This window comes from Paracidovorax cattleyae, from assembly GCF_900104515.1.
In the GTDB taxonomy this organism is placed as follows: Bacteria; Pseudomonadota; Gammaproteobacteria; order Burkholderiales; family Burkholderiaceae_C; genus Paracidovorax; species Paracidovorax cattleyae.
Window position 1 is genome coordinate 1 of the sequence record NZ_FNJL01000022.1, and the last position, 97,684, is coordinate 97,684.

The window sequence follows — 97,684 nt, forward strand, 5'->3', positions numbered from 1 at the left end:
CCCCAGGGCAGTTGCTATCGCGCTCCCGAAGCAGGTGAATGTGTGCGGATAGCCTTGATGCTGGGCTCGGATCAGGGGTTGTGAGAGGTTCCCTAAAGGGTATTGCGATTGGTGGATTTATTCTTGGCGTTACTGTTTCCACAGGTATTGAAATTATAGATTTTGTTTTCAATAGTGAAAAGACTATGTATGATCTCGTGGGCGGGATCGGCGTTGAGGCTGTCAAAGGTGGGTTGGGTGGGCTGGTGGCCTATGCATTCGGTTTATATGCAGGCTCTTTAACTGCAATAGCAGTGGCGCCACTTATAGTAATGGCGCTTGCCGCTTTCGGTGCAGGTGTTATATTGAATTATGCTGATGAAAAATATCAGATTAAAAACAAAGTTGTAGCGGCTCTAAAAAACCTTCCCACAAATATAAGTGAAGGTTTGTATAAAATTGATGAAAAATCAGAATCTTGGTTGGATGGTTTGAGGCGCGGCGTGAAAAACACCGAGCGAAAAACAAATCAGGAAATGATAAATTGGCTATGCCCTATATGCAGGAGATAAAAATTGGCTGGCAGTGATTTGAATCAAGAGACGCGTAATGTCCGTAAAACTATTTGGTTCGGACTGCCTCTTTCTATGGCATTTTTAATTCTCTGTTATCTCATAGGAATCCCTGAGATTTTTCAGTCGATTACTGACCTGAGAGAGGGTTCTCCCTCTGTGAGAATCTCTGTGGCCGCGTTAAGCTTGGTCATATTTATACCTTTGATTTTGATAATGATGCCATTATCGATCTTGAAGGCGATTCCGATTCGTAGAGGTGTGGATTTTTTGGTGAAGCTGTTGAATTTTGGTGTTTTTGCCGCTGCCGCATTTATGGTCATCGGAATGCCTTTGCTAACATTGGTGCAATATAATTATATGCCTAAGCTGGGATACTCAAAATGCAACGAGCTTCGTGGGCACCCCACAATATGGTTCAATGATTGGGTTAAAAATCCCAAATGGTGCGTGCCTGGGAAAGATAGGGCGTGGGTACTGGAACAGGCCCGGAGCGATAGCAGAAACCAATGAAAAGAGTTACGACATGCTTGACGTGGTAGCACGTTTGGTAGCAAAATTCTAGAGTTTTCAACCCTTCAAGCTACCTAAGTTCTTGATTTGATTGGGTTTTTAGGCCAAAGAAAATTTGTCCCGCCCTCTCCGCCAGATGCAAAGCCCAAGTAGTCCGCTACTTGGGCTTTTTTCTTTGGGAGCGTGTCCTCCCGCCCAAAAACCCACCCAAAGCTGGCCCGGTAGGGTTTGCACTTGATTGCAAGCCGTCAAGCCGCTGGCCATGCGGCGTTCATGGTGCATCATCGCGGTAACGAAGCGATACAGAAGCGCCATGCCGAGACTGAAGAAAAATGTTGCTCCGCTCCTGGAGCGGGCCACCGATTCCCTCACTCTGTCCATTGAACTTTTCAACCGACCAGCGGAAACCGGGCGAAGCCATGGGGTGCTCATCCTTTTGCAACATTCCTTCGAGATGCTGCTAAAGGCGATGATCCTTCAATCCACGGGCTCCATTCATGCCAAGGGGGAGAAGTACACTCCTGCCTGTTTCCACTCGCCCGCCACGAGTCCTATCTGTCCTGCTCAACAGTGAGCTTTCGGAAGTCGATAGATTGCTAGCCACGGGACGCAGGCAGGGAGCGCAGGCGGCTGCAAAGCTGCGCACCATCCTGGCGTTTGCTTCGGGAGCCATGCAGGAAGATGGCAATCGCGTCTCTGAAACCGAGATTGATGCAGCCATTGCCAAGTGAAGAAAGCGACAAGACTGGAAGGTCATCCTTCCCGAGATTGCGCAACTGACTCTCAGCACGGACGGTACAGGCATTCCAATCTCAATGAAGATTGCCAAGGACGCAAACCTTGCGTTCAAGATCGCAAAGCCCGGTGACATCGTAGAAGGGGCGCTGCTAAAGCAGGAAATTGATCCGTGGACGGTTTTCAACCTGGGACGGGACGAACTCGCCGCGAAGCTGGGCCTCAGCCCTCCCAGAACTCATGCTTTGATCTTTGAGCTGAATCTCCAGAATGAGGCGGATTGCTATCGGGAGCTTCGGCGTAAGAGCCAAACATTCAGAGGTTATTCTCAGAAAGCACTCAATCGACTTCGTGAAGCGCTGAAGACCGCTGATATGGACGATGTGTGGGCTCGTCACAAGTCGAAGCTCACGAGACGACGCTAGAGCGTGTTATGAACTTCCTGCCGCAGCCAGCACCCGTGCGGCTGCAGGCAACATGAGCACGGCAAAGACCAGGAAATGCAGCCCGCCGAGCACTTCGGGTAGGCGCTCGTAGTCCCGCGTGAGTCTGCGGAATCTCGCCAGCCAGCCGAAGCTGCGCTCTACCACCCAGCGCCGGGGCAGCAGCACGAAACCCTTTTTCGCTTCCGGCAGCTTCACGATCTGCAGCTCGATGCCGTTGTCCCGTGCGGCCTCTGCTGCCGCCTCGCCCGTGTAGCCTTGATCCGCCCAACCCCGCTTCACCGAGTGGCCCGTGGCCTGCTGTACGTCTTCGCACAACTTCTGCACCTGTGCGCGTTCCTGCTCGTCGGCCGGCGTGACATGCACCGCCAGCAGATGCCCCAGGGTGTCCACGGCCATGTGAACCTTGCTGCCTCGCTTGCGCTTGTAGCCGTCGTAACCCGCACGCGGTCCGCTCTCGCAGCTCGACTGCAATGTCCGTCCATCCATCACCATGGCACTGGGTTGTCCCTGGCGCCCTTGCGCCACGCGGATGATCGAACGCAGGTCCGACACCATCGCCTCGAAGCAGCCCGCTTCCAGCCAGCGTCGGGTTTGCTGGTAGACCGCCTCCCAAGGAGGTAGATCGTTGGGCAGCATCCGCCAAGGCGCGCCTGCGCGCACCAGCCAGCGCAACGCGTTGAAGACTTCGCGCAGATCGTGCTCGCGCTGGGGCGCGCGCTGGTCCATCAGGCTCAAGTAGGGCGCAGCGAAGCTCCATTCTTCATCGCTGACATCCGTCGGGTACGGCTTGCGGGGCATCCGCAGACTCTACCTTTGACTTCCACTCCGAGGAGCAAAGTTCATAACACGCTCTAGTTCCCACCTAGGAGGGGCGTCAAGCCACGGTGCTGGCCTGATGCAATTAATTGCATACAACTATTCTCTGTTGCTGCTTCACTTAAGTGCGGCCGTTCGCGTCCTGTTTGGGGTACTCATGCGGAGTTCTACATCTTCCATCATGACTGCCGGGCTGATCTTCAGCACTGTGCACAGCTTGAAGATGGTGCGCAGGCTCAAATTGTCATCAATGATGCATCATTAATATGCTGGCTCGGTTTGGGATCGACCTGAAAGCTGCGCCAGTATTGGATTTTTTGGTTTGACCTTGACAAATCGATTTTTGGATGATGGTTTTGGCATGCCTTGTGGCTCAATGCTGGTGCGGCCTTTCATAGTTTGGTTTTGGTTTGGCTTTTATTATATGGACAAAGCGTGCCTCTTGGTGTTCGTAAACACCTCAGCAAGTCACTTCGGAATAGACGACGTTACCACCATAGGCGCGATTATCGCAGGCTATCCAATGTTGCCCACGCGAGGGAAATTTGCGGGAGCAACAAAGGGAACTTCTATCGCCTCAGCTGTTTCTCGAAAAGTTCTTCCTTTTGAATTGAAGCACCGAATACTCCCCACAATCACCTGGAAGAGCATGCTGCAATTGAAGGTACTATTGGTAAAAAATATAGGAACATTTGTAGGCAGAACAATTCCTGTGGTCGGAGTGGTTATGCTAGCCTATGATGCGTACAAAATATCCGCCGAATCTGTGCGGGCTTATAATGAGCTAATAAAAGAAGAGGATAAGGTTTTCTGATGGCAATAAATTCCATGGCAGAAATCGAAGATTTTATCAGGAAAGAAACCGGAATATTTCCTAGCAATAAAATCAATCCATCCACGACAATCGAGGATGATCTAGGAATTACAGGCGATGACGCAGTAGATTTCATGGAGAAATTCTTTGATAGATTCAATGTGGACTACCAGGGATTCGATTTTCAAAGATACTTCAATGGAGAAGGTTTCAATCCGCTGAAACTGCTATTATTGCCACTCCCAAGCTTCCGAAGGAAATTTCAAAAGGAGGTTGCAAAAGTTCCTTTAACCCTGGGTATGCTTGCAAAAGCTGTCGAATTAAAAAGGTGGGATGCCGAAAAAATCGAATGATAATAATCGAATTGATTGCATACTTGACTGGAAATATGTTTGGTAGTAAAATTATCGATATTCCAATCCAGCCCGCCACCTCAGTTCTTGATTGATTGGGAAATTTATCCCGGGGTCAGCTCCACCATCCGGCACCTGTTACAGAGAGCAGCACTCCGGGGACAAACAAAAATCGAAATAGGCCATCCCGCGCCAGTTTGCCCGGCCGAGCCCCTCCCCAAGAAGGCCTGCGGGGCAAGATACCCAACCACGTACCCCACCCGGCAAGCCACGCTCCGGCTATAGAGCAACACTTTCCCCAATCCGACGGAAATGTTGGGTACACTTTTCCGGTATCGCAGAGCAGACAAAGCCCCAAAACGACCATAAACCCCACCCAACCAGCACTCGACCAAAAATCACGGAAGACCGCGCGAGATAGCTTCAGTTGGCTGTCCTCCTCTTGAGTGCGGACTGCCCTTGACCAGCATGCGTGCCAAAGCGCTTGCTTTATCATCCCTGCTGTCTGCATATCTTCAATCTCCTGCCAAACCACAGGACTGAAGGATAGCCCCGCTTGCGCATTAGAAGGTTCGTATTCAAAAGACTGTGCCTCCACGCCTTTAGTGTGTAGGCCAAGAAGTCGCTAAGGCGCGTGCGCCGTCTGTGTTCGACAAGCGGGACCGCATTAGTTTAAGTAACGCCACCATTGCCATGCCGCGACGCGAGCTACTCACCTGCCGCAATGCAACGCTTGCTGTCACACAACAGCGCTCGCACATCACCCTTTAGGATTTTCGTCTACAAAACTCCTAAAATTCTCATTTTAGGGAGTCCTTAGGCTGATCGCTTCCTATAGATCCCCGCAAGCTGCAGCTCATGCATTTTAGGAAATACGGCAGATTTTTTCCCGCTAAATCATCCATAACGCAGTCGAAGCCTATCCTCGCTGAGAACAGCATGAAGGCGGCCAACGCCCCCAGCCCGTCCTCGGCCGCGGGTATCGCGAGCGGCGTGGACAACACCAGCCGCTTCGGCCTGCGCGGCCGCGAGGGCCTGGACGGCGGCGTGCACGCCGTGTTCAACCTGGAAACCGGGCTGAACCTCGATACCGGCACCCAGGCCAATGCCACGAAATTTTTCGACCGCGCGACCATCGTCGGACTGGGAGGCCGCTGGGCGAGAACGCCGCGGGCGCCAACCTGCGATCCTCCCGCTGCGCGGGCCTGGCCTATGCGGCGGGCGGGAGGCCTGACCGTGTCCGGGGCATACCAGGACTTCAAGACAGCCAGCGGACTCGCGCTGGACGCGGCCACGCTGGGCGTGGCCTACCAGTTCGGCAGCGTCAAGCTCCTGGCGAACACCGGCCGCAGCAAGGCAGAGACCTCGGCCACCGCGCGCACCGTACAGCGCGTGCATTCGGTCGGAGGCACCTGGGCGGCAACCCCGGCCATCGACCTGACGGCATCGGTGTACCGCCTCGATCGCGACCGCAGCGGCCTGCAGGGCGACGGCTACACCCGCGCCATCCTGTTCGCCGAATGCAAGCTCTCGCGCCGCAGCCGGCTGTACGCCGAGCTGGACCGCACGAACTGGCGCGGCGGCTACCAGGGCGCCGCCAACAAGAGCGCTGCGACCGGCTTCACGGCCGGCGTGATGCATACGTTCTGACCCGGGTGCACCCCTGCACCCGTGGCATGGCTCAGTCGGGCTTGATCTGCGCCCGCGCGATGACCTTTTTCCAGCGCTCCTGCTCGGTCGCGATGAACTGCGCGAACTGGGCCGGCGTGCCGCCGATCGCCTCGGCCGCGTCGCCGGACAGCCTGCGCTGCGACTCGGGCGCCTTGACGGCCTTCATGGTTTCCGCGGCGAGCTTGTCGATATGGTCCTGGGACATGCTGGCGGGCGCGAGCATGCCGTACCACTGGGTCATCTCGAACCCCGGGAAGCCCTGCTCGGCCACGGTGGGCACGTCGGGCAGCTGCGGCAGGCGCTGCGCCGACCCGGTGGCGATGCAGCGGACCTTGCCGGACTTGATGAACGGGATGATGGCGGCGGCGCCGATGGCGGAGGCATCCACGCGGCCCGACAGCAGGTCGGTCAGCATCGGGCCGGTCCCCTTGTAGGGCACATGCAGCATGAAGACCTCGGAGGTCATCTTGAGGTACTCGAACGCCAGGTGCCCGGCGCTGCCGTTGCCTGCGGAGCCGTAGCTCAGCTTGCCGGGATTGCGCTTGGCATGGGCGATGAACTCGCGCAGGTTCTTCGCCGGCACGTCCGGATGCACCACGTAGAGGCTGGGCACCTTGGCCAGCAGGCTCACGGGCTTGAAGTCCTTCGGCGACCAGGGCAGCTTGTCGAAGATGTAGGGGTTGACGGCGAGCGTGCCGATGTGCCCCAGGATGACGGTGTGCTGGTCGTCCGCGCGCGCCACCTCGGACATGGCGATATTGCCGGCGGCCCCGGGCTTGTTGTCCACATACACGTTCTGGCCCAGCGTCTTGGACAGCTCGGCCGCGGTCGAACGCGCGACGATCTCGGAGCTGCCTCCCGGCGCGAACGGCACCACGAACCGCACGGACTTCGAGGGCCATGCCGCCTGCGCCCCTGCAAGACCGGGCCACAGGCCCAGCCCGCCGGCCGCGGCTCCCGCGGCCAGCAACTGCCGGCGCCCGGGCGAAAGGAGGCGGGAATCCGCCTTGGGATGGAAGGGGGTCATGGGAAAGCCCTGCGCATTGTCGAAAGCGCCGATCATGCCGCCGCACCGCGCGGGCGGCACCGCCCCACCGCCCCCTGTTTACCCTGATGGACGCCCCCGCAGTGCAGGTGCCCGGATGCCGACAGGACGGATCAGGCCCCCGGTTCCGCCACGGGTACGGGCACCGGCAGTGCCTCCGGCTGCTTGCGCTGCCGGAAGAAAGCCACCACCTGCCAGAGGATGAAAGCGAACACCAGCCCGATCAGCGTGCCGCTGATCGGCCGCGACACGAACACGCCGAAGCTCCCGCGCGACAGCAGCATGGCCCGGCGGAAGTTCTCCTCCAGCATGGGTCCCAGGATGAAGCCCAGCATCAGCGGCGACGGATCCAGCTCCAGCCGCATGAACAGGTAGCCCAGCACGCCGAACACGACGGTGATGTAGATGTCGTCCAGGTTGTTGTTGATGCTGAAGGTGCCGATGCAGCAGAAGAACAGGATCGCCGGGAACAGCACGTTGTACGGGATCTTGAACACCGACAGCCAGTAGCGCACCAGCGGCACGTTCAGGATCAGCAGGAAGCAGTTGCCGATCCACATGCTGGCCACCAGCCCCCAGAACAGCTCGGGGTGGCCGGCGATCATGTTGGGGCCGGGCTGGATACCCTTGATGATGAAGGCGGCCATCATCAGCGCCATCACGGCGTTCTCCGGAATGCCGATGCTCATCAGCGGGATGAAGCTGGTTCGCGCCGCGGCCTCGTCGGCGGCGGCCTGCCCGGCCACGCCCTCGATGCAGCCGGTGCCGATCTCGTGCTTGTACTTGCTGACCTTCTTGTCCAGCGCGTAGGCGGCGAACTGCGCGATCACCGGGCCGCCGCCGGGCAGGATGCCGAGGGCCGAGCCCACGACGCTGCCGCGCAGCGCGCTCGGGATGATGCGCTTGAACTCCGCCCAGGTCGGGATCAGCTTGATCTTCCCGTTGAAGGGCGAGCGCTCTTCGCGTGAATCGAGGTTCTTGGTGATCTCCGCGATGCCGAAGCAGCCCAGCGCAATGCTCACGATGCCCACGCCGTCGGCCAGGAACGGCAGGCCCAGCGTGAAGCGCTCCGCACCGCTGTTCACGTCGGTGCCCACCGATCCCAGCAACACGCCCACCAGGCACATGGCCAGGCCGTTGAGCAGGCTGCCCGTGGTCACGAAGCTCACGCACACGAAGCCCACGAGCATCAGCGCACAGTAGTCGGGCGGCCCGAAGAGGAACGCCACCTCGCCCAGGCTGGGCGCCAGGAAGGCCAGCACCACGATCGCCACCGTGCCGCCGATGAAGCTCGACACCCCCGCAGTGAACAGTGCCAGCCCGGTCTTGCCTTTGAGCGTCATCTGGTAGCCGTCGATGCAGGCCACGATGCTGCTGGCGTGCGGTATCTTCATCGTGATCGCGCTCACGCTGTCGCCGTATTGCGCGCCGTAGTAGATGCCGGCGAGCATGATGAGCGCGCCGGTCGTGTCCATCGAATAGGTCAGCGGCAGCAGCAGGCTGATGGTGGCCAGCGGGCCCAGGCCGGGCAGCAGCCCCACCAGGGTACCCACCGTGCAGCCCAGGGCGCAGAACATCAGGTTCTGGATCGTGAGCGCGTGGCCAAAGCCGAACGCGAGGTTGTGCAGGACGTCCATGTCGGTGCTTCCTTCGGCTCAGTACAGCGGCAGGCTCAGGCCCAGCAGCTTCTGGAACGCGAAGGCGATGGCGACCAACACCGCCGCGATCTTCACGTTGCGCGCCGCCGAGTACGACGTGCCTGCGAATCCGGAACAGAACACCAGGAAGACGATGCCCGCGATCATGTTCACGAAATGCGAGATGAGCGCGAAACCGCACAGGCTCGTCAGGATGATGGCGATGTTGCGCGGGTTGAAATTCAGCGGCACGGGCGCCACCAGCCGCGCGCGCAGCACCGTGATGCCGCCGATCACGAACAGCATGCAGCTGACGATGAACGGGAACAGGCCCGGCCCCGCGTGGCTGAGCGAGCCCAGCGAGTAATGCACCGACGGCAGGCCGAAGGCCAGCGCCAGCGCCATGAGGACGAAGCCCCGGACGAGATTGCGGTTGTTCATGATCGAAACGGTCTCCTGTGGTTCTGCCGCGCCCTTCCTTCCACGCGGCGGCACCGGTGGCTGGGGTATGCTGGCAGTGGCACTATTGCCACCCAACCTGATCGCGGGCTGACCCTGCCCGTGCGTATTTCCACGTAGCCCGTCCCTGTTTCCGCGATGCGCATCCTCCTGGTGGAAGACGATCCCGTCCTGAGCCGCACCATGGCACAGGGACTCGAACGCGCGGGCCACCGCGTCGAACTCGCCCAGAACGTGGAAGACGCCCAGCACTGGTGGGCGGTGCAACCCTTCGATGCCGTGCTGCTGGACCTCAACCTGCCCCACGGCCCGCAGGCGCGCAGCGGCCTGGGCAACGGCCTCACGGCGCTGCGCAGCGCGCGGGCGCGCGGAGACCGCACGCCGGTGCTCGTGCTCAGCGCCCGCGACAGCACCGAGGAACGCATCGCCGGCCTGGATGCCGGCGCCGACGACTACCTGGGAAAGCCGTACGAACTCAAGGAGGTGGAAGCCCGCCTGCGCGCGCTGGCCCGCCGCGCCACCGGCTCCGGCGACCTCGTCACCGTCGGCCGGCTTCAGCTGGACCGGCAGGCGCGGCGCTGCAGCGTGGACGCGCAGGCACTGGAGCTGCCGGCGCGCGAATTCGAACTGCTCTGGGAACTGATGACGCCGCCGGGCCGCGTGCTGAGCAAGAGCGACCTCTCGCAGCGCCTGTCCGACGCGGGCGAGGCACTGGGCGACAACGCGCTGGAGGCCTTCGTCTCGCGCCTGCGCCGCAAGCTGGCCGGCAGCGGCGCGGCCATCCGCACGCTGCGCGGCCTGGGTTACAGCCTCGAGGAAGATGCCTCCTGAAGCACGCCCCGCCGCCAGGCCGGCACTGCGCCAGCGCATCGGCCGCCACGTGCTGCTGTCGCTGCTGCTCATATGGGGCCTGGGCAGCGCCGTCGTGCTCGTGGTCGGCAGCCACTTCGTGGCCGAAGCCTTCGACCGCGCGCTGCTCGACGACGCGCACGCCCTGGCGGTACATGTGCGCGGCGGAGCCCAGGGCCCGCTGCACCTGGACCTGACGCCCCGCGAAGCCGAACTGCTGCGCTTCGACCAGCATGAAACCGTGCGCTTCGCGGTCTGGGATGGCGACGGCCGATTCGTGGGCGGCGACGAGAGCCTGCCGGCGGACCGCCTGCCGGGCGGCACCAGCGGAGGGATCCGCGGTGGCGACCACCGCTACGGCTTCTCCGACATCGTGCTGGACGGCCGCGAACTGCGGCGCGCCACGCTGCGCGTCGAGGGTCCACCGGTCTACACCGTGGTGATGGCCCAGACCACGTCGCAGCGTGCCCAATTGCTGGGCCGGCTGCTGCTGTTCTCGGTGCTCGCCCAGCTGTGGTTGCTCGTGGCCCTGGGTTCGTGGCTGCTGCGCGGCATCGAGCGCGACTTGCGGCCGCTGGCCGACCTGCAGGACGCCATGGCGCAGCGCGATGCGGCCGACCTGCAGCCCCTGCCGGGCACACTGACCGCGCAGGCACGCACCAGCGACGTGCAGCGCCTGGGCGAAGCCCTGGACGGACTGTTGGCCCGCGTGCGCCAGGGTCTGCAGGTGCAACGTGAATTCGCCGGCAACGTGGCCCACGAACTTCGCACGCCATTGGCCGGCATCCGGGCGCAGGCCGCCAACGCACTGGCCCAGGACGACCCCGCCGTGTGGCGCAGCGAACTGCAGGGCATCGCCGACGCAGAGCAGCGCGCGAGCCGCACCGTGAACCAGTTGCTCGCCCTCGCGCGCGCGGCCGAGGGCGAGATCGCCCTGCCCTTGCAGACCGTGGCGCTGGAAGCCCTGGTGCGCAAGGTGCTGCTGCGCTACCTGCCACGCGCCGACGAACTCGGCGTGGACCTGGGCGCCGAGGGCCTGGACCAGCCCGTGGCCGTGCGCGGCGAGGCCGGCCTGATCGAGGGCATCCTGAACAACCTCCTGGACAACGCCCTGCGCTACGGCCGCGGCCATCCGCCGCGCATCACCGTCACCCTGGAGCCATCGCCCCCCTGGGCCGTGCTGCGCGTGGCCGATAACGGCCCGGGAGTGGACGCCGGACCGGACCTGCAGCAGCCCCAGCGCTGGACGCAGGGTGAGCAAGGCCTGCAACTCGGCCAGGGCGCCGGACTGGGCCTGGCGATCGTGGCCCGCTACGTGGAATTGATGAAGGGTCGCGTGCAGATGGAGCAGACACCCGGAGGCGGCCTGACCGCCTGCGTGTACCTGCCCACCGCAGTGCAGCCGGAAGCGAAATGACTACCTTGCGCGCTCGATGGCCGCGACCAGCAACTCGGCAAAACGGTCACTGGCCTCCTGCGAGCGATGGACGAAATCGGGCTGAAGATCCTGCTCACCGCGGTAATCCGCATCCCAGCCCGCGTGCTCGATGCCCTCACGCTGCGCGATGTCGTGCATCACGGCGTTGAGCGCCTCCCAGTTGGCGATCCACTCCGCCGGGAAACGGTCGGCAGGCATGCGCGCCAGTCCCGTGAAAACCGGCCGGGCCCCGGCCGCGCGCACCACGCTCACGGCCTTTTCGAGATCGGCGCGATAGGTGGCGGCAGGCACCATGCCGAAAGCGTCGTTGGCACCCAGGGCGATCACGATGATCCTGGCCGTGTGGGGCTCGGAAGGAAACGTCTGTATCGCGGTTTCCATGCGCAAGCCATTGGCGGTTCGGTCATCCAGCCTCCACCGCGGCCGGGCGGCCTGGATGCGCTGCACCGGCGTGACCGGGACACCATAACCGTGCAGCAGGCTGTCGCCATCGAGCTCGACCGTCAGCGGACAGCGATAACCGAACAGGCGGCACAGGACGTCGTCTAGTTTGCCCATGAACTTCCTCATGCAGTCGACTGGGACGGCAATCAAGGTGAAGGGAGGTGTGGCTTCGAGCCATTTTGCCGATGGCCTCATCCGAAGCCTTTCGAACGGTCTCACCAATATACTTTGAAGCCGGCAGCAGGGCCACCGAAGCGCCATCAGGAGTCGGCCACCAAAATCCGCTGCGGAATGCCGGCCGCGGAGAATCTACAGTCTTCAATAAATGCATCCATGGCGATAGAGCACATGGAACTTGGTAAGTCCCCTTGGTCATGCAATCACGCAGAGCCGGTGGAGATCGACGGAATAGAGCACCACAGCGGCTGAGGCAGGGTGAGTCCCACAAGGCAAAAAAAACCGCCACATGCCGGGGTTTCCGGCATGTGGCGGTGTCCTGAGTGGTGGAGCTGGCGGGAATTGAACCCGCGTCCGCAAGCCTTCTTCGGGCAGATCTACATGTTTAGCGGTCTGTTTTGGATCTCACCCCCCAAGCCGCGCAGTCGCACGCTGCAAGAAAGGCCAGCACCCTTGGATCTCACCCCATGCCAAGGTACCCGGCAGGAGGCCAGCTGACGTGAATAACCTTGCAGCCGGGAGGCCTTGCGGCCCCCTTGCCCAGCCCGTCAGCATGCTGTTGCAAGGCTCACCGGTGTTTAAGCGGCGAGTGCGAAACGTTCGTCGTTTGCAGTTGGTTTGTTGAATGCAGATTTACGAGCGCCACTCAAGCTCGACATGCACCACACCGATTCCGAACCCACGTCGAAACCAGGGCAGCCCCAGACCCTCCATTTTAGGCTGCCGGGAGCCATTGCAAGAGGTCGAGGGGAAATTTAATCGAACAATGCGCACCCCAGAGCGCTGGCTCCTTGTGGTTGCCCAGGTAGCCGTACAGCGCGGCGACCGTGCCCATGCCGGCCGCGTTCCCGGCAACGATGTCGCGCTCGTCGTCGCCGACGTAGATGCATTCCCCGGGCGCGACGCCCAGCCGGGCCGCAGCTTCCAGCAGCGGCGCAGGATGGGGCTTCGCATGGGGCGTGGTGTCGCCGCTGACCAGCGTGCCGGACGTGCGGAACATGGGGATCGCCTCCGTGAGCGGTACGGAAAAGCGCGCGGCCTTGTTGGTGACCACGCCCCACGGCACGCTCGCCCGGGCCAGCCGCTCCACGAGCGCCTCCACGCCGTCGAACACGGTCGTGCGATCATGGATGCAGGCCTCGTAGTTGGCGAAGAACTCTTCCCGCAGAGCCGGGAAGCCGGGATGGTCGGGAGCCATGCCGAGCGCCACGGCGAGCATGCCGCGCGCGCCTGCACCCGCCATGGGCCGGTAGTCCGCCAGCGGCAGGGACGGCAGGCCGCGGTCCGTGCGGATCTTGTCGGCGGCCGCGGCGAGGTCCGGCGCACTGTCCACCAGCGTGCCGTCAAGGTCGAACAGCACCGCGCTCACGCGCGAGGGAAAAGGAGGCATTTCCGCCATCACGCCTCCTCCCGGCGACATGCCATGAGGTAATTCACGCTGGTATCCCCGCTCAGTGCATAACGTCGCGTAAGGGGGTTGTATTCCATGCCGCGTGTCTGCCGGACGTCCAGCCGGGCCGTGCGGCATGCGGTAGCCAATTCGCTGGGCTTGATCAGCTTCGCATACTCATGCGTTCCCCGTGGCAGCATGCCCAACACATATTCAGCGCCCACGATGGCCAGGAGAAACGCCTTCGCATTGCGGTTGATGGTCGAGAAAAACACCCACCCGCCGGGTTTGACCAGCCGGGCGCATGCCTGCACCACGGACGCCGGGTCGGGAACATGCTCGAGCATCTCCATGCAGGTCACGACATCGAAGGCTCCCGGTGACTCTTCTGCCAGCGCCTCGACGCTGACCTCGCGGTACTGGATATGGGGCGTGCCAGCTTCCAGGGCGTGGAGCTGCGCCACCTTGAGCGACTTGGTGGCGAGATCGATGCCCGTCACCTCCGCGCCTTTGCGGGCCATGGAATCGGCCAGGATGCCTCCGCCACAGCCGACGTCCAGCACCCTCTGCCCCAGCAATGGAGCCAGACCGTCGATCCATCCCAACCGCAGCGGATTGATCTCGTGCAGGGGGCGGAATTCGCTTTCGAGATCCCACCAGCGGTGGGCCAGCTCGGAAAATTTGGCCAGTTCGGCCGGATCGACATTGGCGGTGGAAGAACTCATTGGCAAATTGTGCCCGCAATTGCTGCGGACATAAAAAAAGCCCCGGAGACCGGGGCTTTCAGGGAAGCGGAACTGACCGAAATCAGTTGGCGCGGGTGCCAACCACTTCGATTTCCACGCGGCGGTTCTTGGCGCGGCCTTCCTTGGTCTTGTTGTCGGCGATCGGCTGCTTCTCGCCCTTGCCTTCGGTGTACACGCGGTTCTTCTCGATGCCCTTGGACACGAGGTATGCCTTCACGGCTTCAGCGCGGCGCACGGACAGCTTCTGGTTGTAGGCATCGGTACCGATGGAGTCGGTGTGACCCACGGCGATGATGACTTCCAGGTTCACGTTCTTGACCTTGGAGACCAGGTCGTCCAGCTTGGCCTTGCCTTCGGGCTTCAGCACGGACTTGTCGAAGTCGAAGAAAGCGTCGGCGGCGTAGGTCACCTTGTTGGCCACGGGGGCTGCAGGTGCGGGGGTGGGTGCAGCGGGAGCGGCAGGTGCCGGAGCAGCGGCAGGAGCCGGTGCCGGTGCCTGGGCCACCAGGGCGCCGTCGCAGCCTGCTGCGGCGGTGGCGGGCGTCCAGTTGGCATCGCGCCAGCACAGTTCGTTCGTGCCGTTCTTCCACACCAGCTCGCCGGTGCCGTTTTGCCAGTTGTCGATCACCTTGCCGCCGTCAGCGGCCTTGACTTGGGCACCAGCCGAGGTAGCCAGCACGGCAGAGGCCAACAACATCGCCACTTTGTTCAGTTTCTTCATGGTTCTCCTCTTGGGGAAAAAGCCGCAGCCGCGCTGCGAATATGGACGTCGTCAGTGACCATCACCAAAAACGCTGAATTGATTGTGCCATACGTAACAAGGCAAAGTGACCGCCCCCCAACCCTCAACCGTAGGACAAAAGCGCTTTACCCCCCGATGTGTTGCGCACTTGCGACAAGGCGTTGCGCCTTAGAATGTCAGACCTCCGCCGCCCTGATCCCGCATCCCCGATCCCATGACCCAGTTCGCCAAAGAAACCCTGCCCATCAGCCTCGAAGAGGAGATGCGGCGCAGTTATCTCGATTACGCGATGAGCGTGATCGTCGGCCGCGCGCTGCCGGATGCGCGGGACGGCCTCAAGCCGGTGCATCGCCGCGTGCTGTTCGCGATGCACGAACTGAATAACGACTGGAACCGCCCTTACAAGAAGTCGGCCCGTATCGTCGGGGACGTCATCGGCAAGTACCACCCCCACGGCGACAGCGCCGTGTACGACACGATCGTGCGGATGGCACAGGACTTCTCCCTGCGGCACATGCTGGTGGACGGCCAGGGCAATTTCGGCTCCGTGGATGGCGACGGCGCGGCCGCCATGCGGTACACGGAAATCCGGCTGTCGAAGATCGCCCACGAGATGCTGGCGGACATCGACAAGGAGACCGTCGATTTCGGGCCCAACTACGACGGCAGCGAGAAGGAGCCACTGGTACTGCCCAGCAAGCTGCCCAACCTGCTCGTGAACGGATCGGCCGGCATCGCGGTGGGCATGGCGACCAACATCCCGCCGCACAACCTCAACGAGGTGGTGGATGCCTGCCTGCATGTGCTGCGCCACCCGGACGCCACGGTGGACGAGATCATGGAGATCATTCCCGCGCCGGACTTCCCGACCGCGGGCATCATCTACGGCATCAACGGCGTGAAGGAAGGCTACCGCACCGGCCGCGGCAAGGTGGTCATGCGGGCGCGCTGCCACTTCGAGGATATCGACCGCGGCCAGCGCCAGGCCATCATCGTCGACGAGCTGCCCTACCAGGTCAACAAGAAGACGCTGCAGGAGCGCATGGCCGAGCTGGTGCACGAAAAGAAGATCGAGGGCATCAGCCACATCCAGGACGAGTCCGACAAGTCCGGCATGCGCCTGGTGATCGAGCTCAAGCGCGGCGAAGTGCCCGAGGTGGTGCTGAACAACCTCTACAAGCAGACGCAGCTGCAGGACACCTTCGGCATCAACATGGTGGCGCTGGTGGACGGCCAGCCGCGCCTGTGCAACCTGCGCGACCTGATCGTCGTCTTCCTGCAGCACCGCCGCGAGGTGGTCACGCGGCGCACGGTGTTCGAGTTGCGCAAGGCCCGCGAGCGCGGCCACGTGCTGGAAGGCCTGGCCGTGGCGCTGGCCAACATCGACGAGTTCATCCGCATCATCCGCGAATCGCCCACGCCGCCGATCGCCAAGACCGAGCTGATGAACCGTGCGTGGGACAGCCAGCTGGTGCGCGAGATGCTCACGCGCACCCGCGCGGACGGCGGCGTCGTGAACGCCGACGACTACCGCCCCGAGGGCCTGGAGCGCGAATACGGCATGGGCCAGGACGGCCTGTATCGCCTCTCGGAAACGCAGGCCCAGGAAATCCTGCAGATGCGCCTGCAGCGCCTGACGGGACTGGAACAGGACAAGATCGTCGCCGAGTACAAGGACATCATGTCGGTCATCGAAGACCTGCTCGACATCCTTTCCAAGCCCGAGCGCGTCTCGGTCATCATCGGCGACGAGCTCACCGCGATCAAGGCGGAGTTCGGCCAGCACAAGCTCGGCATGCGCCGCACACTGGTCGAGCACAGCGCGCAGGACCTCTCCACCGAGGACCTCATCACGCCCACCGACATGGTCGTGACCCTCTCGCATACGGGATACATCAAGAGCCAGCCGCTGTCCGAATACCGCGCGCAAAAGCGCGGCGGGCGCGGCAAGCAGGCCACGGCGACCAAGGAAGACGACTGGATCGACCAGCTCTTCATCGCCAACACGCACGACTACATCCTGTGTTTCTCCAACCGCGGCCGGCTGTACTGGCTCAAGGTCTGGGAAGTGCCAGCGGGCTCGCGCGGCTCGCGCGGCCGGCCGATCGTGAACATGTTCCCGCTGCAGGAGGGCGAGAAGATCAACGTGGTGCTGCCGCTGACCGGCGACATGCGCACCTTCCCCGCCGACCGCTTCGTCTTCATGGCGACCAGCATGGGCACGGTGAAGAAGACCGCGCTGGACGAGTTCAGCAACCCGCGCAAGGGCGGCATCATCGCGGTGAACCTGGACGACGGCGACTACCTCATCGGGGCAGCGCTCACCGATGGCCAGCACGATGTGATGCTCTTCTCCGACGGCGGCAAGGCCGTGCGCTTCGACGAGAACGATGTGCGGCCGCTGGGCCGCGCGGCGCGCGGCGTGCGCGGCATGATGCTGGAGGACGGCCAGAGCGTGATCGCCATGCTGGTGGCGGAGGACGAGACGCAGAGCGTGCTCACCGCCACCGAGAACGGCTACGGCAAGCGCACCAGCATCGTCGAATACACCCGCCACGGACGCGGTACCAAGGGGATGATCGCGATCCAGCAGAGCGAGCGCAACGGCAAGGTGGTCGCTGCCACCCTGGTCCATGCGGACGACGAGATCATGCTGATCACCGACAAGGGCGTGCTGGTGCGCACCCGCGTGGGAGAGATCCGCGAACTGGGCCGCGCGACGCAGGGCGTGACGCTGATCTCCCTGGACGAAGGCGCGAAGCTGAGCGGGCTGCAGCGCATCGTCGAGAACGACGCGAACCCGCCGGCCGCGGATGCCGCAGACGACGCCCCCCCCTCCACCGGTCCGGACGCGGAAGACCCCGCGGCCGAATGACGGCACGGCGTGCCGTGCGGAAAGCCGCCAGCGCGCCAGCATGTTTCCCCCCACCGGCCCTGCCCACTGGAAATGGCAGGGCCCCCGAATGCCTGAACCGATGAACCGCCCGTACAACTTCTCCGCCGGCCCCGCAGCCATCCCCGCCGAAGTCCTCCAGCAGGCCGCCTCAGAGATGCTGGACTGGCACGGCAGCGGCATGGGCGTGATGGAAATGAGCCACCGGGGCAAGGAGTTCATCTCGATCTACGAACAGGCCGAGGCGGACCTGCGCGAGCTGCTCGCCGTTCCCCAGAACTTCAGGATCCTGTTCATGCAGGGCGGTGGCCTGGCAGAGAACGCGATCGTGCCGCTGAACCTCTCGCGTGCAGCGACGGTGGACATGGTGGTGACCGGCAGCTGGAGCCAGAAGTCGTTCAAGGAAGCGCGCAAGTACGCGTCCGAGGTCCACGTGGCGGCATCGGCGGAGGACAGCGGCTTCACCACCCTGCCCGACCCGGCGAGCTGGCAGCTGAGCCGCGGCGCGAGCTACCTGCACCTGTGCAGCAACGAGACGATCCATGGCATCGAGTTCCACGAGCTGCCGGATCTGCGCGCGCTGGGCAGCGATGCGCCGCTGGTGATCGATTTCTCGTCGCACGTGGCCTCGCGCCCGGTGGACTGGTCGCGCGTGGGCCTGGCATTCGGCGGCGCGCAGAAGAACCTCGGCCCCGCCGGCCTCACACTGGTGGTGGTGCGCGAGGATCTGCTGGGCCATGCGCTTCCGGCCTGCCCGAGCGCCTTCGACTACAAGGTGGTGGCCGAGAACCAGTCGATGTTCAACACCCCGCCCACCTGGGGCATCTACATGGCGGGCCTGACCTTCCAATGGCTCAAGCGCCAGCGCGAGGGAGAGCTGTCCGGCATCGCGGCGATGGAGCAGCGCAACATCGCCAAGGCCCGCCTGCTCTACAACTTCATCGACCAGTCGCAGTTCTACGTGAACAAGGTGTCGCCGAACGCGCGGTCGCGCATGAACATCCCCTTCTTCCTGCGTGACGAAACGCGCAACGAAGCCTTCCTGGCTGGCGCCAGGGAGCGGGGTCTGCTGCAGCTCAAGGGCCACAAGTCGGTGGGCGGCATGCGTGCGAGCCTCTACAACGCCATGCCGCTGGCCGGCATGGAGGCGCTCGTGGCCTACATGCAAGAATTCGAACAGCGCAGCGCCTGAAACGGCGCGCCGCGCCCTACCGCCCGCTGCCCGCAGCCCGACCGATCCATGTCCCAATCCCCTCAAGCGTCCCCCGATCTCGCCAGCCTGCGGGTACAGATCGACAACATCGACCAGCAGCTCCTGACCCTCCTGAACCAGCGCGCGCTGGTGGCCGAGCGTGTCGGCGAAGTCAAGAAGCGCGAAGGTTCGCCCTTCTTCCGTCCCGATCGCGTCGCGCAGGTGATCGAGAAGATCCAGACGGCCAATCCGGGGCCGCTCAAGGGTGCCCATGTGGCGGCGATCTGGCGCGAGATCATGTCCGCCTGCCTGGCCCTGGAGTCGCCCCAGCGCGTGGCGGTGCTCGGCCCCGCCGGCACGTTCTGCGAGCAGGCGGCCGTGGAATTCTTCGGCGGCGCCGCCGACCTCATGTACTGCGCCAATTTCGACGAGGTATTCCATGCCACGGCGGCAGGCAGCGCCCAGTACGGCGTGGTGGGCGTGGAGAACTCGGTGGAAGGCGTGGTCACGCGCTCGCTCGACCTCTTCCTGCACACGCCCTGCCACGTGGTGGGCGAGGTGAGCCTGCTGGTGCGACACAACCTGCTGCGCCTGTCCAATTCACTCGAGGGCATCGAGGCCGTGCTGGCCCATCCCCAGGCGCTCGCGCAATGCCAGGCCTGGCTGTCCAAGCACCTGCCGCACGCGGAGCGCCGCCCGGTTTCCAGCAACGCCGAGGGCGCGCGGCTGGCGGCGGGCAATCCGGCCTGGGCCGGCATCGCCAGCGAGCGCGCCGGCACGCAGTTCGGCCTGCACCTGGTGTCGCATGCCATCCAGGACGACGCCTACAACCGCACGCGCTTCGCCATCATCTGCCTGCCGCACACGCTGCAGACGCCGCCGGCCTCCGGCAAGGACTGCACCAGCCTCGTCGTGTCCGTGCCCAACCGCCCGGGCGCGGTGCACGACCTGCTGGTACCGCTCAAGACGCACGGCGTTTCCATGACCCGCTTCGAGTCGCGCCCGGCGCGCACGGGCCAGTGGGAATACTATTTCTACATCGACCTCGACGGGCATCCCAGCCAGCCCCACGTGGGCAAGGCCCTGGAGGAGCTGCGTTCGCTCTGCGCGTTCTACAAGGTGCTCGGCACCTATCCGGTGGCGCCGTGACGGACGCGGGCACTCCGGTATTCGAGCAGCTCGGCCTGCTGGGCTGCGGGCTGATGGGCGGATCGTTCGCGCTGGCGATGAAGAAGGCCGGACTGGTCAAGCGCGTCGTCGGCTACAGCAAATCGCCCTCCACCACCGACCGTGCGCGCCAGCTCGGCGTGATCGACGTCGAGGCGCCGTCCGCACTGCTCGCGGTCGCGGGTGCGGACATCGTGCTGCTGGCCGTGCCGGTGGCGGCGACGGAATCCACGCTCAAGGCGATCAAGCACCTGGTCACGCCCAGGATGCTCGTCATGGACGTGGGCTCGACCAAGGCCGACGTGGTGCAGGCGGCGCGCGGCGCGCTGCGCGACCAGTTCGGATCCTTCGTTCCGGCCCACCCGATCACCGGCAGCGAATCCTCCGGCGTGGAGCACGCGCAGGCGGATCTCTACGCGGGACGGCAGGTGATCCTCACCCCCACCGAACGCACGCTCACCGACCAGCTCGGCAAGGCCGAGGCCGTCTGGAGCGCGCTGGGCTGCCGCGTGCGCAGCATGTCGCCCGAGTCGCACGACGCGGCCTTCGCCGCCGTGAGCCACCTGCCGCACCTGCTCGCGTTCGCGATGATCAACAGCATCAATGCGCAGCCCGAGGGGGACGTGTTCCTATCGCTCGCAGGCCCCGGCTTCCGAGATTTCACTCGGATCGCGGCCAGCGACCCGAAGATCTGGCGCGACATCCTGCTGGCCAACCGCAGCGAACTGATCGCCCAGTCGCGCCATTTCACCCAGGCGCTCCAGCAGATGGAGCAGGCCATGCAGCAGGGCGACGGACAGGCGCTCGAAGACCTCATCACCCTCGCCAGCGAAACCCGCGCGCACTGGCGCATGGGCGCCCGCCGCGCCTCCTAGACGCCCACAGCCGATGTACAGCACCGCGTTCCTCGACCTCCCTCCCCTGGACACCGCCGGCGGAGCCGTGCGGCTGCCGGGCTCCAAGAGCATCTCCAACAGGGTCCTGCTGCTGGCGGCCCTGAGCGAGGGGACGACGGAAGTCCACGACCTGCTGGCCTCCGACGATACGCGCGTGATGCTGGACGCGCTGCGCGAGATCGGCTGCGGCGTCGATGAAGGTGCGGCCGCGCAGGGCACGGTGCGCATCACCGGCCTGGGCACGGCCCCGGCGCACTCCCCTGCGAAGCTCTTCCTCGGCAATGCGGGCACGGCCATGCGGCCGCTGACGGCGGCGCTGGCCCTGCTGGGCGGCGAGTTCGAGCTGTCCGGCGTTCCACGCATGCACGAGCGCCCGATCGGCGACCTGGTGGAGGCGCTGCTGCAGCTCGGCTGCCACATCAGCTACCTGGGCAATCCCGGCTTCCCGCCGCTGCGCATCGCGCATGCGGGCGGCGTCCCGCCGCTGGCCCTGGACGCGCCCGTGCGGGTGCGCGGCGATGTATCCAGCCAGTTCCTGACCGCCCTGCTGATGGCCCTGCCCCTGGTGGCGCGCGAGAAGGACGTGGTGATCGAGGTGGTGGGCGAGCTGATCTCGCGCCCCTACATCCACATCACGCTGCAACTGCTGGAGCGCTTCGGCATCGCGGTGCGGCACGACGACTGGCAGCGCTTCACCATCCCGGCCGGAAGCCGCTACCGCTCCCCGGGCACGATCCACGTCGAGGCCGATGCCTCCTCTGCCAGCTATTTCATCGCCCTGGGCGCGCTGGCGGCCCCGGCGCCCGGCCAGGAACCGCTGCGCATCCTCGGCGTGGGACTGGATTCGATCCAGGGGGACATCCGCTTCGCCGAGGCGGCCCGCGCCATGGGCGCGGAAGTCACGGGCGGCCCGAACTGGCTCGAAGTACGCCGCGGCGCCTGGCCCCTGCGGGCGGTCGATCTCGACTGCAACCATATTCCCGACGCGGCCATGACGCTGGCCGTGATGGCGCTCTACGCCAAGGGCACGACCACGCTGCGCAACATCGCGAGCTGGCGCGTGAAGGAAACGGACCGCATCGCGGCCATGGCGCAGGGATGCCGGCGCCTGGGCGCCACCGCCCTGGAAGGCCCGGACTTCCTGCGCATCACTCCGCCCGCCTCGCCGGGCGACTGGCGCGCGGCGAGCATCCACACCTACGACGACCACCGCATCGCCATGTGCTTTTCGCTGGCGGCGTTCAACCCGGCGAAGCTCCCGGTGCGCATCGAGGATCCGAAATGCGTGGCCAAGACTTTTCCGGACTATTTCGAGGCGCTGTTCTCGGTCGCCGGAACACCCCTGGAACACGTTCCCGTGATCTGCATCGACGGCCCCACGGCGTCGGGCAAGGGGACGGTGGCGGCAGCGGTGGCGCAGCGGCTGGGCTACCGCTTCCTGGACTCGGGCGCGATGTACCGCATCACCGCACTGGCGGCGCTGCGTGCCGGGCTGTCCACCGACGCGGCCCACCAGGACCGGATCGCGGCCCTGGCGCGCACCCTGCCGGTGCGGTTCGAGTCCGGCCGCATCTGGCTGGGCGGAGACGACGTGACGGACGCCATCCGCACCGAAGAAGCCGGCATGAACGCCTCCCGCGCCTCGGCCCTGCCACCGGTCCGCGAGGCTCTGGTGGCGCTGCAGCACGGCTTCCGGCGCCTGCCGGGGCTGGTCGCGGACGGCCGCGACATGGGCACCGTGATCTTCCCGGGCGCGGCGTTGAAGGTCTATCTCACGGCCAGCGCGGCCTGCCGGGCGGAGCGGCGCCATAAACAGTTGATTTCAAAGGGAATTTCAGCTAATATCGAAGACCTTCGCGCAGATCTGGAGGCGCGCGACGTCCGGGACAGCACCCGGCCGGTCGCGCCCCTCAAGCCTGCGCAGGATGCGCTGGTGCTGGACAACTCCCTGCTGTCGGTCGAAGAGGCCGTCGAGCAGGTGCTTGCCTGGTGGCAGCAGCGACAGCCCTTCGCGCCCCCCGCGCAGGACTGAACCGGGCCCGCAAGGCTTCCTGCCGCGCCTGCAGCGCACGGCCTTGCGATGTGTTCAACCCCAACCGTGGCCACCCGCCACACAACCTTCCGCAGGCAACGATAGAAACGCCGGCAATGGTGCCGGCGGAAACGCGCCCGCGGACTTAGGAAATACATGTCTGAATCTTTTGCCGCCCTTTTTGAAGAGTCCTTGACGCGCACCGAAATGCGCCCGGGCGAAGTCATCACCGCAGAAGTCGTGCGCGTCGAGCACAACTTCGTCGTGGTGAACGCAGGCCTCAAGTCCGAAGCCTACGTGCCCCTGGAAGAGTTCAAGAACGACAAGGGCGAGGTCGAAGTCCAGGTGGGCGATTTCGTCTCCGTGGCCATCGGCTCGATCGAGAACGGTTACGGCGACACGATCCTGTCGCGTGACACCGCCAAGCGCCTGGCTTCCTGGCTGGCGCTGGAAAAGGCCCTGGAATCCGGCGAGTTCGTCACCGGCACGACCAGCGGCAAGGTCAAGGGCGGCCTCACCGTCCTGGTCAACGGCATCCGCGCCTTCCTGCCCGGTTCGCTGATCGATACGCGTCCGATCAAGGATCTGACGCCGTACGAGAACAAGACCATGGAATTCAAGGTCATCAAGCTCGACCGCAAGCGCAACAACGTGGTGCTGAGCCGCCGCGCCGTGGTGGAGGCCTCCATGGGCGAAGAGCGCGCCAAGCTGATGGAAACCCTGAAGGAAGGCTCCATCGTGCAGGGCGTGGTCAAGAACATCACCGAATACGGTGCGTTCGTGGACCTGGGCGGCATTGACGGCCTGCTGCACATCACCGACATGGCATGGCGCCGTGTCCGCCATCCCTCCGAGGTGGTGCAGGCCGGCCAGGAAATCACTGCCAAGATCCTGAAGTTCGACACCGAGAAGAACCGCGTCTCCCTGGGCCTGAAGCAGATGGGCGACGATCCATGGCTGGGTGTGTCGCGCCGCTACCCCTCGGGCACGCGCCTGTTCGGCAAGGTCACGAACATCGCCGACTACGGCGCGTTCGTGGAACTCGAGCCCGGCATCGAAGGCCTGGTGCACGTCTCCGAAATGGACTGGACGAACAAGAACATCGCCCCGTCCAAGCTCGTTTCGCTGGGTGACGAAGTCGAAGTCATGGTCCTCGAGATCGACGAAGACAAGCGCCGCATCAGCCTGGGCATGAAGCAGTGCAAGGCCAACCCGTGGCAGGAGTTCGCTCAGAACACCAAGCGCGGCGACCGCGTGAAGGGCCCGATCAAGTCGATCACCGACTTCGGCGTGTTCGTGGGCCTGGCGGCCGGCATCGACGGCCTGGTGCACCTGTCCGACCTGTCCTGGAACGAGCCCGGCGAAGCCGCCGTGCGCAACTACAAGAAGGGCCAGGAAGTCGAGGCGATCGTGCTGGCCGTGGACGTGGACCGCGAGCGCATCTCCCTGGGCATCAAGCAGCTCGACGGCGACCCGTTCACCACCTTCGTGACGGTGAACGACAAGGGCCAGACGGTGACCGGCAAGGTCAAGACCGTCGATGCCCGCGGCGCCGAGATCGACCTGGGCGAAGACATCGTGGGCTACCTGCGCGCTTCGGAAATCTCCCGCGACCGCGTGGAAGATGCCCGCAACGTGCTGAAGGAAGGCGACGAAGTCACGGCCGTGGTGGTGAACGTGGATCGCAAGACCCGCAACATCCAGCTGTCGATCAAGGCCAAGGACATGGCCGACGAGCAAGGCGCCATGGCGTCCCTGTCGCAGCAATCGGCCCGCGAAAGCGCCGGCACGACCAGCCTGGGCGCACTGCTGCGCGCCAAGCTGGACAACTCCGACAAGTAATCGGAACCTGAGCCCGCAAGGCAGAGAAAGGCCGTGCCTGCACGGCCGCAAGCGGCGGGCGCCTTGTGCGCCCGCCGCTTTTTTCCAAGTGCGCATCCCGACCCATGCCCCAGCGCCGCGCACAACGCCGGCGCTGGGGCATGGACCACATTTTTCGCCACCCCCTTGGCGCCACAGACCGGACCCCATGACCCGATCAGACCTCGTCGAAGAACTTGCCGCCCGTTTCGGCCAGCTCACGCAGCGCGATGCCGAAGCCGCCGTCAAGACCATCCTGGATGCCGTGGGCGATGCGCTGGTGCGTGGCCATCGCATCGAGGTGCGCGGGTTCGGCAGCTTTTCGGTCAACCACCGGCCGCCGCGCATGGGACGCAACCCCCGCAGCGGCGAGGCCGTGCACATCCCCGAGAAGCGTGTTCCGCATTTCAAGCCGGGCAAGGCCCTGCGCGAGGCGGTGGACCGGCGTACCGCCGAGATGGGTATCGGCACCGCAGCCGACACATCCGACGCCGCCTGACGGAGCACGCCGCACCATACCCGGCGCACGCGAGGGGGTCGGGCATGACCGTAGAATCCTCCCACCATCGAGGAGACGCATGGCATGAAGTATTTCCTGTGGCTGCTCAAGGCAGCCATTTTTTTCACCCTCTTCGCCTTCGCGCTGAACAACCAGCAGGACGCGACGGTGCATTTCTTCTTCGGCACCCGCTGGACCGCGCCGCTGGTGCTGGTGGTGCTGTCCGCCTTCGCCGTGGGCGTAGCCGTCGGCGTGCTGGGCATGGTGCCCCGCTGGTGGAAGCATCTTCGCGCCGCGCGCCGCGCGGAAGCGGCGCTGCCAGCCTCGCCCGCCTCCGCGCCTGCGTCCGCCGCTGCGCCGGGCAGCGCCGCTCCCGTCACCGATCTGCAGCAACAGCCGCCCATCCATGGAATTTGACCTGAGCTGGCTCCTGCTGGGGCTTCCGCTGGCGTTCGTGCTGGGCTGGCTCGCTTCGCGCTTCGACCTGCGCCAGCTGCGCCAGGAGAACCGCCGCGCGCCCAAGGCCTATTTCAAGGGGCTGAACTACCTGCTCAACGAACAGCAGGACCAGGCGATCGACGCCTTCATCGAGGCGGTGCAGAACGACCCGGACACGTCGGAGCTGCATTTCGCGCTCGGCAACCTGTTCCGCCGGCGCGGCGAATACAACCGCGCGGTGCGCGTGCACGAGCACCTGCTGTCCCGCGGCGACCTGAGCCGGGCCGACCGCGAGCGTGCCCAGCACGCGCTCGCGCTGGACTTCCTCAAGGCCGGCCTGCTGGACCGCGCCGAGGATGCGCTGCAGCGGCTCGAAGGCACGCCCTTCGAAAGCCAGGCCCGCATGGCCCTGCTGGCCATCTACGAACGTTCGCGGGACTGGCCACAGGCCACGGCGATCGCGCGCAAGATGCACGGATCCCACCAGGGCGATTTCAGCGCCCGCCAGGCCCACTACCTGTGCGAGCAGGCACTGGCGCGCGCAGCCCAGGGCGATCTGGACGCGGCACAGGAGCAGTTCGAGGAAGCACGGGCGGCAGCGCCCGATGCGCCGCGCCCGCGCATCGAGCTCGCGCGCCTTCAACAGCGCCGCGGCCATGCCGAAGCGGCCCTGGCCACGCTACAGGAGCTGGCGCGGCAGTCGCCCGCCGCGCTGCCGCTGGCCGCGCCGCTGCTGATCGAACTGGCGGCCGCGACCGGACGCCAGGGCGAGGTGCTGCATTTGCTGCAGGAGCACTATGCCCGCGCGCCCTCGCTGGACGTGCTCGATGCGATCGTGGCCATGGAGGCGGCCGCGGACGTTCCCGGCCGACAGCCTCGCGACTGGTATGTGCGCCATCTGGACAAGGAGCCTTCGCTGGTCGCCGCCGCCAAATGGCTGTCGCAGGAGAAGCTCGAACACGAGGACTTCCATCCGCAGGTCCAGCGGGCGCTCGACCAGGCAGCGAAGCCGCTCACGCGCTATCGATGCGCGGCCTGCGGATTCGAGGCGCGGCAGCATTTCTGGCAATGCCCGGGCTGCCAGAGCTGGGACAGCTACCCGGCGCGGCGCGTCGAGGAGCTGTGAAAGCGTGCTCGCCGTCCAGGCCGCCTCCTCCGCGAGGTGCGCCGATTCTCCGTAGCCTGCTCGGGTTTTCATAGCGGCTTGCGCGGGCCTTCCCCGTAGAATGGTCCGCACATGCCCCTGATCCTCCTCGTCCTCCTGCCATTCGCCGGCAGCCTGCTCGCGGCACTGCTGCCTGCGAACGCGCGCAACGCCGAATCGACGCTCGCTGGCGCGGTGGCGCTGTTCTGCGCGGTGCAGGCGGCACTGTATTTTCCGGAGGTGGCAGCGGGTGGCGTGGTGCGACAGGAGATCGCCTGGCTGCCCTCGCTGGGGCTGAACCTGGTGCTGCGCATGGACGGGTTCGCCTGGATGTTCTGCATGCTGGTGCTGGGCATCGGCTCGCTGGTGGTGCTGTACGCGCGCTACTACATGTCGGCCGCCGATCCGGTGCCGCGCTTCTTCTCGTTCTTCCTGGCCTTCATGGGCGCCATGAGCGGCGTGGTGCTCTCGGGCAACCTGATCCAGCTGGTGTTCTTCTGGGAGCTGACCAGCCTTTTCTCCTTCCTGCTGATCGGCTACTGGCACCACCGCAAGGACGCCCGCAGCGGCGCCCGCATGGCGCTCACCGTCACGGGCACGGGCGGGCTGTGCCTGCTGGCGGGCGTGCTGGTTCTGGGCCACGTCGTGGGCAGCTACGACCTGGACCGCGTGCTTGCGGCAGGCGACCTGGTCCGCGGCCACCCCCTCTACCTGACGGCCCTGGTGCTGGTGCTACTGGGTGCACTCACCAAGAGCGCGCAGTTCCCCTTCCATTTCTGGCTGCCCAATGCCATGGCGGCGCCCACGCCCGTGTCGGCCTACCTGCATTCCGCCACGATGGTGAAGGCCGGCGTCTTCCTGCTGGCGCGCATGTGGCCCGTGCTGGGCGGGACGGAGCCGTGGTTCTGGATCGTGGGCGGCGCGGGCGTATGCACGCTGCTCGTGGGTGGATACGCGGCCATGTTCCAGCATGACCTGAAAGGGCTGCTGGCCTATTCCACGATCTCCCACCTGGGCCTCATCACCCTGCTGCTGGGCCTCAACAGCCCCCTGGCGGCGGTGGCGGCGGTCTTCCACATCATGAACCACGCGACCTTCAAGGCGTCGCTCTTCATGGCGGCGGGGATCGTGGACCACGAGAGCGGCACGCGGGACATCCGGCGCCTTTCGGGGCTGCGGCGCATGATGCCGGTGACCTCCACGCTGGCGATGGTCGCCAGTGCGGCGATGGCAGGCGTGCCGCTGCTCAACGGCTTCCTCTCCAAGGAAATGTTCTTCGCGGAGACGGTGTTCCTGGAAGCGTCGCCCTTCATCGCGACGGCCCTGCCCGTGGCCGCCACGCTGGCCGGGGTCTTCAGCGTGGCGTACTCGCTGCGCTTCACGGTGGATGTGTTCTGGGGACCGAAGGCAGAAGACCTGCCGCGGGAGCCCCACGAGCCGCCGCACTGGATGCGCGTGCCGGTGGAGCTGCTGGTGCTGGCCTGCCTGGTGGTGGGCACGCTGCCGGCCTGGTCGGTCGGCCGCTACCTGGCCGCCGCGGCACTGCCCGTGGTCGGAGGCCAGCTGCCCGAATACAGCCTCGCGATCTGGCACGGGTTCAACACGCCGTTCGCCATGAGCCTGGTCGCACTGGCCGGAGGCACCGCGCTCTACCTGCTGCTGCGCCGCCAGCGCGAAGCTGGCAGGATCGACGCGCCACCGCTCATCTACCGCGTGAGCGGGCGCCGCATCTTCGAGGCCCTGCTCACGCTGCTGACACTGGCCGGCTACCGCGGTCGCCGCATGCTGGGCACGCCGAGGCTGCAGTGGCAGATGCTGTGGCTGGTCTGCGCGGCGCTCGTGGCGGGGACGCTGCCGCTGTGGTCCCGCGGCCTGCAACTGGGCGACCGGGGCACCCTGCCGCTGTCACCGGCCTTCGTGGCGATCTGGGCGGTGGGGTCGGTCTGCGCCGTCGCGGCGGCCTGGCAGGCCAAGTACCACCGGCTGGCCGCCCTCACCCTGCTGGGCGGTGCAGGGCTGTGCACCTGCATCACCTTCCTGTGGTTCTCGGCGCCGGACCTCGCGCTGACGCAGATCGTAGTGGAGATCGTGACCACCGTGCTCGTGCTGCTGGGGCTGCGCTGGCTGCCCCGGCGCGACGAACGCCTGCGCGAGCTGGCGCCGGCGGTGGGGCTGCCCCGGCTGCGCCGGGCCCGCGACCTGCTGATCTCGCTGGCTGCCGGCGGCGGGCTGGGCTGGCTGGCCTATGTGATGATGAGCCGGCCGTTCCCCGAGAGCACGTCCACGTTCTTCCTGGAACGCGCCCAGACCGAGGGCGGCGGCACCAACGTGGTCAACGTGATGCTGGTCGATTTCCGCGGTTTCGACACCTTCGGCGAGATCGTGGTGCTGGGCATCGTCGCGCTGACGGTGTATGCGCTGCTGCGGCGCTTCCGGCCCGCTCGCGAGACCATGGACCTGCCCGAGCAGCAGCGCAACATGCCGGCCGACCTCCAGACCGACCTGCTCAACCCGCGCAATGCCACCGACACCGCCGTCGGCTACCTGATGGTGCCCGCCGTGCTGGTGCGGCTGCTTTTGCCCTTCACGCTGCTGGTGTCCTTCTACATGTTCATGCGCGGCCACAACCAGCCCGGCGGCGGTTTCGTGGCCGGCCTGGTGCTGTCGGTGGGCCTGCTGCTGCAGTACATCATCTCGGGCACGCAGTGGGTGGAGGCGCACCTGGCGCTCTGCCCGCGGCGCTGGATCGCCACCGGGCTGCTGTTCGCGACAGGCACCGGCGTCGGTGCCCTGTTCTTCGGCTATCCGTTCCTCACCAGCCACACCGCCCACCTGGACCTGCCCGTGGTGGGCGAGATCCACGTGGCCAGCGCGCTGTTCTTCGACATCGGCGTGTTCTCGCTGGTCGTGGGCGCCACGCTGCTCATGCTCACGGCCATCGCCCACCAGTCGGTGCGGGGCCACCGCTACCATGCGCGCCTTGCCGAAGAGCGAGAGGCCGAGGAGTCGGCTCAGTCGGAGGAAGCGGCTCAGGCCACCGAGAACAAGGCCTCGGGGGCGCTGCGGGCAGAGCCGGGCGGGGCCGCCGCCACCGCACCGGGAGGGAACCGCTGATGGAAATCGTTCTGGCCGTCGCGATCGGCGTGCTCGCGGGCTCGGGCGTGTGGCTGGTGCTGCGCCCCCGGACCTTTCAGGTCATCATGGGACTGGCCCTGCTGTCCTATGCGGTGAACCTGTTCATCTTCAGCATGGGCCGCCTCGGCCTGGCCGTGGGCAAGGAACCGGTGCTGGCCAGCGGCGTGCCGCAGGATCTGCTGCACTACGCCGACCCCATGCCGCAGGCGCTGGTGCTGACGGCGATCGTGATCGGATTCGCCATGACGGCGCTCTTCCTGGTGGTGCTGCTCGCCTCGCGCGGCATGTCCGGCACCGACCACGTGGACGGAACGCAGTCGCGCGACGTGCAGGAGATGCCATGACAGGCACGCGCACGAACCGCCCGCGCACCGGAGGACGTCCATGAACGCGGCCGTCCAGCAACAGTTCGCGCAGTGGATGTCGGCGGTGATGCCGCACCTGATGCTCGCGCCCATCATGCTGCCGCTCCTGACCGCGGCGCTCATGCTGCTGCTGCGGGAGGAGCGCCAGCGGCTCAAGCTGGGCATGAACCTGCTGTCCACGCTGGCCGGCCTGGGCATTTCGCTCGCGCTGCTGTTCTGGACGCACCTGGGGGGCAAGCCGGCCACGCTGGGGGTGTACCTGCCCGGGAACTGGCCGGCGCCCTTCGGCATCGTGCTGGCGCTGGACCGGCTCTCCGCCCTGATGCTGGTGCTCACCAGCTTCGTCGCGCTGTGCTCCATCGTCTTCGCCGCGGCGCGCTGGCACCGGGCGGGCGTGCACTTCCACCCGCTGTTCCAGTTCCAGCTCATGGGGCTGGCCGGGGCCTTCCTCACGGCGGACCTGTTCAACCTGTTCGTGTTCTTCGAGATCATGCTGGCCGCCTCGTACGGGCTGCTGCTGCACGGATCGGGCCGCACGCGCGTGCAGGCGGGCCTGCACTACATCGCCATCAACCTGGCGGCGTCCTCGCTGTTCCTGATCGGCGTGTCGATGCTTTACGGCATCACCGGCACGCTGAACATGGCGGACCTCGCGCAGACCATTCCCCACGTGGCGGATGCCGACCGGGGCCTGCTGCACGCCGCCGCGGGCATTCTCGCGACCGCCTTCCTCATCAAGGCGGCGGTGTGGCCCCTGAACTTCTGGCTGGCACCCGCCTACAGCGCCGCCAGCGCGCCTGCAGGGGCCCTGTTCGCGCTCATGACGAAAGTGGGGGTCTATACCATCCTGCGCCTGTGGACGCTGATGTTCGGCACGGAGGCCGGCGCATCGGCGCTGTTCGGCAGCCTGTGGCTCATCGGCGGCGGCCTCGTCACCATGGCGTTCGGCGCGATCGGCATGCTGGGATCGCAGCGCATCGGCGTGCTGGCCGGCTATGCCGCAATCCTGTCCTCGGGCACGCTGCTGGCGGCAGCGGGCTTCGGGCAGAACCTGCTGACGGCGGGCCTGCTGTTCTACCTGCCGAGCTCCACGCTGGCCATCAGTGCCCTCTTCCTGCTGACCGACCTGATCGACCGGTGGCGCAACGACGGCGCCACGCTTGCTCCGCACGAGCTGGATGACGATGCCCCGTTCCTCACGCCCGAGCTGGTGCCTGCCGGGCGCATGAACCTCGACGAGCAGGAGATGGTGCTGGTCGGGCGGGTGATCCCCGCGGCCGCGGCGATGCTGGGGCTGGCCTTCCTGCTGTGCACGCTGGTGATTTCCGGTCTGCCGCCGCTCTCGGGCTTCGTCGGGAAGTTCGCGATGCTGACGGCGCTGCTCAACCCGCTGGGGCTGCATGCATCGGGCGGCGTGCGCACCGGCACCGTGGGCTGGCTGCTGTTCGCGATGCTGATCGGCACGGGGCTGATGGCACTGCTGTCGCTCACGCGCACCGGGATGCGCCACTTCTGGACCACGCACGACCGGCCCGCGCCCCAATTGCGCGTGCTGGAAGGCATTCCGATCGCGATGCTGCTCGCCGCCTGCGTCGGCCTGACACTGCAGGCCGGGCGCGTCATGGACTTCACAGTGGCCACGGCGAACGCGCTGCATGCGCCGGGCGGCTACATCGACGCCGTGATGTCGGCCCGCCCGAAGCCGGGACCGGCCACGCCCGAACGCGCCGGAGCAGGCGCTGCGGTGCGCAGGCCGCAGCCGCAGTCCTCCCCGGCGGCAGACCCTGCGGCGGTCGATGTCGCTGCGCGGCAGGCAGCCGCCACGAAGGCCGTGCCATGATGAAGCGCCTGTTTCCCGCCCCCCTGCTGTCTGTCGCGCTGGCCGGCATGTGGCTGCTGCTGAACCACTCGCTGAGCGCCGGGCAGCTGATCCTCGCGGCCATCGTGGGCGTTGCGATCCCGCTGCTCACGCGCGGGCTGCGCCCGCTGCCGGTGCGCGTGCGCCGCCCGGGCATGGTCGTGCGGCTGGCGGTATCGGTACTGGTGGATACCACCCTGTCCAACCTGAACGTGGTGCGCTTCCTGGCCTTTCCCTCGCAGCGCAGGCACCCGCCGGGGTTCGTGCAGATCCCGCTGGACCTGCGCGATGCCAACGGCCTCGCGGTGCTGGCGGTGATCGTCTGCATCACGCCGGGCACCTCGTGGGCGGAGCTGTCGCTGGACCGCTCCGTGCTGATGCTGCACGTGCTGGAGCTCGACAGCCCGCAAGCCGTGATCGACCACGTCAAGCAGCGCTACGAGCGCCCCCTGATGGAGATCTTCGAATCATGACCACCAGTCCCGTGCTGTCCTGGGCCCTGCCCATCGCGCTGGCCATGCTCGCGCTGGCCATCGTTTTAGCGCTGGTGCGTATCCTGAAAGGGCCTTCGGCCCAGGACCGCGTGCTGGCGCTGGACTGCATGTACCAGAGCGGCATGCTGGCCATGCTGGTGCTGGGCATCTACTACGGCAGCACCAACTACTTCGAGGCGGCGTTGCTCATCGCGCTGCTGGGGTTCGCGAGTTCCACCGCGATGGCGAAGTTCCTGCTGCGCGGCGAGGTGATCGAATGACGGCCACCCTGCCCCTGTGGGCCGAGATCGCCGTGGCCGTGCTGGTCGTGGCGGGCGCGGCCATCGCGATGCTGGGCTCGCTGGGCCTGCTGCGGCTCAAGACGTATTTCGAGCGCGTGCATGCGCCTTCCATCATCGCCACCATGGGCTGCTGGTGCATCATGCATGGCACGCTGCTGTATTTCTCGGTCGCGGGCCACGGGCTGGCACTGCACCCGCTGCTCATCGCCCTGTTCGTCGCGGTGACGGTGCCGGTCACCAACATCTTCCTCATGCGCGCCGCCCTGTTCCGTGCGCGGCGCGCGGGCCGGGACGTGCCGCCCAGCCTCAGCCGCCGGACGGACGCCACCGCCTTCCAGCGCGATTCCTGACGGCCACGGGCGGCGGGCGGCGGCCCCGTGCAGGGCCCGCACGCCCCGGCAGCGATCAGCCCGCGCCGCCGAATCCACCCCCGCCGGGTGTGTGGATCTCGAACACGTCGCCCGCCTGCATTTCTGCCTGGCCGATATGGTCCAGTACTTCCACGCTTCCGTCCGCCCGCACGACCCGGTGCACGCCAGGCTGGCCGGCCGCGCCGCCGGCCATGCCGAAGGCCCCGGACCGCCGGCCGTTGGAAAGGATGCTTGCCGTCATCGGCTCCAGGAAGCGGATGCGGCGCACCCCACCGTCACCGCCGCGCCAGCGTCCGGCGCCGCCCGAGCCGGGCCGCAGCGCAAAGCTCTCCAGCCGCACGGGAAAGCGGAATTCCAGCACTTCCGGATCAGTGAGGCGCGAATTGGTCATGTGGGTCTGCACCACGCTGGTTCCGTGGAAGCCGCCCGCCAGCGCCCCCGCGCCATCGAAGAGCCCGCCCGCGCCGCTGCCGCCGGCGACGGTCTCGTAGTACTGGAACCGCTCGTTGCCGAAGGTGAAGTTGTTCATGGTGCACTGGCTGCCCGCCGATACCCCCAGGGCACCGAGCAGCGCGTTGGTGATGCAGGTGGAGGTCTCCACGTTGCCGGCCACCACCGAGGCCGGGGGCAGCGGGTTCAGCATGGAGCCCTGGGGAATGACGACCTGCAGCGGCTCGAGGCAGCCCGCGTTCAGGGGAATGTCGTCGTCCACCAGGCAGCGGAAGACGTAGAGGACCGCGGCCATGCATACCGCGGTGGGCGCGTTGAAGTTGTTCGGCTGCTGCGGCGAGGTACCGGTGAAGTCGATCACCGCGCTGCGCTGCGCGGCATCGATGCGCACCGCGACCTGGATGCGCGCGCCGTTGTCCAGGGGCAGCATGTAAGTGCCCTCGGGAACGCGCGCGGCCAGCCGCGCGATGGCCCGGCGCACCGACTCCTCCGCGTTGTCCTGCACATGGCCCATGTAGGCCTGCACGACGGGCAGGCCGAACTGCGCGACCATCCTGCGCAGTTCCTGCGCGCCCTTCTCGTTGGCGGCGATCTGCGCCTTCAGGTCGGCGAGGTTCTGCTGCGGGTTGCGGGCCGGGTACTCGCCGCCGGACAGCAGGGCGAACATCTCCGCCTCGCGCAGCACGCCGTCCTCCACCAGCTTGACGTTGTCGATCTGCACGCCCTCTTCCTCGATGCGCGTGGAAAAGGGTGGCATCGAACCCGGCGTGGCACCGCCCACGTCCGCATGGTGGCCCCGGCTGCCCACGTAGAAGGAGGGCCGGCCGGGCTCCGCCTCCGCCCCCTCCTCCAGGTACACGGGCGTGATCACGGTGATGTCCGGCAGGTGCGTTCCGCCATGGTAGGGGTCGTTGAGCACGTACACGTCCCCGGGCCGCATGCGGCCGGCGTTGCGCGCGATCACCGTGCGGATGCTCTCGCCCATGCTGCCCAGGTGCACGGGCATGTGGGGCGCGTTGGCGATGAGATGGCCTTCCGCATCGAACAGCGCGCAGGAGAAGTCCAGCCGCTCCTTGATATTGACCGAATGGGCGGTATTCTGCAGCTGCAGCCCCATCTGCTCGGCGATGTTCATGAACAGGTTGTTGAAGACCTCCAGCAGCACCGGGTCCACCGTGGTACCTGCCGCGTGGCGCAACGCGCGGCGGACCTTGCGCTCCAGCACCAGATGGTCCTGCGCGGTGAGGCGGGCCTCCCAGCCGGGCTCCACGACGGTCGTGGAGGTGCGCTCCGCGATGATGGCGGGGCCCTGCAGCACGTCGCCCGGACGCATGTCGTCGCGAACGACCAGCGCCGCATCGTGCCAGCGCGCGCTGCCATCCGCCCCCTCGGTATAGACGCGCACCGTGCTCCGGCGCGGCACCTCGCGCGGCGGATGGAGCGGATGCAGGCTCTCGGCCGGCGCTTCGCCCGGCGCGATGGCCTCCACCGACACGGCCTCCACCACCATCGCCCGGCCCGCCATGAGGAAGGCGAAACGCTGCCGGTAGGCGGCCTCGAACGCGGCCCGGACTTCTGCCGGCGTGCCGAAGGGGACGGCCAGCGCGGTGTCCGATCCGGCATAGCGCACGTGCACCCTGCGCAGCACCGAGGCCTCGCCCGCCTGCACGCCCAGCCCCTGGGCGTGCAGTTCCTCCTGCGCACGGGCGGCCAGCAACGCCAGGGCATCTTCCACCGCCGGCCACTCCTGAGGGTCCAGCGGCACTTCCAGCGCCTGCTCGCGAATCACGCTCTGGTCCGCCAGGCCCATGCCGTAGGCCGACAGCACGCCGGCCAGCGGATGCACGAAGACGCGCTGCATGCCCAGCGCATCGGCCACCAGGCACGCATGCTGCCCGCCCGCCCCGCCGAAACACTGCAGCGTGTACGCGGTGATGTCGTAGCCGCGCGCGACCGAGATCTTCTTGATGGCGTTGGCCATCTGCTGCACGGCGATCCGGATGAACCCGTGCGCCACGTCCTCGGGCGGGCGGCCCGTGCGGGTGGCCCACCCGCCGAAACGCTCGCGCACCACGTCCGCATCGAGCGCGGCATCGCCGGACGGGCCGAACACCTGGGGAAAGTGCGCGGGCTGGATCTTGCCCACCATCACGTTGGCATCGGTCACGGCCAGGGGCCCGCCGCGCCGGTAGCATGCCGGGCCCGGATGCGCGCCAGCGCTCTCGGGGCCCACGCGGAAGCGCGCGCCGTCGTAGTCCAGCAGGGAGCCGCCGCCCGAGGCCACGGTATGGATGCCCATCATGGGTGCGCGCATGCGCACGCCGGCCACCTGCGTCTCGAACTCGCGCTCGAACTCTCCCGCGAAATGGCTCACGTCGGTGGAGGTGCCCCCCATGTCGAACCCGATCACCCGGTCGAAGCCTGCCGCCACGGCCGTTCGGGCCATGCCCACGATGCCGCCTGCGGGGCCCGAGAGGATCGCGTCCTTGCCCTGGAAGCGCCGCGCATCCGCCAGCCCGCCGGACGATTGCATGAAGTAAAGGGGCACGCCCGGCATCTCGGCCGCGACCTGCTCCACGTAGCGCCGCAGGATGGGCGAAAGGTAGGCGTCCACCACGGTGGTGTCGCCGCGGCTGACGAACTTCATCAACGGGCTGGTGCCATGCGAGGTGCTCACCTGCGTGAAGCCCGCCTCGCGCGCGAGCCGTGCCGCCACGGCTTCGTGCGCGGTGAAGCGCCATCCGTGCATGAACACGATGGCCACGCTGCGCAGCCCCGCGTCGTACGCCGCCCAAAGGCGCTCGCGCAGGTGCGCCTCGTCCAGCGGCTGTTCGACCTCGCCATGCGCACCCACGCGCTCCTGGGCCTCGATGACGCGGCTGTAGAGCAGCTCGGGCAACACGATGTGCCGGTCGAACAGGCGCGGCCGGTGCTGGTAGGCGATGCGCAACGCATCGCGGAAGCCCCGCGTGGTCACCAGCAGCGTGGGCTCGCCCTTGCGCTCCAGCAGGGCGTTGGTGGCCACCGTGGTGCCCATCTTCACGCATTCCACGCGGTCGGGCGTGACCGGCGCGCCGGGCGGCAGCCCCAGCAGGTGGCGGATGCCCGCCACGGCCGCATCGCGGTAATGCTCGGGGTTTTCCGACAGCAGCTTGTGGGTGGCCAGGACGCCGCCGGGCCCGCGCCCGACGATGTCCGTGAAAGTGCCTCCGCGGTCCACCCAGAATTGCCAGCTGTTTCCTGCCATAGTGCTCCTCGTCCAGATTCCGGCTTTGCGGCGCGTGCATTCACGGCCTCCGATTTCCATAATGTAGGTGCCCGCAGGGATCATGCCCGGTCCTGCTCCCGTTTCCATCCCCCCATGCCCCCCATGCATACTGCCGCCCCAGCCGCTTCCCGAACGCTTCTGCTCGACGCCACCGAGCCTCGCACGCTGGACGAATGGCTCGCGCGATTCAGCGCGCCGGACTGGCAGGGCCGTTTCGTGGAAGGCTGGCTTTTCGAAGGCCCCGAGGCACGGCGCGCGGCCGAGGAGCGGCTCGCGGCAGCCGGCGTGCACGCACGTCTGCGCAGCGCCTACAAGCCGCTCGCGCACTGGTTCATCGAAGAGCTCCCGGCCGGCCCCGGCGGGGAGCGCCCGGTGGCCGCCGTGGTGCGCTATCCGGTCCATCCCGGTGCAGGCACGCAGCGCTTTCTGCTGGAGGCCTACCCGCTGGCCGCGCTGGTTCCAGGCTGCGAAATGTCCTTCGAGGCCGGCAAAAGCGGGCTGCATTACGAGATAACCCTGGCCTTCGCCGGCGGGGCGACGCAAACGCACCGGGTTTTCGCACCGAACCACCTGCGGCCCGATGTGCTGGGCGTGCCCCAGCTCTGCCCCGCCGGCTGGCTGCGCGCAGGCCGCTCCGAAGGCGCGGGCGACCTGCTGGACGCGGCCCAGGCCACGGAATTCGAGAACCTGTTCTGGCGCGCGGTGCAGGCCGTGCAATCCCATCCGTGGCCGCAGCAGGAGCCCTACTTCGAGCGTCTGGACCTGCGCGTGGACCTGCCCGGCTACGAGTGCCCGCTGGACGTGCCCAACGAATGCATCAGCACCTTCGAGGCGCTGCACGAGGACCTGTACTTCGGGATGCTCGAGCTCTTCCAGCGCCACGCGGGCCGGTCGCCGGGTGATCGCCTGCTGCAGCCGGGGCAGCTCGTGCCCGACGTCCGGGCGTGCGCCCCCGGAGCACCGCCGCGGGTGCGGGTCGAGGCACGGCCGTTCGACACGGCCGCGCAGGATGCCGCCGCATGGAACGACACCGATGCCGGGCAACCGCTGGAATCCCTGGACAAGCCCCCCCCGCCCGACCGCATCGCGCAGGAGCTGGAGCAGTTGGGTGGCGAACCCTTCGGCGCACACTCGCGCCAGGGGCGGGGCGTCTGGGGGCGCTACCTGCGCGGCAGCCGCGCGCCCGTGCTCGTGAGCGGGGGCCAGCACGCCAACGAGACATCCGGAGTGGTCGGCGCGCTGCGGGCGGCCCGGGCGCTGGCGGCACAGCCGGGCGCCCACTTCGCGCTGCTGCCGCTGAAGAATCCCGACGGCTATGCGCTGCACCGGGAGCTGGGTGCCCACCACCCGAACCACATGCACCATGCCGCGCGCTACACCGCACTGGGCGACGACGTGGAGTACCGCGAGAGCGCGCCCTGGTACGAACGCGAGGCCCTGGAGCGGGGCCTGGCGCTCTCCGGCGCACGGCTGCACCTCAACCTGCACGGCTATCCGGCACACGAATGGACGCGCCCGCTCACCGGCTACGTTCCGCGCGGCTTCGACCTGTGGACCATTCCCAAGGGGTTCTTCCTCATCCTGCGCCACCACGCCGGCTGGGAAGCGCGCGGCCGGGCCTTGCTGAAACGCGTGGTCGCCGAGCTGCTGCAGGTGCCCGGGCTGGCGGAATTCAACGCCCGGCAGATCGCCCTGTACCAGCGCCATGCAGGAACGCTGCCGTTCGAGCTCATCGACGGCACTGCCTGCGTCCAGTCGGAAGTGCAGCGCGGTGCCCCCGTCACGCTCATCACGGAGTTTCCCGACGAGACCATCCATGGGGAGGATTTCCGCTTCGCCCACGCGGTGCAGTGCGCCGCGGTGCTGGCGGCGGAGCGGGCCTGGCAGGACATCATGGCCGACAGGCGGCCTGGCACGGGACATGCATAGCACCAGGGCGATAAGGGGGCATCCGGGTCGCACCCGGGATGCCCTTCCCTGGTGCCCCGCTTACATTCGATGCGCCCCTGGCGGCCTGCATCGGCGTTCGCGCGGTGCCGGGCCGTACCCTTCCTGGATGACCTTTCCTTCCGGAGCACCTATGCAGCGCAGAGCCGTTCACCTCCTTGCCCTCGCCCTGGCCGGCGTCCTTTGCGCGGTGCCCGCCGCCGCGCAGGTCCGCTGGGACCTCGCCGCCGCGTACCCGGCCACCAACTTCCACACCGAGAACCTGATGCAATTCGCCAAGGACGTGGAAGCCGGAACCGGGGGCAAGCTGCGCATCACGGTGCACGCGAACGCATCGCTCTTCAAGGCCAACGAGATCAAGCGCGCGGTCCAGGGTGGCCAGGCGCCGGCCGGAGAGATCCTGCTGCCCAACTTCGAGAACGAGAACGCCGTGTTCGGCGCGGACGGCATCCCGTTCCTCGCCACCTCGTATGCCGAATCCCGGCGCCTGTACGAAGCGCAGAAACCCGTGCTCGAGCGCCTGCTCGGCGCGCAGGGCATGCGCCTGCTCTACACGGTGGCCTGGCCGCCGCAGGGCATCTACACCAAGAAGGAAATCGCCTCCGTGGCGGACCTGCGCGGCATCAAGTGGCGCGCATACAGCCCTGCCACGGCAAAAATAGCCGAGCTCATCGGCGCGCAGCCGGTGACGATCCAGGCCGCGGAACTCTCGCAGGCGATGGCCACCGGCGCGGTGGAATCGATGATGACCTCCGGCTCCACCGGCTACGACAGCAAGCTCTACGAGAGCATCAAGTATTTCTACGACACGCAGGCCTGGCTGCCGAAGAACGCCGTCATCGTGTCGCGCAAGGCCTTCGACGCGCTCGACAAGCCCGCGCAGGACGCGCTGCTCAAGGCCGCCGCGGAGGCCGAGGCGCGCGGCTGGAAGCTGAGTGCGGACAAGAACGAGTGGTACAAGAAAGCGCTGGCCGACAAGGGCATGAAGATCCTGCCGCCGCCGGCCAAGCTCACTGCCGACCTGCGCCAGGTGGGCGACGTGATGCTGGCCGACTGGCTGCGCAAGGCAGGCCCGGACGGCGAAGCGATCATCGCGGCCTACCGCAAGTCCGCACCGGCCGCCGCGGCGAAGTGAGGCGGCCGTGCGTCGCTTCCTCGACCGGCTGTACCTCGCGGCAGGCGCCCTGGGCGCCGCCTGTGTCGCTCTGATCTGTGCGCTCATGATCGCCCAGAGCATCCTGCGCGAGTCGGGCGTGCGCACCGGCGCGCTGAACGACGTGGTCGCCTGGCTCTGCGCGGCCGCCGCCTTCTTCGCCATGGCCCATGCCTTCAAGCACGGGGATTTCGTGCGCGTCACCCTGCTGCTGGAAAAGCTGCCGCCACGCCCGCGCCGCGCTTTCGAGCTGGCAGCGCTCGCCATCGGCACGGTGGCGACGGCTTACCTCGCCTGGTCCGCCTGCCTGTTCACCTACGAGAGCTGGGAATTCAACGACGTGGCCCAGGGCCTGCTGCCGCTCCCGATGTGGATTCCACAGCTGAGCTTCGCCATCGGCTCGGTGCTGCTGCTGGTGGCCGTCCTGGACGAATTCCTCATCGTGCTGCGCGGCGGTACCCCGAGTTTCGTGCGCGCGATCGAGGAGCGCCATGCGCGCGGGGATTTCTCCGCCGACATCTGAGGCACACCGCCGTCGCTCCTCCCCCCTCCCCGCCACCGTTTCCGAGAATCGAAGCTGCGCCGTGCGCGGCAGAAAGACCAGTGCCATGGACATCCTGATGGTGGGCGGCATCCTGTTGCTGCTGATGATCGTGCTGCTCGCGGGCGGCGTCTGGATCGCGATGACGCTGGCCATCTGCGGATGGGTCGGGCAGGCCTTCTTCACCAGCACCCAGCCCGGCAAGAACCTGTTCTCTGCCTTCTGGGAGAGCAACGCGAGCTGGGAACTGGCCGCGCTGCCCCTTTTCATCTGGATGGGGGAGATCCTGTTCCGCACGCGGCTGAGCGAGGAGATGTTCGAAGGGCTGCAGCCCTGGCTCAACCGGGTGCCGGGCCGGCTGATGCACACCACCATCCTGGGCTGCGGCATCTTCGGTTCGGTGTCGGGATCCTCCGCCGCCACCTGCGCCACCATCAGCAAGGTCGCCCTGCCGGAACTGCTGCGGCGCGGCTACGACGAGCGCCTGGCACTCGGCTCGCTGGCCACCGCCGGCACGCTGGGCATCCTCATCCCGCCCTCCATCACCATGGTGGTGTACGCGGTGGCCGCCGATGCCTCCATCATCCGCATCTTCCTGGCGGGCTTCCTGCCGGGGCTGCTGCTCATGCTGCTCTTCTCGGGCTACATCGGCTGGTGGAGCCTGCGGCATCCCGAACGGGTACCGGCCGCCGACCCGCCCACCACGCTGCGCCAGAAGATCCGGCAGTCGGGCCACCTCATCCCCGTCACGGTGCTGATCGTGTTCATCGTGTGGGTGCTGGTCGCGGGCTACGCCACGGCCACCGAGTGCGCGGCCTTCGGCGTGGCGGGATCGCTGGGCCTGGCCCTCTGGAGCCGGTCGCTGACCTGGCAGAATTTCTGCGAAGGCCTGATGGGCGCGACACGCACCAGCTGCATGATCATGTTCATCCTCGCGGGCGCGGCCTTCCTCACCAAGACCATGGCCTTCACCGGCATACCGCGTGAACTGGCCGAATGGGTCGAATCCATGCACCTGCCGCCCTATGCCCTGATCGCGGTGCTCACGATCGTGTATCTGGTGCTGGGCACCGCGCTCGACGGCATCAGCATGATCGTGCTCACCAGCGCGGTGGTGCTGCCGATGATCCAGAAAGCCGGCTTCGACCTGGTGTGGTTCGGCATCTTCATCGTGCTGCTGGTGGAGATCGCCGAGGTCACGCCGCCGGTGGGATTCAACCTCTTCGTGCTGCAGAACATGACGGGCAAGGACAGCAACACCATAGCCCGCGCGGCCATCCCGTTCTTCGCATGCCTGGTGGTGTGCATCGCGCTCATCACCCTCTTCCCGCAGATCGTCACCGTGCTGCCGGACCTGGTGATGGGCAAGGACGGAGGGTGAACCCGGGGCGCGTCCGCGCGTCCTGACATACTCGGGGGCATGCTGCTCAACATCGCCGTCATCTGCCTGGCCGCCTGCGTCGGCGCCCTGATGCGCTGGGGATTCGCGCTCTGGCTCAACCCGGGCGGGCTCATTCCCTGGGGCACGCTGGCCGTGAACCTCATCGGGGGCTACTGCATCGGCATCGCGCTGGCGGTGTTCACCAGCCGTCCCGACATCGATCCCGCGTGGCGCCTGCTGGTGGTCACCGGCTTCCTGGGAACGCTCACCACCTTCTCGAGCTTTTCCGGCGAAGTGGTCTCCATGCTCATGCAGCAGCGCTTCGGGCTGGCGTTCGGCACCATCGCGCTGCACCTGGGCGGTTCGCTGGCCCTCACCTGGGCCGGCATGCGCTCGGCGCTGTGGTGGCTGGCCCGCTGATTTGTCGCACACTTGCCACTGTCCCCGGCATGGCCACGGCCATGCCATCCTCCCTTTCGCACCATCGCTTCCATGGAATCCAATACCGAACTCAACGAAAGCCGGCTGGCCAACGCCTGGGCCGAGCTGCACAACCATGCCGTGAACGGCAACCCGCTGCATGCGGACGCCTACCGGCTCGCCTTCGCAGACCCGGAATTCATGCTGCGCCGCGAGACCCGCGGCATCCGCTTCCAGCTCGAGATGCTCAAACCCGACCTGGGCCAGACCGCCCAGGGCATCGAGAACACCGTGGTGGTGTACGGCAGCGCGCGCTTCCTGGCGCCCGAAGGCGCCGCACAGCAATTGGCCGATGCCGAGGCCAGCGGGGACGCTTCCCGCATCGCGCGCGCGCAGCTGGCCGTGCGCAACGCCCGCTACTACGACCTCGCGCGCCGCTTCGCCGGCGTCGTGGCGAATTACAGCCAGCAGCTTCCGCCCTCCGACCGGATCTACATCTGCACCGGCGGCGGCCCGGGCATCATGGAGGCCGCCAACCGCGGCGCGCACGAAGCCGGTGCGCTCAACGTCGGCCTGAACATCGCCCTGCCGCACGAGCAGAGCGGCAACCGCTACATCTCGCCGTCGCTGTCCTTCAAGTTCCATTACTTCGCGCTGCGCAAGATGCATTTCATGATGCGCGCGAAGGCGCTGGTGGCCTTCCCCGGCGGCTTCGGCACGCTCGACGAGCTGTTCGAGGTGCTCACGCTGGTGCAGACCGGCAAGGCCAAGCCCGTGCCCATCGTGCTCTTCGGCACCGAGTTCTGGAAGAGCGTGGTGAACTTCGACGCCCTGGTGGAGCAAGGCACGATCTCGGCGGCCGATCTGAACCTCTTCCACTACACGGACGATCCGGAAGAGGCCTGGGGGTTCATCAAAGAGTTCTACCAGCTATGATGGCAGGCCGAGAGGGTCACTGAAAGGCGTCTGCGCGGCAACTCGCGCGCAGCCGGTGTTCGCAAGGCGCGCGATCGCTTCGCACGGCGCGTTCCGGAGCCGCGTGACGCCGCGAAGAATGGAGGCCGTCCATCCCCATTCAGGAAGCCGTTCATGCGCCGCATTTCCAGCCACGCTGCCAGTACATCCCGCGCCGACTCGCCGCGGGATGACGACTCCGGCAACTCTCCTCCCCGTGCACGGCCGAGCGCTCGGCACAACGCTCCCGAGGGTCTTGCGCAGCGCGGAGCCGCCGGGTTCCGCATGCCCTCGGCCCGCACGCTGCTCCATCACACCTACACCACCACTGCCGTAGGATTAATGGCGACGGGGGCCCACCAAGCCGTGACCAATGTGCAGCGCGGGGACGGAACCGCGGCGGCGCAGGGCGTCCATATGGCGCAGACGGGCTTCACCCTGCTGGCCGGGCGCGCAATCGCCCACCTGGCGTCCCCCCTGTTGCAGGAAGCCGTCGCGGCAGTCAGACGGATGTTCGCCCCGCAGATCGACAGGAATCTGCTTCTGGGGGCGCTGAACCATGTCGCCGCCACCTCGGAAGACGACCCCGACGACATGACCCATGTCACCGGGCGGCATACCCAGCAGGTGGTCGACCACCTTGCCGATCTGGCGGACGGAGTCGCTGGCCGGACCGTGGTGAACGTGGCCTTGAGAGCCAACAACTCCAGGGAATTGGTTTATCTGCTGCTCGGCCTGGCCAGGGGCGACGACGGCCAGCCGGTGCTTTCCGCCCGCGCTACCTCGTCCAGCCACCGCTGACGGGCTCGCGCGGGCACCCCCGTCCATCGCGCTGCGTTGCGTGTACGACCCTGCCCTACTGCCCCAGCCTGGCGGCAGCCCGTGCCCCTATTCCCACGACCCCGCCCACCACCCAGAACAGCCCCGCCACCCCGATCAGCGCGCCGGCCGAACCGAACAGCACGGGCATCGCCACGCTGGACGCATTGATCGCCATCAGGCGCAGGCCCAGGGCCTCCCCATGGCGATGGTGCGGCGTGATCTGGTGCAGCATGCTCATGATCATCGGCTGCACCGAGCCGAGCGCGAAGCCCAGCAGCACCGAGCACAGGCCGAGCGCCCAGGCGGTCGGCAGCAGCGGGTAGATGGCGAAGAGGCAGGCTGTCGTCACCATGGCCCACATCACCACGATGGCCTCCTTCAGGCGCGCGGCCACGAGCGGCATGAGCACGCGGATGGCCGCGGCGGCGATGGCGAACGCGCCCAGGATGGAGCCGATGACCGACGCGGACAGCCCCCGCTCGTGCCCCAGCAGCGGCACCACGAAGGTATGCACGTCCCAGCAGGACGACAGCAGCCAGTTCACGAGCAGCAGGCGGCGGAAGGCCGCGTCGCCCAGCAGGTCCCACGCACGGCGGCGCGGGCCGCCTTCCGCGCCGGCGATGGGCGGCAGCTCCACCGTCGCACGCACCCAGAACCATGTCGCCACCGGCAGCAGCGCCGTGAGCGCGAAGGCCGCGCGATAGCCCTCCGTGCTGCCGGGCACGGGCCCGGTATGGTCGATCAGCAGGCCGGTGAAGAACGGCCCCACGAAGTTCGAAACGGCAGGGCCGATGGCCAGCCAGCTGAACACCCGCCGCAATTGCTCGGAGCCGTGCGCGGCGCGGCCGACGTGGCGCTGCAGCGCGATCATGGCCGCTCCCGAGGCACCGCCGGTCAGCAGCGCAGCCAGGCAGAGCATGGGAAAGGACGGCCAGACGAGCGCGCCGGCCGCGCCCGCGCTGGCCACGCCCACCGCCCAGCCGACCGGCCGCTTCAGGCCGTGGCGGTCGGCATACCGGCCCGCAGGCAGCGACAGGAACACCTGGGTCAGCGCGAACAGCGCCAGCAGGGCACCCACGGCCGCGGCGCTGTAGCCCTCGCGCAGTGCCAGCAGCGGGGCCGCAAGGCGCATGCCGGTCATGCTGGCATGGATGCATATCTGGCCGGCGATCAGCCGTGCGAGCGCGGTATCCATCTCAGATCGGCGCCTCCGGGCCATGGCCGGCGGGCGCTTCCACGGCCGGCGCCGCGCCGGCTTCGCCAGCGGGCAGTTCCTGCACGTCCCGCAGCCGCCGCTGGATGGCGCGCGTGCGCACGCCCACCTCGTCGAAGCGCTTGGCGGCAGCGTCGATCGACTTGCGCGTGGCCTCCACCACGTCGCCGAACTTGGCGAACTCCGTCTTCACCGCGCCCAGCAGTCCCCACACCTCGGAAGAGCGCTTCTCGATCGCCAGCGTCTTGAAACCCATCTGCAGGCTGCTGAGCATCGCCGCGAGGTTCGCGGGCCCGGCCACCATCACGCGGCATTCGCCCTGCAGCGCCTCCACGAGGCCCGGACGGCGGACCACCTCGGCGAACAGCCCTTCGGTGGGCAGGTACAGCACCGCGAAATCCGTGGTGTGCGGCGGCGACACATACTTGGCCGCGATCTTGCGCGCCTCGAAGCGGACCGCGGCCTCCAGCGCGTTGCCCGCCGCGAGGACGGCCGCCTTGTCCGCCGCGTCGTGCGCGTCCAGCAGGCGCTGGTAGGACTCCACCGGGAACTTCGCATCGATGGGCAGCCAGACCGGCTCCTCCTGGCCCCGACCTGGCAGGCGGATGGCGAACTCCACCATTTCATCGCTGCCCGGCACCGCCTTCACGTTGCGCGCGTACTGCTCCGGCGCCAGCACGTTCTCGATGATGGCACCCAGTTGCAGCTCGCCCCAGGTGCCGCGCGTCTTCACGTTGGTCATCACCCGCTTGAGATCGCCCACGCTGGCGGCCAGCATCTGCATCTCGCCCAGGCCGCGGTGCACCTGCTCGAGCCGGTCGCTCACCATCCTGAACGACTCGCCCAGCCGCTGCTCCAGCGTGGCGTGCAGCTTCTCGTCCACGGTACGGCGCATCTCCTCCAGGCGGGCCGCGTTGTCCGACTGGATGGCCGCAAGGCGCTCGTGCAGCGCGGTGCGCAGCGACTCCGAGGTTTGCGTCAGCTCGGCGCGGAAGGCGCCCAGGGCTTCCGCCAGTTCGCGGCGGGCCACGGCAGCATCGGCCTGCGCCTGGGCCATCCGCTGCCCCAGCCGGGCCTCGAAGGCGTCGAAGCCTTCGCGCAGTTCCGCGCGGCCCGAGCGGGCATCGTGCACCGCCTGCGCGAGCCGCTCGTCCAGCACTTCCCGCTGGCCCTCCAGGTGCGAGTGCGTGGCCTGCGTGAAGCCGCGCAGCTGCTGGGCCATGCCTTCCAGCGCGCCGTCGTTCTTCGCCACGGCCAGTTGGGTGGCCTGGGCCACCTGCTCCAGGCGCTGCAGGCGCATGGCCCATTCGGGGGGAAGCTCGGGTCGGGGGCTGCGCAGCAGCAGCACTCCCAGGAGCACGGTGATGAGCGCGAGCAACGCGAACACCACCAGCCATTCAATCGACATGCCAATCCAGACGTTTCGTTGTCAACTGCCAGCCCCTCGGACCGGCGGGCAATGGGGCGCCCCTCAGCGGGGCCGGGGCGTGTTCACGGGCGTGAGTGCACCGCGCCCATCGAAGAACGCGATCAGGTTGTCCGCCGCGAGGTTGGCCATCGCGCGCCGCGTGGGCACCGTGGCGCTGGCGATGTGCGGCGTGAGCACCACGTTGGGCACCGTCAGCAGGTCCGGATGCACCTTCGGCTCACCCTCGAACACGTCCAGTCCCGCCGCGGCGATGCGCCGCTCGCGCAGCGCCTGCGCCAGCGCAGCATCGTCCACGATGCCGCCGCGCGCGATGTTGACGAGGTTGGCCGTGGGCTTCATCTGCGCGAGCTCGGCCGCGCCGATGGCGTGGTGGGATTCCGGCGTATAGGGCAGCACGAGCACGAGGTGGTCCGCGTCGCGCAGCAGCTCCTCCTTGGAGACGTACCGGGCCTTGCAGCCGGCCTCGAGTTCCGGCGAGAGGCGCGAGCGATTGTGGTAGATCACGTTCATGCCGAAACCGTGCGCGCCGCGGCGCGCGATGCCCTGCCCGATGCGCCCCATGCCCAGGATGCCCAGCGTGGAACCGTGCACGTCCGAGCCCGCGAACATGTCGTAGCTCCACTTGCTCCAACGGCCTTCGCGCAGGTAGATCTCGCTCTCGGTCACGCGCCGGGCCGTGGCCATCAGCAGCGCGAAGCCGAAATCGGCCGTGGTCTCCGTCAGCACATCGGGCGTGTTGGTGGCCTGCACGCCCGCGGCGGTGAGCGCCTCCACGTCGAAATTGTTGTAGCCCACCGCCATGTTCGCCACGATGCGCAGGCGCGGGCAGGCCGCCACGAGCGCCGCGTCGATCCGCTGGCTGCCGGTCGTCAGCGCGCCGTCCTTGTCGGCCAGGCGCCGGGCCAGTTCCTCGGGGCTCCAGATCGCATCCTCGGGATTCGCCTCGACGTCGAAATGCCGGGAGAGTCGGTCCACCACGTCCGGGAAGATGGCACGGGCGACGAGGATGCGGGGTCGGGTCATGGAGCGGGAATTCCTGTGAAAGAAAGGACAAGGCTGGAACGCATGGAGCGGGCAGGCGGGCGGCGCGCGCCGCGCCGTCTCAGCCCGGGGCCGGGATCTCGAACACCTGGCGCAGGTAGGCGAGGTATTTCTCGTCGTCGCACATGCCCTTGCCGGGCGTGTCGGACAGCTTGGCGACGGGCTGCCCGTTGCAGCGCGTCATCTTGATGACGATCTGCAGCGGCTCGCAGCCCAGGTCGTTGGTCAGGTTCGTGCCGATCCCGAAGGCCAGCTGGCAGCGGCCGTGGAACTGCCGGAACAGCTCGATCGTGCGCGGCACCGTGAGCGCGTCGCTGAAGATCAGCGTCTTGGTGAGCGGATCGACGCGGTTGCGGCGATAGTGATCCAGCAGCCGCTCGCCCCACGCGAACGGGTCACCGCTGTCATGCCGGGCCCCGTCGAACAGCTTGCAGAAATACAGGTCGAAATCGCGCAGGAAGGCGCTCATGCCATAGACGTCGGACAGCGCGATGCCCAGGTCGCCGCGGTACTCGCGCGCCCACATCTCGAAGCCGTAGATCTGGCTGTCGCGCAGGCGCGGGCCCAGCGCCTGGCAGGCCTGCAGGTACTCGTGCGCCATGGTGCCGAGCGGCGTGACCCCGAGCTTCATCGCATAGAGCACATTGCTCGTGCCCGCGAACTGCCCGGGCCCCGCCCGGCCGTCGGTGCGGCGGTCGCCGGTGCCCAGACGCGCCAGCAGCACCCGCAGCACTTCCTCGTGCCACGCTCGGCTGAAGCGCCGCCGGGTGCCGTAGTCGGCGATCTTCAGTTCCCCCAGCCCGTCCGCCTGCAACTGCGTGATCTTCGTGTCCAGCCGGCGGCGGCCCTCGGGGAAATCCGGCACCTTCTGCGTATTGCGGAAGTACACCTCGTTCACGATCGCCAGCACCGGGATCTCCAACAGGATGGTATGCAGCCACGGCCCGGCGATGCGGATGTCGATCTCCCCCGAGGCCAGCGGCGTGACGGTGATGTATTTCTCGTTGAGGCGGAACAGCCCCAGAAAGTCCACGAAATCGCTCTTCACGAAACGCAGCGAGCGCAGGTACATCAACTCCGCATCCTGGAACTGCAGGCTGCAGAGCGAGCGGATCTCGTCGCGGATCTCGGCCGCGTGGGGCGCGAGCTGCACGCCGGGGTTGCGGCACCGGAAGCGGTATTCCACCTGTGCTCCGGGAAACTGGTGCAGCACCACCTGCATCATGGTGAACTTGTACAGGTCGGTATCGAGCAGGCTGGTGATGATCATGGAAGAGGCATCGGCGCGCGGACCGGCAGCGGGGCCGGGGCGCGGAAGGAAAAGCTGCAGGCGCGTCGTGCATTGTGTCACCAAGCGCGCCATCGCGTGCACGCATCCCGGCGGCACCGCAGCGAGGCCGCGCCCTGCCCGCCGGTGCGGGCTGCGCAGTTCCGCGATGCGGGCCGGAGCCCATCGAGCCCCCAGGCGCCCCGCGAACCGCCTATGCTTGCGAGGCGCTCCGGGAGGGGGAGACTCCCGGCCACCGCGCACTTATTCACATCCTCCACCAACAAGAAAGCGATTCCGGATGCACAGCCTCGGCAAGCCTCGCCCCTCTTCATCCCCGCCCCCTGCCTGGGGCCTTCCCGCGGCGCTGGCCGCCACCCTGCTGGCCCTCTCGGGCTGCGGCGGCAGCAGCAGCGGCAACGGTGGAACGGTCCTCGTGCCCAGCCAGGACAACGCCTGCGCCGTGACGAGCGACAACGGCCTGGTCACGGTCGGCTCGGGCCTGCCGGGCGATCCGGCCGCACCCGAGCCGGCATCCGGCTACCGTGTCGGCAAGACTGCGGTCTATGCGAAGCAGTACATGGTGACCACGGCCAACCCGTACGCATCGCGTGCGGGATGCGAGGTGCTGAAGAAAGGCGGTTCGGCCGTGGATGCCGCCGTCGCCGTGCAGATGGTGCTCGGGCTGGTGGAGCCGCAGTCCTCCGGCCTCGGAGGCGGCGCCTTCATGCTGTACTACGACGCGGCCCAGAAAAAGGTCCAGGCCTACGACGGCCGGGAGACCGCCCCGGCGGCCGCGACCGCCGACTACCTGCGCTGGGTCAGCGACGCCGACCGCACCGCGCCGCAGCCGGGCGGTGCGCGCGCCAGCGGGCGCTCCATCGGCACGCCGGGCGCCGTCCGCATGCTCGAACTGGCCTACCGCGACCACGGGCGGCTCTCCTGGGGCGACCTGTTCCAGCCGGCCGAGCAACTGGCGCGTGGCGGCTTCCCCATCGGCGGCCGCATGGCCGCCGCCATTTCCGGCTCCGTCTCCGGCCTGGCACGCGACGCGGAAGCCGTGGCCTACTTCTTCAATGCCGACGGAACGCCCAAGGCGCTCGGCACGGTGCTAAAGAACACCGCCTACGCCGACACGCTCTCCGCCATCGCCAGCAATGGCGCCGATGCCTTCTACACGGGCCCGATTGCACAGGGCATCGTCGCCAAGATCCAGGCCACCAGCGGCGGCTCGCCGGCCGTCGCCATCACGCCGGGCCTGACGCAGCTGAGCGACCTGGCGAACTACCGCGCCAAGCGCCGCGACCCGGTGTGCACCACCTACCGCGACTACTGGGTGTGCGGCATGTCGCCGCCCTCCTCCGGCGGCATCGCGGTGGCCTCCGCACTCGGCATCCTGGAGAACTTCGATCTCTCGCAGTACAAGCCCACGGCCATCGACCTCGAAGGCGGCAAGCCCACCGTGATGGGCGTGCACCTGGTCAGCGAGGCGGAGCGCCTGGCCTATGCCGACCGCGACAAGTACGTGGCCGACACCGACTTCGTGCCCCTGCCCGGAGGCTCCCCCGCACGCATGCTCGACAAGTCGTACCTGCGCACGCGCGCCGGCCTGATCAGCACCACCCGCAGCATGGGCACTGCCACGGCGGGCGACTTCGGCACCGGCGCGGCCGGTGTCGTTCCGCTCGAGGAGCGCGGCACCACGCACTTCACCATCGTGGACAAGGACGGCAACGCCGTGGTCATGACCACCACGGTCGAAGCCAGCATGGGCTCCTTCCACATGACCCAGGGTTTCCTGCTCAACAACCAGCTCACGGACTTCGCCTCCACGCCCACGGATGCATCCGGCGCGCCGGTCGCCAACCGCGTCGAGCCGGGCAAGCGCCCGCGCAGCTCCATGGCGCCGACCCTGGTGTTCCGCAAGGCCGCCGACGGCAGCATCGGCGATTTCGTGATGGGCACGGGCTCGCCCGGCGGCGGCACCATCATCCAGTACGTGGTGAAGACCGTGGTCGGCGCGCTCGACTGGGGCCTGGATGCTCAGCAGGCCACGTCGCTTGTGGACTTCGGCGCCAGCAACAGTGCCACCACCTCGGTGGGCGGCGAGCACCCCAACGTCAACACGGCGAACAACGGCAACGATGATCCCCTGGTCACCGGCCTGCGCGCGCTGGGCCACACGGTCTCGACCTCTGCCCAGTCGAGCGGCACGGCCACGATCCTGCGGGTGAACCGCAACGGGGCCAGCGTGCTCCAGGGCGGCGCCGATCCGCGGCGCGAAGGCGTGGTGCTGGGCGACACGTTCAAGCCCTGACGCACGGCACCCGGCGTCGGCGATGCCGATGCCGGGTGCGGGGCGGCCGCCGGCGCGGCTCGCCTCAGCGGGTCGCGGCAGCGGCCTGGCTGAGCGGCTCCAGCGCCCGGCGCAGCGGCTCCGGCAGCGTCCGCGGCCGGCGGTCCTCCCGGCCCACGTACACATGCACGAAGTGGCCCGCGGCGGCCGTGAGCGCCTCTCCCTGGGCGAACAATCCCACCTCATAGCGCACGCTGCTCGATCCCAGGTGCGCGACACGGATACCCGCCTCGATGGTCTGCGGGAAAGCCAGCGGCGCGAAGTAATTGCACTGCGTTTCCACCACCAGCCCGATGGTGTCCCCGCCATGGATGTCGAGCGCGCCCTGCTCTATCAGGTAGGCGTTCACGGCGGTGTCGAACCAGCTGTAATAGACGACGTTGTTGACGTGGCCGTAGATGTCGTTGTCCGCCCAACGGGTGGTGATGCTGCGGAACACGGGATAACGGTCGCGCGCCTCGGGCGAGCGCCGCGGAGCCGGCGGGGCGGCGCGGGGCGTGGCAGTGGTCATGGCGATCCATTCTGCCAGCCGCCCCTTTCAGACAAGGCGGAACGGGCCCGACGAGGTTTTTGGAGGGACGACTCTAAACATGCTGCGGTGCAGCAAAAAGGCTTGCGCCGCCAGGCAAACCCTCTAGAATTCGTTTCATGCTGCACCGCAACATGACTACGGCGCAGCGCGGTTCCATCCGTTTGGCTTAGTGTCCGATCCGGACTATTTTCAGAGGAGATACCCATGTCGCTGACCCCCGAGCAACTGATCGCTTCCCAGAAGGCCCACCTGGAAACACTGTTCGGCCTCACGAACAAGGCCTTCGAAGGCGTCGAGAAGCTGGTCGAGCTGAACGTGACCGCCTCGCGCGCCACCCTGAGCGAAGCCGCCACCCACACCCAGGCCCTGCTGTCGGTCAAGGACCCCCAGGAACTCCTCTCGCTGCAAGCTGCCTTCTTCCAGCCCCTGGCCGAGAAGACCGCCGCCTACAACCGCCACCTGTACGAAATCGCTTCCGGCACCACCGCCGAGTTCGGCCGCGCCTTCGAAGCCCAGGCCGCCGAGATCCAGCGCAACTTCAGCAACATGGTGGACACCGCCGCCCGCAATGCCCCCGCCGGCACCGAAACCGGCGTGGCCGTGTTCAAGAGCGCCGTGTCTGCCGCCAACAATGCTTTCGAAACCGTCCAGAAGGCCGTCAAGCAGGCCAGCGACGCGGCTGAAGCCAACTTCAATGCAGTGACCAACACGGCCACCGCCAATGCCGCTACGGCCACCAACGCCGCCGTAGCAGCCACCTCGGCTGCCATGCGCAAGCGCTGAGCCGCTGGCCCACCCGTTGTCTCCTTGGATCCTTCCGAACGCCACGTTCCTGGATCCAATTCAAAGCCCGGCGCCCGCCGGGCTTTTTTTTGCCTGCCCACACCGCAGGGCCTGCATGCGGTCCCCCGGGAGGGGAACATTCTCACGGGGCCGGACTCCAATGATTGCAAATGCGATGAATTCGCATTTATAATGCTTCATCGTCCACACCGCCAAAACTGCAGCCCCATGATCGTTTGTGTATGCCGCCGGGTTTCTGACCGGGAAATCGCACGCCACGCGCATGCGGGGTTGAGCTTCGACGAGATCCAGTTCGAACTCGGCGTGGCCACCCAGTGCGGCCGTTGCGAGTCCTGCGCACGCGACGTCGTCGCCCGGTGCGGCACCAGGCATTCGGTGGCCGCCCTGCACAAGGAAGACATCGCGCCGCATACCATCCAGCTTGCCCAACCCATCCTGGAAAGCAAGGCATGGAACTCCTCTTCATCCTCGCTGGCAGCCTGATCCTCGTCGTGGGATCCATGTGGTGGATCTTCCGCAAGTAAGCAACTCCTCTTTGCCACTGCCCTGCACGGTGCGCCCGCACCGGCCCTCCCTCCACTGCGCAGGCAGATAACCTTTCCTATGTCCCAGTTTGATCGCTATGGCTCCCCCGGGGGCGTGAGCCGCAATGCGGTGATCGCAGGTTCGGTCGTATTGCTGCACGTCGCGGGTCTCTGGGCCCTGCAATCCGGCCTGGTGCGCAAGGCTGCCGAGATCATCGTTCCCGCGGAAGTGCTGAGCGAATTCATCACGCCGCCCGCGCCTCCGCCTCCGCCCGTGCCGCCGCCCCCGAAGCCGGCACCGCCGCCGCCCAAGCCCGCGCCGCGCACGCCGGCGCCCCGTCCAGCGCCGATGCCCGTTGCCATTCCGGATCCCGCGCCTGCGCCGAACGCGCCGGTCGGCATCACCGAGCCGCAGCCGCCCGCGCCGGCAATCGCCGCCCCCCAGGCGCCGCCCGCACCTCCGCCGGCGCCACCGGCACCGCCCGCCCCCCCCAAGATCGAGCTGCCGTCCAGCGATGCGGCCTACCTGAACAACCCCAAGCCCCCCTATCCGGCGATCAGCCGCCGGCTGGGCGAGCAGGGGAAGGTCGTGGTACGCGTGCTGATCGGTACGGACGGCCTTCCGCAGAAAGTGGAACTCAACAAGTCCAGCGGTTACGACCGGCTGGACCGGCTGGCGATGGAAACGGTGATGCGCTACAGGTTCGTGCCCGGCAAGCGCAACGGTGTCCCCGAAACCATGTGGAACCTGGTTCCGTTCAACTTCGTCCTCGATTAAACGTCTCGAATATCTCTTTCAGCTTCAGGAGTTCTCATGGAATCGCATTTCGGCATTGCCAACGTCTGGGTCCAGGGTGATTTCGTCACCCGGGCCGTCGCCGTGCTGCTGCTCGGCATGTCGCTCGCCTCGTGGATCGTCATCCTCATCAAGGCGCTGGACATCATCAAGTTCAAGAAGCACGCCCGCGCGGCGCGCGACTTCTGGCACAGCGAGGATTTCGCCTCCGGCATGGAGAAGCTCGGCAACGATCCGTCGAACCCGTTCCGGCACCTCGCGCTCGAAGGCCGCGAGGCCACCGCCCACCACCGCAACACCAAGGCACACCTGCACGACAGCCTCGACGTGAGCGACTGGATCACGCGCAGCCTGCGCAACTGCATCGACGAATTCACCGCCCGCCTGCAGGCAGGCCTGGCCATTCTGGCGTCGGTCGGCTCCACCGCGCCCTTCATCGGCCTCTTCGGCACCGTCTGGGGCATCTACCACGCTCTGGTGGCGATCGGCACCTCGGGCCAGTCCACCATCGACAAGGTGGCCGGCCCGATCGGCGAGGCGCTCATCATGACCGCCCTCGGCCTGGCGGTCGCCATTCCCGCAGTGCTGGGCTACAACGCGCTGGTGCGGGGCAACAAGTCCATCCTGAACGGCCTCAACAGCTTCGCGCACGACCTGCATGCCTATTTCGTGACCGGCGCCCGCGTCAGCGCCCCGTCCGACCAGGGCAAGGTCCTGCCCATCAAGAAAGGCTGACGCGCCATGGCATTCGGAACCCAGGACGACGCCGACGAGGTGATGAACGAGATCAACATGACGCCCCTGGTGGATGTCATGCTGGTGCTGCTCATCATCTTCATCATCACCGTGCCGGTCATGAAGCATGCCGTGCCGGTGGACCTGCCGCGCGCCTCGGCAGAACGCGAGAACGTCAAACCCGAGACCATCCGCCTGAGCGTCACGGCCGACGGCAACTACCACTGGAACGAGACGGACATCGGCGACGAGGAACTGGAGCCGCGCCTGAAGGCCGAGGCCGCCAAGGACCCGCAACCCGACCTGCACATCCGCGGCGACAAGAGCGTGCGCTACGAGCGCGTGGCCCAGGCCATGGCAGCCGCGCAGCGCGCAGGCGTGCGCAAGATCGGCTTCGTCACCGATCCGCAGTGAGGCAACAAATATTTGCAATAAAGCCGGGCACAGCCTTGACGCTCAATTGAGAATGGTTATCATTAATCCATTGCCAACGCACCGAGGATCCAATCCATGCACGCCAGCCTGACCGCCCTGTCCCCCTCCGCAGCCTTCTTCGGCGCCCCGGGCATCGCCGACCGGCAGTCCGATGCCCATGGCCGCCCGTCGTCCTCGGCCCCGGCGGTGGACAGCAGCGAATTGCTCAAGGGGCAGAAGACCGTGGCGATCTTCCACAACGGCTCCATCTACCGCCTGCAGGCCACCAAGCTCGGCAAGCTGATCCTCACCAAATAGGTTTCATCGTGGGGCGACTCCCGGACCGCCTGCCGGTCCGCCGGGTCGTATTCGCCAGCCAACGGTTCACCCCGCGTAGCCAGGCTTTTTTTTCCCACTGCGCCTCCCAAAGAAAAACCGGCCTCTCGGGGCCGGTTTTTCCATTTGTGGCCGGCACCCCGGGGGTGCAGGCGCCAGCGGCGGCCGTATCAGAGGCCGATGGCTGCGATGCCGGCGCGGGCGATCTGTGCGTCCTCGCTGGATTTCACGCCGCTCACGCCGACGGCGCCCAGGCACTGGCCATCCTTCAGGATCGGCACGCCGCCCTCGAGCATGCCGTCGATGAACGGAGCCGTCAGGAAGGCGGTGCGGCCGCCATTGATGATGTCCTCGTACGCCTTGCTTTCGCGGCGGCCCAGGGCGGCCGTGCGGGCCTTGCCGGGGGCGATGTGAGAAGACAGGGGCGCGGCGCCGTCCAGGCGCTGCAGCGAAAGCAGGTGGCCGCCGTCGTCCACGATGGCGATGGTCACCGCCCAGCCGTTGCGCAGGGCCTCGGCTTCCGCGGCGGCGGCGATTTTCTTGACATCGGCGAATTCGAGCTCGGATCTGGTCTTCATGGGATCTTCGGGGAAATGGGTGTGGGCGAAAGTTGCCGGCAGGCCGCAGCCGCGTTCCGCCGGCTCGGACAGCCTGCGGAGAATATCGCCTGCAAGGTGCTCCACCGGACTGTTCACGGCAAAACACTGCATCCCAAAAGGTCGGGATTGGCAAAGGTTATTTGAAAGCGGGTTGAAAGCCACCACCTAGAATTTGCCGGTCTGCACTTCGCAGGCCTCAACAGGCAAAGGGAGCAAGAGAAGATGAATGATCAAGTCACCGTTCTGGGCTCTGCGGGCTACGGCGTCTCGCAGGAGCAGCGGCAGCGCGTGCTGCGCAATACCTACTGGCTGCTCGCACTGAGCATGGTGCCCACGGTGCTGGGCGCCTGGCTGGGCGTGGCCACCGGCATCACCCAGTCGCTGCGCGGCGGCGTGGGCCTGATCGTCTTCCTGGGCGGCGCCTTCGGCTTCATGTTCGCCATCGAGAAGACCAAGAACTCGGCGGCCGGCGTGCCGGTGCTGCTGGGCTTCACATTCTTCATGGGCCTCATGCTCTCGCGCCTGATCGGCATGGTGCTGGGCTTCAAGAACGGCACCGACCTCGTCATGACGGCCTTCGCCGGCACGGCGGGCGTGTTCCTGGTCATGGCCAGCCTGGCCACGGTGATCAAGCGCGACCTCTCGGGCATGGGCAAGTGGCTCTTCGTGGGCGCCATGGTCCTGCTGGTGGGCTCGGTCATCAACGTGTTCGTGGGCTCCTCGGCCGGCATGATGGCCATCTCGGTGGCCGCCATCGGCATCTTTAGTGCGTACATGCTGTATGACCTGAAGCAGATCATCGACGGCGGCGAGACCAACTACATCAGCGCCACGCTGGCGCTGTACCTGGACCTCTTCAACGTGTTCCAGAGCCTGCTGGCCCTGCTGGGCATCATGGGCGGCGAGCGCGACTGAAGCACGCCGGGGCAGGTTGCCCCGATCCGGCACGAAAGGCCTCCTTCGGAGGCCTTTTGCTTTTCCTCAGGGTGGGCGCACGCAGGCCTCAATGATCCGGCGCAGCGGCCGATAATGGATGGAAGATGCCAAACCGCCGCACAGCCCTGCTCCCCGCCCGCTCGCCAGGCCGCCGGTTTTCGTGGCTCGCAGCGTGCGCGGCGGCTCCGCTGCTGCTGTCGGGCTGCGACATTCCCGGCCTGGGCCCGGATCCACGTACGGTGCAGAAGGAAGCCGAGGCCAAGGCCATCGGTGGCGCCTGCCGCCACGCCCTGCGGGGCCTGGAGGACTGCTTCACCCTCAACCCCAAGGCCTCGAAGGCCCAGGTGTTCGCCGGCTGGAAGGAAATGGACCAGTACATGCGCGAGAACAAGCTGGAGGGCGCGCCCTCGGTGCTGGGCAACCTGGAGAAGCCTCCCGCCACCCCGGCCCGCCGCGCAGAGGAAGGCCGCACCGAGGAAACCCGCGAAGGCGGGTCGGGTCGCAGCCGGAGCTGAAGCCGGCTTCGCCCTGCAGGCCTGCCTCGCCAGCCCGCAAGCCCGAAAGCGAAAGCCCCCCGGGCCGCTCGAGCAGCGGCGGCCCGGCTCCCGGAACGCCTTCCCGGTCTCAGGCGCGCTCGAACACCGCCATGCTTTCGACGTGGGCGGTGTGGGGGAACATGTTCACCACGCCAGCCGCCACGCAGCGGTAGCCCGCCTGGTGCACCAGCAGGCCGGCGTCGCGCGCCAGCGTGGCCGGATTGCAGCTCACATAGACGATGCGCTGCGGTGGCGTCCAGCCCTCGGCCGAGACAGGCAGCGCCGGCGCATCTTCCGCACCGATGCGCGCCTGGTGGATGTCGGCCAGGGCCTTGGCGAGCGCGAAGGCGCCCTCGCGCGGCGGATCCACCAGCCATTTGTCGGCGACGCCGTCGGCGACGAGCATCTCCGGCGTCATCTCGAACAGGTTGCGTGCCACGAAGGTGGTTGGGGCCAGCGCCTGCGGCCGGTCTTCCCGGTTCTTGCGGTAGTTCTCGCGCGAGCGGGCCACCAGGGCCTCGCTACCCTCGATGCCCAGAACCTCCCGTGCCTGGGTGGCGAGGGGCAGCGTGAAGTTGCCCAGGCCGCAGAACCAGTCGATCACCCGGTCGGCACGGCCGGCATGGAGCAGGCGCAGCGCACGCGTGACCAGCACTCGGTTGATGTGCGGGTTGACCTGCGTGAAGTCGGTGGGCTTGAAGGGCATGGTGATGCCGAAGTCCGGCAGCGCGTAGCCCAGCTGCGGACCGCCCTCATGCAGCAGGTGTACCGTGTCCGGGCCCTTGGGCTGCAGCCACCATTGCACGCCGTGCGCGGTGGCGAAGGCGCGCAGCCGGCCCATGTCGGCCTCGGACAGCGGCTCCAGATGGCGCAGAACCAGCGCGGTGACCTCGTCGCCGCAGGCCAGCTCGATCTGCGGGCAGGTGTCCCGCGCATCCATCGAGGCGATGAGCGCGCGCAGGGGCAGCAGCATGGCGCTCACGTGGGGCGGCAGCACGGGGCAGACTTCCATGTCGGCGATGTAGCGGCTCTTGCGCTCGTGGAAGCCCACCAGCACCTTGCCTTTTTTCTCGACATGCCGCACGGCCAGGCGCGCGCGGTAGCGGTAGCCCCAGGCGGGCCCCTCGATGGGCCGCAGCACGGTCTCGGCCTTCACCTTGCCCAGGTGCCAGAGGTTGTCCTCCAGCACGCGCTGCTTGACGGCCACCTGGGCGCCGACGTGCAGGTGCTGCATCTTGCAGCCGCCGCAGGCGCCGGCATGCAGACCGAAATGGGGGCATCCCGGGCGCACGCGCTGTGGGGATTCGCGGTGGATGGCGGTGAGGCTCGCCTGCTCCCAGTTGTTCTTCTTGCGGTGCGTGTTGGCGCTCACCCATTCGAAGGGCAGCGCGCCGTCGATGAAGACGACCTTGCCGTCGGGCCTACGGGCAACGCCCTGGGCGTCCATGTCCATGGACGTGACCTCCAGCCAGCCCGGCGGGAGGTCGGTGCGCCCTTGCGCGGGCGCGGAAGAAGATGGGTCCTGGAGGATCTCGGGATGTTCTGTGGGGTCGCTCATCCCCCGATTGTCTCAGGCCGGCCGCGCCTCGCCCTGTGCCGGCCCGCACTCGCGGCCATCGGGCGGACGGCGCAGCGCGGCGCTCAGTGGATACCGCGGACGAGGCCGCTGCGTCCGTCCTTGTCCAGGCGCAATGGTGGCAGCGAAAAATGGTCCAGGTCCTGCTTCGTGGCCGCGATGTCGAGTCCGACGACCGCCGACGTGTCCGGATCCACCTCCAGGCCCAGAGGCATCGTGGCGAACTGGACATAGTCGCGGCTGGCATTCCACAGGGGCTGCCCGCCGATCGCCTGGAGTACCGCGCCCACGTCCGTCCCCAATGCCAGTCCCTTGAGGCCGAAGCCGGGCAGCTCGCCGTGCGGGCCGAAAGCGATGACGTTGACCACGCGGTCGCCGCGGAAACGCATGGCCAGCGCTCCATGGGCCAGCGAGCCGGCGGGCCGTGGATGGCGGGCCAGCCGCTCGTTCAGTCCGCGCGGGTACAGGTACACGAAGACCGTGTCCGGCCGGGCCCCACCGTGCCGGGTGGCATCCGGCTTGCCGAGCGCGTCCACCACATCCTGCTGGTGCATGCCCAGCGCCACCGGGCCGACGCGACGGCATGCTTCGGGAAGCGCTGCGACCGGGTCCTGCGCCGGGAAAGCCTGGCCGAGGGCCTCCCTGCACGCGGTACCTGCCTGCACGCCATCTGGCGCGGGAGCCGCCTGCGCGACGCCCAGGAAGACCGCTGCGCACAGCAGGCAGGCGAAAGATGGGGGCCTGGAAATCATGGCGCGCTCCTTCGTGGACCGCGATCGGAAAGGATGGGGGCGTAGGCGCCCGGCAGTCAACTGCGTGCGGGGCGCACCAGCCGCGGCACGGGATCGGAAGGCGGCAGGCCCACGCGGGAGCCGGGCACCGAGGCACTGGACGGAAGGCGGTTGAATTCGATCTGGCAATCGCCGCTGTCCAGCGAGAAGACCAGGGTCGAACCCGGCGCGACGCGCGGCAGGGTCTGGTGGATCTGCTGCGCCAGGTCCACCGGCGGCGTCTGCGACCGGTAGATCACCTGCTGGCTCGCGGAATAGACCACGTAGCACGCGGCGGAGGCCGCGGCGCTCCACAGTCCGGCGGACAGCGCGGCGGCGGCGAACAGGACAGAACGGCAGGCGGACATCGGCGAAGCTCCTGGGTGGGTGGCGGGACGGCCGGAACCGGACGGCGCGAGGCCGATTATTGCGGACTTTGCGGCGCCTGCCTTCCCCGGCAGCGCGGTCAGGCGCGCACGGGGCGTTCGTCCAGCGCGAGATGGAACGAATGCTTGACCTCTTCCATCACCGCATAGGTGCGCGTCTCGCGCACGCCCGGCAACTGCCACAGCACCTCTCCGGCGAACTGGCGGTAGGCGTTCATGTCGGCCTGCCGGGTCTTGAGCAGGTAGTCGAATCCGCCCGCCACCATGTGGCATTCCATGATGGCCGGATGGACCTGCACGGCGGCCTTGAACTGGTCGAACACGTTGGGCGTGGTGCGGTCCAGCAGCACCTCGACGAACACGAGCATGCCGGCGCCGAGCTTCTGCGGATTGAGCCGGGCCTCGTAGCCCAGGATGTAGCCCTCGCGCGTGAGCCGCTGCACCCGGGCGAGCACGGCCGTGGGCGACAGGGCGACCCGCTCGGCGAGCTTGAGGTTGGAGATGCGGCCGTCGTCCTGCAGGATTGCCAGTATCCGGCGGTCCAACCTGTCTATTTCATCCACGTTATCCCAATTTCATAGTGAGACATTCATCGATCATCCCCATTTTTGCTCATTAATTCAACACGCCAGGCAGGATGATGCAGGCATTTCCTCTTTCCTCACCTGCTTTCGGACCGCCCCGCCATGAACGCTCCGCACCCCTGCCTGCATACCCCGCCTTTCTCAGCCTTCGCACCACGGTCCGCCACGGCCTCGCCGCTGCGCGATGCCATCACCGCAGCCTGCCGCATTCCCGAGCCGGAAGCCATCGCGCCGCTGCTGGAGGAGGCCCGCATCGGCGGCGCCGCGGCGCAGCGCGTGCATGCCCTGGCGCTGCGGCTGGCGGGGGGACTGCGCGAGCGCAAGGTCGCGGGCGGACGGGCCGGCTGGGTGCAGGGACTGCTGCAGGAGTTCGCGCTCTCCTCGCAGGAGGGCGTGGCGCTGATGTGCCTGGCCGAGGCGCTGCTGCGCATTCCCGACAGCGCCACGCGCGACGCGCTGATCCGCGACAAGATCGGCGGCGGCGACTGGGAATCGCACCTCGGCAAGAGCCCGTCGCTGTTCGTCAATGCGGCCACCTGGGGCCTGCTGCTCACCGGCAGGCTCGTGGCCACGCACAGCGAGCAGGGCCTGGGCGCAGCACTGCGCCGCATCACCGCGCGCGGCGGCGAGCCGCTGGTGCGCAAGGGGGTGGATGTGGCCATGCGCATGATGGGCGAGCAGTTCGTGACCGGCGAGACCATCGCCCAGGCGCTGGCCAACGCCCGCCCGCGCGAGGCCCAGGGCTTCCGCTACTCCTACGACATGCTGGGCGAAGCCGCGCTCACCGCGGCCGATGCCGAGCGCTACCTGCAGTCGTACGTGGACGCGATCCATGCCATCGGCAAGGCATCGGCGGGCCGCGGCGTGTACGAGGGCCCCGGCATTTCCATCAAGCTGTCGGCCCTGCACCCGCGCTACAGCCGGGCCCAGCACGGCCGGGTGATGCAGGAACTGCATCCCCGCGTGCTGCGGCTGGCCGAACTGGCCCGCGGCTACGACATCGGCCTGAACATCGACGCGGAGGAAGCCGACCGCCTGGAGATCTCGCTGGACCTGCTGGAAGCCCTGTGCGCGGCGCCTTCGCTCGCGGGCTGGAACGGCATCGGCTTCGTGATCCAGGCCTACCAGAAGCGTTGCCCGCGCGTCATCGACCACGTGATCGACCTGGCCCGCCGCACCGGCCACCGCCTGATGGTGCGGCTGGTCAAGGGCGCCTACTGGGACAGCGAGATCAAGCGGGCCCAGGTGGACGGGCTGGAAGACTATCCGGTCTATACCCGCAAGGTGCACACCGACGTGTCCTACATCGCCTGCGCACGCCGGCTGCTCGCGGCGCCGGATGCCGTCTATCCGCAGTTCGCCACGCACAATGCGCACACGCTGGCCGCGATCCACGAGCTGGCCGGTCCGGATCGCTACGCACCGGGCCAGTACGAATTCCAATGCCTGCACGGCATGGGCGAGCCGCTGTACGAGCGGGTCGTGGGTGCTGCGGGGCTGAACCGGCCCTGCCGGGTCTATGCGCCCGTCGGCACGCACGAGACGCTGCTGGCCTACCTTGTCCGCCGGCTGCTGGAGAACGGCGCCAACACCTCGTTCGTGAACCGCGTCGCCGACGCCACCCTGCCGCTGGACAGCCTCGTGGCCGACCCGGTGGCGGCCGTGGCGGCAGAGGCGGCGCCCGGACAGGCCAACCCGCGCATTCCGCTGCCGCCGATGCTGTACGGCCCGGCGCGCCGCAACTCCGCGGGGCTGGACTTGGCGAGCGAAGCGGTCCTCGCGCCGTTGGCCGATGCCCTGCAGCGCGATGCACGCCAGGCCTGGGAGGCCGCGCCGCTGCTTGCCGGGCCGGTGCAGGAGGGCCTTCGCCTGCCGGTGCGCAGCCCAGCCTGGCATGCGGATGTGGTGGGCACGGTGCAGGAGGCGCGTGCCGGCGACGTGGACCAGGCGCTGGAATGGGCGCAGGCAGCGGCCCCCGCCTGGGCCGCGACGCCGCCCACGGAACGGGCCGCTGCGCTGTGCCGCGCCGCCGACGCGCTGGAGCAGCGCACGCCCGCCCTGCTGTCGCTGCTGGTGCGCGAGGCGGGCAAGACCTGCGCGAACGCCGTGGCCGAGGTGCGCGAGGCGGTGGATTTCCTGCGTTTCTATGCGGCCCAGGTGGAGACGCTGTTCGACACGGGCGCGGACGCATGGACGCCGCTCGGCCCCGTGGTGTGCATCAGCCCCTGGAATTTCCCGCTCGCCATCTTCATGGGACAGGTGGCGGCCGCGCTGGCTGCCGGCAACGTGGTGCTGGCCAAGCCCGCCGAGCAGACGCCGCTGGTGGCCGCCGAGGCGGTGCGCATCCTGCACGCTGCCGGTGTGCCGCGCGCGGCCCTGCAGCTGCTGCCCGGCCAGGGCGAGACCGTGGGTGCCCGGCTGGTGGGCGACGGGCGCGTGATGGGCGTGCTGTTCACCGGCTCCACCGACGTGGCCCGCATCCTGCAGCGCAGCGTGGCGGGCCGCCTGGATGCCACCGGCCGTCCGGTGCCGCTGATCGCCGAGACGGGCGGCCAGAACGCGATGATCGTGGACTCCTCCGCCCTGGCGGAGCAGGTGGTGGCGGACGCCGTCGCCTCGGCGTTCGACAGCGCCGGCCAGCGCTGCTCCGCACTGCGCGTGCTGTGCCTGCAGGACGACGTGGCGGACCGCGTGCTGGAGATGCTGCGCGGCGCCATGGCGGAACTGCGCATCGGCCGGCCCGACCAGCTCGCCACGGACGTGGGCCCCGTGATCGACGCCGAGGCGCGCGAGGGCATCCTGCGCCACGTGGCGGCACTGCGCGAACGTGGCCGTGCGGTGCACCAGGTGCCGGTACCGCCGCAGGCCGATGCCGGGGGTACCTACGTGCCGCCCACGCTGATCGAGCTGCAGGACCTGTCGGAACTGGAGCGCGAGGTCTTCGGCCCGGTGCTGCACGTGGTGCGCTATCCGCGCAGCGGGCTGGACACGCTGCTGGACCAGATCGCGGGCACCGGATACGGACTCACCCAGGGCCTGCACACACGCATCGACGAAACGGTGGAACGCGTGCTCCGCCGTGCCCGCGCGGGCAATCTCTACGTGAACCGGAACATGGTGGGCGCGGTGGTCGGCGTGCAGCCGTTCGGCGGCGAAGGCCTGTCGGGCACCGGCCCGAAGGCCGGCGGACCGCTGTACCTGCTCCGGCTGGTGGCGCAGGCGCCCGGCGGCGCTGCGCGGGCGGCCATCGACGCGATGGCGGCCCCGGACACCGGCGAAGGCGACGGGCCGGGCACCCCTGCCCCGCTGCAGGCGCTGTCGGAATGGGCGCGAGGCGCCGGCCAGGGCCCGCTCGAGTCGGCCTGCCGGCAGCTCGCCCGGGACACGCCGGCCGGCAGCCTGCGCACATTGCCCGGCCCCACGGGGGAGCGCAACCAGTACGGCGTGGCGCCGCGCGAGCGCGTTCTCTGCCTGGCCGATGCCGATGGCGACCGGCTTCTGCAGTTGGCCGCGGTGCTGGCGGTGGGCGGGCACGCCGTATGGCCGTCGGCCGCGTCCACGCTGCGCGCCAGCCTGCCGGCGGTGGTGCAGGAGCGCATCGTGCTGGTGGCGGACTGGCATGCGCCCGCGGTGGCCGTGGACGCCGTGCTGCACCATGGCAGCGAAGCGGCACTGCGGGAAGTATGCAGGGCCATGGCCGCGCGGCCCGGGCCGATCGTGGGCGTCGCGGGCCATGCGCCCGGCGATGCCGCGGTGCCGCTCGAACGCCTGGTCCTGGAGCGCGCGGTCAGCATCAATACCGCGGCGGCCGGCGGCAATGCCAGCCTGATGACCATGGAGTGAGCGTCGGCAGGCCGGGGCACGTCTCAGCCTTCCGCCGGTACCGCCCGCACCATGCCGCGCATGACATGCACCACCTGGGGCTGGTCCACCAGCACGCAGGGCTTGCCGGTACGGCGGCAGTGGTCCTGCACGCGCCAATAGTCGTCGTGGCCCACGCAACCGGTCTGGCAGATCACGAAATCCGCTGCCCGGAGGCTGGCCTCCAAAGCCGCCGCGTCGCCGGGCAGGCTGGACGCCGCACCGGCCTGCCCGGCATCGCCGGGAGCGGAGGATTCTCCGGCACCGAAAGGCCGCGCCACCAGCGCCCCGCCCGGTCCGCGCGCGACGCACACCACCGCATGCGGAGGCGGCAAAGGCGGCGGCGCCCGTTCGGCCGCGCCCGTCGCCGCTCCAGCGGCAGGGGCCGCATCGGCCCGCGTGGCGGCGCGCCATTGCCAGTGCAGCACTTCCCGCATCAGGCCCTGCAGCCGCTGCGTGAGCCCCTCCACCTGCCGGGCCAGGACCCGGCGGCGGCGCAGGCCGGGCAGCGCCTCGTCCTGCCGGCGCCGGTCTTCCTGCACATAGGCGAGTGCCGTCTCCGCAACGAGGGCGCGCGCCCGCAGCCTCACCACCTCGGCCTGCAGGGCCTCGATCTGCCGCGCCTGCTCTGCCAGGTCACGGCTGCAGCGGCGCTGCGCGCGCCCATACTCCGCCAGCAGTGCGCGGTGCTCATCCAGCACCGGTCCGGGAAAACCTTCCATGCGATGTCCCTCCAGAAGGCATGGCCGGTAGCCATGGCAATGACCATCCGGCAAAAGAATGTATTGATAAGCATTCTCATTTAATGCTACACTGACGTCAATCGCTGCCCGCACTGCACAGCCGGTGCGGCAGCCGCCCAGACAGGTTTCATCGTGGGGCGACTCCGGACCTTCACCAGGTCCCATGGGTCGTTTTTGCCAGCCAACGGTTTGCCCGCGTAGCCAGGCTTTTTTTGCGATGCCCTGTCGAGGATCACATGGTGCCGCTGCCGCGCCGCAGCAGCACGATCACGAAACACGCCCCCAGCCCCGAGGTCACGATGCCCACGGGCAGTTCCTGCGCGCCCAGCAGCGACCGGGCCGCGAGGTCGCTGGCCAGCAGCAGCGCGGCGCCCAAGGCCGCGGCCGCCACGGAGGATGGGCGGTGCAGCGGACCGGCCATGCGGCGCGCCAGGTGGGGCACCATGAGTCCGACGAATCCGATCAGGCCGGAAAGCGCCACGCAGCAGGCGGTGGCGAAGGCCGCGACCAAGAAGGCCTGGCGGCGCAGCCGCTGCGGCTCCACGCCGAGGCTGTGGGCGGTGTCGTCGCCCGCCAGCAGCGCATCGAGCGCCCGGTGGCGCCGCGCGATGAACAGCGCCGGCACCAGCAGCCCGGCGCCGGCCAGCCAGAGGTTGTCCCAGCGGGCGAGGCCCAGCCCGCCCAGCGACCAGAACACGATGGAATGCGCGGCGCGCTGGTCGCCCGCAAAGATCAGCGCATGGGTCAGGGCCCCGAAGAGGAACGACACCGACACGCCGGCCAGCACGATGCGCGCGGGCCCCTGCCCCTGGCCGCCCTGCACGATCAGCAGCACGGCCGCGGCGGCGACCAGCGCTCCCGCGAACGTGGCCAGCGGCAGCGTCCACAGGCCCGGCGCGCTTCCGGCCAGGGTGATGACCGCCACCGCGCCGGCGGACGCCCCGGACGACAGCCCGAAGAGGAACGGGTCGGCCAGGTCGTTGCGCGTCGTGGTCTGCAGCAGGCACCCCACGAGGGCGAGCGCCGCGCCCACGGCCATGGAGAGCAGGACGCGCGGCAGGCGCAGGTCGCGCACGATGGCCTGCGCCATGCCGCCGGGGCCTTCGGGCGCGCCGGCGCCCAGCGCGGAAAACACGTCCTGCCAGCCGACCTCCACACCGCCGGACTTGAGCGACAGCAGGGCCATCGCCGCGAGCGCCAGCAACAGCCCCAGCAGGCCGGCCATCCAGCGCCGCGGGCGCGCCGCCGGCGCGTTCACCGAACGCCCCGCAGCGCCCGCGCGATCTTCTCGATCGCCCCGATGTTGGCCGGCCCCGGCGTGAGCTCGGCATAGCGCAGCACGATGAAGCGCCCTTCGCGCACGGCGTCCGTGAGGCGCATGGCGGGATGCTCCCGCAGCACGCGTTCCAGATGGTCCGGCCCCTGCCCGTTCTGGTAGTCGAGCAGGATCACGAACTGCGGATTGCGCTGCGCCACGGCCTCCCAGGTGGCGGTGCCCCAGCTCATGGGCAGGTCGTCCAGCACATTGCGACCGCCCGCGGCATCGATGAGCGCGGTGGGCATGGCGGCCCGGCCGGCGGTGAAGGGCTTGTCCTCGCCGGAGTCATAGACGAAGACGCCGGGCCGGCGCTCCAGCGCGGGAAGGTTGGCCGCAGCCACCCGCGCGCGCCAGCCTTCCACGAGGCGCTGCGCCTCGGCGGTGCGGCCGAACACCCGGCCCAGGCGCACCATGTCGCCATAGAGCAGGCCCATGGTCGCGCGGGGCTTGTCGGCCTGGTTCTGCGCGCAGCTTTCGGTCAGCACCAGCGTCTGGATACCGCGCCGCGCGAGCGTGGCGGGGGTCACCTCGCCGCCGGGCTGCATGCCGTAGTACCAGCCTGCGAAAAACAGTTCCGGCCGCGCCGCGACCAGCGTTTCCATCGTGGGGTATCTGGGCGCCAGTTCAGGTACGCCATCGAGCGTGCGCAGCAGCGCCTCGCCCGTCTGCTTGTACCAGCCGGTGATGCCCGTCACGCCGACCAGCGCCGGGCGCAGGCCGAGGGCGAGGGCCATTTCGGTCATGTTCAGGTCGTGCACGACCAGCCGGCGCGGAGGCCGCTCGATGCGCAGCGGCTCCCCGCAGTTGGACACAGTCACGGGGAAGGCGGCGCCGGCATCCGGCGGGGCGGCTCCTGCCGCCGCGGCGACTTGTGCCAGCGCCATGGACAGCGCCACCCCTGCAATCCGGTGCCACCTGCCCGTCATGCGGCCTCCCGCTCGAACGACCACAGCGTGCCGCCGTGGCGGGGGTGCCGCGTGTGCACCAGCTCCATGCCGAACACCCGCGCCACGCATTCCACGCCCAGGGCCCGCGCGGGCGGCCCCTCCGCGACGAGGCGGCCGGCCTGCAGCACCCAGGTCCGGTCGGCGAACGCCGGCACCAGCGCCAGTTCGTGCAGCACGGCCACCACGGTGATGCCGAGGCCGCGCACCAGGGCCAGCACGTCAGCGCGCGCCGCCAGGTCGAGGTGGTTGGTCGGCTCGTCGAGCAGCAGGAGCTCCGGCGCCTGTGCGAGCGCCCGGGCCAGGTGCATGCGCTGGCGCTCACCGCCCGACAGGCTGCCCAGCGGCCGCTCCGCCAGCGCCTGCACGCCGCACGTGCGCAGCGCTTCTTCCACGGCATGCGCGTGATCGGCGGCCGCCACGCGGCCTTCGTGCGGCAGCCGGCCGAGCGCCACATAGTCCCGGGCCCGCAGGCGGCCCTGTGCCACGTCGTCCTGCCCCAGCACTGCCACGCTGCGGGCACGCTCGGCCGCCGGCCAGCGGGCCATGTCCTGCCCGAGCCAGCGCACGGTGCCCGCGGCAGGCGCCATGCGGCCGGCGAGCAGCTTCATGAGCGTGCTCTTGCCCGCGCCATTGGGGCCGACCAGCGCCACGCACTCGCCCCGCATGGCTTGCAGGACCACGTCCCGCAGCAGCCAGTCGCCGCGCGGCGACTTCCATCCGAGGCCTTCGGCCCGCAATGCCACGACCATGCCGCCGCCCGCGATCAGAGCGTCCAGCGCAGGGCCAGCTCGAAACTGCGCGGCGCGCCGAGCAGGATCTGGTCCGGGTAGAAGGGATCCGCCCACGCGGCATAGACCTTGTTGGCCAGGTTGCGGCCCCGCAGGGTGAGCTGGGTGCCCGGGGCCACGTCCACGCTCCAGGCCGCATCGATCACGCGGTAGGCCGACAGGCGGACCGTGTTGGCGTCGCTATGGAAGCGCTCGCCCACGTGCCGCAACGAGGCCGAGACCTGCATCGGCAGGCCCGCATGGAAGCGGTAGGTCGCGCCCACGCTGGCCATCACCTTCGGGGTATTGGGGGGCGTGTTGCCGGAGAAGGAGGTGCCATTGGCCAGCACGAAATCGTCGTAGCGCGCGCGGTTGACGGCGAGCTGCGCCCAGGCGCTCCAGGCGGCCGCGGGCCGCAGCGCCAGGGACAGCTCCGCGCCACGCGACTGCAGCGCACCGGCGCGCGCCAGCGATTGCCCGCCCTGCCCTGCATAGACATTGCGGCGTTCGGCGTCGTAGAGCGCCAGCGTCCATTCGCCGCGGTCCTGCCAGAAGCCCTGCTTCACGCCCACCTCGGCGTTGCGCGCCCGGGTGAGCTCCAGCGGCTGGGCGGGGCCGAGCAGGAAGATGTTGTTGGCGGCCACGTCGGCGCCCGTCGCGGCCTGGGCATACAGCAGGGTGCCCGCTGCGGGTTCCCAGGTCAGGCCCAGCCGGCCGGTGGTCGGGTGCCAGGTCTTGCCGTAGGGAAAACCGCGCCGCGCCGCGCCGGCCGCGTCGGTGGAAGTTCGGTCGAGCTCGATCGATTCGTGCCGCAGCCCTGCGATAAGGGCCACGGCGGGTGTGATGCGCAGCCGGTCTTCCAGCGCGACCGCCGCATTGCGCAACTGCGTGGTCTGCCGCTGCTGCACCAGCGGGCCGTAGAAGCCGCGGTCGGGCGCAATCAGCGACACGCTGTCGCCGGGGAAGTTGGCGGCACCGGGGCGGTCCAGGTCCGTATCGCTCAGCTCCAGCGCGGCGACGAAGCGGTTCTCCCGGCCCGCGAGGCGGCCGTCCCACTGCACTTCGGTCTTGTTGCCGGTCGTGGTCTGGTCCTGCGCCACGAAGAAACGCTCGCGGTCCACCAGGCCCGTGCCGGTATTGAACGCGAGCACCTCGTTGTTCAGCCACGAGCGCGTGGCGGTGTAGCGGTAGAACTGGCTGCGCAGCGTCCAGGCCGCGTCGATGCGCCAGTCCACGCCCGTGCGCAGCCAGGTCTCGCGCGCTTCGTTGCGGTTGTCGAGCACGTTGTAGTTCGTGCGCAGCGTGCGGCGGTCGATGGCCACCGGTGCGAGCACGCTGCCGTTGAAGCCCGAGGCATAGGTGCCGGACACCACGCCCGGCTGCGCCTGGATGCCCGGCGCCGACGCGGAGACCAGGGGCGTGCCCCAGTACGGATGGCCGCGGTCGCGCTGCACTTCGGCCGCGACGAACAGCTTGAGCCCCGGCTGCAGGTACCAGTCCAGGCCGCCCGACAGGTGCCACAGGCGCTGGCCCGTGTCCCGCACGAAGCCGTCATTGTCCGAACCGCTCGCGTCGATGCGGAAATCGACATCCTTCCAGGCCGTGGTGCCGCCGGTGCCGACGGACAGGCGCCGCTCGCCGAAGGAGCCGGCCGCTGCGGTCACCTCGGTCTCGACCGGGCCGCGGTGCGGGGCGCGGGTGACGAAGTTCACCGCACCGCCGGCAGCGCCCTCGCCCGACATCAGCGACGCGGGCCCCTTGAGGAACTCCACGCGCTCGAGGTTCGCCGTACCCATCACGCGCGAAGTCATGTTCGGCGGGCCGATCTTGATGCCGTTGTAGAGGGTGTTGATCTGGCTGTTGGCGAAGCCGCGCATGGAAAACGCGGCCGGCTCTGCCGGGAAATCCCCCGCCAGCACGCCCACTGCGGCCTGCGCGGCCTCCGATACCGTGCGCAGCCCGCGTTCGGCCAGCATCTCGCGCGGCACCACGTCGATGGAGGCCGGGGTCTCGCGCACGGTCAGCCCCAGCCGAGAAGCCGCGGCGGCAGGCTGCGCGAGGCGCGGCGTTTCGGCGCGCTCGCGCACCTCCACCGGCGGCAACGCGGCGGACGATGGATCGGAAGCAGACGGCTGCGCCATGGCAGCCACGGGCACGGAACCCAGCAGGACAGCCCACACGCGGGACCCGGAGACGGAACAGAGAGGCATGGAATATTGTCGGCGACGCGCGGGCACGAACCGCCGTGCCGCTGTCGCCGATGTTAACGCAATCGTGTTGCATTAACAAAATTCATGGCCCCATGCAGCGCGTCAGATGCAGGTCGATGCCAGTCCGCCATCCACGGGCAGGTTCACTCCGCCCACCCAGCGCGCCGCGTCGCTGCACAGGAAGGCGATCACGGCCGCCACTTCGTCGCCGAGGATCGGCGTCATCACCGGGCCGGGCGCCACGCAGTTCATGCGCACGCCGCGCTCCATGAACACCTGCTGCGACCGGGTCAGCGTCCAGACGATCAGCGCCTCCTTGAAGTACTGATAGCAGGTTTCCTGGGGCACGGGGTGCTCCGCGTGAGCGCCGGATCGTTGCGGTCGATGCCGATGACCCGGGCGCCCTGCCCCCGCAGCAGCTTGGCGGTGTCGCTGCCGATGCCGGAGCTCACGCCCGTGATGACGATGGTCCTGCCATGGAATTGCATGGTGTCTGTCTCCTGGTCGTTATGGCGGTCAGAAAGGGAATGCCGGTGGCGTGGCCTTGACGGTCAGCCATTGCCACCGGGTGTACTCGTCGATGTCCGCAGGCCCGCCGACGAAACTGCCGTTGCCGCCCAGGCCCGGGCCGCCGAAGGGATTGGTGCATTCGTCGTTCAAAGTCTGGCCGTTGACGTGCAGCATGCCGGCGTTCAGCCGCTGGGCCAGCGCCATGGCGCGCGCCACGTCGCGGCCGATCACCGCCGCGGCCTTCGTGGGTGCCGCCGGCCCCCAGCGTGGCGCCCTGCCACACCGTGTCCTGCACGATGGCGTCGAAGCGCACCAGTTGCCGGGCGTCGATCATCGGCCCGAGGGCCACCTGCGCGCCGTCGCCCACCGGCAGGTGCCGGACCTCGGCCACGAGCCGCTCCCGGAGGGCCGGCGCGATCGAGGCATGCACCAGCACGCGGCTGGCGGCCATGCAGATCTGGCCCTGGCTGTGGGCCGGCAGCAGCGCTGAACCGCCGGGCCGGACACTTTCCGGCCAGGCCCGCACGCCCCCCCCTGGCGCCGATGCGGCACGGGGCAATCCAGCTTGTACCGCAATCTGGCGCCGCTCACTGTCGTGGGCGGTCCCGATCGTCCGCCGCGCGAGCATCACCCCGTGACGGGCCGGCGGACATCTCCTGCCTACAGGTAGCCGTCGGCCTCGGTACGGCCCATTGGAATTCCGTTGAATTCTTTGGAGTGGAAAGCTTTGCATCGCGGCATGTCTCGCATGCAACGGAAAGCAAACAACTTGGGCTGATTGCATGGCGAAACGAAACCAGGTGTTACGCTAGACCGCCCCAGGGGGACTGCCACGGCGTCACTCAGAGGTACAGACAGCCAGGCACCAGGGAGAAGGCCCCATCGGGCCCATGCAGATGCGCTTGCCGCGCCGCTCCTGCCTTCGGCCATTTTTGCCCGCCCGTACTCGGCTGCCGCTACATGCCGCATGCCAGGCCCGCAGGCCTGCGCCGTCACGCCGCCGCTCGGAAGCCCCATCCATGCAAGGAGAAGCCATGAAAAGAATCCGTCCCGTTTCCAGGGCTGCCGCTGCCCTGCTCGGCACGCTGGCCGTTGCCGGCGCAGCCCATTCGGGCGTCATCGCCGGAACCGGTGCCGCGCCCTCCGGGGCACAACTGGGCTATACCAATGCCGCCGCCACCAGGGTGGCGGAAGGCAAGACCGGCCATGCCCTGCTGGTGCCTTACTTCACCGCGCAGAATGGCCAGATGTCCGTGCTGCACCTGGTGAACATGGACCGGGACAACGGCAAGGTGGTGAACGTGCGCTTCCGCGGTGCCAACAACGGCGACCGGCTGCTGAGCATGCACGTGCTGCTGGGGCCCGGCGACATCTGGACAGGGGCGGTGACGGCCGGCGCCGACGGCACCGCGCAACTGACCACGGACGACAACACCTGCACGATGCCGCAACTGGCGCGCAATGTGCCGCAGCCTTTCTCCACGGACCGCCTCGACCCGGCGTGGAGTGCGGCCACCAAAGCGGTCCAGACGCGCGAAGGCGCCATCGAAGCCATCGTGATGGCCGACGTCCCCGGCGCCCGTGCTTACGGCGACGATGGGGCCAGCAACTCGACCCTGTTCACGTTGGTCAAAGCAGTGAATGGCGTCCAGCCCTGCACCGAGCGCTACGGAACCCTCAGCACGCTCCTGCTGGACGACATCAGCGGCGAAGCCGCCGCAGCCTCCCGCGGGCTCGCCACCCCCACGGGACAGGTCGCGGCCACGTGGTACATCATCGACGTGCCGGGCTCCACCACGTTCTCCGGCACGGCCACCGCCATCCAGGCCATCGACATCGCCGGCCAGCCCGCGCGCGGCAACTACATGCTCTTCCCGCCTACGGACGGGGTGGTGGGGCAACCCGAGCTCCATACGGCAGACCCCCTTCTGGTGTCCGCAGGGCTGGCCTACCGCTACAAGGACGCTCAGGGCAGTACCGCGCAACCCACGGCAGCACCTGTGCTGGCGGCCCGGTTGAACGACCTGCCCGACCTATCCACCCCGATGTACCTGCCGCCTTCCGCCGAGAACGCCCGGCGGACCGCCGGCGATCTCTCCCGGCTGATGGCGGCACGCGAGGTCAGGAACCAGTATGTTCTCGACCAATCGATTTCGGCGCTCACGGACTGGGTATTGGCCACCCCCACCAAGCGGTACAGCGTCGCAAAGGACTACAGCCAGTCGGACACGGCAAGCCAGCGTGTGTATTCCGTCGTCCCTCCCGCCGGCTCGGGAACGCAGTATTTCCATGCAAACACGCAGGTCGGCCAGAGCGTCTGCAGCCTGTCCAGGAGCTGGGGCATGCTCACTTTCAGCCGCCAATCGATGATGGCCGACCACTCCGTACCTCCAACGAACGTCCAGTATGAAAGCTGCGGCGCCGTCTCGGTATTGAGCTTCGGTCAGAAGAGCGCACTGGCGTCTTCGATCAACCAGCAATACATATTCGGCGATTTCACCAGCGGATGGGCCAGCATCCTGGTGCCGGATGCCCAGGGCCTGCCGATCATCGGCACTTCGGTCATGAAGCTGAGCAACCCCAACGCCACGCCCGGCATCGCCGCCAACTACGGCATGAGCCACTCCCACCTCTTCAAGACCCCCTGAGATCGCCCGCCAGAGCACTGCCGCCCGCCCGGCGCGGGCGATGCAGCCCAGGCTTCAGTGCCCGGCGGCGAACACCCTGCTGCCGTTCACCCAGGTCTCCAGCACCCCGATGTCGCGCATGCCGGCGGCGTGGGGTGCCGACCACTGCAGCGGGTTCTTCGCCAGGATGACGAGGTCCGCCTGCTTGCCCGGCAGCAGCGAGCCGATCTGGTGGTCGAGGTGGCACTGCCAGGCCGCATCGATGGTCACGGCGCGCAGCGCCTGCGGCACATCCAGGCACTCCGGCGCATTCAGCACCTTGCCTTCGCCATGCGCCGGAGCGCCGTGGGCCGGGTGTTTCACGGTGGCCTCCATCACGCGCCCGACCGCCTGCTCCATGCAGCGCAGCGGCCCCAGCGGCGTCACGAAATGGTCGCTGTGCAGGCTGATCCGCAGGCCGGCCTGCAGGGCGGAGGCGCAGCGGTCCAGCAGCAGAGAGCGGTCCTTGCCGAGGATCGTGTCCTGGAAGGCCTTGCCCCAGTAGCCCACGTGGCCGATCAGGAAGCTCGGCGAGATCTCCATGCGCCGCATCAGGCCGATGGTGTCGTCGTGCAGCAGCGAGGCATGCTCGATGCGGTGCCGCTGCCGGGCCCAGGCCGGCGCCTGCGGCAGGGATGACACGGGCGCCTCCGTCGGTGCCGGGGGCGGCACCTTGCTCAGGGCCATCTGGTAGGCGGCCAGCACATTGGTGATGGCCTCGTCGCCGTTGGCGTGCGTGAGGATCGGCCAGCCCGCCGCGGCCACCACGGCCATCACGTCCGCCAGCTTGCGCGCCGGATCGAAATTGAACAGGCCCCAGGCACCGACGCCGGGCACCGAATGCTCGTTGCAGCACTGGTACGGCCGGCTCTGGAATCCGGTCAGGCCCTGGTTGGATCCATCGGAAATCAGCTTCAGCGCGCGTATCGTGAACAGGCTGTTGCCATCGCTCGACAGCTCCGGCTGGTAGCAGTTCACCCAGGTCATCAGGTCGTTGCTGTTGCCGTACAGCGCGCCACCCATGCGCACGGTCATGGCCGGCGTCTGCGCCAGCGCCTTGAGCATGGTGACTTCCGCCGGCCCGTTCAGCAGCCCGACACTCGCCTCGAACACCGTCGTGATGCCGCGCTGGTTCGCCTGCTGGAAGACGCGCTTCAGGCCATCGAGCATCTGTTCCGGGCCCGGCTGCGGCATGGCCACCAGCATCGCTGCGGACTGCTGCTCCGTGAGCACGCCGTCCGGAAAATCCTTGTCGAGCTTCGCTGCCTGCAGCGCGGGCGTGTTCGCATAGCTGATGTGGCCCGACGCATTGAGCAGGAACATCTTCACCTGGGTGCTGATGCCGTCGAGGAACCTGGCATCGATGTCCGTCCAGACCGTCATCAGCGACGGATCCACGCCGAAGCCCATCACCCACTGCCTCGGCGGCGTCGCCTGCTGCGCCGCCTTCACGGCGGCACGCAGCCGCTTCTCGATCAGCTGGATGTCGTAGTGCGTGTCCAGGTTCTGTCCGTCGAAGGGCGACAGGTCCGTCCAGTCGATGATGAGCGCGCTGGTCAACGTGTGGGCATGCGCATCGATCAGGCCGGGCAGCAGCGTCTGCTCGCCCGACAGCGGCCGCTCCAGCGGCTCGAATACGGTCATCGCCTTGCGCACGTCATGCAGCCTGCCGCTCACGATGACCTTGCCGTCGGCGATGCCGATCGCCTCGACCTTCCTGTCGGGATGCTCCGGATCCGGATGGATGTGCCCGCCATGGAAGATCACGGCCTGCGGCACCCCGCGCGCCCCGTGCTGCGCAGCGGCATCGCCCAGCAGGGACTGCCATTGCACCTGGTCGTGCCGGTACGCAGGCAGCATGCGGGGGCTGCAGCAGGCGCAGCCGAATGAAACGCTGTCGGACATGGAGACTCTCCCTCGGCTCGTGGTTATGTGATGGTCATGGCCTCTGCCAGGGGCCACGATACCGCAGGAACGCACCGGAAAAGACGGGGTTCGGCTACACCCCATTACAACACGGGGACCGAAGGCGGTCAGCCGTCGCGGCCCCTGGGCGGGCCCAGCAGGCGGTCCTTCGCCTTGAGCAGCTTCTGGACCTTGGAGCCCATCTTCATCAGCTGCGACATCGACTCGGGCGACAGGCGCTGCAGGTCGTCGAACCAGTTGTTGGCCAGATCCACCAAATCGTGCATCTCGCGCATGCGCTGCTGCGCGAAGGCATCCCCGGGCGACTTCGTGCCGGCCATGAGGGATTCGCGCAGCACGGAGAGCGTGGGAGCGATCTCGCGGCGCCGGCGTTCGGCCGCCACGACACGGAAGATCTCCCACACATCGCCCAGCGAGGAGAAATATTCGCGGCGGTCCCCGGGAATGCGGCTTTGCCGCACCAGCCCCCACGACTGCAGCTCCTTGAGCCCGATGCTGACGTTCGACCGTGAAATGCCGAGCAGCTCGCCGATGTCGTCCGCATGGAGTTCCCGCTCCGTGACGAACAGCAAGGCGTAGATCTGCCCCACGGTGCGGTTGATTCCCCAACGACTGCCCATCTCGCCGAAATGGCTGACGAAGGTATGAACGAGCGGCGTCAATTTATTGAAATTTTCGAATATTCAGAAAGTTCCATTGTCACACGGACTCTTGCCCTGCATCAAAACAAAGCCCCGCTCTTGCCCTGGATCAAGCCTTTCCAGTGACGCACCCCGCAGCAGCGCCTAGAATTTCAGAGTTTTCTGAATTTTTGAAATTCTTTGCAGCCTGGCTGCGAAGCCTGCATCCCCGCTGTATGCCCCGGCACCGTCCGCGCTCCCCTTTCCTCTGGCTGGCCATCGTGGCCATCCTGTGGGAAAGCCTCGTGCCCGCATGGAGCAGCCTGCTGCCCGCCCCGTCGGCCAGGACGTGGATCGAGGTCTGCACCTCCCAAGGGCCCCGGCTGATCGCCGCGGACACGGAAGGCACGGCCGGCGGGCACACGATGCCGCCGGGCATGGAGTGCCCCTGCTGCTGCCTGCCGCTGGAACTGCCCGCCATCGCGTGCCCGCCTGGCGCGCCGGCCGTGGCCGGCTTCTCCGCGCGCAGCGCCCCCGCCGCGCGCCTGCCGTCGCCGCCCCGGTGGATCGCCTTCTGGTCCGCGCACCCCAGCCGCGCGCCTCCACGACTCTCCTGATTCCCTGCATCCGCGGCACGCCAGCCACTGCCCGCCGTCACCCGGCGACGGGCAGGTCGCTCTGTGCATTCCGCTCCACGATTTCCTGTCTGGAGAGTTTCCATGCCCGATTCTGCAGCGGCAGGCACGCCTGCGGCCCACGCCCCCGCGACGCCGTCGTCCCTCCCCTTCGATCCTCCCCCGGGATACCGGACCGGCGCGGCCTGCGTCGCCGCGGCGTCCCTCCTGTGGATGCCCCAGGCGGCGCTGCTGGCGTGGGCCGTGCATCGCCTGTCGGAGGGCGGCGGCTGGCAGTCCGTGGCCTGGCCGGCCGCGGCCTACGCGGCGCTGGGCATCGCCCGCGCCACCGCCGAAGCCTGGGGCGGCCGGAGAGTCTTCGCCGCATCGCGGCGCTGCATCAGCCAGTTGCGGGAACAGGCCTGCGCCGCGCTGGCCGGCAGGTCGCCGCTGGACCGTGGGCGGCCCGCATCCGGACTGGCCGCCAACGCCGTCGCCGAGCAGGCCGACGCCTTGCTGCCGTGGCTGCTGCGCTACGAGACCGCGCGCTGGCGCGTGATGGCCGTACCGCCCGTGATGGCACTGGCCGTCGCGGGCGTGTCCTGGGCGGCCGCCCTGATCCTGGTCGCTGCCGCGCCGCTGATCCCGGCAGCCATGGCGCTGATCGGCTGGCGTGCCCAGGCGGCCAGCGCGGAACAGCTGCAGGCACTCGGGGGCATGAACGGCTTCCTGCTCGATCGACTGCGCGGCCTGAGCACCTTGCGCGCGCTGGGTGCGGTGGACGCCACCGCCCTGCGGCTGCGCGCCTCGGCCGAGGACCTGCGGCAGCGCACCATGCGCGTGCTGCGCATCGCCTTCCTGTCCTCGGCCTCGCTGGAATTGTTCTCGGCACTCGCGGTGGCTTTCGTGGCGGTGTATGTCGGCTTCCACCTGCTGGGACAGATCGGCATGGGCAGTTGGGGACGCCCGCTGGGACTGGGGCAAGGGTTGTTCATCCTGCTGCTGGCACCCGCATTCTTCGAACCGCTGCGCGACCTGTCGGCCGCCTGGCACGACCGGGCCGCGGGCCGTGCCGCCCTGGAGGCGCTCGCCGCGCTGCACCGCGCGGGCATGCCGCTGCCCGGCGCACTGGACGATCCCGCCAGCGCACCGGAATGCGCCGCGCCGCGTCCGCCGGCCGTGGACATCGAAGGCCTGTGCTTCGCGCATCCCGGAGGTGCTGCCGTCTTCGAAAAAGCGCACTGGCGCATCGGCGCAGGCGAACACGTGGCGCTCGTCGGCGCCAGCGGGGCGGGCAAGTCCACCCTGCTGTCGATCATCGCCGGCCTGGTGCCGGCAGGTGCCGGGACGGTGCGCATCGGTGGCGTCCCGCTGGACGAAAGCAGTGCCGCATCCCTGCGCGCCCGGATGGCCTGGGTGGGCCAGAAGCCGCATGTCTTCGCGGGCTCCCTGCACGACAACGTCACGCTGCACCGCCCCGGCCTGTCGCGCCGCGAAGTCGCCGCGGCGCTGCGCCATGCCGGCCTGGAGCGGAGCGTTTCCATCGCGCCGGACATCCCGCTGGGAGAAAGCGGCGCGGGCCTGTCGGGCGGAGAAACGGTCCGGCTGGCCCTGGCCCGCGCCACCGCGACGCCGCAGGCCGGCCTGTGGCTGCTGGACGAACCGACCGCGCACCTGGACCGCGAGACCTCGCTCGCCGTGGCGGACTCCCTGGCACGCATGGCGCAGGGCCGCACGCTCATCGTCGCGACGCACGACAGGGCGCTGGCGGCCCGCATCGGCCGCGTCATCGACATCGGCCCCATCGACGCCGCATGTGCATACCGGAGGGCCGCATGAACGCCTCCGCCCGATCCCGCCTCGCGCTGGCCGCGGTGCTGCGTCTTTTCCTGGAGACAGGCGGCCGCCGGATGCTGCTCGGCGCGGTGCTGTCGTCCGCCACGGTGCTGGCGGGCATGGCCCTGCTCGGCCTCTCCGGCTGGTTCATCACGGCGACGGCCCTCGCCGGCCTGGCCGGCGCCCTGGCGTTCAACGTGTTCATGCCCAGCGCAGGCATCCGTCTCCTGGCCCTCGGGCGCACGGCGGGACGCTATTCCGAGCGCATCGTGACCCACGACGCCACCCTGGCCGTGCTGGCCGCGCTGCGCGAGCGCCTGCTGCGGGGCTGGGCCCGGCCGCAGGCCGCGCAGGCGCTGCTGCGCCGGCCGGCACGCCTGCTCTTCCGCCTCACCCAGGACATCGATGCGCTGGAATCCATCTATCTGCGCGTCCTGGTGCCCGCCGCGGCGTCCCTGGGCGCTGCGCTGCTGGCAGCCGGCGTGCTGGGTGCCCTCGATGCACGCCTGGGCGCCGCCGCGCTCGCCTGGCTGCTGGCATGCGGCGGCGGCTGCGCGCTCCTCGCGGCGCGGCATGCACGCGCCGCCGCGTTGCGCCGCGCACTGGGCATGGAACGGCTGCGCGCGCAGGCCATCGACCTCGTCGCGGGACAGACCGAGCTGGCCATGGCCGGGCAACTGGGCGCGCAATGCCGGGACATGGCGCGGACCGATGCCCGCCTGGCACGCGCCGATGACGAACTGCACCGCATCGACACCCGCTGCGGCTGGCTCCATGCCGTGGCCGGCCACCTGGGCGTGGCCGGCGTCCTGCTCGCCGTGGGCGCGCTGGCGGGTGCCGGAGCGCTGGGCGCGCCGCTCGCGGCGCTGGGCCTGCTGACGGCGCTCGCCGCGCTGGAGCCCTTCCAGGCCCTGCGGCGGGGCGCGCTGGAGGCCGGCCGCAGCCTGCTGGCCGCACGCCGCCTGGCCCCACGGCTCGCGAAACCGGCCGCGGAGCCGCGCTCACCACGCATCCGGCACGATACCCCGGGCGGCGAAACCCCTGCCGCCTGCCTGGCAGGCGCCGAGGCCGGCAGTACCGCCGCCGGGGAGCCGCTATTGCGCGGTATCGACCTGCGCCTGGCGCACGGCGAACGGGTGGCCGTGGTGGGCGCGAGCGGCGCGGGCAAAACCACGCTGCTGTCGCTGGTCGCGGGCGAATTGCCGGCGCGGGCCGGTACGGTGCAGGCAGAGGCCTGTACCTGGCTCACCCAGCGCACCGAGCTGTTCCAGGACAGCATCCGCGACAACCTGCGCCTGGCCGGCCCCGCGGCCACCGACGACCGGCTCTGGGCCGTGCTGGAGGCCAGCGGCCTGGCTGCCGACGTAGAACGGATCGAACACGGCCTGGACACCCGGCTGGGCGAAGGCGGGCTGGGCCTGTCGGGCGGGCAGTCCCGCCGTCTGGCCCTGGCGCGGTTGCTGCTCCACCGGTCCGGCTTCTGGCTGCTGGACGAACCCACCGAAGGCATGGACGGCCCGACGGCCTGCGACGTGCTGGCCCGGCTCGAGCGGCATGCCGCGCACAAGACCCTCCTGATCGCCACGCACCTGCGCCGCGAGGCCCGGCTCGCCGACCGCCTCGTGGTGATGGCGCGGGGCCGCATCGTCGCGCAGCACCTGCGCGGCACGCCCTCGTTCGACGCTGCGCTGCAGGCGCTGCGTGCGCACTGATTCACCGCTCTTTTCCCTCCCGCAAAGGATTTCCACCATGGACCTCGACGTCGTCGGCCTGTCGCGACTGCAGTTCGCGATGACCGCGCTCTACCACTTTCTTTTCGTGCCGCTCACGATCGGCCTGGCCGTGCTGCTGGCCATCATGGAGACGGTCTATGTGATGACCGGACGCACCGTCTGGCGCCAGATGACCAAGTTCTGGGGCGTGCTGTTCGGCATCAACTTCGCCCTGGGCGTCTCCACCGGCATCGTGATGGAGTTCCAGTTCGGCATGAACTGGAGCTACTACAGCCACTATGTGGGCGACGTCTTCGGCGCGCCGCTGGCCATCGAAGGGCTGATGGCCTTCTTCCTGGAGGCGACCTTCGTCGGCATGTTCTTCTTCGGCTGGGAACGCATGTCCAGGGTGGCGCACTGCGTGGTGACCTGGCTGGTCGCGCTGGGCACCAATTTCTCTGCGCTCTGGATCCTGATCGCCAACGGCTGGATGCAAAACCCCGTGGGCGCCAGGCTCAACCCGCAGACGCTGCGCATGGAGGTGGACAGCTTCTACGACGTGGTGTTCAACCCGGTGGCGCAGGCCAAGTTCGTGCATACGGTGTCGGCCGGCTACACGATCGCGGCGCTCTTCGTGCTGGGCGTGTCGGCCTGGTATCTGCGCCGGGGACGCCACGTGGAACTGGCCAGGCGCTCGATGACCGTGGCGGCCTCCTTCGGCCTGGCGGCCTCGCTGTCGGTGGTGGTGCTGGGCGACGAGAGCGGCTATGCCACCAGCGAGCACCAGAAGATGAAGCTCGCGGCCATCGAAGCCATGTGGGACACCGAACCCGCGCCGGCCTCGTTCACCGCGATCGGCTGGCCCGACCAGGAAGCGCGCGCCACGCATTACGCCGTCCACATTCCCTGGGTGATGGGCCTGATCGGCACGCGCTCGCTCGATACGCAGATCCCCGGCATCAACGACCTGGTCCGGCAGGCCGAGGGCAACATCCGCGACGGCATCCAGGCCTACGATGCGCTGCAGCAGATCCGCGCCGCCGGATCCGACGCCGCCATCCCGAACCATGCGCGCATGGTGTTCGAGCTGCACGGCCGCCGGCTGGGCTACGCCCTGCTGCTCAAGCGCTATGTGGACGATCCACGCCAGGCCACGGAGGCGCAGATCGCCCGGGCCGCCTGGGACACGGTGCCGCAGGTCGCGCCGCTCTATTGGTCGTTCCGCGTGATGGTGGGCCTGGGCATGTTCTTCATCGTCCTCACCGCCACGTTCTTCTGGCTGTCGGCCCGCCGGCGGCTCGACGCCCACCCCTGGCTGCTGAAGCTCGCGGTGTGGGCCATCCCCCTGCCCTGGATCGCCGCGGAGTGCGGCTGGATCGTGGCCGAACTGGGCCGCCAGCCCTGGGCCGTGGAAGGCGTCCTGCCCACGGCCGTGGCCGTGTCCGAACTGGGCGCGGGCACCGTGCTGTTCACCCTGCTGGGCTTCGCCGCGCTCTACACCGCGCTGATCGTGGTGGAGATGAAGCTCATGCTCAAGGCCATCCGCAAGGGCCCCGACCCGGAAACACCGCTGTCGCACGGCGCCGCCGCGCCGCTGATCGGCACCGTGCCCCCGGGTACTTCGCAACCCACCACCTTCGAACCCGCCGGAGACGCAGCATGATGCTTCACACCCTTCTCGACTACGACACCCTGCGCGTCATCTGGTGGCTGCTGCTGGGCGTGCTGCTGGTGGGCTTCGCCGTCACCGACGGCTTCGACCTGGGCGTGGGCACGCTGCTGCCCTTCGTGGCCCGCACCGACCTGGAGCGGCGCGTGGTCATCAACACCGTCGGCCCCGTGTGGGAAGGCAACCAGGTCTGGCTGATCCTGGGCGGCGGCGCCATCTTCGCCGCCTGGCCGCACATCTACGCCATGTCCTTCTCGGGCTTTTACCTGGCGATGTTCGCCACGCTGTTCGCGCTGATCCTGCGGCCCGTGGGCTTCAAGTACCGCAGCAAGCGCGAGGGCGCCGCATGGCGCGGCACCTGGGACTGGGCGCTGTTCATCGGCGGCTTCGTGCCCTCGCTGATCTTCGGCGTGGCGCTGGGCAACGTGCTGCAGGGCGTGCCCTTCCGCTTCACGGGAGACATGCGCATGGTCTATGCCGGCAGCTTCCTCGGCCTGCTCAACCCGTTCGCGCTGCTGGCCGGGCTGGTCTCCGTCGCCATGCTGGCCATGCACGGCGGCGCCTGGCTGGCGCTGAAGACCGAAGGCGCCGTGGCCGACCGCTCGCGCCGCTTCGCCACCGTGGCCGCCCTGGCCACCATCGCGCTCTACGCACTGGCCGGCGTGCTGCTGTGGCACCTGGTGGGCGGCTACCAGCTCACCAGCGTTCACGTAGCCAATGGCCCATCCAACCCGCTGGCCAAGACCGTGGCCTCGGGCGTGGCCGGAGGCTGGTTCGCGAACTACGCAAGCCATCCGTGGACGATGCTGGCGCCCGCGCTGGGCTTCACCGGCGCGCTCCTGGCGCTTGCCGGCCTGCGTGCCCGGTGGGAAGGCATCACGGTCGTGTTCAGCGGCCTGTCGGTCGCCGGCATCGTGCTGAGCGTGGGCGCATCGATGTTCCCGTTCATCGTGCCGTCCTCGCTCGAAGCGCGCTCGTCGCTCATGGTGTGGGACGCCTCCTCCAGCCATCTGACGCTCTTCATCATGCTGGTGTGCGCGGCCATCTTCGTCCCGCTGATCCTCGCCTACACCGGCTGGGTGTACCGCGTGATGTGGGGCAAGGTGCGGGCGCACGACATCACCCACGGCGACCACGCCTACTGACCGCCCCGCCTCTTCGAATGAATGCCCCCTCAATGACTGGACGCTGAAAGGACAACACATGTGGTATTTCGCCTGGATACTCGGCCTGCTGCTGGCCGCCGCCTTCGCCGTGCTGAACGCGATGTGGTACGAACTCATGGATGACCAGGCCCTGCAGCGGGCATCGGAACGCAGGCCCGGCCGGCAGCCGGGACCCTAGCGGCGCGCCGCCCGGGCTGGACCCCTGGGGATAGACTGCCGGGATCGGCCTCGACAGGCGCGCCAGGAGACCCCATTGAGCATTGCCCACCGTATCCGCATCGAAGACGTCACCACCCTCTCGGACGACTGGTACGTCCTGAAGAAGACCACGTTCTCCTTCCAGCGCAGCGACGGCAGCTGGCAGCGCCAGTCGCGCGAAACCTACGACCGGGGCAACGGAGCGACGATCCTGCTCTACGATCCGCAGCGCCGCACCGTCATCCTCACCCGGCAGTTCCGCTATCCCGCGTTCGTGAACGGGCACGACGACCTGCTGATCGAGACGCCTGCCGGCCTGCTCGACGACGCAGCGCCCGAGGACCGCATCCGCGCCGAAGTGGAAGAGGAAACGGGCTTCCGGGTGCGCGAGGTACGCCAGGTGTTCGATGCGTTCATGAGCCCGGGCTCGGTGACGGAGCGCCTGCATTTCTTCGTCGGCGAGTACCAGCCCGGCGACCGGCAGTCATCGGGCGGCGGCATCGCGGCCGAAGGCGAGGACATCGCCGTGCTGGAGACCGTCATTGACGAGGCCCTGGCGATGATCGATGCGGGAACGATACGCGACGGCAAGACGATCATGCTGCTGCAGTACGCGGCGCTGCATCTTTTTCCCTGACCGGCGACGGCGGGGTGCTCACGCCAGCCCGGCAAACAGCCCGTGCAGCTCGGCGAACCCCACCGGCTTGACCAGATGCCCGTCGAAACCCGCCCTCTCCGAATGCCGGCGATCGCCGTCCTGCCCCCAGCCGGTGAGCGCGACGATGGTGATGCGCCTCCCGCAATCGAGTTCGCGCATGCGGCGGCACGCTTCGTGGCCACTCATGCCCGGCATCCCGATGTCCATCGGGACTACCTCCGGACGCGTCTGCCCGCCGGTCTCCAGGGCTTCGGTGCCTCCTGCGGTCTTGCGCACCTCGTGCCCGTCCAGTTGCAGCAGGGTGGCCGGCGCCAGCGCGATATCCTCGTTGTCATCGACCATCAGGATCCGGCACTTTCGACCAATCGCCTGACCAGCATCAGGCCGATACCGAGACCGCCCTGGGCACGGTCCAGCGTCCGGTCCACCCAGGTGAACAGCCCGAAGACCTCGTCGATCTGCTCCGGGGGAATTCCGGAGCCGTTGTCCTTCACCACGACCTCGACGCGTGGGCCCGCCGGTTCGACGCGGACCTCGATGTCCCCGCCAGCCGGGGTGTACTTGCACGCATTGGCGAGCAGGTTGCCGAACACCTGCGTGAGGCGTGAGGAGTCTCCCTGCAGGGGCACCGGAGCGCCTGGCAGCACGACACGCAGACGGTGCCCCTGCTGGTCCAGCGCAGGGCGGCAGACCTCCACCGCCTGGTTGATCACCTCCGCCAGCAGTAGCGGCTCTCGCTGCAATTCCAGCGTTCCCCGCTTGATGCGGTTCACGTCGAGCAGGCCGTCCATCAGCCGCACCAACTGCAGCACCTGGCCCTCCATGACATCGCGGGCCTTGCGCGACAGGGCCTCGTCGCCGTGGTAGCGCCCCAGCACTTCCAGCATGTTGCGCAGCGGGGCCAGCGGGTTGCGCAACTCATGCGCGAGCATGGCCAGGAACTCGTCCTTGCGCCGACGCTCCTGCGCCAGCTCCGCCTCGATCTGGTGGCGCTCCACCAGTTCGACGGCCTGCCGCGCCAGCGGGTCGATGCAGCACAGTGCGTCCGGGACGGGGCCTCCCGGCCAGCGGTAGTGGTTGTTGAGCATGCCCGGCAGACGTCCGTCGCGGCTGAGCAGCGCGGCCAGGTTGGGGCGCAGCTCGTCCACCACCGCGACGGGCACATAGCGGGCCGGATCGGGCGTGCCGCTGCCGTTGGTGCGCAGGCTGGTGCAGGCCGCCGTCACGGCTTCGGCGCTCGTATCGGTGGGCAGCGCCAGGGCGGTGCAGGCGGCCGTGGCGCGGTCTTGCAGGGGGCGCAGCGGGCCGAGCGCGGTGAGCGTGGGCTGGCCGTTCTGCTCTTTCAGCAGGGTCTGGTGCTCGTGGTCGATGACGACTGGATTGCGGCGTGCCGCGTGCTGCGCGATGACGCTGCGTGCGCTGTCCGCATCGATGCGCCATGCGGGCACATCCATGGTGCGGCCGTCGCTGGGCCCGAACTCGCCCGCCGGCATGAATTGGATGAGGGTGAGCCTGTCGTCAGCCTGCGCGGTCCCTGCCAGGCTGAACATGCATGCGGCCACGGCGACGGCCGAGGACAGCGCGGTGGCGATGCAGATCGCGCTCGGTGTTGGTGGCGGGGCGGTGATGCATGCCGCCAATGGTCGGCGGCAGCGGGCTTCAGGTCTTGGGAACCAGGACCCTATTTGCGGGCAGCCAAAGAGAGATCGCTTCGCTACGAGGACTGGCCGTCTTCGTCGTCACTGGCCTCTTCCCTCGGAAAAAACCTCTTGTACAGCACGTACGGAATGACGGACACGGGGAGCCACCACAGGTTGGACTGCACGTAAGCCAGCACCCAGCAGCTCCAACAAATAATCGCGACGATCCAGCCCAGTATCTCTCTCCAGAAACGAGGTTTCATGGAATTTTTACTCCCTTGAAGCCCCAGCGAACATAGACGAGGTAAGGCCGATGCGTACCGTACCGGCAGGCGTGGGGAGATAAATCGGGAATCGCGATACCTTGTCGATGAACCCGTTGATCGGATACCCAATTCGTGCCATGTACACGCCCCGACCAAAGATTCCGTGAATCCCGAACTTGCTGGAATTGATAACGCCGGAACGCGCAATACCCGCCGCAGGCTTTCGTCGTGAAGTGGATGAGCTGCTTGCGCAGTGCGGTAAACCCGTAGCCTTCAGCACCGAGCACTGTTGCCGTGGTTGGGGCGAAGTCCGGCGTCCAGAGGGCTGCCATGGCACCCGGCACATGCGCCAGTGGCGCAAGCGGATTTTGCGACGTGACCGCAGTATCTGCCCAATACTGGGCCGCATCGTCAGCCGCCAGGGTGGACCGGTGATAGAGCTCGCGCAGCTTGTGCATGAGATGACTGATGGCGCCCGCGTCGGAAATCTCCACGGGCGTGCCGCAACCATCGCGGCGGCAGGAAAGGGCAATGTCAGGCATATGGTCTTGTGGTGGAGCCTGCAGCATGTCGCTGCCGCGCTTTGCTGGCCTCCCGCCAGCGCTCGGCATTACCGCCATGTTGCCTTGCGCGTTCCTTACAGAGCCATTGCAAAATTGTTGCGATCGGCAACGCTTCCGAAGAGTGGGTTAGCAATCTGCCCATCCGTTCAGACTGAGCGCCCCGCGCCACGCTCGACCACCCACTCCATGATGATTTGCCGTATCTCGGCATCATCCGCCGCGCTGATGCCGAGATACGGCCGCGCCGGCACGCAGACCACATGCGCCGGGATGGTGACGGCCCGCTCCGTCGCCTTCTTGTGTTTGCGGCCCGCGAAAATCACCCGGCCGGCCACGCTCCGATAGCGCACGGTGGCCGCCCGCGCTGGCTGGTCAATCTCTCCACCGAACTGGTGGATGGCGGCGTACCTGAGGTTGCGGCCCACCTCCGCCGTGTTGTCGTCCACCACCTGGCAGTGGATGCCGCTGCGCAGGTAGCCGCGCAGCGTCAGGATCTTGTCCTGGTTGTACTTCTTGCGCCGGGCATAACGAGGTTTCAGCGGCGCCCAGGGCCTGCCGTCCGGCGCGGTCTGGCTCTTGAAGCGGGCCTCGGTGGACGCCTGCAGGTACTCGCCCAGGCGCGGGGCCAGGCGGCCGGTGGAGGGCTGCGCCTGGCGCGCGAGCATCTCGCGGGCGACGCGATCCTCCACCGTCAGGGTGATGTGGGTTCCTGCCATGGCGTGTCCTCCCAGTCTGCGGCATGTGGCCGGCGATGCGCTCGTCCACCAGGTGGAGCTGGGCATTGCTGCCGCTGCGGTCGAAAGAGCCGGCGTAATACACCTTCTGCCTGGGCCGGAACAGCGTGACCGCGTCACCGACCGCCTCGACGATTCCCGCGGCAGCCCAATCCAGGGAACGGACGGAATCCGGCGCATCCACGAGGCCTGCGCGGATCTTCGTGTCCACCGGATTGACCGGGACTGCGCGGACTGCCACCAGCAGGTCATGCGGCCCCGCCCCCGGGCGCTCGGCATGGACGTCGGTCAGGCAACGCGCACCGAAATCTGGGAGCGTGCCGGCATCGACGCCAGCACGATGAGCGAAATGATGGATACCGGCGAACTGGTCGATGCGGCGCTGCTGGGCTTCGACCGCCGCGAGGCGGTCACCATTCCGCCCCTGCATGCCGCCGGGCGATGGGCCGCGCTGGAGAGTGCACGCCAGGGCCTGATGTCGGACATCCGGCAGGCCCACGCCGCCGAGCGCTACCGCAGCGCCTCCTGATGGCCTCGTGCCGCGGGCGCGTCCACCCACGAGGCTCCACCGCCCACGGCACCGGCCGCCGCCGTGCCGTACATATGCGCCACGGTGTGCAAGTTGGCAATCAACTCAAGGTTGGTAAGCGATCTCATAGCCAGCGCCAGTCCGCTCGATGCGCGCGAAGCCCAATTCGCCCAGATGCATGCCGGCGACCATCATCCGCCCTGCACTGACGAGATCCAGCAAACGCGCGCGCGTGCTGGCCGAACGCATCGGATCCTGGTCGAACGCGATCGACACCTCCGGCCGGGCGACCTGGATGTGCGGGAAATGGACGATGTCGCCCCAGACGAGCAGGCTGCGGTCGCCGGAGTCGAACCGGTAGCCGGTATGTCCCGCGGTATGGCCTGGCAACGGTACGGCTTCCACTCCCGGAAGAACGTCTCCGGCCCCGATGCGACGCACCGCTGCCTGGTAGGCACCGAAGGCCCGGCGCGCCACCAGGAAGTTGCCCCGCGCCCGCTCGCTGGCGCGGCTCAGGTGGCCATCGTCCTGCCAGAAGTCGAGCTCCGCGCGATGCACCACCAGTTCCGCGTTCGGGAATGCCGGAGCGCCGGACGCGTCGACCAGGCCACCGATGTGGTCCGGATGCGCGTGGGTCAACAGCACGGCGTCGATCATCGACGGCGCCACGCCCGCGAGCGCCAGGCGCTGCGGCAACTGTCCGCCCCAGCCCTTGAATCCTCCCGCACCGGCATCGATCAGCAGCGTGCGGCCACGGCCCCGGACCAGGTAGGTATTGATGTGGACCGCCGACGGCTCCTGGCGGCGCGCCGCCTGCATGCGGGCCGCCTCTGCCGGATCGATATCGGAGAGCAGGTCCAGGCTGGCAGCCAGGTAGCCATCACTGAGGGCCGTGATGGAGAAATCGCCCACCTGCTGGCAGGGAAACACCGTGTTCGTCGGCATGCGTTCGGCTTTCAAGTCAGTTGCGTGCATGCAGGTTCGATGCTGTATAGCCGAAGCAGCGGATGCGGGGTGTCAGCCGGACGGTGTGCAGGATGGCTTCCTGCAGGCCTTGCATGAATGTCTCCATGACAGCGGGCGTACGAAACGGCTCCAGCCGGTAGCGGACATCGGCGAAGACGGGGTGCCCGCGCCCATGGTGCACCGCGACGCAGGCGACATGCACATTGGTGAGTGTCGCCCGGAGCACGCCCGTGCACAGCAACGCGCAGCGTTCGGATAGTTCCGCGACTGCCTCGTCCGGCGGCATTGCGGCAACTGGAATGAATAGGGTGATATTCGGCATGGAGCGCTCCGTCAGTCGGCCGCAACCGCCGCAAGGACGGGTATGAGCTGGGCGGTCATGGGGGCGTACGCGTGGATACCCTCCGGCCACGAAGCGGCTCCCGTCCAGGCGAGGACATCGGACATGCGGGCCGTCGCCAGCCAACGGTGCGCCGGCGATCGGTCCAGCGCGACCGCCCGCAGGGCCTGCGGAGCCAGGCCGCAGCGCATGAGGGGCTCCGGCCCGGCGGAACCCATTACCAGGCAGGCATCGCTTTCGACCACCGGGGCACGGTCTGGCCCGGTGTAGAGATTGCGATGCCAGTCGGTGATGTGCGCCTGCCAGCGGGCGAAGCTTCCGCCGCCCTTCCTGCGGTATTCCTCGCCCAGCAGTACATCGATGCCATCGATGGTGTGCAGGGCCAGGTAGGTCGGGCATCCCGGGCGCAGTGCCTTGAAGCGCTGGGAGGTGTGAAACCCGCTCACCGAAATCAGGGCCGGCAACTTGTCCAGGCTGTAGAAATCATTCCAGGCGGCTTCGCCCGCAGTGTCCGTAAAGCTGCATTCCACCGTGTAGATCATGGATACGCCCATGCAAGTTGATGTTCATGCATGGTATTGGCGTGAAGGTGGCGGGTAAAACGATTATTCGGCACACTGCCTTGACCAAACATCAAGCTGTCCGCATGCGCAAGAAAGTCCCGAGCAGTTCCGCCCTCCAGGCCTTCGAGGCTGCGGCCCGGCATGGCAGCTTCGCCCGCGCGGCGGACGAGCTGTCGCTAACCGAGGGTGCGATCAGCCGCCAGATCGCACGGCTGGAATCCTTTCTGGACGTCACCCTGTTCGAGCGCATCGGCAACCGCGTACGGCTCTTGCCCAATGGGGAGCGCTACGCAGCCCAGGTCCGGCAGGTGCTGGAACAGCTCGACCGCGAGAGCCAGTACCTGATGGGCCAGCCGGAAGGCGGCGCCAGCCTCGACATCGCCGTCCTTCCCACGTTCGCGACACGCTGGCTGATTCCCCGCCTGGCCGGCTTCCAGCGCAGGCACCCGCACATCACCGTGCATCTGTCCGAGCGGATGGAACCGTTCGTGCTGGCCGGCAGCGGCTTCGACGCCTGCATCCATTTCGAGCACCCTGCATGGAGCGGCGCGCACGCCTGCCCTCTTTTGCAGGAAACGCTGGTGCCCGTGTGCCATCCTCGGCTGCTGGACGGCCTGGGACCGGTACCGCCTCTGGATCGGCTGCCGCGGCTGCACCGGCGCCAGAACCCCGAGGCCTGGCAGCGCTACGCGGAAGAAACCGGCACGGCGATGGCCAGGCCGGCCACCGGAGCCCGCTATGACCTGCATGCCATGCTGATCGAGGCCGCGCTGTCGGGCCTCGGCGTGGTCCTGATACCCCGCCTCTATGTCGAGACAGAGCTCGCACAGGGCCGCCTCGTGGCACCCTGGCCGGAAGGCAAGATGGTGTCGAAGACGTTCTGTCTCGTGCTGCCCCGTCCCGCGGAGCTCTGCGCTGAGCCGATCAAGGTCTTCGCGCAATGGCTGGTCGAGGAAGCTGCCTCCACCGCCGATGGTTCCCGGTGCGCGGGTGGCTGAAGCCGACCTCCGGTCCATCGCGACAGCGCCACCAGCAACCTGCCTTGGGGGCAGGCCGCCGGCCAATCCCGATACGGATGGAAGGTCAAAATCGAAGTCCACGGCAAAAAGATAGCTAGCCAACTAAACTTCAGCCATGTCCGGTGCCCCACGTCCCGCGTCTGCCGATCCGGCGGAACTGCGAAACCTCACGTTCACGCTCAACCTGCTGCAGCGCGCCTACCGTGCTGCGGCCGACCGGGCGGTCGCGCACCTGGGCGTGTCGCAGGCGGCCGGCTGGGCCGTGGTGACCATCGGTCGGCATGGCGATGGCACCCGCCAGGGCGTGATCGCCGACCTGCTGGGTATCGAAGGGCCGACGTTGATCCGCACCCTGGACCAGTTGGTCGCCGCAGGCCTCGTCGAGCGCCGGGACGACCCGGCCGACCGCCGCGCGCGCACGCTGCACCTGACCGAAGCCGGCAAAGCGATCCTCGCCCGCATCGAGGAAGCCCTGAACGACCTGCGCTCCGAGCTGTTCCAGGACATCCCGGCCGAGGACGTGCGCGCATGCCTGCGCGTCTTCGGAACGCTCTGGACGCGCCTGGGCAAGGCCGACCGCGGCGGAGCCGCCACAGAAGGCTGACATGCCACTGCCCCGCCTGCTGCCGCGCTTCACCCCGGCCGAAATGCTCTTTTCCGCGAAGTGCTTCGCCGCCGCCATGCTGGCCATGGCCGTTGCCAGCTGGGCCGGCCTGCCGCGGCCCTTCTGGGCGCTGATGACCACTTACATCGTGGCCAACCCGCTGGCCGGCGCAGTACGGTCCAAGGGTGCGTTCCGCCTGGGCGGCACGCTGCTGGGCTGCGCCGCCACGCTGCTGATGGTGCCGGCGATGGTCGATGCGCCCGAGCTGCTCACGCTGGCGCTGGCCCTGTGGGTGGCGCTGTGCCTGTTCGTCTCGCTGCTCGACCGCACGCCACGCTCCTACCTGTTCATGCTGGCCGGCTATTCGGCGGCGCTGATCGGCTTTCCGGCCGTGAGTGCGCCCACCGGCATCTTCGAGACGGCCTCGGCCCGCGTGCAGGAGATCGGCATCGGCATCGTCTGCGCCGGACTGGTGCACAGCCTGGTGTGGCCGGTGAGCATGGGCCCGACGCTGGTCGGGATGGTGGACCGCACCCTGGCCGATGCCGGTGCGTGGCTGCGCGCCATGCTGCAGCCGCCCGCCCCCTCCGACGGTGGTCTGTCGGCCGCGCCCACGCAACAGGCCGCCCGGCGCAAGCTGGCAGGCGACATCTCCCAATTGCGCGTGATGGCCACGCACGTGCCCTTCGACACCAGCCACCTGAAGTGGACGGCGCAAGCCATCCACGCGCTGCAGCACGAGGTGGCAGCGCTCACGCCCTTCGCCTCGGCCGTGGACGACCGGCTGCGCGCCCTGCGCGATGCCGAGGGCCGCCTGCCGGTGGACGTGGACCATACGGTGGCCCGGGTGCTGGCACGGCTGGCCGACAGTGGCCGCGCAGCACCGGATCAGCCTGGCCTTCCGCTGGCCGCAGGCGATATGGCCGAGCTGCGCACGGCGGCCCGTACGCTGGCGGATTGCGCACCGCCGCCCACGACCGGTTGGATCCTGGCGCTGCGCACGGGCCTGGCCGTGCGCCTGGAGGAACTGATCGATGCCTGGGCCGCGTGCGTGCAGTTGCGGGAACGCATCGACGCCGGCCTGGCCGGCCGCCCGCAGCCGCTGGCGGCACCGGGCCAACGGGCAGCGGTGCCCGCCGCCCGCAACGTGCTGCACCGCGACGTGGGGATGGCCGCCTGGTCGGCCGTGGCAGCAGCCGTGGCGATCTGCCTGTGCTCGGCCTTCTGGATCCTCACCGGCTGGTCCGGCGGCGCAGCCATGCCCATGATGGCGGCGATCTTCTCCTCCTTCTTCGCCGGCATGGACGATCCCGTGCCGGCGATCTACGCCTTCCTGAAGGCGTTGCTGCTGTCGCTGCCGCTGGGCGCGCTCTACGTGCTGGTGCTGATGCCGCTGGTGGTGGATCTGCCCACGCTGGCCGTGGTGTGCGCGCCGGTGTTCCTGGTGCTGGGCGTCTACATGGCGCGGCCCGCGACCCTGCTGATGGCCATGGGACTGTTGCTGTCGGGCGTGCTCGGCACCCTGTCGCTGCACGACACCGGCCAGGCGGACTTCGCCAGCTTCGTCAACAGCTCCATCGGCCAGGTGCTCGGCGGGGCCACGGCCGCGGTGGTCACGGCACTGGTGCGCTCGGTGAGCGCCGAATGGAGCGCCCGCCGCATCCAGCGCCGCACCTGGCGCGAACTGGGGCAATTGCCGCGCAATGCCGACCCCGCCCAGGCCCGCCTGCATGCAGCCCGCGTGCTCGATCGCATCGGCCTGCTGGCACCGCGCATCGCCCAGGCCGGCGGCACGGTGGCGGGCGTGAATGCCGACGACGCGCTGGTGGACCTGCGCATCGGCACCGACCTGCATGCGCTGCGCCACCACGCCGCGCTGCTGCCGGGCCGGCTGGGGCCGGACATCCTGGCGCAGGTGGCAAGGCTGTTCCGCGAACATCCGGCACGGTCCACCACCGAGCAAGCCGCGCAGGCGCAGCCCCTGCTCGCCGAGCGCATCGACGAGGCGCTGCAGGCACTGCTGCCCCCGGCGCCTGCCACGCAGGCCTGCCCGGCCGGTAGCGCGAGCACGGGCACGCGCGACGAGCGCCGCCGTGTGCTCGCCGCCCTGGTCGGCCTGCGCCGCAACCTGTTTCCTTCGCGGCCCTGGCCGGCTGCCCCCAGTCCCACGCAGGAGGCCATGGCATGACCGGCGAAGCGACGTTCTATGGCGTGTACGTGCCCTGGCTGCTGCTGCTGGCCATCGTGGCCTGGGCCCTGTGCTAGGGCGCGCGCCGCCTGCTGGGCAGCCTGGGTGCCTACCGGTGGGTCTGGCATGCCGCCCTGTTCGACACGGCTCTCTATGTGCTGATCCTGTTCCTGCTCACCCGGCTCACCGCGCCGGGAGGACTCTTCTTCCCATGACATCGACAACGACAAAGACGATCTCGACGCGCACCCGCGCCTTCGCTGTGCAACTGGCCCGCGTGCTGCTGACGCTGGGCATGGTGGCCCTGGCCGCCTGGGCCGCCATGCGCCTGTGGGACCACTACGAACTCGCGCCCTGGACCCGCGATGGCCGCGTGCGCGCCAACGTCGTGCAGGTGGCCCCCGACGTGTCGGGGCTGGTGCACGCGGTGCAGGTGCAGGACAACCAGGCCGTCAAGGCGGGCCAGATGCTGTTCGAGATCGACCCGGCGCGCTTCTCGCTCGCCGTGCAGCAGGCGCGCGCCGGCGTGCAGTCGGCCCAGGCCAGCCTGGCGCAGGCGCGCCGCGAGGACGCCCGCAACGACAGCCTGTCGGACCTGGTGCCGCGCGAGGCGCGCGAACAGACCCGGGCGCGCGTGGAAGCCGCCGCCGCCGCGCTGGCCCGGGCCGAGGTCGATCTGCGCACGGCCGAACTCAACCTGCAACGCGCCACGGTGCGCGCGCCGGTGGACGGCTGGGTCACCAACCTGGACCTGCGCACGGGCGCCTACGCCGCCGCCGGCCGCGGCGCCATGGCGATCGTCGATCGCGGTTCCTTCTACGTCGAAGGCTATTTCGAGGAAACCAAGCTCGCCCGCATCCATCCTGGCGATGCCGTGCGGGTGACGCCCATGGGCAGCCGTATGGCGCTGTCCGGCACGGTGCAGAGCATCGCCGCCGGCATCGCCGACCGCGACCGCTCCACCGGCGCCAACCTGCTGCCCAGCGTCAGCCCCACCTTCAACTGGGTGCGCCTGGCGCAGCGGGTGCCGGTGCGGGTGCAGTTGGATGCGCATCCGGGCGCCGCCGGGCTGGTGGCCGGCCAGACCGTGCTCGTCGAAGTGGTGGCCCGGGAAGGCCGGACATGACACGCCGCCCCGCCGTCCCCCGTGCCGCCAGCGCCGCCCGGCAGGCCGTACCCCCGTTCGCTGCCCTGCTCGCCGCCCTGCTCCTGGCCGGCTGCGGCAGCCTGTCCGTCGGGCCCGACTACCACGTACCGGCCGAGGCAGCCGTGCGTGATCCGGCCGCGGCCCGGCCCTTCCAGGAGGCGCAGGCGCCCGGCGCCGATGCCGCCGTCTCCGCCGAGCCCCTGCCGCCGCGCTGGTGGCACCTGTTCCGCGACCCGACGCTTGATGCCCTGGTGCAGGAGGCGCTGGCGCACAACACCGACCTGCGCGTCGCCGCCGCCAACCTGGAGCTGCAGCAGGCCGCACTGGCCCAGGTGCGGGCCGCCGAACAGCCGCAGCTGTCGCTGTCCGGGGGCCCGGGCTTCGGCCACGTCTCGGGCCTGTCGGAACTGGCACCCGGCGTCAGCCCGTCCAACCAGTTCGCCTACAGCGTGGACGCGGGCCTTTCCTATCAGGTCGATGTGGTGGGCGAACTGCGGCGCGCGGCCGAAGCGGCGCAAGCGGACTCCGCGGCTGCGGCGGCCGCTCTCGACCTGGCCCGCGTGAACGTGGCCGCGGGCACTGCACGCGCCTATGCCATGGCCTGCGCCACGGGCCAGCAACTGAAGGTGGCCGAATCCTCCGTCGCCCTGCAGAAGGAGCAGTTGGGCGTCGTGCAGCGGCTGCACGATGCAGGCCGCGCCGGCGCCACCGACCTGGCGCGCTCGCGCGCGCTGCTCGCCCAGCTGGAGGCGGCGCCCCCTGCACTGCAGGCGCAGCGCCAGGCCGCGCTGTACCAGCTGGCGGCCTGGCTGGGCCGCACGCCAGGTGCGCTGCCGGCCGCGGTGCAGCAGTGCGCCACCGTGCCGCAGGTGGCCGGCGCGCTGCCCGTGGGCGACGGGGCCGCGCTGCTGCGCAGGCGGCCCGACCTGCGGCGCAGCGAACGGCAACTGGCCGCCGCCACGGCCCGCATCGGCGTGGCCACGGCCCAGCTCTATCCCAAGGTATCCCTGGGCCTGTCGGCCAGCTCGGCCGGGCCGGCCGGCGACTTCCTGGGCAGGGATACGTTCTCCTGGAGCATCGGGCCCTTGATCCGCTGGAGCCTGCCCAACACGGGCGCCGCCCGCGCCCGCATCGCCGGCGCCGAGGCTGGCACCCGCATGGCCCTCGCGGGCTTCGACGGCGCCGTGCTGCAGGCGCTGCGTGAGACGGAGACTGCACTGTCGGCCTACCGCCAGGAACTGGTCAGCGTCGAGGCACTGAAACGCGCCCGGGACGACAGCGCCCAGGTGGCCCGGCAGGCCCAGCGCCTCTACGTGGGCGGCCGCAGCGCGTACCTCGATGCGCTGGACGCCCAGCGCTCGCTGGCCACTGCGGAGGCCAGCCTCGCGGCCGCGCAGGTGCGGGTGGCGCAGGAGCAGGTGGCGGTGTTCATGGCGCTGGGTGGGGGATGGGAGTGAGGCCGGAATCGCGGGTCGCGCATGGAAGCCTGCGACCGGATTTCACTCCCACTCGATCATCAACAGGTCGTCAGAACCCGCATGGTTAAGGGATTGGCTGTGATCGACATGGGGCCTTACCGTCGCTTTTACCGTCAGAAGCAGCCACCTTTTGCTGGCGCGGCAGATGGAGCAATTTGCGGGACGGCGATTCTGACAACACCATTGTCAACCAGTCCGTAGCATATCGAAAACTCTCTGTTCCGTCAGTCAATGTCGAAAGCAACTGACCCGACTTACAACCTCTCCGCAAGTGCCCTAAGCCTCTTGCTTTGCTTCGCCACCTTGATCTGCGCCCGCCCCTCTTTGCTTACCCGAATCGAAGTGGCGTATTGAACGATAGCGTCATGCGCCTCCTTGCTATTGGCTTCGTACCAACCGGACTTGTAAGACAGCGATCCTGCAGCGACCATGCTGTCCAGATCGGGGTAGTTGTCTACCCGATCCTTGATCAGCTTCTTCAAGGCAACTATGTCTTTTTCCGTGAGTGGCATAATTAAAGTCCTTCTCGATGGTCGTTCGCTCATAGTAGCGCAAGCCTCAAATTAGGCAGGGCCGATCTGCCACCTTGGGAAGTGGTTTACCAGCAAAGCCGGCACTGGCTGGATGCGGACTGCTTCGAGGCGATGGTCTGGGTGACCTGCCCCCTTCAGCCGTGCCAATGTTGAGTTAGCGAGTCCAAGGGTTTGGAGATTACTTGATCTCCGGTTGTTGCACAGCATCGCCAGTGCGCTGGCGATGCTGTGCGGCGAAACTGGCCGGCGGTATGCGCCCCAGTGAGCTGTGCGGGCGTACTTCGTTGTAGTCCCGCCGCCATCGGGCAATCTCCTGCCTGGCCTGTGGCAGTGACTCGAACCACTGCTCATTGAGGCACTCATCCCTGAACTTGCCGTTGAAGCTCTCAATGTAGGCGTTCTGCGTCGGGCAGCCTGCGTCGTTGAGCAAGTGCCGAACGCCCCGGGCCGCCGCCCAGGCCATGAACGCCCG

90 protein-coding genes, 1 other RNA gene and 5 pseudogenes are annotated in these 97,684 nt (G+C 68.1%); 57 read left to right on the forward strand and 39 right to left on the reverse strand.

What is annotated here, in order from left to right; genetic code table 11:
• Window positions 1–80: 80 nt before the first annotated feature.
• The 5 genes from BLR05_RS26025 (at window position 81) to BLR05_RS26040 (ending at window position 2,224) form a co-directional block, all read left to right on the forward strand.
• Window positions 81–551 (forward strand): hypothetical protein, encoded by a 471-nt coding sequence (locus BLR05_RS26025; protein ID WP_143015947.1) that lies wholly within the window; start codon window positions 81–83, stop codon window positions 549–551.
• Window positions 552–554: 3 nt separating this feature from the next.
• Window positions 555–1,064, forward strand: coding sequence for a DUF1240 domain-containing protein (locus BLR05_RS26030; RefSeq protein ID WP_143015948.1), 510 nt, complete (start codon window positions 555–557; stop codon window positions 1,062–1,064).
• A 313-nt stretch (window positions 1,065–1,377) separates the two neighbouring features.
• Complete coding sequence (locus BLR05_RS27650) at window positions 1,378–1,638, forward strand: DUF3644 domain-containing protein (protein WP_143015949.1); 261 nt, start codon at window positions 1,378–1,380, stop codon at window positions 1,636–1,638.
• Window positions 1,562–1,795, forward strand: a complete 234-nt coding sequence (locus BLR05_RS27835; RefSeq protein WP_491896663.1) for a DUF8611 domain-containing protein — start codon at window positions 1,562–1,564, stop codon at window positions 1,793–1,795. The genes BLR05_RS27650 and BLR05_RS27835 overlap by 77 nt, the downstream gene beginning before the upstream one ends.
• A gap of 84 nt (window positions 1,796–1,879) precedes the next feature.
• Window positions 1,880–2,224 (forward strand): DUF8610 domain-containing protein, encoded by a 345-nt coding sequence (locus BLR05_RS26040; RefSeq protein ID WP_143015950.1) that lies wholly within the window; start codon window positions 1,880–1,882, stop codon window positions 2,222–2,224.
• Between the two features lie 6 nt (window positions 2,225–2,230).
• Here the strand turns inward: BLR05_RS26040 and BLR05_RS17140 are convergent, their stop codons facing one another.
• On the reverse strand, window positions 2,231–3,043 hold the full coding sequence (locus tag BLR05_RS17140) for an IS5 family transposase (RefSeq protein WP_092836404.1): 813 nt from the start codon (window positions 3,041–3,043) through the stop codon (window positions 2,231–2,233).
• 442 nt (window positions 3,044–3,485) lie between these two features.
• On the opposite strand from BLR05_RS17140, the gene BLR05_RS17145 reads away from it, so the two are divergent.
• The 3 genes and pseudogenes from BLR05_RS17145 to BLR05_RS17155 all read left to right on the forward strand — a co-directional run.
• Window positions 3,486–3,875: an STM2901 family protein gene (locus tag BLR05_RS17145; protein WP_092836406.1), complete on the forward strand. Its 390-nt coding sequence runs from the start codon at window positions 3,486–3,488 to the stop codon at window positions 3,873–3,875.
• On the forward strand, window positions 3,875–4,228 hold the full coding sequence (locus tag BLR05_RS17150; protein ID WP_092836408.1) for a DUF1493 family protein: 354 nt from the start codon (window positions 3,875–3,877) through the stop codon (window positions 4,226–4,228). Before BLR05_RS17145 ends, BLR05_RS17150 begins: the two co-directional genes overlap by 1 nt.
• A gap of 933 nt (window positions 4,229–5,161) precedes the next feature.
• A pseudogene (locus BLR05_RS17155) lies at window positions 5,162–5,878 on the forward strand (porin); the annotation flags it as partial.
• Between the two features lie 31 nt (window positions 5,879–5,909).
• Here BLR05_RS17155 and BLR05_RS17160 read toward each other — a convergent pair.
• The 3 genes from BLR05_RS17160 to BLR05_RS17170 all read right to left on the reverse strand — a co-directional run bounded on the left by BLR05_RS17160 (window position 5,910) and on the right by BLR05_RS17170 (window position 9,022).
• A complete protein-coding gene (locus BLR05_RS17160; protein WP_092836604.1) occupies window positions 5,910–6,926 on the reverse strand; it encodes a Bug family tripartite tricarboxylate transporter substrate binding protein in 1,017 nt (338 codons plus the stop codon).
• A 131-nt stretch (window positions 6,927–7,057) separates the two neighbouring features.
• Window positions 7,058–8,581: a tripartite tricarboxylate transporter permease gene (locus tag BLR05_RS17165; protein ID WP_092836412.1), complete on the reverse strand. Its 1,524-nt coding sequence runs from the start codon at window positions 8,579–8,581 to the stop codon at window positions 7,058–7,060.
• Between the two features lie 18 nt (window positions 8,582–8,599).
• Window positions 8,600–9,022 carry a tripartite tricarboxylate transporter TctB family protein gene (locus BLR05_RS17170; RefSeq protein WP_092836422.1) on the reverse strand — a complete coding sequence of 141 codons (423 nt, stop codon included), beginning with the start codon at window positions 9,020–9,022 and terminating at the stop codon, window positions 8,600–8,602.
• 156 nt (window positions 9,023–9,178) lie between these two features.
• Here BLR05_RS17170 and BLR05_RS17175 point away from each other — a divergent pair, with 156 nt between their 5' ends.
• Together BLR05_RS17175 and BLR05_RS17180 are read left to right on the forward strand one after the other, a co-directional pair.
• On the forward strand, window positions 9,179–9,871 hold the full coding sequence (locus BLR05_RS17175; RefSeq protein WP_092836423.1) for a response regulator transcription factor: 693 nt from the start codon (window positions 9,179–9,181) through the stop codon (window positions 9,869–9,871).
• Window positions 9,861–11,306, forward strand: a complete 1,446-nt coding sequence (locus BLR05_RS17180; protein WP_092836424.1) for a sensor histidine kinase — start codon at window positions 9,861–9,863, stop codon at window positions 11,304–11,306. Before BLR05_RS17175 ends, BLR05_RS17180 begins: the two co-directional genes overlap by 11 nt.
• On the opposite strand, the gene BLR05_RS17185 is transcribed toward BLR05_RS17180, so the two are convergent.
• The 5 genes from BLR05_RS17185 to ompA all read right to left on the reverse strand — a co-directional run bounded on the left by BLR05_RS17185 (window position 11,307) and on the right by ompA (window position 14,805).
• A complete protein-coding gene (locus BLR05_RS17185) occupies window positions 11,307–11,897 on the reverse strand; it encodes an SGNH/GDSL hydrolase family protein (protein WP_225979284.1) in 591 nt (196 codons plus the stop codon).
• A 375-nt stretch (window positions 11,898–12,272) separates the two neighbouring features.
• Window positions 12,273–12,651: a transfer-messenger RNA gene (ssrA, locus tag BLR05_RS17190) on the reverse strand.
• A gap of 12 nt (window positions 12,652–12,663) precedes the next feature.
• Window positions 12,664–13,347 (reverse strand): HAD-IA family hydrolase, encoded by a 684-nt coding sequence (locus BLR05_RS17195; RefSeq protein ID WP_092836425.1) that lies wholly within the window; start codon window positions 13,345–13,347, stop codon window positions 12,664–12,666.
• Window positions 13,347–14,063 carry a bifunctional 2-polyprenyl-6-hydroxyphenol methylase/3-demethylubiquinol 3-O-methyltransferase UbiG gene (gene ubiG / locus BLR05_RS17200; protein WP_092836426.1) on the reverse strand — a complete coding sequence of 239 codons (717 nt, stop codon included), beginning with the start codon at window positions 14,061–14,063 and terminating at the stop codon, window positions 13,347–13,349. Before ubiG ends, BLR05_RS17195 begins: the two co-directional genes overlap by 1 nt.
• A gap of 82 nt (window positions 14,064–14,145) precedes the next feature.
• Window positions 14,146–14,805, reverse strand: a complete 660-nt coding sequence (gene ompA, locus BLR05_RS17205) for an outer membrane protein OmpA (protein WP_013594407.1) — start codon at window positions 14,803–14,805, stop codon at window positions 14,146–14,148.
• Window positions 14,806–15,040: 235 nt separating this feature from the next.
• Between ompA and gyrA the strand changes: the two genes are divergently transcribed.
• The 15 genes from gyrA to BLR05_RS17280 all read left to right on the forward strand — a co-directional run bounded on the left by gyrA (window position 15,041) and on the right by BLR05_RS17280 (window position 33,430).
• Window positions 15,041–17,701 (forward strand): DNA gyrase subunit A, encoded by a 2,661-nt coding sequence (gene gyrA / locus BLR05_RS17210; protein WP_092836429.1) that lies wholly within the window; start codon window positions 15,041–15,043, stop codon window positions 17,699–17,701.
• Window positions 17,702–17,801: 100 nt separating this feature from the next.
• On the forward strand, window positions 17,802–18,911 hold the full coding sequence (gene serC / locus BLR05_RS17215) for a 3-phosphoserine/phosphohydroxythreonine transaminase (RefSeq protein ID WP_092836432.1): 1,110 nt from the start codon (window positions 17,802–17,804) through the stop codon (window positions 18,909–18,911).
• A gap of 48 nt (window positions 18,912–18,959) precedes the next feature.
• On the forward strand, window positions 18,960–20,060 hold the full coding sequence (gene pheA / locus BLR05_RS17220; RefSeq protein WP_092836435.1) for a prephenate dehydratase: 1,101 nt from the start codon (window positions 18,960–18,962) through the stop codon (window positions 20,058–20,060).
• Complete coding sequence (locus BLR05_RS17225; protein WP_092836438.1) at window positions 20,057–20,953, forward strand: prephenate dehydrogenase; 897 nt, start codon at window positions 20,057–20,059, stop codon at window positions 20,951–20,953. The genes pheA and BLR05_RS17225 overlap by 4 nt, the downstream gene beginning before the upstream one ends.
• 13 nt (window positions 20,954–20,966) lie before the next feature.
• Window positions 20,967–23,006, forward strand: a complete 2,040-nt coding sequence (locus BLR05_RS17230) for a bifunctional 3-phosphoshikimate 1-carboxyvinyltransferase/cytidylate kinase (RefSeq protein WP_092836441.1) — start codon at window positions 20,967–20,969, stop codon at window positions 23,004–23,006.
• Between the two features lie 156 nt (window positions 23,007–23,162).
• Entirely contained in the window at window positions 23,163–24,848 is a 1,686-nt protein-coding gene (gene rpsA, locus BLR05_RS17235; protein WP_013594401.1) for a 30S ribosomal protein S1, read from the forward strand.
• A 187-nt stretch (window positions 24,849–25,035) separates the two neighbouring features.
• Window positions 25,036–25,365, forward strand: a complete 330-nt coding sequence (locus BLR05_RS17240) for an integration host factor subunit beta (RefSeq protein ID WP_092836443.1) — start codon at window positions 25,036–25,038, stop codon at window positions 25,363–25,365.
• An 84-nt stretch (window positions 25,366–25,449) separates the two neighbouring features.
• On the forward strand, window positions 25,450–25,782 hold the full coding sequence (locus tag BLR05_RS17245; protein ID WP_092836448.1) for a LapA family protein: 333 nt from the start codon (window positions 25,450–25,452) through the stop codon (window positions 25,780–25,782).
• On the forward strand, window positions 25,772–26,929 hold the full coding sequence (lapB, locus tag BLR05_RS17250; RefSeq protein WP_092836451.1) for a lipopolysaccharide assembly protein LapB: 1,158 nt from the start codon (window positions 25,772–25,774) through the stop codon (window positions 26,927–26,929). Before BLR05_RS17245 ends, lapB begins: the two co-directional genes overlap by 11 nt.
• Window positions 26,930–27,040: 111 nt before the next feature.
• Window positions 27,041–30,061, forward strand: a complete 3,021-nt coding sequence (locus BLR05_RS17255; RefSeq protein WP_092836455.1) for a monovalent cation/H+ antiporter subunit A — start codon at window positions 27,041–27,043, stop codon at window positions 30,059–30,061.
• Window positions 30,061–30,426 (forward strand): Na+/H+ antiporter subunit C, encoded by a 366-nt coding sequence (locus tag BLR05_RS17260; RefSeq protein WP_092836458.1) that lies wholly within the window; start codon window positions 30,061–30,063, stop codon window positions 30,424–30,426. The genes BLR05_RS17255 and BLR05_RS17260 overlap by 1 nt, the downstream gene beginning before the upstream one ends.
• A 40-nt stretch (window positions 30,427–30,466) precedes the next feature.
• The gene (locus BLR05_RS17265) at window positions 30,467–32,287 is read left to right on the forward strand and encodes a monovalent cation/H+ antiporter subunit D (RefSeq protein WP_092836461.1); all 1,821 of its coding nucleotides are present in this window, start codon (window positions 30,467–30,469) and stop codon (window positions 32,285–32,287) included.
• Window positions 32,284–32,778, forward strand: coding sequence for a Na+/H+ antiporter subunit E (locus tag BLR05_RS17270; protein WP_092836463.1), 495 nt, complete (start codon window positions 32,284–32,286; stop codon window positions 32,776–32,778). Before BLR05_RS17265 ends, BLR05_RS17270 begins: the two co-directional genes overlap by 4 nt.
• The gene (locus BLR05_RS17275; RefSeq protein WP_092836466.1) at window positions 32,775–33,059 is read left to right on the forward strand and encodes a K+/H+ antiporter subunit F; all 285 of its coding nucleotides are present in this window, start codon (window positions 32,775–32,777) and stop codon (window positions 33,057–33,059) included. Before BLR05_RS17270 ends, BLR05_RS17275 begins: the two co-directional genes overlap by 4 nt.
• Window positions 33,056–33,430 carry a monovalent cation/H(+) antiporter subunit G gene (locus BLR05_RS17280; RefSeq protein WP_092836469.1) on the forward strand — a complete coding sequence of 125 codons (375 nt, stop codon included), beginning with the start codon at window positions 33,056–33,058 and terminating at the stop codon, window positions 33,428–33,430. The genes BLR05_RS17275 and BLR05_RS17280 overlap by 4 nt, the downstream gene beginning before the upstream one ends.
• Window positions 33,431–33,485: 55 nt before the next feature.
• On the opposite strand, the gene BLR05_RS17285 is transcribed toward BLR05_RS17280, so the two are convergent.
• On the reverse strand, window positions 33,486–37,148 hold the full coding sequence (locus BLR05_RS17285) for a hydantoinase B/oxoprolinase family protein (RefSeq protein ID WP_092836472.1): 3,663 nt from the start codon (window positions 37,146–37,148) through the stop codon (window positions 33,486–33,488).
• A 123-nt stretch (window positions 37,149–37,271) separates the two neighbouring features.
• Here BLR05_RS17285 and BLR05_RS17290 point away from each other — a divergent pair, with 123 nt between their 5' ends.
• From BLR05_RS17290 to BLR05_RS17320, 7 genes are all read left to right on the forward strand, one after another.
• Window positions 37,272–39,098, forward strand: a complete 1,827-nt coding sequence (locus tag BLR05_RS17290; protein ID WP_092836475.1) for a M14 family metallopeptidase — start codon at window positions 37,272–37,274, stop codon at window positions 39,096–39,098.
• A 151-nt stretch (window positions 39,099–39,249) separates the two neighbouring features.
• A complete protein-coding gene (locus tag BLR05_RS17295) occupies window positions 39,250–40,251 on the forward strand; it encodes a TRAP transporter substrate-binding protein (RefSeq protein WP_092836478.1) in 1,002 nt (333 codons plus the stop codon).
• A gap of 7 nt (window positions 40,252–40,258) precedes the next feature.
• A complete protein-coding gene (locus tag BLR05_RS17300) occupies window positions 40,259–40,792 on the forward strand; it encodes a TRAP transporter small permease (RefSeq protein ID WP_092836481.1) in 534 nt (177 codons plus the stop codon).
• 85 nt (window positions 40,793–40,877) lie between these two features.
• The gene (locus BLR05_RS17305) at window positions 40,878–42,191 is read left to right on the forward strand and encodes a TRAP transporter large permease (protein ID WP_192883902.1); all 1,314 of its coding nucleotides are present in this window, start codon (window positions 40,878–40,880) and stop codon (window positions 42,189–42,191) included.
• Between the two features lie 39 nt (window positions 42,192–42,230).
• Window positions 42,231–42,611, forward strand: coding sequence for a fluoride efflux transporter CrcB (gene crcB, locus BLR05_RS17310; RefSeq protein ID WP_092836484.1), 381 nt, complete (start codon window positions 42,231–42,233; stop codon window positions 42,609–42,611).
• 72 nt (window positions 42,612–42,683) lie between these two features.
• On the forward strand, window positions 42,684–43,547 hold the full coding sequence (locus tag BLR05_RS17315) for an LOG family protein (RefSeq protein ID WP_092836487.1): 864 nt from the start codon (window positions 42,684–42,686) through the stop codon (window positions 43,545–43,547).
• Between the two features lie 303 nt (window positions 43,548–43,850).
• Window positions 43,851–44,366: a hypothetical protein gene (locus BLR05_RS17320; protein ID WP_092836489.1), complete on the forward strand. Its 516-nt coding sequence runs from the start codon at window positions 43,851–43,853 to the stop codon at window positions 44,364–44,366.
• Window positions 44,367–44,421: 55 nt separating this feature from the next.
• Here BLR05_RS17320 and BLR05_RS17325 read toward each other — a convergent pair whose 3' ends face one another.
• The 4 genes from BLR05_RS17325 to pncB form a co-directional block, all read right to left on the reverse strand.
• Window positions 44,422–45,582 (reverse strand): MFS transporter, encoded by a 1,161-nt coding sequence (locus tag BLR05_RS17325; protein WP_092836492.1) that lies wholly within the window; start codon window positions 45,580–45,582, stop codon window positions 44,422–44,424.
• 1 nt (window position 45,583) lies between these two features.
• On the reverse strand, window positions 45,584–47,008 hold the full coding sequence (locus BLR05_RS17330) for a DNA recombination protein RmuC (RefSeq protein ID WP_092836495.1): 1,425 nt from the start codon (window positions 47,006–47,008) through the stop codon (window positions 45,584–45,586).
• A gap of 63 nt (window positions 47,009–47,071) precedes the next feature.
• The gene (locus tag BLR05_RS17335) at window positions 47,072–48,052 is read right to left on the reverse strand and encodes a 2-hydroxyacid dehydrogenase (protein WP_092836498.1); all 981 of its coding nucleotides are present in this window, start codon (window positions 48,050–48,052) and stop codon (window positions 47,072–47,074) included.
• A 79-nt stretch (window positions 48,053–48,131) separates the two neighbouring features.
• A complete protein-coding gene (pncB, locus tag BLR05_RS17340; protein ID WP_092836501.1) occupies window positions 48,132–49,340 on the reverse strand; it encodes a nicotinate phosphoribosyltransferase in 1,209 nt (402 codons plus the stop codon).
• Between the two features lie 298 nt (window positions 49,341–49,638).
• Between pncB and ggt the strand changes: the two genes are divergently transcribed.
• Window positions 49,639–51,654, forward strand: coding sequence for a gamma-glutamyltransferase (ggt, locus tag BLR05_RS17345; RefSeq protein WP_092836504.1), 2,016 nt, complete (start codon window positions 49,639–49,641; stop codon window positions 51,652–51,654).
• Window positions 51,655–51,718: 64 nt separating this feature from the next.
• Here the strand turns inward: ggt and BLR05_RS17350 are convergent, their stop codons facing one another.
• A complete protein-coding gene (locus tag BLR05_RS17350; protein ID WP_092836507.1) occupies window positions 51,719–52,204 on the reverse strand; it encodes an acyl-CoA thioesterase in 486 nt (161 codons plus the stop codon).
• Window positions 52,205–52,429: 225 nt separating this feature from the next.
• On the opposite strand from BLR05_RS17350, the gene BLR05_RS17355 reads away from it, so the two are divergent.
• From BLR05_RS17355 to hemP, 6 genes are all read left to right on the forward strand, one after another.
• Entirely contained in the window at window positions 52,430–53,008 is a 579-nt protein-coding gene (locus tag BLR05_RS17355) for a phasin family protein (protein WP_092836510.1), read from the forward strand.
• 228 nt (window positions 53,009–53,236) lie between these two features.
• Window positions 53,237–53,512 carry a (2Fe-2S)-binding protein gene (locus tag BLR05_RS17360; protein WP_092836513.1) on the forward strand — a complete coding sequence of 92 codons (276 nt, stop codon included), beginning with the start codon at window positions 53,237–53,239 and terminating at the stop codon, window positions 53,510–53,512.
• Window positions 53,513–53,632: 120 nt separating this feature from the next.
• Window positions 53,633–54,331 (forward strand): energy transducer TonB, encoded by a 699-nt coding sequence (locus BLR05_RS17365; protein WP_092836516.1) that lies wholly within the window; start codon window positions 53,633–53,635, stop codon window positions 54,329–54,331.
• A gap of 36 nt (window positions 54,332–54,367) precedes the next feature.
• Window positions 54,368–55,084, forward strand: a complete 717-nt coding sequence (locus BLR05_RS17370; protein WP_092836519.1) for a MotA/TolQ/ExbB proton channel family protein — start codon at window positions 54,368–54,370, stop codon at window positions 55,082–55,084.
• Between the two features lie 6 nt (window positions 55,085–55,090).
• On the forward strand, window positions 55,091–55,498 hold the full coding sequence (locus BLR05_RS17375; RefSeq protein ID WP_092836522.1) for an ExbD/TolR family protein: 408 nt from the start codon (window positions 55,091–55,093) through the stop codon (window positions 55,496–55,498).
• A 96-nt stretch (window positions 55,499–55,594) separates the two neighbouring features.
• Window positions 55,595–55,816 carry a hemin uptake protein HemP gene (gene hemP / locus BLR05_RS17380; protein WP_092836525.1) on the forward strand — a complete coding sequence of 74 codons (222 nt, stop codon included), beginning with the start codon at window positions 55,595–55,597 and terminating at the stop codon, window positions 55,814–55,816.
• Between the two features lie 188 nt (window positions 55,817–56,004).
• On the opposite strand, the gene BLR05_RS17385 is transcribed toward hemP, so the two are convergent.
• Window positions 56,005–56,412 carry a GlcG/HbpS family heme-binding protein gene (locus tag BLR05_RS17385; protein WP_092836613.1) on the reverse strand — a complete coding sequence of 136 codons (408 nt, stop codon included), beginning with the start codon at window positions 56,410–56,412 and terminating at the stop codon, window positions 56,005–56,007.
• Window positions 56,413–56,655: 243 nt separating this feature from the next.
• Between BLR05_RS17385 and BLR05_RS17390 the strand changes: the two genes are divergently transcribed.
• Both BLR05_RS17390 and BLR05_RS17395 read left to right on the forward strand, forming a co-directional pair.
• The gene (locus BLR05_RS17390) at window positions 56,656–57,348 is read left to right on the forward strand and encodes a Bax inhibitor-1/YccA family protein (protein ID WP_013594370.1); all 693 of its coding nucleotides are present in this window, start codon (window positions 56,656–56,658) and stop codon (window positions 57,346–57,348) included.
• 125 nt (window positions 57,349–57,473) lie between these two features.
• A complete protein-coding gene (locus BLR05_RS17395; protein ID WP_225979281.1) occupies window positions 57,474–57,884 on the forward strand; it encodes a hypothetical protein in 411 nt (136 codons plus the stop codon).
• Between the two features lie 109 nt (window positions 57,885–57,993).
• Here the strand turns inward: BLR05_RS17395 and rlmD are convergent, their stop codons facing one another.
• The 4 genes from rlmD to BLR05_RS17415 all read right to left on the reverse strand — a co-directional run bounded on the left by rlmD (window position 57,994) and on the right by BLR05_RS17415 (window position 61,200).
• Window positions 57,994–59,463 (reverse strand): 23S rRNA (uracil(1939)-C(5))-methyltransferase RlmD, encoded by a 1,470-nt coding sequence (gene rlmD, locus BLR05_RS17400; protein WP_192883900.1) that lies wholly within the window; start codon window positions 59,461–59,463, stop codon window positions 57,994–57,996.
• An 83-nt stretch (window positions 59,464–59,546) separates the two neighbouring features.
• Window positions 59,547–60,233, reverse strand: a complete 687-nt coding sequence (locus BLR05_RS17405) for a secreted signal peptide protein (protein WP_092836529.1) — start codon at window positions 60,231–60,233, stop codon at window positions 59,547–59,549.
• Between the two features lie 56 nt (window positions 60,234–60,289).
• On the reverse strand, window positions 60,290–60,619 hold the full coding sequence (locus BLR05_RS17410; protein WP_092836532.1) for a hypothetical protein: 330 nt from the start codon (window positions 60,617–60,619) through the stop codon (window positions 60,290–60,292).
• A 98-nt stretch (window positions 60,620–60,717) separates the two neighbouring features.
• Window positions 60,718–61,200: an Lrp/AsnC ligand binding domain-containing protein gene (locus BLR05_RS17415; protein WP_092836535.1), complete on the reverse strand. Its 483-nt coding sequence runs from the start codon at window positions 61,198–61,200 to the stop codon at window positions 60,718–60,720.
• A gap of 123 nt (window positions 61,201–61,323) precedes the next feature.
• Here BLR05_RS17415 and putA point away from each other — a divergent pair, with 123 nt between their 5' ends.
• Entirely contained in the window at window positions 61,324–65,064 is a 3,741-nt protein-coding gene (putA, locus tag BLR05_RS17420) for a trifunctional transcriptional regulator/proline dehydrogenase/L-glutamate gamma-semialdehyde dehydrogenase (protein WP_092836538.1), read from the forward strand.
• Between the two features lie 23 nt (window positions 65,065–65,087).
• On the opposite strand, the gene BLR05_RS17425 is transcribed toward putA, so the two are convergent.
• The 7 genes and pseudogenes from BLR05_RS17425 to BLR05_RS17455 all read right to left on the reverse strand — a co-directional run.
• Window positions 65,088–65,804, reverse strand: coding sequence for a DUF2325 domain-containing protein (locus BLR05_RS17425; protein ID WP_092836541.1), 717 nt, complete (start codon window positions 65,802–65,804; stop codon window positions 65,088–65,090).
• A 253-nt stretch (window positions 65,805–66,057) separates the two neighbouring features.
• A complete protein-coding gene (locus tag BLR05_RS17430) occupies window positions 66,058–67,083 on the reverse strand; it encodes a FecCD family ABC transporter permease (protein WP_244160124.1) in 1,026 nt (341 codons plus the stop codon).
• Complete coding sequence (locus BLR05_RS17435) at window positions 67,080–68,069, reverse strand: ABC transporter substrate-binding protein (RefSeq protein WP_092836544.1); 990 nt, start codon at window positions 68,067–68,069, stop codon at window positions 67,080–67,082. The genes BLR05_RS17430 and BLR05_RS17435 overlap by 4 nt, the downstream gene beginning before the upstream one ends.
• A complete protein-coding gene (locus tag BLR05_RS17440; RefSeq protein ID WP_092836547.1) occupies window positions 68,066–68,839 on the reverse strand; it encodes an ABC transporter ATP-binding protein in 774 nt (257 codons plus the stop codon). Before BLR05_RS17440 ends, BLR05_RS17435 begins: the two co-directional genes overlap by 4 nt.
• Window positions 68,840–68,853: 14 nt before the next feature.
• Entirely contained in the window at window positions 68,854–71,067 is a 2,214-nt protein-coding gene (locus tag BLR05_RS17445) for a TonB-dependent receptor (RefSeq protein ID WP_092836550.1), read from the reverse strand.
• A 102-nt stretch (window positions 71,068–71,169) separates the two neighbouring features.
• Window positions 71,170–71,555, reverse strand: a pseudogene (locus tag BLR05_RS17450) (SDR family NAD(P)-dependent oxidoreductase).
• Window positions 71,556–71,583: 28 nt separating this feature from the next.
• Window positions 71,584–72,043, reverse strand: a pseudogene (locus BLR05_RS17455) (aldehyde dehydrogenase family protein); the annotation flags it as partial.
• Window positions 72,044–72,611: 568 nt separating this feature from the next.
• Here BLR05_RS17455 and BLR05_RS17460 point away from each other — a divergent pair.
• Complete coding sequence (locus BLR05_RS17460; RefSeq protein ID WP_092836553.1) at window positions 72,612–74,225, forward strand: surface layer protein NpdA; 1,614 nt, start codon at window positions 72,612–72,614, stop codon at window positions 74,223–74,225.
• A gap of 54 nt (window positions 74,226–74,279) precedes the next feature.
• On the opposite strand, the gene BLR05_RS17465 is transcribed toward BLR05_RS17460, so the two are convergent.
• Window positions 74,280–76,148, reverse strand: coding sequence for an amidohydrolase (locus BLR05_RS17465; protein ID WP_092836556.1), 1,869 nt, complete (start codon window positions 76,146–76,148; stop codon window positions 74,280–74,282).
• Between the two features lie 128 nt (window positions 76,149–76,276).
• A complete protein-coding gene (locus BLR05_RS17470) occupies window positions 76,277–76,831 on the reverse strand; it encodes a GbsR/MarR family transcriptional regulator (protein WP_092836559.1) in 555 nt (184 codons plus the stop codon).
• Window positions 76,832–77,025: 194 nt separating this feature from the next.
• On the opposite strand from BLR05_RS17470, the gene BLR05_RS17475 reads away from it, so the two are divergent.
• From BLR05_RS17475 to BLR05_RS17505, 7 genes are all read left to right on the forward strand, one after another.
• Complete coding sequence (locus tag BLR05_RS17475) at window positions 77,026–77,406, forward strand: DUF2946 domain-containing protein (protein WP_092836562.1); 381 nt, start codon at window positions 77,026–77,028, stop codon at window positions 77,404–77,406.
• Window positions 77,407–77,508: 102 nt separating this feature from the next.
• The gene (gene cydD / locus BLR05_RS17480; protein ID WP_092836565.1) at window positions 77,509–79,242 is read left to right on the forward strand and encodes a thiol reductant ABC exporter subunit CydD; all 1,734 of its coding nucleotides are present in this window, start codon (window positions 77,509–77,511) and stop codon (window positions 79,240–79,242) included.
• Entirely contained in the window at window positions 79,239–80,951 is a 1,713-nt protein-coding gene (locus BLR05_RS17485; protein WP_208606027.1) for an amino acid ABC transporter ATP-binding/permease protein, read from the forward strand. Before cydD ends, BLR05_RS17485 begins: the two co-directional genes overlap by 4 nt.
• A gap of 37 nt (window positions 80,952–80,988) precedes the next feature.
• The gene (locus BLR05_RS17490) at window positions 80,989–82,614 is read left to right on the forward strand and encodes a cytochrome ubiquinol oxidase subunit I (protein WP_092836568.1); all 1,626 of its coding nucleotides are present in this window, start codon (window positions 80,989–80,991) and stop codon (window positions 82,612–82,614) included.
• Window positions 82,611–83,765, forward strand: a complete 1,155-nt coding sequence (cydB, locus tag BLR05_RS17495) for a cytochrome d ubiquinol oxidase subunit II (RefSeq protein WP_092836571.1) — start codon at window positions 82,611–82,613, stop codon at window positions 83,763–83,765. Before BLR05_RS17490 ends, cydB begins: the two co-directional genes overlap by 4 nt.
• Window positions 83,766–83,823: 58 nt before the next feature.
• The gene (gene cydX / locus BLR05_RS17500; protein WP_092836574.1) at window positions 83,824–83,964 is read left to right on the forward strand and encodes a cytochrome bd-I oxidase subunit CydX; all 141 of its coding nucleotides are present in this window, start codon (window positions 83,824–83,826) and stop codon (window positions 83,962–83,964) included.
• 75 nt (window positions 83,965–84,039) lie between these two features.
• Window positions 84,040–84,621, forward strand: coding sequence for an NUDIX domain-containing protein (locus BLR05_RS17505; RefSeq protein WP_092836577.1), 582 nt, complete (start codon window positions 84,040–84,042; stop codon window positions 84,619–84,621).
• Between the two features lie 18 nt (window positions 84,622–84,639).
• On the opposite strand, the gene BLR05_RS27250 is transcribed toward BLR05_RS17505, so the two are convergent.
• From BLR05_RS27250 to BLR05_RS27760, 5 genes and pseudogenes are all read right to left on the reverse strand, one after another.
• Window positions 84,640–84,984 carry a response regulator gene (locus tag BLR05_RS27250; protein WP_225979274.1) on the reverse strand — a complete coding sequence of 115 codons (345 nt, stop codon included), beginning with the start codon at window positions 84,982–84,984 and terminating at the stop codon, window positions 84,640–84,642.
• Window positions 84,984–86,282: a sensor histidine kinase gene (locus tag BLR05_RS27255; protein WP_225979273.1), complete on the reverse strand. Its 1,299-nt coding sequence runs from the start codon at window positions 86,280–86,282 to the stop codon at window positions 84,984–84,986. The genes BLR05_RS27250 and BLR05_RS27255 overlap by 1 nt, the downstream gene beginning before the upstream one ends.
• Window positions 86,283–86,541: 259 nt before the next feature.
• On the reverse strand, window positions 86,542–87,090 hold the full coding sequence (locus BLR05_RS27260; RefSeq protein ID WP_225979271.1) for a hypothetical protein: 549 nt from the start codon (window positions 87,088–87,090) through the stop codon (window positions 86,542–86,544).
• Between the two features lie 167 nt (window positions 87,091–87,257).
• Window positions 87,258–87,827 carry a phage virion morphogenesis protein gene (locus tag BLR05_RS17530; protein ID WP_092836584.1) on the reverse strand — a complete coding sequence of 190 codons (570 nt, stop codon included), beginning with the start codon at window positions 87,825–87,827 and terminating at the stop codon, window positions 87,258–87,260.
• A gap of 154 nt (window positions 87,828–87,981) precedes the next feature.
• Window positions 87,982–88,086, reverse strand: a pseudogene (locus BLR05_RS27760) (zinc-binding alcohol dehydrogenase family protein); the annotation flags it as partial.
• A 51-nt stretch (window positions 88,087–88,137) separates the two neighbouring features.
• Between BLR05_RS27760 and BLR05_RS17540 the strand changes: the two are divergent.
• Window positions 88,138–88,374, forward strand: a pseudogene (locus tag BLR05_RS17540) (SDR family NAD(P)-dependent oxidoreductase); the annotation flags it as partial.
• Window positions 88,375–88,479: 105 nt separating this feature from the next.
• On the opposite strand, the gene BLR05_RS17545 reads toward BLR05_RS17540, so the two are convergent.
• The 3 genes from BLR05_RS17545 to BLR05_RS17555 are packed head-to-tail and all read right to left on the reverse strand — an operon-like array spanning window position 88,480 to window position 90,222.
• Window positions 88,480–89,349 carry an MBL fold metallo-hydrolase gene (locus BLR05_RS17545; protein WP_377778414.1) on the reverse strand — a complete coding sequence of 290 codons (870 nt, stop codon included), beginning with the start codon at window positions 89,347–89,349 and terminating at the stop codon, window positions 88,480–88,482.
• On the reverse strand, window positions 89,336–89,662 hold the full coding sequence (locus BLR05_RS17550) for a hypothetical protein (RefSeq protein ID WP_092836587.1): 327 nt from the start codon (window positions 89,660–89,662) through the stop codon (window positions 89,336–89,338). The genes BLR05_RS17545 and BLR05_RS17550 overlap by 14 nt, the downstream gene beginning before the upstream one ends.
• An 11-nt stretch (window positions 89,663–89,673) precedes the next feature.
• Window positions 89,674–90,222, reverse strand: coding sequence for a sugar ABC transporter (locus tag BLR05_RS17555; protein WP_092836631.1), 549 nt, complete (start codon window positions 90,220–90,222; stop codon window positions 89,674–89,676).
• 104 nt (window positions 90,223–90,326) lie between these two features.
• Here BLR05_RS17555 and BLR05_RS17560 point away from each other — a divergent pair, with 104 nt between their 5' ends.
• The 6 genes from BLR05_RS17560 to BLR05_RS17585 all read left to right on the forward strand — a co-directional run bounded on the left by BLR05_RS17560 (window position 90,327) and on the right by BLR05_RS17585 (window position 96,658).
• Window positions 90,327–91,241 (forward strand): LysR substrate-binding domain-containing protein, encoded by a 915-nt coding sequence (locus BLR05_RS17560; protein WP_092836590.1) that lies wholly within the window; start codon window positions 90,327–90,329, stop codon window positions 91,239–91,241.
• 136 nt (window positions 91,242–91,377) lie between these two features.
• A complete protein-coding gene (locus tag BLR05_RS17565) occupies window positions 91,378–91,866 on the forward strand; it encodes a MarR family winged helix-turn-helix transcriptional regulator (RefSeq protein WP_092836593.1) in 489 nt (162 codons plus the stop codon).
• Window position 91,867: 1 nt separating this feature from the next.
• A complete protein-coding gene (locus BLR05_RS17570; RefSeq protein ID WP_225979269.1) occupies window positions 91,868–94,054 on the forward strand; it encodes an FUSC family protein in 2,187 nt (728 codons plus the stop codon).
• Window positions 94,055–94,146: 92 nt separating this feature from the next.
• Window positions 94,147–94,269, forward strand: a complete 123-nt coding sequence (locus BLR05_RS27765; RefSeq protein WP_434802842.1) for a DUF1656 domain-containing protein — start codon at window positions 94,147–94,149, stop codon at window positions 94,267–94,269.
• Entirely contained in the window at window positions 94,266–95,180 is a 915-nt protein-coding gene (locus BLR05_RS17580; RefSeq protein ID WP_092836595.1) for an efflux RND transporter periplasmic adaptor subunit, read from the forward strand. The genes BLR05_RS27765 and BLR05_RS17580 overlap by 4 nt, the downstream gene beginning before the upstream one ends.
• Window positions 95,177–96,658 carry an efflux transporter outer membrane subunit gene (locus BLR05_RS17585; RefSeq protein ID WP_092836598.1) on the forward strand — a complete coding sequence of 494 codons (1,482 nt, stop codon included), beginning with the start codon at window positions 95,177–95,179 and terminating at the stop codon, window positions 96,656–96,658. Before BLR05_RS17580 ends, BLR05_RS17585 begins: the two co-directional genes overlap by 4 nt.
• Window positions 96,659–96,933: 275 nt before the next feature.
• Here the strand turns inward: BLR05_RS17585 and BLR05_RS17590 are convergent, their stop codons facing one another.
• A complete protein-coding gene (locus tag BLR05_RS17590) occupies window positions 96,934–97,161 on the reverse strand; it encodes a hypothetical protein (protein ID WP_225979259.1) in 228 nt (75 codons plus the stop codon).
• Between the two features lie 229 nt (window positions 97,162–97,390).
• On the reverse strand, window positions 97,391–97,684 hold a 294-nt coding region (locus tag BLR05_RS17595; RefSeq protein WP_143015951.1), incomplete at its 5' end, for an integrase core domain-containing protein.

What these genes read in the sequence shown, in the direction of transcription:
- BLR05_RS17560 (WP_092836590.1), top strand. Translation starts at nt 90,327, where the DNA reads ATGCGCAAGAAAGTCCCGAGCAGTTCCGCCCTCCAGGCCTTCGAGGCT.
- BLR05_RS17460 (WP_092836553.1), top strand. Translation starts at nt 72,612, where the DNA reads ATGAAAAGAATCCGTCCCGTTTCCAGGGCTGCCGCTGCCCTGCTCGGC.
- BLR05_RS17315 (WP_092836487.1), top strand. Translation starts at nt 42,684, where the DNA reads ATGGAATCCAATACCGAACTCAACGAAAGCCGGCTGGCCAACGCCTGG.
- BLR05_RS17395 (WP_225979281.1), top strand. Translation starts at nt 57,474, where the DNA reads ATGCCAAACCGCCGCACAGCCCTGCTCCCCGCCCGCTCGCCAGGCCGC.
- BLR05_RS17350 (WP_092836507.1), bottom strand. Translation starts at nt 52,204, where the DNA reads ATGACCACTGCCACGCCCCGCGCCGCCCCGCCGGCTCCGCGGCGCTCG.
- BLR05_RS27650 (WP_143015949.1), top strand. Translation starts at nt 1,378, where the DNA reads ATGCCGAGACTGAAGAAAAATGTTGCTCCGCTCCTGGAGCGGGCCACC.
- BLR05_RS17355 (WP_092836510.1), top strand. Translation starts at nt 52,430, where the DNA reads ATGTCGCTGACCCCCGAGCAACTGATCGCTTCCCAGAAGGCCCACCTG.
- BLR05_RS17360 (WP_092836513.1), top strand. Translation starts at nt 53,237, where the DNA reads ATGATCGTTTGTGTATGCCGCCGGGTTTCTGACCGGGAAATCGCACGC.
- BLR05_RS17445 (WP_092836550.1), bottom strand. Translation starts at nt 71,067, where the DNA reads ATGCCTCTCTGTTCCGTCTCCGGGTCCCGCGTGTGGGCTGTCCTGCTG.
- ggt (WP_092836504.1), top strand. Translation starts at nt 49,639, where the DNA reads ATGCACAGCCTCGGCAAGCCTCGCCCCTCTTCATCCCCGCCCCCTGCC.
- BLR05_RS17270 (WP_092836463.1), top strand. Translation starts at nt 32,284, where the DNA reads ATGATGAAGCGCCTGTTTCCCGCCCCCCTGCTGTCTGTCGCGCTGGCC.
- BLR05_RS27835 (WP_491896663.1), top strand. Translation starts at nt 1,562, where the DNA reads ATGCCAAGGGGGAGAAGTACACTCCTGCCTGTTTCCACTCGCCCGCCA.
- BLR05_RS17145 (WP_092836406.1), top strand. Translation starts at nt 3,486, where the DNA reads ATGGACAAAGCGTGCCTCTTGGTGTTCGTAAACACCTCAGCAAGTCAC.
- BLR05_RS17475 (WP_092836562.1), top strand. Translation starts at nt 77,026, where the DNA reads ATGCCCCGGCACCGTCCGCGCTCCCCTTTCCTCTGGCTGGCCATCGTG.
- BLR05_RS17370 (WP_092836519.1), top strand. Translation starts at nt 54,368, where the DNA reads ATGGAATCGCATTTCGGCATTGCCAACGTCTGGGTCCAGGGTGATTTC.
- BLR05_RS17170 (WP_092836422.1), bottom strand. Translation starts at nt 9,022, where the DNA reads ATGAACAACCGCAATCTCGTCCGGGGCTTCGTCCTCATGGCGCTGGCG.
- pncB (WP_092836501.1), bottom strand. Translation starts at nt 49,340, where the DNA reads ATGATCATCACCAGCCTGCTCGATACCGACCTGTACAAGTTCACCATG.
- ompA (WP_013594407.1), bottom strand. Translation starts at nt 14,805, where the DNA reads ATGAAGAAACTGAACAAAGTGGCGATGTTGTTGGCCTCTGCCGTGCTG.
- cydX (WP_092836574.1), top strand. Translation starts at nt 83,824, where the DNA reads ATGTGGTATTTCGCCTGGATACTCGGCCTGCTGCTGGCCGCCGCCTTC.
- BLR05_RS17485 (WP_208606027.1), top strand. Translation starts at nt 79,239, where the DNA reads ATGAACGCCTCCGCCCGATCCCGCCTCGCGCTGGCCGCGGTGCTGCGT.
- BLR05_RS17365 (WP_092836516.1), top strand. Translation starts at nt 53,633, where the DNA reads ATGTCCCAGTTTGATCGCTATGGCTCCCCCGGGGGCGTGAGCCGCAAT.
- BLR05_RS17280 (WP_092836469.1), top strand. Translation starts at nt 33,056, where the DNA reads ATGACGGCCACCCTGCCCCTGTGGGCCGAGATCGCCGTGGCCGTGCTG.
- BLR05_RS17580 (WP_092836595.1), top strand. Translation starts at nt 94,266, where the DNA reads ATGACATCGACAACGACAAAGACGATCTCGACGCGCACCCGCGCCTTC.
- BLR05_RS17140 (WP_092836404.1), bottom strand. Translation starts at nt 3,043, where the DNA reads ATGCCCCGCAAGCCGTACCCGACGGATGTCAGCGATGAAGAATGGAGC.
- BLR05_RS27260 (WP_225979271.1), bottom strand. Translation starts at nt 87,090, where the DNA reads ATGCCTGACATTGCCCTTTCCTGCCGCCGCGATGGTTGCGGCACGCCC.
- BLR05_RS17425 (WP_092836541.1), bottom strand. Translation starts at nt 65,804, where the DNA reads ATGGAAGGTTTTCCCGGACCGGTGCTGGATGAGCACCGCGCACTGCTG.
- cydD (WP_092836565.1), top strand. Translation starts at nt 77,509, where the DNA reads ATGCCCGATTCTGCAGCGGCAGGCACGCCTGCGGCCCACGCCCCCGCG.
- BLR05_RS17265 (WP_092836461.1), top strand. Translation starts at nt 30,467, where the DNA reads ATGAACGCGGCCGTCCAGCAACAGTTCGCGCAGTGGATGTCGGCGGTG.
- BLR05_RS17385 (WP_092836613.1), bottom strand. Translation starts at nt 56,412, where the DNA reads ATGAAGACCAGATCCGAGCTCGAATTCGCCGATGTCAAGAAAATCGCC.
- BLR05_RS17165 (WP_092836412.1), bottom strand. Translation starts at nt 8,581, where the DNA reads ATGGACGTCCTGCACAACCTCGCGTTCGGCTTTGGCCACGCGCTCACG.
- rlmD (WP_192883900.1), bottom strand. Translation starts at nt 59,463, where the DNA reads ATGAGCGACCCCACAGAACATCCCGAGATCCTCCAGGACCCATCTTCT.
- ubiG (WP_092836426.1), bottom strand. Translation starts at nt 14,063, where the DNA reads ATGAGTTCTTCCACCGCCAATGTCGATCCGGCCGAACTGGCCAAATTT.
- BLR05_RS17550 (WP_092836587.1), bottom strand. Translation starts at nt 89,662, where the DNA reads ATGCCGAATATCACCCTATTCATTCCAGTTGCCGCAATGCCGCCGGAC.
- BLR05_RS17585 (WP_092836598.1), top strand. Translation starts at nt 95,177, where the DNA reads ATGACACGCCGCCCCGCCGTCCCCCGTGCCGCCAGCGCCGCCCGGCAG.
- BLR05_RS17180 (WP_092836424.1), top strand. Translation starts at nt 9,861, where the DNA reads ATGCCTCCTGAAGCACGCCCCGCCGCCAGGCCGGCACTGCGCCAGCGC.
- BLR05_RS17390 (WP_013594370.1), top strand. Translation starts at nt 56,656, where the DNA reads ATGAATGATCAAGTCACCGTTCTGGGCTCTGCGGGCTACGGCGTCTCG.
- BLR05_RS17305 (WP_192883902.1), top strand. Translation starts at nt 40,878, where the DNA reads ATGGACATCCTGATGGTGGGCGGCATCCTGTTGCTGCTGATGATCGTG.
- BLR05_RS17185 (WP_225979284.1), bottom strand. Translation starts at nt 11,897, where the DNA reads ATGAGGAAGTTCATGGGCAAACTAGACGACGTCCTGTGCCGCCTGTTC.
- gyrA (WP_092836429.1), top strand. Translation starts at nt 15,041, where the DNA reads ATGACCCAGTTCGCCAAAGAAACCCTGCCCATCAGCCTCGAAGAGGAG.
- BLR05_RS17275 (WP_092836466.1), top strand. Translation starts at nt 32,775, where the DNA reads ATGACCACCAGTCCCGTGCTGTCCTGGGCCCTGCCCATCGCGCTGGCC.
- BLR05_RS17440 (WP_092836547.1), bottom strand. Translation starts at nt 68,839, where the DNA reads ATGGTCGTGGCATTGCGGGCCGAAGGCCTCGGATGGAAGTCGCCGCGC.
- BLR05_RS17530 (WP_092836584.1), bottom strand. Translation starts at nt 87,827, where the DNA reads ATGGCAGGAACCCACATCACCCTGACGGTGGAGGATCGCGTCGCCCGC.
- BLR05_RS17245 (WP_092836448.1), top strand. Translation starts at nt 25,450, where the DNA reads ATGAAGTATTTCCTGTGGCTGCTCAAGGCAGCCATTTTTTTCACCCTC.
- BLR05_RS17405 (WP_092836529.1), bottom strand. Translation starts at nt 60,233, where the DNA reads ATGATTTCCAGGCCCCCATCTTTCGCCTGCCTGCTGTGCGCAGCGGTC.
- serC (WP_092836432.1), top strand. Translation starts at nt 17,802, where the DNA reads ATGAACCGCCCGTACAACTTCTCCGCCGGCCCCGCAGCCATCCCCGCC.
- cydB (WP_092836571.1), top strand. Translation starts at nt 82,611, where the DNA reads ATGATGCTTCACACCCTTCTCGACTACGACACCCTGCGCGTCATCTGG.
- BLR05_RS17195 (WP_092836425.1), bottom strand. Translation starts at nt 13,347, where the DNA reads ATGGCGGAAATGCCTCCTTTTCCCTCGCGCGTGAGCGCGGTGCTGTTC.
- BLR05_RS17545 (WP_377778414.1), bottom strand. Translation starts at nt 89,349, where the DNA reads ATGCACGCAACTGACTTGAAAGCCGAACGCATGCCGACGAACACGGTG.
- BLR05_RS17290 (WP_092836475.1), top strand. Translation starts at nt 37,272, where the DNA reads ATGCATACTGCCGCCCCAGCCGCTTCCCGAACGCTTCTGCTCGACGCC.
- BLR05_RS17240 (WP_092836443.1), top strand. Translation starts at nt 25,036, where the DNA reads ATGACCCGATCAGACCTCGTCGAAGAACTTGCCGCCCGTTTCGGCCAG.
- BLR05_RS26040 (WP_143015950.1), top strand. Translation starts at nt 1,880, where the DNA reads ATGAAGATTGCCAAGGACGCAAACCTTGCGTTCAAGATCGCAAAGCCC.
- BLR05_RS17435 (WP_092836544.1), bottom strand. Translation starts at nt 68,069, where the DNA reads ATGACGGGCAGGTGGCACCGGATTGCAGGGGTGGCGCTGTCCATGGCG.
- BLR05_RS17320 (WP_092836489.1), top strand. Translation starts at nt 43,851, where the DNA reads ATGCCCTCGGCCCGCACGCTGCTCCATCACACCTACACCACCACTGCC.
- BLR05_RS17255 (WP_092836455.1), top strand. Translation starts at nt 27,041, where the DNA reads ATGCCCCTGATCCTCCTCGTCCTCCTGCCATTCGCCGGCAGCCTGCTC.
- rpsA (WP_013594401.1), top strand. Translation starts at nt 23,163, where the DNA reads ATGTCTGAATCTTTTGCCGCCCTTTTTGAAGAGTCCTTGACGCGCACC.
- BLR05_RS17555 (WP_092836631.1), bottom strand. Translation starts at nt 90,222, where the DNA reads ATGATCTACACGGTGGAATGCAGCTTTACGGACACTGCGGGCGAAGCC.
- BLR05_RS17335 (WP_092836498.1), bottom strand. Translation starts at nt 48,052, where the DNA reads ATGACCCGACCCCGCATCCTCGTCGCCCGTGCCATCTTCCCGGACGTG.
- lapB (WP_092836451.1), top strand. Translation starts at nt 25,772, where the DNA reads ATGGAATTTGACCTGAGCTGGCTCCTGCTGGGGCTTCCGCTGGCGTTC.
- BLR05_RS17175 (WP_092836423.1), top strand. Translation starts at nt 9,179, where the DNA reads ATGCGCATCCTCCTGGTGGAAGACGATCCCGTCCTGAGCCGCACCATG.
- BLR05_RS17490 (WP_092836568.1), top strand. Translation starts at nt 80,989, where the DNA reads ATGGACCTCGACGTCGTCGGCCTGTCGCGACTGCAGTTCGCGATGACC.
- BLR05_RS17330 (WP_092836495.1), bottom strand. Translation starts at nt 47,008, where the DNA reads ATGTCGATTGAATGGCTGGTGGTGTTCGCGTTGCTCGCGCTCATCACC.
- putA (WP_092836538.1), top strand. Translation starts at nt 61,324, where the DNA reads ATGAACGCTCCGCACCCCTGCCTGCATACCCCGCCTTTCTCAGCCTTC.
- BLR05_RS17465 (WP_092836556.1), bottom strand. Translation starts at nt 76,148, where the DNA reads ATGTCCGACAGCGTTTCATTCGGCTGCGCCTGCTGCAGCCCCCGCATG.
- BLR05_RS17565 (WP_092836593.1), top strand. Translation starts at nt 91,378, where the DNA reads ATGTCCGGTGCCCCACGTCCCGCGTCTGCCGATCCGGCGGAACTGCGA.
- BLR05_RS17410 (WP_092836532.1), bottom strand. Translation starts at nt 60,619, where the DNA reads ATGTCCGCCTGCCGTTCTGTCCTGTTCGCCGCCGCCGCGCTGTCCGCC.
- BLR05_RS17375 (WP_092836522.1), top strand. Translation starts at nt 55,091, where the DNA reads ATGGCATTCGGAACCCAGGACGACGCCGACGAGGTGATGAACGAGATC.
- BLR05_RS17150 (WP_092836408.1), top strand. Translation starts at nt 3,875, where the DNA reads ATGGCAATAAATTCCATGGCAGAAATCGAAGATTTTATCAGGAAAGAA.
- BLR05_RS17325 (WP_092836492.1), bottom strand. Translation starts at nt 45,582, where the DNA reads ATGGATACCGCGCTCGCACGGCTGATCGCCGGCCAGATATGCATCCAT.
- hemP (WP_092836525.1), top strand. Translation starts at nt 55,595, where the DNA reads ATGCACGCCAGCCTGACCGCCCTGTCCCCCTCCGCAGCCTTCTTCGGC.
- BLR05_RS17285 (WP_092836472.1), bottom strand. Translation starts at nt 37,148, where the DNA reads ATGGCAGGAAACAGCTGGCAATTCTGGGTGGACCGCGGAGGCACTTTC.
- BLR05_RS27250 (WP_225979274.1), bottom strand. Translation starts at nt 84,984, where the DNA reads ATGGTCGATGACAACGAGGATATCGCGCTGGCGCCGGCCACCCTGCTG.
- BLR05_RS17295 (WP_092836478.1), top strand. Translation starts at nt 39,250, where the DNA reads ATGCAGCGCAGAGCCGTTCACCTCCTTGCCCTCGCCCTGGCCGGCGTC.
- BLR05_RS17160 (WP_092836604.1), bottom strand. Translation starts at nt 6,926, where the DNA reads ATGACCCCCTTCCATCCCAAGGCGGATTCCCGCCTCCTTTCGCCCGGG.
- pheA (WP_092836435.1), top strand. Translation starts at nt 18,960, where the DNA reads ATGTCCCAATCCCCTCAAGCGTCCCCCGATCTCGCCAGCCTGCGGGTA.
- BLR05_RS17260 (WP_092836458.1), top strand. Translation starts at nt 30,061, where the DNA reads ATGGAAATCGTTCTGGCCGTCGCGATCGGCGTGCTCGCGGGCTCGGGC.
- BLR05_RS17230 (WP_092836441.1), top strand. Translation starts at nt 20,967, where the DNA reads ATGTACAGCACCGCGTTCCTCGACCTCCCTCCCCTGGACACCGCCGGC.
- crcB (WP_092836484.1), top strand. Translation starts at nt 42,231, where the DNA reads ATGCTGCTCAACATCGCCGTCATCTGCCTGGCCGCCTGCGTCGGCGCC.
- BLR05_RS17570 (WP_225979269.1), top strand. Translation starts at nt 91,868, where the DNA reads ATGCCACTGCCCCGCCTGCTGCCGCGCTTCACCCCGGCCGAAATGCTC.